The 113,763-nt window shown below is 71.9% G+C and carries 98 protein-coding genes and 10 pseudogenes; 48 read left to right on the top strand and 60 right to left on the bottom strand.

What is annotated here, in order from left to right:
* Window positions 1-119: 119 nt before the first annotated feature.
* Entirely contained in the window at window positions 120-302 is a 183-nt protein-coding gene (locus tag ACWCPM_RS11480) for a hypothetical protein (RefSeq protein WP_450975922.1), read from the top strand.
* Between the two features lie 28 nt (window positions 303-330).
* On the opposite strand, the gene ACWCPM_RS11475 is transcribed toward ACWCPM_RS11480, so the two are convergent.
* The 5 genes from ACWCPM_RS11475 to zapE all read right to left on the bottom strand — a co-directional run bounded on the left by ACWCPM_RS11475 (window position 331) and on the right by zapE (window position 6,067).
* A complete protein-coding gene (locus ACWCPM_RS11475; protein WP_450975921.1) occupies window positions 331-1,179 on the bottom strand; it encodes a polysaccharide deacetylase family protein in 849 nt (282 codons plus the stop codon).
* Window positions 1,180-1,231: 52 nt separating this feature from the next.
* Window positions 1,232-2,215 carry an SPFH domain-containing protein gene (locus ACWCPM_RS11470; protein ID WP_450975920.1) on the bottom strand — a complete coding sequence of 328 codons (984 nt, stop codon included), beginning with the start codon at window positions 2,213-2,215 and terminating at the stop codon, window positions 1,232-1,234.
* Between the two features lie 109 nt (window positions 2,216-2,324).
* Window positions 2,325-3,779, bottom strand: a complete 1,455-nt coding sequence (locus ACWCPM_RS11465; protein ID WP_450975919.1) for a SulP family inorganic anion transporter — start codon at window positions 3,777-3,779, stop codon at window positions 2,325-2,327.
* 8 nt (window positions 3,780-3,787) lie between these two features.
* Complete coding sequence (locus tag ACWCPM_RS11460; RefSeq protein WP_450975918.1) at window positions 3,788-4,369, bottom strand: carbonic anhydrase; 582 nt, start codon at window positions 4,367-4,369, stop codon at window positions 3,788-3,790.
* A 597-nt stretch (window positions 4,370-4,966) separates the two neighbouring features.
* Window positions 4,967-6,067 carry a cell division protein ZapE gene (zapE, locus tag ACWCPM_RS11455; RefSeq protein WP_450975917.1) on the bottom strand — a complete coding sequence of 367 codons (1,101 nt, stop codon included), beginning with the start codon at window positions 6,065-6,067 and terminating at the stop codon, window positions 4,967-4,969.
* A 171-nt stretch (window positions 6,068-6,238) separates the two neighbouring features.
* On the opposite strand from zapE, the gene ACWCPM_RS11450 reads away from it, so the two are divergent.
* From ACWCPM_RS11450 to ACWCPM_RS11430, 5 genes are all read left to right on the top strand, one after another.
* Window positions 6,239-7,033 (top strand): pyrimidine reductase family protein, encoded by a 795-nt coding sequence (locus tag ACWCPM_RS11450; protein WP_450975916.1) that lies wholly within the window; start codon window positions 6,239-6,241, stop codon window positions 7,031-7,033.
* 152 nt (window positions 7,034-7,185) lie between these two features.
* Window positions 7,186-7,659 (top strand): indole-3-glycerol phosphate synthase, encoded by a 474-nt coding sequence (locus ACWCPM_RS11445; protein ID WP_450975915.1) that lies wholly within the window; start codon window positions 7,186-7,188, stop codon window positions 7,657-7,659.
* A 177-nt stretch (window positions 7,660-7,836) separates the two neighbouring features.
* The gene (gene murC / locus ACWCPM_RS11440) at window positions 7,837-9,228 is read left to right on the top strand and encodes a UDP-N-acetylmuramate--L-alanine ligase (protein ID WP_450975914.1); all 1,392 of its coding nucleotides are present in this window, start codon (window positions 7,837-7,839) and stop codon (window positions 9,226-9,228) included.
* 15 nt (window positions 9,229-9,243) lie between these two features.
* Window positions 9,244-9,657, top strand: a complete 414-nt coding sequence (gene msrB, locus ACWCPM_RS11435) for a peptide-methionine (R)-S-oxide reductase MsrB (RefSeq protein WP_450975913.1) — start codon at window positions 9,244-9,246, stop codon at window positions 9,655-9,657.
* Window positions 9,658-9,959: 302 nt separating this feature from the next.
* Window positions 9,960-11,315, top strand: a complete 1,356-nt coding sequence (locus tag ACWCPM_RS11430; protein WP_450975973.1) for an FAD-dependent oxidoreductase — start codon at window positions 9,960-9,962, stop codon at window positions 11,313-11,315.
* A gap of 5 nt (window positions 11,316-11,320) precedes the next feature.
* On the opposite strand, the gene meaB is transcribed toward ACWCPM_RS11430, so the two are convergent.
* From meaB to ACWCPM_RS11380, 10 genes are all read right to left on the bottom strand, one after another.
* The gene (gene meaB, locus ACWCPM_RS11425) at window positions 11,321-12,316 is read right to left on the bottom strand and encodes a methylmalonyl Co-A mutase-associated GTPase MeaB (protein ID WP_450975912.1); all 996 of its coding nucleotides are present in this window, start codon (window positions 12,314-12,316) and stop codon (window positions 11,321-11,323) included.
* Entirely contained in the window at window positions 12,313-14,487 is a 2,175-nt protein-coding gene (gene scpA / locus ACWCPM_RS11420; RefSeq protein WP_450975911.1) for a methylmalonyl-CoA mutase, read from the bottom strand. Before scpA ends, meaB begins: the two co-directional genes overlap by 4 nt.
* Entirely contained in the window at window positions 14,487-16,289 is a 1,803-nt protein-coding gene (locus tag ACWCPM_RS11415) for a methylmalonyl-CoA mutase family protein (protein ID WP_450975910.1), read from the bottom strand. The genes scpA and ACWCPM_RS11415 overlap by 1 nt, the downstream gene beginning before the upstream one ends.
* A gap of 119 nt (window positions 16,290-16,408) precedes the next feature.
* Entirely contained in the window at window positions 16,409-17,140 is a 732-nt protein-coding gene (locus tag ACWCPM_RS11410; RefSeq protein ID WP_450975909.1) for a GntR family transcriptional regulator, read from the bottom strand.
* Window positions 17,141-17,187: 47 nt separating this feature from the next.
* Window positions 17,188-18,189 carry a proline racemase family protein gene (locus ACWCPM_RS11405; protein ID WP_450975908.1) on the bottom strand — a complete coding sequence of 334 codons (1,002 nt, stop codon included), beginning with the start codon at window positions 18,187-18,189 and terminating at the stop codon, window positions 17,188-17,190.
* A 209-nt stretch (window positions 18,190-18,398) separates the two neighbouring features.
* Window positions 18,399-19,295, bottom strand: a complete 897-nt coding sequence (locus tag ACWCPM_RS11400; RefSeq protein ID WP_450975907.1) for a dihydrodipicolinate synthase family protein — start codon at window positions 19,293-19,295, stop codon at window positions 18,399-18,401.
* Entirely contained in the window at window positions 19,285-20,727 is a 1,443-nt protein-coding gene (locus ACWCPM_RS11395; protein ID WP_450975906.1) for an FAD-dependent oxidoreductase, read from the bottom strand. Before ACWCPM_RS11395 ends, ACWCPM_RS11400 begins: the two co-directional genes overlap by 11 nt.
* The gene (locus ACWCPM_RS11390) at window positions 20,720-21,019 is read right to left on the bottom strand and encodes a (2Fe-2S)-binding protein (RefSeq protein ID WP_450975905.1); all 300 of its coding nucleotides are present in this window, start codon (window positions 21,017-21,019) and stop codon (window positions 20,720-20,722) included. The genes ACWCPM_RS11395 and ACWCPM_RS11390 overlap by 8 nt, the downstream gene beginning before the upstream one ends.
* A 47-nt stretch (window positions 21,020-21,066) precedes the next feature.
* Window positions 21,067-22,218, bottom strand: a complete 1,152-nt coding sequence (locus ACWCPM_RS11385) for an NAD(P)/FAD-dependent oxidoreductase (RefSeq protein WP_450975904.1) — start codon at window positions 22,216-22,218, stop codon at window positions 21,067-21,069.
* 95 nt (window positions 22,219-22,313) lie between these two features.
* On the bottom strand, window positions 22,314-23,393 hold the full coding sequence (locus ACWCPM_RS11380) for an undecaprenyl-diphosphate phosphatase (protein ID WP_450975903.1): 1,080 nt from the start codon (window positions 23,391-23,393) through the stop codon (window positions 22,314-22,316).
* A gap of 246 nt (window positions 23,394-23,639) precedes the next feature.
* Here ACWCPM_RS11380 and ACWCPM_RS11375 point away from each other — a divergent pair, with 246 nt between their 5' ends.
* From ACWCPM_RS11375 to ACWCPM_RS11360, 4 genes are all read left to right on the top strand, one after another.
* Window positions 23,640-24,803, top strand: a complete 1,164-nt coding sequence (locus ACWCPM_RS11375) for a PP2C family protein-serine/threonine phosphatase (RefSeq protein ID WP_450975902.1) — start codon at window positions 23,640-23,642, stop codon at window positions 24,801-24,803.
* Between the two features lie 214 nt (window positions 24,804-25,017).
* Window positions 25,018-26,163 (top strand): ABC transporter ATP-binding protein, encoded by a 1,146-nt coding sequence (locus ACWCPM_RS11370; protein ID WP_450975972.1) that lies wholly within the window; start codon window positions 25,018-25,020, stop codon window positions 26,161-26,163.
* A complete protein-coding gene (locus ACWCPM_RS11365) occupies window positions 26,160-26,846 on the top strand; it encodes an ABC transporter permease (protein WP_450975901.1) in 687 nt (228 codons plus the stop codon). Before ACWCPM_RS11370 ends, ACWCPM_RS11365 begins: the two co-directional genes overlap by 4 nt.
* Window positions 26,843-27,511: an ABC transporter permease gene (locus ACWCPM_RS11360; protein WP_450975900.1), complete on the top strand. Its 669-nt coding sequence runs from the start codon at window positions 26,843-26,845 to the stop codon at window positions 27,509-27,511. Before ACWCPM_RS11365 ends, ACWCPM_RS11360 begins: the two co-directional genes overlap by 4 nt.
* A 7-nt stretch (window positions 27,512-27,518) precedes the next feature.
* On the opposite strand, the gene ACWCPM_RS11355 is transcribed toward ACWCPM_RS11360, so the two are convergent.
* From ACWCPM_RS11355 to ACWCPM_RS11340, 4 genes are read right to left on the bottom strand one after another with little or no spacing between them, the layout of a single operon-like run.
* On the bottom strand, window positions 27,519-28,118 hold the full coding sequence (locus ACWCPM_RS11355) for a GTP-binding protein (RefSeq protein ID WP_450975899.1): 600 nt from the start codon (window positions 28,116-28,118) through the stop codon (window positions 27,519-27,521).
* Window positions 28,105-28,524, bottom strand: a complete 420-nt coding sequence (locus ACWCPM_RS11350; protein ID WP_450975898.1) for a DUF742 domain-containing protein — start codon at window positions 28,522-28,524, stop codon at window positions 28,105-28,107. Before ACWCPM_RS11350 ends, ACWCPM_RS11355 begins: the two co-directional genes overlap by 14 nt.
* A 37-nt stretch (window positions 28,525-28,561) precedes the next feature.
* Window positions 28,562-29,038 carry a roadblock/LC7 domain-containing protein gene (locus ACWCPM_RS11345; protein WP_450975897.1) on the bottom strand — a complete coding sequence of 159 codons (477 nt, stop codon included), beginning with the start codon at window positions 29,036-29,038 and terminating at the stop codon, window positions 28,562-28,564.
* Window positions 29,035-31,548 (bottom strand): ATP-binding protein, encoded by a 2,514-nt coding sequence (locus ACWCPM_RS11340; protein WP_450975896.1) that lies wholly within the window; start codon window positions 31,546-31,548, stop codon window positions 29,035-29,037. The genes ACWCPM_RS11345 and ACWCPM_RS11340 overlap by 4 nt, the downstream gene beginning before the upstream one ends.
* A gap of 427 nt (window positions 31,549-31,975) precedes the next feature.
* Here ACWCPM_RS11340 and ACWCPM_RS11335 point away from each other — a divergent pair, with 427 nt between their 5' ends.
* Window positions 31,976-32,935 carry an ABC transporter substrate-binding protein gene (locus tag ACWCPM_RS11335; protein ID WP_450975895.1) on the top strand — a complete coding sequence of 320 codons (960 nt, stop codon included), beginning with the start codon at window positions 31,976-31,978 and terminating at the stop codon, window positions 32,933-32,935.
* Between the two features lie 117 nt (window positions 32,936-33,052).
* A pseudogene (locus ACWCPM_RS11330) lies at window positions 33,053-33,563 on the top strand (proprotein convertase P-domain-containing protein); the annotation flags it as partial.
* Between the two features lie 10 nt (window positions 33,564-33,573).
* Here the strand turns inward: ACWCPM_RS11330 and ACWCPM_RS11325 are convergent.
* Complete coding sequence (locus ACWCPM_RS11325; RefSeq protein WP_450975894.1) at window positions 33,574-34,224, bottom strand: ScbR family autoregulator-binding transcription factor; 651 nt, start codon at window positions 34,222-34,224, stop codon at window positions 33,574-33,576.
* A 191-nt stretch (window positions 34,225-34,415) separates the two neighbouring features.
* On the opposite strand from ACWCPM_RS11325, the gene ACWCPM_RS11320 reads away from it, so the two are divergent.
* The 4 genes from ACWCPM_RS11320 to cyc2 all read left to right on the top strand — a co-directional run bounded on the left by ACWCPM_RS11320 (window position 34,416) and on the right by cyc2 (window position 39,682).
* Window positions 34,416-35,318 carry a ScbA/BarX family gamma-butyrolactone biosynthesis protein gene (locus tag ACWCPM_RS11320; protein WP_450975893.1) on the top strand — a complete coding sequence of 301 codons (903 nt, stop codon included), beginning with the start codon at window positions 34,416-34,418 and terminating at the stop codon, window positions 35,316-35,318.
* 68 nt (window positions 35,319-35,386) lie between these two features.
* On the top strand, window positions 35,387-36,034 hold the full coding sequence (locus ACWCPM_RS11315; RefSeq protein WP_450975892.1) for a ScbR family autoregulator-binding transcription factor: 648 nt from the start codon (window positions 35,387-35,389) through the stop codon (window positions 36,032-36,034).
* Between the two features lie 24 nt (window positions 36,035-36,058).
* A complete protein-coding gene (locus tag ACWCPM_RS11310) occupies window positions 36,059-37,264 on the top strand; it encodes a damage-control phosphatase ARMT1 family protein (RefSeq protein WP_450975891.1) in 1,206 nt (401 codons plus the stop codon).
* Window positions 37,265-37,516: 252 nt separating this feature from the next.
* Entirely contained in the window at window positions 37,517-39,682 is a 2,166-nt protein-coding gene (gene cyc2 / locus ACWCPM_RS11305; protein ID WP_450975890.1) for a germacradienol/geosmin synthase Cyc2, read from the top strand.
* On the opposite strand, the gene ACWCPM_RS11300 is transcribed toward cyc2, so the two are convergent.
* The gene (locus ACWCPM_RS11300; RefSeq protein WP_450975889.1) at window positions 39,675-40,769 is read right to left on the bottom strand and encodes a hypothetical protein; all 1,095 of its coding nucleotides are present in this window, start codon (window positions 40,767-40,769) and stop codon (window positions 39,675-39,677) included. The two genes, cyc2 and ACWCPM_RS11300, sit on opposite strands and share 8 nt — an antisense overlap.
* On the bottom strand, window positions 40,766-41,215 hold the full coding sequence (locus ACWCPM_RS11295) for a hypothetical protein (RefSeq protein WP_450975888.1): 450 nt from the start codon (window positions 41,213-41,215) through the stop codon (window positions 40,766-40,768). The genes ACWCPM_RS11300 and ACWCPM_RS11295 overlap by 4 nt, the downstream gene beginning before the upstream one ends.
* An 89-nt stretch (window positions 41,216-41,304) precedes the next feature.
* Here ACWCPM_RS11295 and ACWCPM_RS11290 point away from each other — a divergent pair, with 89 nt between their 5' ends.
* Window positions 41,305-41,889 carry a PDZ domain-containing protein gene (locus ACWCPM_RS11290; protein ID WP_450975887.1) on the top strand — a complete coding sequence of 195 codons (585 nt, stop codon included), beginning with the start codon at window positions 41,305-41,307 and terminating at the stop codon, window positions 41,887-41,889.
* On the opposite strand, the pseudogene ACWCPM_RS11285 reads toward ACWCPM_RS11290, so the two are convergent.
* A pseudogene (locus ACWCPM_RS11285) lies at window positions 41,882-42,031 on the bottom strand (phosphodiesterase); the annotation flags it as partial. The gene ACWCPM_RS11290 and the pseudogene ACWCPM_RS11285 sit on opposite strands and share 8 nt — an antisense overlap.
* Before the next feature lie 267 nt (window positions 42,032-42,298).
* On the opposite strand from ACWCPM_RS11285, the gene ACWCPM_RS11280 reads away from it, so the two are divergent.
* Window positions 42,299-43,426: an aminopeptidase P family protein gene (locus tag ACWCPM_RS11280; protein ID WP_450975886.1), complete on the top strand. Its 1,128-nt coding sequence runs from the start codon at window positions 42,299-42,301 to the stop codon at window positions 43,424-43,426.
* A 47-nt stretch (window positions 43,427-43,473) separates the two neighbouring features.
* Complete coding sequence (locus ACWCPM_RS11275; protein WP_450975885.1) at window positions 43,474-44,412, top strand: aminoglycoside phosphotransferase family protein; 939 nt, start codon at window positions 43,474-43,476, stop codon at window positions 44,410-44,412.
* Window positions 44,413-44,464: 52 nt separating this feature from the next.
* Here the strand turns inward: ACWCPM_RS11275 and treZ are convergent, their stop codons facing one another.
* On the bottom strand, window positions 44,465-46,210 hold the full coding sequence (gene treZ / locus ACWCPM_RS11270) for a malto-oligosyltrehalose trehalohydrolase (RefSeq protein ID WP_450975884.1): 1,746 nt from the start codon (window positions 46,208-46,210) through the stop codon (window positions 44,465-44,467).
* 173 nt (window positions 46,211-46,383) lie between these two features.
* Between treZ and ACWCPM_RS11265 the strand changes: the two genes are divergently transcribed.
* Together ACWCPM_RS11265 and ACWCPM_RS11260 are read left to right on the top strand one after the other, a co-directional pair.
* Complete coding sequence (locus ACWCPM_RS11265) at window positions 46,384-46,935, top strand: FHA domain-containing protein (protein WP_450975883.1); 552 nt, start codon at window positions 46,384-46,386, stop codon at window positions 46,933-46,935.
* A 114-nt stretch (window positions 46,936-47,049) separates the two neighbouring features.
* Window positions 47,050-48,453 carry a M14 family zinc carboxypeptidase gene (locus tag ACWCPM_RS11260; protein ID WP_450975882.1) on the top strand — a complete coding sequence of 468 codons (1,404 nt, stop codon included), beginning with the start codon at window positions 47,050-47,052 and terminating at the stop codon, window positions 48,451-48,453.
* Between the two features lie 9 nt (window positions 48,454-48,462).
* Here ACWCPM_RS11260 and ACWCPM_RS11255 read toward each other — a convergent pair whose 3' ends face one another.
* From ACWCPM_RS11255 to glgX, 3 genes are all read right to left on the bottom strand, one after another.
* On the bottom strand, window positions 48,463-49,716 hold the full coding sequence (locus tag ACWCPM_RS11255; RefSeq protein WP_450975881.1) for a M14 family zinc carboxypeptidase: 1,254 nt from the start codon (window positions 49,714-49,716) through the stop codon (window positions 48,463-48,465).
* A 329-nt stretch (window positions 49,717-50,045) separates the two neighbouring features.
* Window positions 50,046-52,397: a malto-oligosyltrehalose synthase gene (gene treY / locus ACWCPM_RS11250; RefSeq protein ID WP_450975880.1), complete on the bottom strand. Its 2,352-nt coding sequence runs from the start codon at window positions 52,395-52,397 to the stop codon at window positions 50,046-50,048.
* 191 nt (window positions 52,398-52,588) lie between these two features.
* Window positions 52,589-54,697: a glycogen debranching protein GlgX gene (gene glgX, locus ACWCPM_RS11245; RefSeq protein WP_450975879.1), complete on the bottom strand. Its 2,109-nt coding sequence runs from the start codon at window positions 54,695-54,697 to the stop codon at window positions 52,589-52,591.
* Window positions 54,698-54,880: 183 nt separating this feature from the next.
* Between glgX and ACWCPM_RS11240 the strand changes: the two genes are divergently transcribed.
* The 4 genes and pseudogenes from ACWCPM_RS11240 to ACWCPM_RS11225 all read left to right on the top strand — a co-directional run bounded on the left by ACWCPM_RS11240 (window position 54,881) and on the right by ACWCPM_RS11225 (window position 59,318).
* A complete protein-coding gene (locus ACWCPM_RS11240) occupies window positions 54,881-55,702 on the top strand; it encodes a Tat pathway signal sequence domain protein (protein WP_450975878.1) in 822 nt (273 codons plus the stop codon).
* Window positions 55,703-55,810: 108 nt separating this feature from the next.
* On the top strand, window positions 55,811-57,121 hold the full coding sequence (locus ACWCPM_RS11235) for a copper amine oxidase (protein ID WP_450975877.1): 1,311 nt from the start codon (window positions 55,811-55,813) through the stop codon (window positions 57,119-57,121).
* Window positions 57,122-57,203: 82 nt separating this feature from the next.
* A pseudogene (locus ACWCPM_RS11230) lies at window positions 57,204-58,471 on the top strand (SAV2148 family HEPN domain-containing protein).
* A gap of 124 nt (window positions 58,472-58,595) precedes the next feature.
* Window positions 58,596-59,318 (top strand): exonuclease domain-containing protein, encoded by a 723-nt coding sequence (locus tag ACWCPM_RS11225; RefSeq protein WP_450975876.1) that lies wholly within the window; start codon window positions 58,596-58,598, stop codon window positions 59,316-59,318.
* 34 nt (window positions 59,319-59,352) lie between these two features.
* On the opposite strand, the gene ACWCPM_RS11220 is transcribed toward ACWCPM_RS11225, so the two are convergent.
* Entirely contained in the window at window positions 59,353-60,216 is an 864-nt protein-coding gene (locus tag ACWCPM_RS11220; RefSeq protein WP_450975875.1) for a phosphotransferase enzyme family protein, read from the bottom strand.
* 464 nt (window positions 60,217-60,680) lie between these two features.
* Here ACWCPM_RS11220 and mgt point away from each other — a divergent pair, with 464 nt between their 5' ends.
* Entirely contained in the window at window positions 60,681-61,874 is a 1,194-nt protein-coding gene (gene mgt, locus ACWCPM_RS11215) for a macrolide-inactivating glycosyltransferase (RefSeq protein ID WP_450975874.1), read from the top strand.
* A 79-nt stretch (window positions 61,875-61,953) separates the two neighbouring features.
* On the opposite strand, the gene ACWCPM_RS11210 is transcribed toward mgt, so the two are convergent.
* Together ACWCPM_RS11210 and ACWCPM_RS11205 are read right to left on the bottom strand one after the other, a co-directional pair.
* On the bottom strand, window positions 61,954-62,121 hold the full coding sequence (locus tag ACWCPM_RS11210; protein ID WP_450975873.1) for a hypothetical protein: 168 nt from the start codon (window positions 62,119-62,121) through the stop codon (window positions 61,954-61,956).
* 210 nt (window positions 62,122-62,331) lie between these two features.
* Entirely contained in the window at window positions 62,332-65,718 is a 3,387-nt protein-coding gene (locus tag ACWCPM_RS11205; protein ID WP_450975872.1) for a S8 family peptidase, read from the bottom strand.
* A 261-nt stretch (window positions 65,719-65,979) separates the two neighbouring features.
* On the opposite strand from ACWCPM_RS11205, the gene ACWCPM_RS11200 reads away from it, so the two are divergent.
* A complete protein-coding gene (locus ACWCPM_RS11200) occupies window positions 65,980-66,534 on the top strand; it encodes a DUF1697 domain-containing protein (RefSeq protein WP_450975871.1) in 555 nt (184 codons plus the stop codon).
* Window positions 66,535-66,712: 178 nt separating this feature from the next.
* Here ACWCPM_RS11200 and ACWCPM_RS11195 read toward each other — a convergent pair whose 3' ends face one another.
* The 15 genes from ACWCPM_RS11195 to ACWCPM_RS11125 all read right to left on the bottom strand — a co-directional run bounded on the left by ACWCPM_RS11195 (window position 66,713) and on the right by ACWCPM_RS11125 (window position 81,684).
* Complete coding sequence (locus ACWCPM_RS11195; protein ID WP_450975870.1) at window positions 66,713-67,453, bottom strand: sirohydrochlorin chelatase; 741 nt, start codon at window positions 67,451-67,453, stop codon at window positions 66,713-66,715.
* Between the two features lie 5 nt (window positions 67,454-67,458).
* Complete coding sequence (locus tag ACWCPM_RS11190) at window positions 67,459-68,352, bottom strand: ABC transporter permease (protein ID WP_450975869.1); 894 nt, start codon at window positions 68,350-68,352, stop codon at window positions 67,459-67,461.
* Entirely contained in the window at window positions 68,339-69,127 is a 789-nt protein-coding gene (locus tag ACWCPM_RS11185; protein ID WP_450975868.1) for an ABC transporter ATP-binding protein, read from the bottom strand. Before ACWCPM_RS11185 ends, ACWCPM_RS11190 begins: the two co-directional genes overlap by 14 nt.
* A gap of 80 nt (window positions 69,128-69,207) precedes the next feature.
* Entirely contained in the window at window positions 69,208-70,314 is a 1,107-nt protein-coding gene (locus ACWCPM_RS11180) for an aliphatic sulfonate ABC transporter substrate-binding protein (protein WP_450975867.1), read from the bottom strand.
* Between the two features lie 181 nt (window positions 70,315-70,495).
* Window positions 70,496-71,851 (bottom strand): sulfate adenylyltransferase subunit 1, encoded by a 1,356-nt coding sequence (locus tag ACWCPM_RS11175; protein ID WP_450975866.1) that lies wholly within the window; start codon window positions 71,849-71,851, stop codon window positions 70,496-70,498.
* A gap of 2 nt (window positions 71,852-71,853) precedes the next feature.
* Window positions 71,854-72,789, bottom strand: coding sequence for a sulfate adenylyltransferase subunit CysD (gene cysD / locus ACWCPM_RS11170; protein ID WP_450975865.1), 936 nt, complete (start codon window positions 72,787-72,789; stop codon window positions 71,854-71,856).
* Entirely contained in the window at window positions 72,786-73,358 is a 573-nt protein-coding gene (cysC, locus tag ACWCPM_RS11165; RefSeq protein WP_450975864.1) for an adenylyl-sulfate kinase, read from the bottom strand. The genes cysD and cysC overlap by 4 nt, the downstream gene beginning before the upstream one ends.
* Complete coding sequence (locus tag ACWCPM_RS11160) at window positions 73,355-74,065, bottom strand: phosphoadenylyl-sulfate reductase (RefSeq protein ID WP_450975863.1); 711 nt, start codon at window positions 74,063-74,065, stop codon at window positions 73,355-73,357. The genes cysC and ACWCPM_RS11160 overlap by 4 nt, the downstream gene beginning before the upstream one ends.
* Window positions 74,062-74,259, bottom strand: a complete 198-nt coding sequence (locus tag ACWCPM_RS11155; RefSeq protein WP_450975862.1) for a hypothetical protein — start codon at window positions 74,257-74,259, stop codon at window positions 74,062-74,064. The genes ACWCPM_RS11160 and ACWCPM_RS11155 overlap by 4 nt, the downstream gene beginning before the upstream one ends.
* A gap of 28 nt (window positions 74,260-74,287) precedes the next feature.
* Window positions 74,288-75,985, bottom strand: coding sequence for a nitrite/sulfite reductase (locus ACWCPM_RS11150; protein ID WP_450975861.1), 1,698 nt, complete (start codon window positions 75,983-75,985; stop codon window positions 74,288-74,290).
* 127 nt (window positions 75,986-76,112) lie between these two features.
* Window positions 76,113-76,196 (bottom strand): putative leader peptide, encoded by an 84-nt coding sequence (locus ACWCPM_RS11145; RefSeq protein ID WP_310739661.1) that lies wholly within the window; start codon window positions 76,194-76,196, stop codon window positions 76,113-76,115.
* Between the two features lie 127 nt (window positions 76,197-76,323).
* Entirely contained in the window at window positions 76,324-76,896 is a 573-nt protein-coding gene (locus tag ACWCPM_RS11140; protein WP_450975860.1) for a GNAT family N-acetyltransferase, read from the bottom strand.
* 144 nt (window positions 76,897-77,040) lie between these two features.
* A complete protein-coding gene (locus ACWCPM_RS11135; protein ID WP_450975859.1) occupies window positions 77,041-78,240 on the bottom strand; it encodes a hypothetical protein in 1,200 nt (399 codons plus the stop codon).
* Window positions 78,241-78,454: 214 nt separating this feature from the next.
* Window positions 78,455-79,729, bottom strand: coding sequence for a GAF domain-containing protein (locus tag ACWCPM_RS11130; RefSeq protein ID WP_450975971.1), 1,275 nt, complete (start codon window positions 79,727-79,729; stop codon window positions 78,455-78,457).
* A gap of 320 nt (window positions 79,730-80,049) precedes the next feature.
* Window positions 80,050-81,684, bottom strand: coding sequence for an acyl-CoA dehydrogenase family protein (locus ACWCPM_RS11125; RefSeq protein WP_450975858.1), 1,635 nt, complete (start codon window positions 81,682-81,684; stop codon window positions 80,050-80,052).
* A 110-nt stretch (window positions 81,685-81,794) separates the two neighbouring features.
* Between ACWCPM_RS11125 and ACWCPM_RS11120 the strand changes: the two genes are divergently transcribed.
* Window positions 81,795-83,006: a YihY/virulence factor BrkB family protein gene (locus ACWCPM_RS11120; protein ID WP_450975857.1), complete on the top strand. Its 1,212-nt coding sequence runs from the start codon at window positions 81,795-81,797 to the stop codon at window positions 83,004-83,006.
* Between the two features lie 502 nt (window positions 83,007-83,508).
* The gene (locus tag ACWCPM_RS11115; protein ID WP_450975856.1) at window positions 83,509-84,198 is read left to right on the top strand and encodes a helix-turn-helix domain-containing protein; all 690 of its coding nucleotides are present in this window, start codon (window positions 83,509-83,511) and stop codon (window positions 84,196-84,198) included.
* On the opposite strand, the gene ACWCPM_RS11110 is transcribed toward ACWCPM_RS11115, so the two are convergent.
* Both ACWCPM_RS11110 and ACWCPM_RS11105 read right to left on the bottom strand, forming a co-directional pair.
* On the bottom strand, window positions 84,184-84,588 hold the full coding sequence (locus ACWCPM_RS11110) for a VOC family protein (RefSeq protein ID WP_450975855.1): 405 nt from the start codon (window positions 84,586-84,588) through the stop codon (window positions 84,184-84,186). The two genes, ACWCPM_RS11115 and ACWCPM_RS11110, sit on opposite strands and share 15 nt — an antisense overlap.
* A gap of 129 nt (window positions 84,589-84,717) precedes the next feature.
* On the bottom strand, window positions 84,718-85,350 hold the full coding sequence (locus tag ACWCPM_RS11105; protein WP_450975854.1) for a VOC family protein: 633 nt from the start codon (window positions 85,348-85,350) through the stop codon (window positions 84,718-84,720).
* 61 nt (window positions 85,351-85,411) lie between these two features.
* Between ACWCPM_RS11105 and ACWCPM_RS11100 the strand changes: the two genes are divergently transcribed.
* Window positions 85,412-86,083 carry a ThuA domain-containing protein gene (locus tag ACWCPM_RS11100; RefSeq protein ID WP_450975853.1) on the top strand — a complete coding sequence of 224 codons (672 nt, stop codon included), beginning with the start codon at window positions 85,412-85,414 and terminating at the stop codon, window positions 86,081-86,083.
* Between the two features lie 34 nt (window positions 86,084-86,117).
* Window positions 86,118-86,720 carry a hypothetical protein gene (locus tag ACWCPM_RS11095; RefSeq protein ID WP_450975852.1) on the top strand — a complete coding sequence of 201 codons (603 nt, stop codon included), beginning with the start codon at window positions 86,118-86,120 and terminating at the stop codon, window positions 86,718-86,720.
* 16 nt (window positions 86,721-86,736) lie between these two features.
* Here the strand turns inward: ACWCPM_RS11095 and mmuM are convergent, their stop codons facing one another.
* Entirely contained in the window at window positions 86,737-87,669 is a 933-nt protein-coding gene (gene mmuM / locus ACWCPM_RS11090; RefSeq protein ID WP_450975851.1) for a homocysteine S-methyltransferase, read from the bottom strand.
* A 265-nt stretch (window positions 87,670-87,934) separates the two neighbouring features.
* Between mmuM and ACWCPM_RS11085 the strand changes: the two genes are divergently transcribed.
* Entirely contained in the window at window positions 87,935-89,647 is a 1,713-nt protein-coding gene (locus ACWCPM_RS11085) for a PHP domain-containing protein (RefSeq protein ID WP_450975850.1), read from the top strand.
* A complete protein-coding gene (locus ACWCPM_RS11080; RefSeq protein WP_450975849.1) occupies window positions 89,644-90,156 on the top strand; it encodes a hypothetical protein in 513 nt (170 codons plus the stop codon). Before ACWCPM_RS11085 ends, ACWCPM_RS11080 begins: the two co-directional genes overlap by 4 nt.
* 22 nt (window positions 90,157-90,178) lie before the next feature.
* On the opposite strand, the gene ACWCPM_RS11075 is transcribed toward ACWCPM_RS11080, so the two are convergent.
* From ACWCPM_RS11075 to ACWCPM_RS11065, 3 genes are all read right to left on the bottom strand, one after another.
* On the bottom strand, window positions 90,179-93,046 hold the full coding sequence (locus tag ACWCPM_RS11075) for a glycoside hydrolase family 2 TIM barrel-domain containing protein (RefSeq protein WP_450975848.1): 2,868 nt from the start codon (window positions 93,044-93,046) through the stop codon (window positions 90,179-90,181).
* Between the two features lie 89 nt (window positions 93,047-93,135).
* A complete protein-coding gene (locus ACWCPM_RS11070) occupies window positions 93,136-94,398 on the bottom strand; it encodes an ROK family transcriptional regulator (protein WP_450975847.1) in 1,263 nt (420 codons plus the stop codon).
* A 137-nt stretch (window positions 94,399-94,535) separates the two neighbouring features.
* Window positions 94,536-95,780, bottom strand: a complete 1,245-nt coding sequence (locus ACWCPM_RS11065; RefSeq protein ID WP_450975846.1) for an FAD-binding protein — start codon at window positions 95,778-95,780, stop codon at window positions 94,536-94,538.
* A gap of 301 nt (window positions 95,781-96,081) precedes the next feature.
* On the opposite strand from ACWCPM_RS11065, the gene ACWCPM_RS11060 reads away from it, so the two are divergent.
* Both ACWCPM_RS11060 and ACWCPM_RS11055 read left to right on the top strand, forming a co-directional pair.
* Window positions 96,082-97,440 carry a radical SAM protein gene (locus ACWCPM_RS11060; protein ID WP_450975845.1) on the top strand — a complete coding sequence of 453 codons (1,359 nt, stop codon included), beginning with the start codon at window positions 96,082-96,084 and terminating at the stop codon, window positions 97,438-97,440.
* A gap of 187 nt (window positions 97,441-97,627) precedes the next feature.
* Window positions 97,628-99,121, top strand: a complete 1,494-nt coding sequence (locus ACWCPM_RS11055; RefSeq protein ID WP_450975844.1) for a cellulose binding domain-containing protein — start codon at window positions 97,628-97,630, stop codon at window positions 99,119-99,121.
* A 177-nt stretch (window positions 99,122-99,298) separates the two neighbouring features.
* Here the strand turns inward: ACWCPM_RS11055 and ACWCPM_RS11050 are convergent.
* Window positions 99,299-99,409 (bottom strand): annotated as a pseudogene (locus ACWCPM_RS11050) (nucleotidyltransferase domain-containing protein); the annotation flags it as partial.
* Between the two features lie 426 nt (window positions 99,410-99,835).
* Here ACWCPM_RS11050 and ACWCPM_RS11045 point away from each other — a divergent pair.
* Both ACWCPM_RS11045 and ACWCPM_RS11040 read left to right on the top strand, forming a co-directional pair.
* Complete coding sequence (locus tag ACWCPM_RS11045; RefSeq protein ID WP_450975843.1) at window positions 99,836-100,165, top strand: integrase core domain-containing protein; 330 nt, start codon at window positions 99,836-99,838, stop codon at window positions 100,163-100,165.
* Between the two features lie 27 nt (window positions 100,166-100,192).
* A pseudogene (locus ACWCPM_RS11040) lies at window positions 100,193-100,630 on the top strand (transposase family protein); the annotation flags it as partial.
* A gap of 7 nt (window positions 100,631-100,637) precedes the next feature.
* Here ACWCPM_RS11040 and ACWCPM_RS11035 read toward each other — a convergent pair.
* A complete protein-coding gene (locus ACWCPM_RS11035; protein WP_450975842.1) occupies window positions 100,638-101,849 on the bottom strand; it encodes a hypothetical protein in 1,212 nt (403 codons plus the stop codon).
* On the opposite strand from ACWCPM_RS11035, the gene ACWCPM_RS11030 reads away from it, so the two are divergent.
* Window positions 101,835-102,038 (top strand): hypothetical protein, encoded by a 204-nt coding sequence (locus ACWCPM_RS11030; RefSeq protein ID WP_450975841.1) that lies wholly within the window; start codon window positions 101,835-101,837, stop codon window positions 102,036-102,038. The two genes, ACWCPM_RS11035 and ACWCPM_RS11030, sit on opposite strands and share 15 nt — an antisense overlap.
* Before the next feature lie 28 nt (window positions 102,039-102,066).
* Here ACWCPM_RS11030 and ACWCPM_RS11025 read toward each other — a convergent pair whose 3' ends face one another.
* From ACWCPM_RS11025 to ACWCPM_RS11010, 4 genes and pseudogenes are all read right to left on the bottom strand, one after another.
* Complete coding sequence (locus ACWCPM_RS11025) at window positions 102,067-102,435, bottom strand: hypothetical protein (protein WP_450975840.1); 369 nt, start codon at window positions 102,433-102,435, stop codon at window positions 102,067-102,069.
* A gap of 271 nt (window positions 102,436-102,706) precedes the next feature.
* Window positions 102,707-103,132, bottom strand: a complete 426-nt coding sequence (locus ACWCPM_RS11020; RefSeq protein WP_450975839.1) for a hypothetical protein — start codon at window positions 103,130-103,132, stop codon at window positions 102,707-102,709.
* 458 nt (window positions 103,133-103,590) lie between these two features.
* Window positions 103,591-103,902, bottom strand: a complete 312-nt coding sequence (locus ACWCPM_RS11015; protein ID WP_450975838.1) for a hypothetical protein — start codon at window positions 103,900-103,902, stop codon at window positions 103,591-103,593.
* Between the two features lie 76 nt (window positions 103,903-103,978).
* Window positions 103,979-104,597: pseudogene (locus tag ACWCPM_RS11010) on the bottom strand (IS5 family transposase); the annotation flags it as partial.
* A 321-nt stretch (window positions 104,598-104,918) separates the two neighbouring features.
* On the opposite strand from ACWCPM_RS11010, the pseudogene ACWCPM_RS11005 reads away from it, so the two are divergent.
* Together ACWCPM_RS11005 and ACWCPM_RS11000 are read left to right on the top strand one after the other, a co-directional pair.
* Window positions 104,919-105,341, top strand: a pseudogene (locus tag ACWCPM_RS11005) (hypothetical protein).
* Between the two features lie 46 nt (window positions 105,342-105,387).
* Window positions 105,388-106,272, top strand: coding sequence for an SDR family oxidoreductase (locus tag ACWCPM_RS11000; protein ID WP_450975837.1), 885 nt, complete (start codon window positions 105,388-105,390; stop codon window positions 106,270-106,272).
* Between the two features lie 140 nt (window positions 106,273-106,412).
* Here the strand turns inward: ACWCPM_RS11000 and ACWCPM_RS10995 are convergent.
* A pseudogene (locus tag ACWCPM_RS10995) lies at window positions 106,413-106,736 on the bottom strand (plasmid stabilization protein); the annotation flags it as partial.
* Between the two features lie 346 nt (window positions 106,737-107,082).
* Between ACWCPM_RS10995 and ACWCPM_RS10990 the strand changes: the two are divergent.
* From ACWCPM_RS10990 to ACWCPM_RS10980, 3 genes are all read left to right on the top strand, one after another.
* Window positions 107,083-107,304, top strand: coding sequence for a DUF5133 domain-containing protein (locus tag ACWCPM_RS10990; RefSeq protein WP_450975836.1), 222 nt, complete (start codon window positions 107,083-107,085; stop codon window positions 107,302-107,304).
* 22 nt (window positions 107,305-107,326) lie between these two features.
* Window positions 107,327-107,455 carry a DUF6766 family protein gene (locus ACWCPM_RS10985; RefSeq protein ID WP_450975835.1) on the top strand — a complete coding sequence of 43 codons (129 nt, stop codon included), beginning with the start codon at window positions 107,327-107,329 and terminating at the stop codon, window positions 107,453-107,455.
* Between the two features lie 164 nt (window positions 107,456-107,619).
* The gene (locus ACWCPM_RS10980) at window positions 107,620-107,886 is read left to right on the top strand and encodes a hypothetical protein (RefSeq protein WP_450975834.1); all 267 of its coding nucleotides are present in this window, start codon (window positions 107,620-107,622) and stop codon (window positions 107,884-107,886) included.
* 73 nt (window positions 107,887-107,959) lie between these two features.
* Here the strand turns inward: ACWCPM_RS10980 and ACWCPM_RS10975 are convergent, their stop codons facing one another.
* Window positions 107,960-109,516 carry an FAD-dependent oxidoreductase gene (locus ACWCPM_RS10975; RefSeq protein ID WP_450975833.1) on the bottom strand — a complete coding sequence of 519 codons (1,557 nt, stop codon included), beginning with the start codon at window positions 109,514-109,516 and terminating at the stop codon, window positions 107,960-107,962.
* A gap of 433 nt (window positions 109,517-109,949) precedes the next feature.
* On the opposite strand from ACWCPM_RS10975, the gene ACWCPM_RS10970 reads away from it, so the two are divergent.
* From ACWCPM_RS10970 to ACWCPM_RS10955, 4 genes are all read left to right on the top strand, one after another.
* A complete protein-coding gene (locus tag ACWCPM_RS10970; protein WP_450975832.1) occupies window positions 109,950-110,327 on the top strand; it encodes a hypothetical protein in 378 nt (125 codons plus the stop codon).
* 183 nt (window positions 110,328-110,510) lie between these two features.
* A complete protein-coding gene (locus ACWCPM_RS10965) occupies window positions 110,511-110,729 on the top strand; it encodes a hypothetical protein (RefSeq protein ID WP_450975831.1) in 219 nt (72 codons plus the stop codon).
* Window positions 110,730-110,733: 4 nt separating this feature from the next.
* Window positions 110,734-111,057, top strand: a complete 324-nt coding sequence (locus tag ACWCPM_RS10960) for a 50S ribosomal protein L11 methyltransferase (protein ID WP_450975830.1) — start codon at window positions 110,734-110,736, stop codon at window positions 111,055-111,057.
* A gap of 177 nt (window positions 111,058-111,234) precedes the next feature.
* A complete protein-coding gene (locus ACWCPM_RS10955; RefSeq protein WP_450975829.1) occupies window positions 111,235-111,924 on the top strand; it encodes a GAF and ANTAR domain-containing protein in 690 nt (229 codons plus the stop codon).
* A 558-nt stretch (window positions 111,925-112,482) separates the two neighbouring features.
* On the opposite strand, the pseudogene ACWCPM_RS10950 reads toward ACWCPM_RS10955, so the two are convergent.
* Window positions 112,483-112,738 (bottom strand): annotated as a pseudogene (locus ACWCPM_RS10950) (IS256 family transposase); the annotation flags it as partial.
* Window positions 112,739-112,908: 170 nt separating this feature from the next.
* Between ACWCPM_RS10950 and ACWCPM_RS10945 the strand changes: the two are divergent.
* Window positions 112,909-113,640: pseudogene (locus ACWCPM_RS10945) on the top strand (transposase family protein); the annotation flags it as partial.
* Window positions 113,641-113,763: the final 123 nt, after the last annotated feature.

The raw sequence follows: 113,763 nt of genomic DNA, 5'->3' as shown, positions 1-113,763 counted from the left end.
TGCACAACCGGTCGGAGCCGGGAGCCGCGGGCCAGGACTGGGAGACGGGGGCCGGGGGCCGGGACCGGGGCCGGGAGACGGGCACCGGGAGACGGGCGCCGCGGGCATACGCTGGAGGTATGAGTGACAGCGACGACTACTGCCTGATCGACGCGACCAGGCCGCCCAAGGCGGAGGGGCCGCCGTACGCGGAGTGCGTGCTGTGCCGCAAGCCGACCGAGTATCCCGACTCCTACAAGGGGATCACGATGTGCCCCGAGTGCGAGTGGCTGGAGGCGCAGCGGACGGCCTGCTCGGGCTAGACCGGGTCTCAGGTCCGGCGGGGCGGGGTCACGTACGTCCCTGAGCGGCCGCTGCCCCGATCAGCTCGGACACCCTCACGAACCGGTATCCCTGTCCGCGCAGCTCAGGGACGATCGTGCGGACCGCCCGCTCGGTCGCCGGGGCGGCGCTGCGCGTGCAGTGCAGCACGACGACCGACCCGGGCCGCACCCCCTCCAGGACCTGCCGTGCCACCGCGTCCGCGTCCGTCGCGAAGGCGTCGCCGCCCACCACGTCCCACTGCACCGCCGTCACACCGGTGGCGCTCAGTGCCCGCAGGGCCCGCTGGTCGTAGCAGCCCCCGGGGAACCGGAAGTACGGCTTCGCGTCCGGCACCCCCGCTCGGCGGAAGGCCGCGTACGCCCGCTCCACCTCCGAGCGCATCCGCGCCGCGTCGACGGTCGGCAGGCCGTAGCAGTCGGTCGTGAAGGCGTAGTGGCTGTAGGAGTGGTTGGCGACCTCGAACAGGGGGTCGCTGCCGATGCCGCGCGCCTGGATCGGGTACTGCTCCGCCCAGCGGCCCGTCATGAACACGGTCGCCGGCACCTTCAGCTCCCGCAGCGTCGCGATGAGCTCGGGGTTGTCGAAGTGCTCACCGTCGGCGGCGCGCGGCCCCTGGTCGGCGGTCATGTCGGCGTCGAAGGTCAGCGCGACGGTCTTGGCGCCGGTCCGCGGGCCGCTGGTGAACACCGGTGTGAGGCCCGTGGGGCCGGGGGCGAGGGTGGGCGGTCTCGCGGGGGAGGCGGGCGCCGAGGGAGCCGCCGGCGGGCCGCTCCGGGGCGCCGGGGCGGTGCCGCAGGCGGCCAGGGCGGCGCCCAGGGCGCAGACGGTGATGACTCTTCGCGCATAAGTGATCACCGTATGAAAATATGACCCTTATCTCGGCCTCGGTCACGACGCGGCCGACGCGTCACCCGCCCGGCGGCTCGGGCTGTCCGGCGAGGGGAGCGGTCCCGTCGGGCGGCAGCGGCAGCGTGGTGTGCTCGGCGGGCGGCAGGGGCACGGTCGTGTGCTCGGCGGGCGGCTGGGTGCGGCCGGGGTTGTGGGGCGGCTGCGTGAAGGGTGCCGTCTCGTCGGGCTGCGGGAGGTTCGGTCCGCCGGCGGACCGCGCGGGCTCCTGCGGGTGGGCCGTCGCCTGGGGCGGCCTCTCCAGGAAGCGGAGGAGCTCCACCGGGAAGGGCAGCACCAGCGTCGAGTTCTTCTCGGCGGCGACCGCCACGATCGTCTGGAGCAGCCGCAACTGGAGAGCCGTCGGGGTGTCCTCCATCTGCTGGGCCGCCTCGGCTAGCTTCTTCGACGCCTGGAACTCGGCGTCGGCGTTGATGACGCGGGCCCGGCGCTCGCGGTCGGCCTCGGCCTGGCGGGCCATGGAGCGCTTCATCGTCTCCGGCAGGGACACGTCCTTGATCTCGACCCGGTCGACCTGCACGCCCCAGCCGACGGCAGGACTGTCGATCATCAGCTCCAGCCCCTGGTTGAGCTTCTCGCGGTCGGACAGCAGATCGTCCAGCTCGCTCTTGCCGATGATCGAGCGCAGCGAGGTCTGGGCCATCTGCGAGACAGCGAACTTGTAGTCCTCGACCTTGATCAGCGCGCTCGCGGCATCGACCACCCTGAAGTACACGACGGCGTCGACGCGCACGGTCACGTTGTCCCTGGTGATGCCCTCCTGGGCCGGCACGGGCATCGTGACGATCTGCATATTGACCTTGTGCAGCCGGTCCACGAACGGGATGATCAGCGTGAATCCGGGCGCCCGCACCTGGCCCCTGAGGCGGCCCAGCCGCAGCACCACCCCGCGCTCGTACTGCTTGACGACCCGCGCCGCCGCCCCGAGGTACACCGCCCCCGCGGAACCGACCGCCGCGGCGGCCACCAGGACTTCTTCGAGCATCGACGACCTCCTCGCCCGAGGCCCTTCCGTCCCTTTCTGTAACGATATGCCCGGTGTCCGGTCCGGGGCCACGGGGGCTCCGGACCGGACACCGGGGTCGCCGAGCCGGTCAGGGTATGGTCACCTTCACCGGGTCCGTGCCCGATGCGCTGTGCCGTTCGGCCCAGCTCTCCAGCGCCGTACGGCAGGCGTGGTCGAGGTGGTGGAGTCCGGACAGGTCCAGCTCGACGGGACGGTCCTGGGGGAGGGACTCCAGGCTGTCGAGGATCTTGGGCAGCCGCAGGAAGGTCGCGTTGCCCGACAGGTGCGCCTGGACCGGCCCGGCACCCTTGTCCATGACCTCCAGCTTCACGTGCGAGGCCTCCCAGGCGGTCTTGACGACCGACAGGGCGAGACCGATCAGGACGCCCTCGAACATGTTCACGCCGACGATGGCGATCGCGGTGGCGACGAGGATCAGCGCCTCGCCCCGATGGTCGCGCCACAGCGTCACGAGCTGCCGGAACGGGATCAGCTTCCAGCCCGCGTGGACCAGGATGCCCGCCAGCGCGGGCAGCGGGATCAGTGCCAGCACCGAGGGCAGCAGGGTGGCGAACAGCAGCAGCCAGACGCCGTGCAGCACCCGCGACGCCTTGGTCCGCGCGCCCGCCTGGACATTGGCGGAGCTGCGCACGATGACCGCGGTCATCGGCAGGGCGCCGAGCACGCCGCAGACCGTGTTGCCGGCGCCCTGGGCCATCAGTTCCTTGTCGTAGCGGGTGCGCGGACCGTCGTGCAGCCGGTCCACGGCCGCCGCGCTGAACAGGCTCTCCGCGGAGGCGATCAGTGTGAAGGCCAGGACGGTGCCGATGACCGCAGGGCTCGCCAGCTCGGCGAAGGCGCCAGCCCCGGGCGGATGGATCGAGTCGATCAGGCCGTTCACCTCGACGGTGTCGACCGGGAGGCCGAAGGCGGCGGTGGCCAGCGTGGCCAGGGCCACCGCCGCGAGGGCGCCGGGCACCGCGCGCAGCTTCTCCGGCATCCGCCGCCACACCACGATGACGGCGATGGTCGCCGCTCCCATCGCCACGGAGGCCAGCGCCGTGGTGCTGCCGACGGCCGCGACGACCGCCTCCGGCAGCCCGACGATCTTGTCGATGCCGGACGTGGGGGCCCTCGTGCCGCCCGCCGCGTACAACTGTCCCGCGATGATCACGAGACCGATGCCGGCCAGCATGCCCTCGACGACCGAGACCGAGATCGCCCGGAACCAGCGCCCCAGCCGCAGGGCGCCCATCGCGAGCTGGAGCAGACCGGCCGCGAGGACGAGCACCCCGAGCACGGGCAGCCCGAACTCGACGACCGCCTCGTGGACCAGCACGGTCATGCCCGCCGCCGGGCCGGACACCTGGAGGCTGCTGCCGGGCAGCAGACCGGTGACGATGCCGCCGACGATCCCGGTGACCAGGCCGAGTTCGGCCGGGGCGCCGGAGGCGACGGCCACGCCGACGCACAGCGGCACGGCGACGAGGAAGACGACGACGGAGGCCGCGAAGTCCTGCCTGAGGTACGGGTACCTGGCCATGGCGGGACTCACAACGACTCGAACGTCCCGGATCCGACGCGGTGTTCACGCACGACGCCGGTGTGCACCTCGTAGTACCAGCCGCGCAGCCGCAGCCGGCCGTCCGCCAGCCGCTGTTCGACGCACGGGTACGAGCGCAGCCGGGAGAGCTGGGCGAGGACGTGGCCCCGCACCGCCTCGGCGACCGCCGGGTCCGCCGGATCGGCGGCCTCGGGCCGGTCGGCTGCGTGCGCGAGCCAGTCCCGCACGGCCGGCACGGCGTCGAGGTCGTCGCCGCGCACCAGCGCGCCGACGGCTCCGCAGTGCGAGTGGCCGCAGACCACGACGTCCCGGACGCCGAGCACCTCCACCGCGTACTCGATGGTGGCCGCCTCACCGGTGGGGCGGTCGGAGGTGTACGGGGGAACGATGTTGCCCGCGGTGCGCAGCTCGAACAGCTGTCCGGGGCGGGCGCCGGTGATCAGGGCGGGAACGACCCTGGAGTCGGAGCAGGTGATGAACAGGACGTCCGGGGACTGTCCCTGAGCCAGCTGGGCGAATTCCTCGGGGCGCTGTCCGTGTGTGCGGGCGTTGTCGATGAGGGGCTGCATGACGTGGTGATTCCTCCTGGCGCGCGGTGGGGGCGCGTCGGACGTGCATGACAGGGGGTGTGGGGGACCGCTCCGCTCCGGGTGGGCGCTTGCGGCGGTCGACCTCGACGGCCGTTCTCGGTGGCCGACTTCGGCGGGCGACCTCAGTGGCCGAGGACCTGGAACGTTCTCGAAGAGCGGGCGGTCGAGGCTCTCGACACCTGGTCGTACGCGGCACGGGGCACAACCGCGTCGGCTGCGGCCCCCTCGCGTATGCGCTCACCGGAGCGCGTCGCCCCGCGCCGACCCTTGGCCTCGACTTGACGGGCCGTGTGCACGGCTGCGAACGCGGGGGAAGGAGCGAAGAGCGGAGGGGCCCACAGGGCCGCCGCGGGGGCCGTGAACATGGTCCGGACCGTCCTGCCTCGGAACATGAGCCTCCCTCCGGTCGGTCACACCTCTAGCACGCACCAACGGTTGGTCAACAGCTGGTCAAGAAAGACATTAACCCTGCAAAGTTGTTTGCAGGGTCAACTTGGCGTTCCGAGCCGAAGAGAGCCTCAAAAATGAGGTTGAGCTGGCGTGATCCGTCCCTCGGACGCCCGCGACGGCGTGGCGTCACCGGCCCTCGGTGAGTCGCTGGGCGTCCCGCGCCAGCGCCGTGAGCCGCGAGATGGCCCGGAAGTACTTCTTGCGGTAGCCGCCCTTCAGCATCTCCTCGCCGAACAGCTGGTCGAAGGGCAACCCCGAGGCCAGTACGGGCACTTCGCGGTCGTAGAGCCGGTCCGCGAGCACCACGAGCCGTAGCGCCGTCGACTGGTCGGGTACGGGCCGCACGTCCGTCAGACATACCGCCGTGAGGCCGTCCGTCAGCGCGCCGTACCGGCTCGGGTGGACGCGGGCGAGGTGGTCGAGCAGCCGCGGGAACGCGTCGAGGGAGGCCCGCTCGGTGGCCTGCGCCGCCCGGGTCACCTGCTCGTCGGTGAAGGGTGCGGGCGCCTGCGGCAGGCCGCGGTGGCGGTAGTCCTCGCCGTCGATGCGCACGGCGCGGAAGTGTGCGGACAGGCCCTGGATCTCGCGCAGGAAGTCGGCCGCCGCGAATCTGCCCTCACCGAGCTTGCCCGGCAGGGTGTTCGAGGTGGCGGCGAGCGCGACGCCCGCGTCGACCAGCTTGCCGAGCAGGGTGGAGACGAGGACGGTGTCGCCGGGGTCGTCCAGCTCGAACTCGTCGATGCACAGCAGGCGGTGGCCGGAGAGCGTCCGGACGGTCTGCTGGAAGCCGAGGGCGCCGACCAGGTTGGTCAGCTCCACGAACGTGCCGAACGCCTTGCGGGCGGGTTCGGCGGGGGTCGCGTGCCAGAGGGAGGCGAGGAGGTGGGTCTTGCCCACGCCGTAGCCGCCGTCGAGGTAGACACCGCGGGGCCCGGCGGGGGCCTTCGGCGCCTTGTTCCTGCCGAGACCGAGGAATCCCCGCCTGCCGGAGTCCGGCGCCGCGCCGAGGCCGGCCGCGAAGCCCTCCAGGACCCCTACCGCCTCGGTCTGGCTCGGCCGGTCCGGGTCCGGGACGTATGTGCTGAAGCGCACCGAGTCGAAGCGGGGCGGAGGCACCATCTCGGCCACCAGGCGGTCCGCGGGGACGTGCGGCTCTCGCGTGCAGAGGGAGAGGGGGGCGGCTTCGGCGGCTATCGGGCTTCGGCCGGCGGCGGGGGAGGAGGACACGCTTACCCATGCTAGTGCCGCGTCAGCCAAGGTTTGCCCGTGAGGAGCGGGGTCCGGAACGTCCTCGCGGCGCGCCGGGCGTCGCGACGGGGCGGACCTCGGCCGACGCGGCGCCAAAGGGTCGTCCTGGCGCCCCGGACGGTTCGCCGTCCGCGTGGAACACTGCACCGCATGCGACGCCTCTTTCCCGTGACCGACCCTGTGACCGACGCGACAGCGGACCGGGCCGACCGCGAGTGGGATCTCGCGGAGCTGGCGCGGGCCTACGCCTACCCCGAGCCGGGGGCCGAGCCGGGAGAGCCGGTCGCCTGGCTGCGGGCCAACATGGTCTCCACGCTCGACGGAGCCGCCCAGCACGACGGGAAGTCGCAGCCCCTCTCCAACGCGACCGACATGCGGATCTTCGGCACGCTGCGGGCGCTCGCGGACGTCGTGCTGGTCGGTGCGGAGACCGTCCGCCAGGAGGGGTACCGCCCGGCACGCGCGCGTGCGGAGTTCACGGCGGCGCGCGAGGCGGCGGGGCAGGCGCCCGTACCCGCGATCGCGGTCGTCAGCGCGGGCCTGGACCTCGACTTCTCGCTGCCCCTGTTCACCTCGCCCCTGGTGCCCACGCTGATCCTCACGGGCGCGGCGGCCGCCCCCGACCGGGTGGCCGCCGCCGGGAAGGCCGGCGCGCGGGTGGTGATCGCCGGGGACGGCGCCAGCGTGGAGCCCGCACGGGCCGTACGGGCGCTCGCCGGGCTCGGCCACACCCGGCTGCTCACCGAGGGCGGGCCGCGGCTGCTGGGGCAGCTGGTGGCGGCGGGGGTGCTCGACGAGCTGTGCCTGACCGTCTCCCCGATGCTCTCGGCCGGGGGTGCGCAGCGGATCGCCGGAGGGCCCGCCGTGGCGGTCCCGCAGCGGTTCGAACTGGCGTCCTTGCTGGAAGAGGCCGGTTTTCTCTTCACCCGTTACCGTCGGTCATGAGATCTGCGGAACATTCCGTTCCGCTTGACTCTCGACGGGCACACTAGGACTCGCACTACCCGTGCGATCACGGGGCAGGATGGTTTCCTCAGGGCCGCAAGGCCGACGGAGGACGGAGGGCCCACCGGCTCTCCGAGGAGAAGGGGCGCCTGGTGTTCACAAGCGTTTTGATGATCGAGAAGGCCCTGACGTCCGCCGACGTGGAGTTCGTCACCACCCTGCACGGGGACGAACCGGTCACCTTCCATGTGCTGCTCCAGCCGCGCGGCGAACAGGCGGACCGGCTGCTGCGCGCCATCGACGACCTCGCGCTGGGGGAACTCGACGAGGCGGCGCGCGAAGGGGAGACGCCGGAGGGCGAGGCGGCCAAGAGCGAGGGTCAGCGGGCGCTGAACGTGTCCCTGCAGGCGCTGAGAGCCTCCGGCAGTTCGGCGGAGGGCCGGTTCGTCGACGACCATCCGCTGGAAGCGCTCAAGAGCGTGGTGGAGGAGGTCGGGGCCGACGAGGTGATCGTGCTGACGGATCCCCACTACGTGGAGGAGTTCTTCCACCGTGACTGGGCCTCCCGGGCCCGGCACAAGGTGGGGGTGCCGGTGCTGAAGCTGTTCTCGCACAGCAAGGCGTAGGGCGGCTGTCCCGGAGGCCGGCGCGCGGGTCGGCCGTGGCCGGCCCGCGCGGTTCCCGGCGCCCCGGGCGTGCGGCCGACGCCCCTTGCGGGGCATCCCGTGCCGGACGGAATAGGCTGGGCCCGCGCCTCCCCGCCGGGGCGCGCCGACCTCGTTCCAGATCTTGGGAGAACGCACATGGCACCCGGCCTTCCTGCCGCCATGGACCGACCGCACTTCATCGGCATCGGTGGGGCGGGAATGTCCGGTATCGCCAAGATTCTGGCGCAGCGGGGGGCCAAGGTGGCCGGCAGCGACGCCAAGGAGTCCGAGACCGTCGCGGCGCTGCGTGCACTGGGCGCCACCGTGCACATCGGGCACGCGGCGGCACACCTCGCCGACGACGCCAGCTGTGTCGTGGTGTCGTCCGCGATCCGGTCCGACAACCCGGAGCTGGCCCGCGCGGCCGAACTGGGCGTCCCGGTGGTGCACCGGTCCGACGCGCTCGCGGCCCTGATGGACGGCCTGCGGCCGATCGCCGTCGCCGGAACGCACGGCAAGACCACGACCACCTCCATGCTGGCCGTCTCCCTGTCCGCGCTCGGGCTGCGGCCGTCGTACGCGATCGGCGGGGACCTGGACGCGCCCGGCTCCAACGCGCTGCACGGCGACGGCGACATCTTCGTCGCCGAGGCGGACGAAAGCGACCGCAGCTTCCACAAGTACGCGCCCGAGGTCGCGATCGTGCTCAACGTCGAGCTCGACCACCACGCCAACTACGCGTCGATGGACGAGATCCACGAGTCCTTCGACACCTTCGCCGGCCGGATCGTGCCCGGCGGCACGCTGGTGGTCTCCGCGGACCAGGAGGGCGCGCGGGAGCTGACCCGGCGGGTCGCGGCATCGGGCGTGAACGTCGTGACGTACGGCTCGGCGGACGACGCCGACGTACGGGTGCTGTCGGTCGTGCCGCAGGGCCTGAAGAGCGAGGTCACCGTCCTGCTGGAGGGCCGGGAGCTGACCTTCGCGGTCTCCGTGCCCGGCCGGCACTACGCCCACAACGCGGTCGCCGCCCTTGTAGCCGGCGTCGCCCTCGGCATCCCGGCGGCGGAGCTGGCGCCCGCGCTGGCCGCCTACACCGGGGTGAAGCGACGCCTGCAGCTGAAGGGCGAGGCCGCCGGTGTGCAGGTGATCGACTCCTACGCGCACCACCCGACCGAGATGACCGCGGACCTGGAGGCCATGCGGGCGGCGGCCGGCGACGCGCGGATCCTGGTGGTCTTCCAGCCGCACCTGTTCTCGCGCACGCAGGAGCTGGGCAAGGAGATGGGCCAGGCCCTGACCCTCGCGGACGCCTCCGTGGTGCTGGACATCTACCCGGCCCGTGAGGACCCGGTCCCGGGTGTCACCAGCGAGCTGATCATCGAGGCGGCCCGGGCCGCGGGCGCCGTCGTGACGGCCGTGCACGACAAGGACGAGGTGCCCGAGGTGGTGGCGGGAATGTCCGGTAGGGGCGATCTGGTTCTCACCATGGGCGCGGGCGACGTCACCGACCTCGGACCGCGCATCTTGGACCGCCTGTCGAAGTAAGGGGCTGAAACACCCATGTCGTACGACGTCGAGAAGCCGGACGAGCAGTGGCGCGTGGAACTGACGCCGGCCGAGTACGCCGTGCTGCGCCAGGCCGCGACGGAACCAGCGTTCACCGGTGAGTACACCGACACCAAGACCAAGGGCGTGTACTCGTGCCGCGCCTGCGATGCCGAGCTGTTCACCTCCACCACCAAGTTCGAGTCGCACTGCGGCTGGCCGTCCTTCTACGACCCCAAGGACAGCGACGCGGTGCAGCTCGTGCAGGACCGCTCGCACGGCATGGTGCGCACCGAGGTGCTCTGTGCGCGCTGCGGGTCGCATCTCGGACACGTGTTCGACGGCGAGGGGTATGCCACGCCGACGGACCAGCGGTACTGCATCAACAGCATCTCGCTGCGGCTGGCTCCGGACGACGAACAGCCGTAGCCGGACCGGCGCGCTCCGGTGTCACGCCGGGGCTCCCGTAGGCGATTCCCGATCCCGCTCGGCCATCCTCCGGATGACGCCGGGCGGGATCGTCACGTTCCGGGCGGCGTCCTCGGCTGACGCCGGACGAGGGCCGGCGGGGGATTCGCGGGTAATCGTAAAACGGCCGGAACTCGGTCAAGCCGCCCTGCCGGGCGCGATACTGGTGTCTTCTCATGACGGGAGACCAGGTGAGCGGATCGGTGGACTCTTCAGGAGGGACGCGCCGTGACGGCGGTCCGGGCGGGCGGCACGCGGTCGTCGTGGGCGGGAGCCTCGCGGGGCTGCTCGCGGCGCACGTCCTGGCCGGGCACGCCGACCGGGTGACCGTCGTCGAGCGCGACCGGTTCCCGGACGGCGCGAAGGCCCGGCCCGGCGTACCGCAGGGGCGGCATCCGCATGTCCTCCTGGAGGGAGGGCAGATGGCCCTGGAGTCCCTGCTGCCGGGCTTCCTGGCGGAGCTGCGGGCGGCGGGGGCGCCGCGCGTGGGCATGCCGTCCGACCTGGTGCTGTGGCAGGACGGCCGCTGGTTCCGCCGCTCGCCCGCGACGACTCACATCTACACCGGGTCCCGCGCGCAGCTGGAGGAGCTCGTACGGGGACGGGTTCTCGCCAATCCGGTGATCAGCGTGGTGGAGGGGGCCGAGGCCGTCGGGCTCCTCGGCGACGCCCGGCGCGTGGGCGGCGTGCTGCTGCGGGACCGCTCCGGTGACGCCCGCGCGGAGCCCCGGCCCCTGGAGGCGGACCTCGTCGTCGACGCGTCCGGCAGTGGCACCAAGGCCGGGCAGTGGCTCGCGGCGATCGGCGCCGAGGCCCCGTCCGAGGAGACCATCGACACCGGGCTCGCCTACGCCTCCCGCGTCTACCGCGGCAAGAGCGGCGTCCTCGACGGCGAGACCCTCGGCTACTACGTCTATCCCGCGCCCGACCAGGTCCACGCCGGCGGTGCGCTGCCCCTGGAGGACGGCAGTCACCTGGTCATCGTCTCGGGGCTGCGCGGCGACGAACCGCCCACGGGGGAGCACGAGTTCGTGACGTACACCAAGAGGCTTCCGCATCCCCTCCTGCACCGGTGGCTGGACGACGCCGAGCCGCTCTCCCCGGCCTTCGGCTACCGGCGGACCGCGAACGTCCGCCGCCGCTACGACCTGCCGGGACGACGTCCGGCCGGATTCCTCGCGACCGGCGACGCCCTGTGCACCTTCAACCCGATCTACGGGCAGGGCATGGCCGTCGCCGCGATGAGTGCGGTGGCCCTGCGCGACGCGCTGTCCGATCCGCGGCTGACGCCCACGACGCGGCGCGTGCACCGGGCGCTCCTTGCGGCGTCCCGGCAGGCGTGGGACATCTCCGCCGGGGCGGACCGCGCGATGCCGGGCGCCGTCGGCAACGCGGTGGCGGGCGGGCCCGCGGACCGCGTCGCCGGCTGGTACCTGGGCCGGGTCCAGGAGCGAGCCCCCGGCGACCCTTCCGTGGGGCGCGCGTTCCGCTCCGTGCTGACTCTGTCCGCGCCCGTCACCACCCTGTTCGCCCCGCCCGTGGCCAGGGCCGTGCTCTTCGGCCCGCCCGCCCCCTCGCCCACCGAGCCGCCGGCGGATCCGGAGGGCCCGGGGGCCTGAGCGGGTCAGCCCGCCGGCCGGTCGTCCTTCTCCGTGAACGCCCCGAGGAGCCGTTCCGCGGCCATGGTCGCCGTCACCTCGCCGTCGCGGACCTGACGCTCCAGGTCCGGGGCGAGCGCGCGTACGGCCGGGTGGGCGTGCAGCCGGTCCAGCAGTTCGTCACGGACCATCGTCCAGGTCCAGTCGACCTGCTGGTCACGGCGTTTGGCGGTCAGCCGGCCGGTGGTCCCCAGCAGTGAGCGGTGCGCTTCGAGGCGCTCCCAGACGGTGTCCAGACCGGTCGACTCGCGGGCGCTGCAGTGCAGTACGGGCGGTGTCCAGAAGGCGTCCTTGCCGTGCATCAGCCGCAGGGCGCCCGACAGCTCACGGGCGGCCGACCGGGCGTCACGCTCGTGCGGGCCGTCCGCCTTGTTGACGGCGAGCACGTCGGCCAGCTCCAGGACGCCCTTCTTGATGCCCTGCAGCTGGTCCCCGGTGCGGGCGAGGGTCAGCAGCAGGAACGAGTCGACCATGTCGGCGACGGCGGTCTCGGACTGACCCACGCCGACGGTCTCGACGAGCACCACGTCGTAGCCGGCCGCCTCCATCACCACGATCGACTCCCGGGTCGCCTTGGTGACGCCGCCGAGGGTGCCCGCCGTGGGGGAGGGGCGCACGAAGGCCGCGGGGTCCACGGCCAGCCGTTCCATCCGCGTCTTGTCGCCGAGGATGGAACCGCCGGTCCGGCTCGACGACGGGTCGACGGCGAGCACGGCGACCCGGTGGCCGAGGCCGGTGAGCATCGTGCCGAACGCGTCGATGAACGTCGACTTGCCGACCCCCGGCACCCCGCTGACGCCGATCCGCCGCGCCTTCCCGCTGTGCGGCAGCAGCTCGGTCAGCAGCCGCTGGGCCGCCTCCCGGTGCTGCGGGCGGGTGGACTCGACGAGCGTGATCGCGCGTGCCACGACCGCCCGCTTCCCGTCGAGCACACCCTTCACATACGCGTCGACGTCGGTCACAGTTCGTGCCCGAGACCGGCGGCCAGCCGCTCCACCAGGTCGTGGGCCGCGTCCGGGATCACCGTCCCGGGCGGGAACACGGCCGCGGCGCCCATCTCCAGCAGGGTCGGCACGTCCTGCGGCGGGATCACCCCGCCGACGATGATCATGATGTCCTCGCGGCCCTCCTCGGCCAGCTGCTCGCGCAGGGCCGGTACGAGGGTGAGGTGCCCGGCCGCCAGGGAGGACACCCCGACGACGTGCACGTCCGCCTCGACCGCCTGGCGGGCGACCTCGGCGGGCGTCTGGAACAGCGGGCCGACGTCGACGTCGAAGCCGAGGTCCGCGAAGGCGGTGGAGATCACCTTCTGGCCGCGGTCGTGGCCGTCCTGGCCCATCTTGGCGACCAGGATGCGCGGGCGGCGGCCCTCCGCCTGCGCGAAGGCGTCGACGAGGACGCGGGTGCGGTCGATGGTCGGGGACTCGCCGGCTTCGTTGCGGTACACGCCGGAGATCGTACGGATCTGACTCGCGTGCCGCCCGTACACCTTCTCCAGGGCGTCCGAGATCTCGCCGACGGTCGCCTTGGCGCGGGCCGCGCGCACGGCCAGCTCCAGCAGGTTGCCGTCGCCGCCCGCGGCGCGGGTCAGCGCGTCCAGCGCGTCCCGGCAGGCCCTCTCGTCACGCTCCGCGCGCAGTCGGCGCAGTTTCTCGATCTGCTGGGCGCGCACCGAGGAGTTGTCGACCTTGAGCACCTCGATCTGCTCGTCGGTCTCGACCCGGTACTTGTTGACGCCGATCACCGGCTGCCGGCCGGAGTCGATGCGGGCCTGCGTGCGGGCCGCCGCCTCCTCCACGCGCAGCTTCGGGATGCCGGCGTCGATGGCCTGCGCCATGCCGCCCGCCTGCTCGACCTCCTGGATGTGCTGCCAGGCGCGGCGCGCGAGGTCGTACGTCAGCTTCTCGACGTAGGCGCTGCCGCCCCACGGGTCGATGACGCGGGTGGTGCCGGACTCCTGCTGGATGAGCAGCTGCGTGTTGCGGGCGATGCGCGCCGAGAAGTCGGTGGGCAGCGCGAGGGCCTCGTCGAGCGCGTTGGTGTGCAGCGACTGGGTGTGGCCCTGCGTGGCGGCCATCGCCTCCACGCAGGTACGCGTGACGTTGTTGAACACGTCCTGGGCGGTCAGCGACCAGCCGGAGGTCTGCGAATGCGTGCGCAGGGAGAGGGACTTGCTGTTCTGCGGATCGAACTGCCGCACCAGCCTCGCCCACAGCAGGCGGGCCGCGCGCAGCTTGGCGACCTCCATGAAGAAGTTCATCCCGATCGCCCAGAAGAACGACAGCCGCGGTGCGAACGCGTCGACGTCCAGGCCCGCTTCACGACCCGCGCGGATGTACTCGACGCCGTCCGCGAGGGTGTAGGCCAGCTCCAGGTCGGCCGTCGCGCCCGCCTCCTGGATGTGGTAGCCGGAGATGGAGATGGAGTTGTAGCGGGGCATCCGCTGCGAGGTGAAGGCGAAGATGTCGGAGATGATCCGCATCGACGGCTTCGGCGGATAGATGTAGGTGTTGCGGACCATGAACTCCTTGAGGATGTCGTTCTGGATGGTCCCCGCGAGTTTCTCGGCCGGTACGCCCTGCTCCTCGGCGGCCACGATGTAGAGGGCCAGCACCGGCAGCACCGCGCCGTTCATCGTCATCGACACGGTCATCCGGTCCAGCGGGATGCCGTCGAAGAGCCGGCGCATGTCGTAGATCGAGTCGATCGCCACGCCCGCCATGCCGACGTCACCGGTCACGCGCGGGTGGTCGCTGTCGTAGCCGCGGTGCGTGGGCAGGTCGAAGGCGACGGACAGGCCCTTCTGACCGGCCGCCAGATTGCGCCGGTAGAAGGCGTTGGACTCCTCGGCGGTGGAGAAGCCCGCGTACTGACGGATGGTCCAGGGCTGGTTGACGTACATCGTCGGGTACGGGCCGCGCAGATACGGCGCGATGCCCGGGTAGGTGTCCAGGAAGTCCAGGCCCTCCAGGTCCTGCCCGGTGTAGAGCGGCTTGACGGCGATGCCCTCCGGGGTCTCCCAGAGCAGGTCGTCACCGCTCGCCGCCTTCTTCACCGCCGTGCGCCACTCGTCGGCGGCGCCGTCGGCCGACGGGGTCCCCAGCTCGATCCCGGAGAAGTCGGGGAAGGACATCAGGACACTCCCATCCGGTCGAGGGTCGCGGTGAGCACGGCGATCGCGTCGCAGCCCGCGAAGACAAAACTGCCGACACCCGCGTACTGTCCCGGCCGTCCGGCGAGGGACACCTGCGTGGCGCCCGCCGCCGTCAGTTCCCGGGCGCGGGCCTCGGCCTGCTCGGCGTAGAGCTCGTCGCTGGAGCAGAGGCAGGCCTCGCTCGCCCCGCTCTCCTCGAACGTGCCCTCCGTGACGGGCTCGATGCCGCCCGCCTGGAAGAGGTTCGCGGCGAAGGTGGCGCGCGCGGTGTGGGCGACGGCCGGGCCGAGGGTGGCCAGGTAGACGCGGGGGCGGGAGCCCGTCGCGGCGAGGTGGGCGTCGGAACGGGAGCGCAGCGCCTCGTACGCGTCGTCGCGGCGCACGCGCGGGAGGCCGCCGGCGGGCGGTTCGGGGGCCGGTTCGCGGACCACCGGCTTCTCGGCCAGGTGCGGGAACTCGCTGACCCCGGTGACGGGTTCACGCCGCTTGGCGAGCTTCGCGCTCCGGGCGGCCCAGGTCTCCGCCAGCCGCTCGCGGACCGCCCCGGAGCGCAGTGCGGCGGCCTGGCCGCCCCCGCGCTCGATGTCGCGGAAGAACTCCCACCCCGCGTGGGCGAGTTCGTCGGTCAGCCGCTCCACGTACCAGGAACCGCCCGCCGGGTCGATCACCCGGGACAGATGCGACTCCTCGATCAGGATCGTGGAGGTGTTGCGGGCGACACGGCGTGCGAACGCGTCCGGCAGACCGAGCGAGTGGTCGAACGGCAGCACGGTCACGGCGTCGGCGCCCCCGACGCCGGCCGCCAGCGTGGCCACCGTGGTGCGCAGCATGTTCACCCACGGGTCGCGACGCGTCATCATCACCGGCGAGGTCACGACGTGCTGGGTCTGGGCTCCCGGACCGCCGCACACCTCGGCGACCCGCGCCCACAGCCTGCGCGCGGCGCGCAGCTTCGCGATCGTCAGGAACTGGTCGGCGGTGGCCGCGTACCGGAACTCCAGCTGCCCGCACGCCTGCTCGATACTCAGACCGGCCTCGGTCAGCTCCCGCAGGTACGTGACACCGGTCGCCAGCGAGCAGCCCAGTTCCTGCGCGGCCGAGCCGCCGGCCTCGTGGTACGGCAGCGCGTCCACGGTGAGCGCCCGCAGCCCCGGGTACTCCTCGGCGCAGCGCCGCGCGAGTCCGGCCACGACCGGGAAGCCGTACGTCTGTCCCGTACGGGCCTCGTATCCGAGCGGGTCGGCGCCCAGGTTGCCGCGCGCCGCCTCGGGGGCGACGCCCCGCTCCTCGTACAGCCGCAGCAACTCCCGCGCCGCGTCCTCGACATCGCGTCCCGCGTCGAGGACGACGGGCGCCAGGTCGAGGTAGACGCCGTCGAGGACCGGGCCGAGCGAGGGCACCGGGATGCCGCCTTCGCCGGTCACCAGCCAGAGGGAGGTGACGCCGTTCTCCAGGTCCGCCAGCACCGAGCCGCCCTCGGCGGTGGCGTGCCGCTGCCGCACGTCCCAGCCGCCGAGGGTGTTCCCCTCGGCTCGGGCGCCGCGTACGAAGGGCGCGAATCCGGGGAGGCCGGGCTCGGGCGCGGAGTCGCGGGCGGTGTACAGCGGGCGGACACGGAGTCCGTCCTCCAGCGTGGTGGCCAGGGCGTCCTCGGCGGCCGCGCCCTCGACGTCCTTGCCCGACTTGCGCAGTACGCCCGCCACAAGGCGTTGCCACTGCTCACGGGTAGCGTCGGAGAACTCGGCGGCCAGGGAAAGCCCGTCGTCGGGCAGGACCGTCATGCTCGGATGCTAGGCCAGTTGAACAAAGGAGCAGCAGAGGGCACGGCTGTGACCTTGCACTCTCCGGGTGAGCCTTGATGAGGTGACGGATTCCGTACTACGCGGCGGTGTGACGCCGTTCACCCGGGTGGCGTGGCCGGGTCCGCCCCGTCCTCGACGGCGGCCGGCCGGTGTGCCGCCGGGTCAGGAGCCGCCCACAGGCCCCGGACATGGCTCAGATGGCGGGTCATCACGGCGTGGACCGACCGCTCGTCACGGGCGAGGAGCGCGTCGAGGAGTTCCAGGTGCTCCTCGGCCGAAGCCCGCAGGCGCCCCTGTTCGGCCAGCGCGGTCAGGCCGTAGAGGCGGGCGCGGCGGCGCAGGTCGCGGACCACCTCGACGAGGTGCTCGTTGCCCGCGAGGGCCAGCAGCCCGAGATGGAAGCGCTGGTCGGCCTCGACGTAGGCGATCAGGTCGCCGGCCGCGGCGGCGGTGACGATCTCCTCGGCCACCGGTCGCAGCGCCGCCAGCGCCACCGGGTCCGCGGTGCGGGCCAGCAGGGCCGTGGTGGGGATCTCGATCAGCGCACGCACCTGTGTGTACTCGTCGAGCTGCCTCTCCGAGACCGCGGTGACCCGGAAGCCCTTGTTGGGGACCGTGTCGACCAGGCCCTCCTTGGCCAGATCCAGCATCGCCTCGCGCACCGGCGTCGCGGAGACCCCGAAGCGGGCGGCGAGCGCGGGCGCCGAGTAGACCTCTCCGGTGCGCAGCTCACCGGCGACGAGCGCGGCCCGCAGGGCGTCGGCGACCCGCTCGCGGTAGCTGCTCCTTCGGCCGCCGAGCGCGGGGAGGCTGGGGGGCGGCGCCGTCATGGGGTGGCTCCTCGGTTTCCGTACGACGTGGTGCCTGACATGTTTCCTCACAGCACGAATCCGGCCGGGAACGGGTCCTCCGGATCCAGCAGGTACTGGGCCGTGCCCGTGATCCACGCCCGCCCGGTGAAGCTCGGCAGCACCGCCGGGAGCCCGGCCACCTCCGTCGTGCCGAGCAGGCGGCCCGTGAAGTGGGTGCCGATGAAGGACTCGTTGACGAACTCGGTGCGCAGCGGCAGTTCACCGCGGGCGTGCAGTTGCGCCATGCGCGCGCTGGTGCCCGTACCGCAGGGGGAGCGGTCGAACCAGCCGGGGTGGATCGCCATCGCGTGCCGCGAGTGCCGGGCGGTGGCGTCCGGGGCGAGCAGGTGGACATGGTGCAGACCGTGGATCGACGGGTCCTCGGGGTGGACCGGCTCCGCCTCGGCGTTGACGGCATCCATGAGCGCCAGGCCCGCCGTGAGGATGTCGTCCTTGCGGGCCCGCTCGAACGGCAGGCCGAACTCCGCCAGCGGCAGGATCGCGTAGAAGTTCCCGCCGTAGGCCAGGTCGTAGGTCACCGTGCGCCCGTCGGCGAGGGTGGCCTTGCGGTCGAGGCCCACGGCGAAGGACGGCACGTTGCGCAGGGTGACGTTCCTGGCCGCGCCGCCCTCGACGGCCACCTCGGCGACCACGAGACCGGCGGGGGTGTCCAGACGGATGGTGGTGACCGGCTCGGTGACCTCGACCATCCCGGTCTCCACGAGCACGGTCGCCACGCCGATGGTGCCGTGCCCGCACATCGGCAGACAGCCGGAGACCTCGATGAAGACGACGCCCCAGTCGCAGTCGGGGCGGGTGGGCGGCTGGAGGACCGCGCCGCTCATCGCGGCGTGCCCGCGCGGCTCGTTCATCAGCAACTGCCGCATGTCGTCGCGGTGTTCACGGAAGTACAGCCGCCGCTCGTTCATGGTCGCGCCGGGTACGGTGCCGATGCCGCCGGTGATCACGCGGGTGGGCATGCCCTCCGTGTGCGAGTCGACGGCGTGCAGGACGAGTCTGCTGCGCATGGCCGGTTCTCCTTGTCCGAAGGTCCGTTTCCGCCGCGGTCTGTTTCCGCCGAGGCTGCTTGCCCGCGGTTTGTTTCCACCGAGGCCGCTTGCCCGAGGTCCGTTTCCGCCGAGGCCGCTTGCCCGAGGTCCGTTTCCGCCGAGGCCGCTTGCCCGAGGTTCGTTTCCACCAAGCCCGCTTGCCCGAGGCCCGTTCCCGCCGAGTTCGCTTACCCGAGGCCCGCGGCGAGGGCCTTCTCCGTCGCCGCCCGCACGGCGGCCTCCTGCTCCGGCGCCAGCGGCACCCGCGGGGGACGGCAGGGGCCGCCGTACCGTCCGGCGATGTCCATCGACAACTTGATGGCCTGCACGAACTCGACGCGCGAGTCCCAGCGCAGCAGCGGATGCAGCTGCCGGTACAGCGGCAGCGCGGTCTCCAGGTCGCCCGACACCGCCGCCCGGTACAGCTCGGCCGAGGCCCTCGGCAGCGCGTTCGGGTACCCGGCCACCCACCCCTTGGCGCCCGCGATCGTCAGCTCCAGCGCGACGTCGTCGGCGCCGATCAGCAGGTCCAGCTCCGGGGCGAGTTCGGCGATGCGGTAGGCGCGCCGGACGTCACCGGAGAACTCCTTCACGCCCTGCACATGCCCTTCCCCGTGCAGCCTCGCGAGCAGTTCGGGAACTAGGTCGACCTTGGTGTCGACCGGGTTGTTGTACGCCACCACCGGCAGGCCCGCCCGGGCGACCTCGGCGTAGTGGGCGAGCACCGCACGCTCGTCGGCGCGGTAGGCGTTGGGCGGCAGCAGCATCACCGCCCCGCAGCCCGCCTCGCCCGCCTGCTCGGTCCAGCGCCGGGCCTCCGCCGCGCCGTAGGCGGCGACCCCGGGCATCACCCGCTCGCCGCCGACCGCGGCGACGGCGGTCTCGACGACCCTGGCGCGCTCCTCGGGGGTGAGCACCTGGTACTCGCCGAGCGAGCCGTTCGGTACGACGCCGTCGCAGCCGTTCGCGACGAGCCAGGAGCAGTGCTCGGCGAACGCGTCGTGGTCGACGCGGAGATCGGCGGTGAGCGGGAGCGCGGTGGCGACGAGGACGCCGTGCCAGGGGCGGTGCCGGTCAGTCGTCATGGGGGTCCTTCCCGTCCGGGGGGTCGAGGGGCGGTGCGGTCTCCGTCGGGGTGTTCCGCCCGGCGAGCACCCCGAGGGGCACCGGGCGGGCGAAGGGGGTGCGGGCCGGGGTCCGGGGGCAGCCGGTGAGCGCGGCGACCGCGGGCCCGCACATCCGGCCCTGGCACCAGCCCATCCCGGCCCGGGTGAGCAGCTTCACGGTCCGCACGTCGCCGGCGCCCAGCCCGGCGACCGCCGCCCGTACGGCGGACGCCGGGACCTCCTCGCAACGGCACACCAGGGTCTCGTCGGTGACCTGCTCGGCCCAGTGGGCCGGCGGGGCGTACACCGCGTCGAGCGTGGCGGAGAACGCGCGCAGCGCCGTCCGGCTCCGTGCCGCCGCCGCCCACGTCCGGGGGTCGGGCCGGCGGCCGGTCAGCCTCGCGGCGGCCGAACGCCCGGCGATGCGCCCTTCGGCGAGCGCGAGGTCGGCGCCGCCGACGCCCGTGGCCTCGCCCGCCGCCCACACACCGGGCACGTCGGTGCGCTGCTCGTCGTCCACGTGCACGGCGACCCCGTCGAGGCGGCAGCCGAGGGCGGCGGCGAGATCGGTGTGCGGCAGCATGCCGTGGCCGACGGCGAGCGCGTCGCAGGCGATACGGCGGTGGGTGCCCGGCCGGACCCGGCCCCCGGCGTCGAGGGCGGCGACCGTCACGGCGTCCAGCCGCCGGTCGCCGTGCGCCTGAACCACCGTGTGGCGGGCCAGCACGGGGACCCGGTGGCGCAGGAGCCGGGCCGCGTGCCCGGCGCCCTCGGCGAGCTTGCCCGGCCGTGCGGCCAGTGCGCGGGAGTGGCGTACGAGGCCGGCCGGGCCGGCGGACTCGACGAGCGCGGCGACCCGCGCGCCCGCCGCTGCCAGCCCGGTCGCCACGGGCAGCAGCAGCGGCCCGGTCCCGGCGACCACGACGGTGCGTCCGGGCAGTACGAGCCCGCCCTTGAGCATGGCCTGCGCGCCGCCCGCGGTGACCACGCCGGGCAGCGTCCAGCCGGGGAAGGGCAGCACCGTCTCGTAGCCTCCGGTGGCGAGGACGACCGCGTCGGCCTCCACCGTCACGCCCTCCTCCTGGAACGGCCCGAGCAGCGCGTGCACCGCCAGACCACCGGAGCGCCGCTCCACGCACCAGACGTGATGGTCCGGCAGATGGGTGACGTCGCCCGTGCCGAGCAGCCGGTCGAGGCCCTCGCGCAGCCGCCGCCAGGTGCGCCGGCGGTGGTGCGGCGCCTGGAGCCGGCGCGCGCCGAGCCCGGCCGCGGGCTGCCGGTAGAACTGGCCGCCCGCGTCGGGGGCCGAGTCGACGAGGGTGACCCGCAGGCCCCCCGCCGCGGCCGCGAGCGCCGCCGCGAGCCCCGCCGGGCCCGCGCCGATCACGGCGAGTCGGGCGGGCTCAGCCATCGTGTCCCGTCCCGTCCTGGGTACGGATCACGTCGCCCGGCCGCGCCGGGACCAGGCACGCGCGCTGGTTGGGGCGGCCGTCCACGGTCACCAGGCAGTCGAAGCAGACCCCGATCCCGCAGAACACCCCGCGCGGCCGTCCGGCACCGCGCGTGGCGCGCCAGGAGGTGACACCGGCCGCCCACAGCGCGGCGGCGAGCGTCTGTCCGGGCAGCGCGTCGATCTCCCTGCCGTCGAAGGTGAGCGTGAAGGCGGGGCCGGGCCGGGCGCCCGCCGACTCCGGTGGATCCATGGGGCGTTCCCCTCTCCGGCCTTCCGGGGCCTTTCCTCCGAAGGCACTCATGGGACCTCCTCCTCGAAGCGCTCCGGGCGGAAGGGTGCCAGGTCCAGCTCCGGGGTCCGTCCGGTGAGCACCTGGGCGAGCAGATGCCCGGTCCCCGTCGCCAGCCCGATGCCCGCGCCCTCGTGACCGCAGGCGTGCAGCAGCCCGGGAGCGCGCGGATCGGGGCCGACGGCGGGCAGGTGGTCCGGGAGGTACGGGCGGAAGCCGGCGTACGCCCGCACGGCCCGCACCCGCCCGAGGAACGGGAACAGCCGGACCGCCCCGGCCGCCAGTTCCCGTGCCACCGGCAGGGAGAAGGACCGGTCGAACCCGACCCGTTCGCGGCTCGCGCCGATCAGCACCGGTCCGGCCGCCGTGCCCTCGACGACCGGCGAGGTCTGCAGCGCCGCCGAGTCGCCGGCCACGTCGGCCACGTAGTCGGCGGCGTACACCTTGTGCCGCACCAGGCGGGGCAGCGGCTCGGTGACCAGGACGAACCCCCGGCGCGGGAGGACGGGCAGGCGGACCCCCGCCAGCGCGGCGACCTCGCCGCCCCAGGTCCCGGCGGCGTTGACGACGGCCGGCGCGTGGATGTCGCCCCGGTCGGTCCGCACCCCGCGCACGGCGCCGTCCGGGCGGCGCAGCACGCCGGTCACCGTCCGGCCGGTCTCCAGCCGCGCCCGGGAGGCCACCGCGAGATGCACGGCGGCGAGGGCGGGCATGACCTGGGCGTCCTGCGGATAGTGCATGCCGCCCGGGAGTCCCGGCGCCAGATGCGGCTCCAGCTCGCCGAGTTGCCGCTCGCCGACGGGGACGGCTTCGACACCGGCGGCGCGCTGGGCGGCCGCGAACGTCTCCAGGGCGGTGCGGCCCTCGGCCGTCGAGGCGACGACCACGCCGCCCTTGGGCTCGTACTCGATCGCCGTGCCGAACTCGTCGGCGAGCTCCGCCCACAACCGGGCGGACAGCAGCGCGAGCCCGAGCTCGGGGCCGGGCTCCTTGTCGGAGACGAGGACGTTGCCCTCCCCGGCCCCGGTGGTGCCGCCGGACAGCGGGCCCCGGTCGACGAGTGTCACCGTCAGCCCGGCCCGGGCCGCGTGGAAGGCGCAGGCGGCGCCCACCATGCCGGCCCCCACAACCACGACATCGCAGGTCAGCGACTTGGTCACATCAGTAATATGTCACATGGCACAGGGCCTCGGAATACCTCCGACCCGGATTTCGCGGGTTCCCGGGGGGCGGCCCGGCCCCGGGCCGGAACGTCTCAGCCGGCTGATTCGGCGGCGTGCGGGCTGATCACCCCGAAGGTCACCAGGGCGATGATCACCAGACCGAGCGCGATGCGGTAGAGCACGAACGGCATGAAGCTCCTGGTCTCGATGAACCTCATGAACCAGGCGATCACCGCGTACCCCACAGCGAACGCGATGAGGGTGGCCAGCGCCGTGGGTCCCCAGCTGACGTGGCCACCCTCGGTCGCGTGCCGCAGCTCGAACAGTCCCGAGGCGAGGACGGCCGGGATGGCGAGCAGGAAGCAGTAGCGGGCGGCGGCCGCGCGGGTATAGCCCATGAACAGGCCGCCGCTGGTGGTGGCGCCGGAGCGGGAGACGCCCGGGATCAGCGCCAGCGCCTGGCACAGGCCGTAGATCAGGCCGTCCCTGACGGTGAGGTCCTGAAGGGTCTTGCCGGAGCCGCGAGGGGCGCCGGGGGCGCCCGTGCCCGGGCGGGTGGCGGGTGCGGCGGGATTCCCGAGAGCCACGGTTGTGACGTCAGTGCCCGGAGCGGTGGGTGTGACGGGGGCGGTGGGTGCGGTGGGAGTGCTGAGGGCGACCGGGGTGCCGGCGCCGGTGAGGGGGATGCCGTGGCCGTCGGGGGTGCCGGGGACGGCGGCGGGTACGGCGTTCTCCTGTTGGGCTTCCTGTTCGGCGCGGGCGGCGAGGCGGTCGGCGACGCCGAGCACCACGCCCATGACGACGAGCATCGCCGCGGTGAGCCGGAGATCGCGGAACGGCCCCTCGATCTGGTCCTTGAACGTGACGCCGAGGACGCCGATCGGGACGGAGCCGATGATCAGCATCCAGCCCAGCCGGGCGTCCGGGTCCCGGCGCGACGCGCGGTCCGTCAGCGAGCGGCACCAGGCGGTGACGATGCGGGCGATGTCCGACCGGAAATAGATCAGTACCGCCGTCTCCGTGCCGATCTGTGTGATCGCCGTGAAGGCGGCGCCGGGGTCGTGCCAGCCGGAGAAGGCGGCCACCAGGCGCAGATGTGCGCTCGACGAGATCGGCAGGAACTCGGTCAGTCCCTGGACCAGACCGAGGATGATGGATTCGAACCAGCTCATGGAAGCGCAAGGGTATCCAAGGAGTGCGCGCGTGCCGGGGAAGCCGACGGTGGGCGCCCCCGGTCGTTCCGGGCGCTCCGGCCGCTTCGGACGGGCGGGCGGTCGTTCTGGGCGGCCGATGCGCGGTCGGTGTCGTTTTGCATCCCATTTAAGGTGTTCTGTGTGGCGCGATGGCTCGGATCCTTCCGAAAATCTCCGACTGCCGGCTCCGTCGGTCGCACGCACCTGCCCGCTCCGGGACCCGGCGTGTCGTCGCGCCTGACGACGCTGCGGGCGACCGTCGCCGGGATCGGGACGACGCTCGACGAGGAGACCACCTACGCCGAACTGACCAAGGTCGCGGCCGAGCACGGCGCGTGCACCGCGGCCGTCGTGCGGCGCCTCACGGAGGACGGCGAGGCGGCGTACGAGGCGGTCCAGGGCGACCGCACCCTGCTGCCCGAACTGCGGTGGCCCGCGGCGATGGCGCGCCGGACGGACGGCGGGACCGCGTGCGGAAGGAACGGCTCCGCACTGTGCGTGCCCCTCGTCACCGGCGACGACCGCTACGGCGTCCTGGTGTGCGTGCGGGGCGCGGGGCCGTTCGTCCCGTCGGAGGCGGACATGCTGGCGCTGCTCGCCGAGCGGGCCGCGTCCCACATCCGGCACGCCCGGGAGCACGACCGGATGAGCCGGATCGTCGGCGACCTCCAGCGCGCGCTCCTCGCCGAACCAGGCCGCCCGCACCCGAACCTGGACGTCGCCATCCGCTATCTGCCGGTGGGGCAGCGCGCCCTGGTCGGCGGCGACTGGTGCGAGACCGTCCGGCTGCACTTCGGGCGCACCCTGCTCGTGGTCGGTGACGTGATGGGCCACGGCATCGAAGCGGCCGTCGACATGACCGCCTACCGCTCCGCCCTGCGCTACATCGCCTCGGCCGACCTCCCGCCGCACCGCGTACTGCGCCAGCTCGACGACCTCGCCTCCAACGAGGCCGAGCGCCGGCCCGCCACCTGCCTGATCGCCCGCGTCGATCCCGTGCGCGGCCAGATCACCCTGGCCAGTGCCGGCCATCTGCCGCCCGCCGTGATCGACGGCAGCGGCGGCACCTCGCTGCTGCCGGTGCCCGTCGGACCGCCGCTCGGCACCGGACTGGGCGGCTACGAGCCGGCGACCTACCGGCTGGACGGCACGGAGACCCTGCTGCTGTTCACCGACGGCCTCGTCGAGCACCGGGGCGAGGACATCGACGAGTCCCTGAACCGGCTGGCCAGGCTGCGCTTCGACGCCTCGGAAGGCGTGGAGGCGGTCCTCGACACCGTCATCGCCGAACTCGACGCCCGCCACGCGGAGGACGACGTGGCCGTCCTCGCGTCCCGTCTGCGGCACCGGCCGCAGCCCGACGTGGAGGGCGTGGCTTTCGCCACCTGAGCGCGCTTCACCGCGCGCGCCGCCCTCCCGCGGAGGGCCGTCCGCTCACGGAACGAGGACGCCGGGGCCGGCCGGTCGCGGGGCCGAGGGCTGACAAGGAGCGGACATGGGTCGCCGGATTCTCGCAACACCACGGGTCTAGACTCTCCCGGCAATGGCCCGCCACCAGGCGCGAGCGGGCGGCGACGGCCACACCCGAAGGGCGTTCGGCGTTTTGATACGGATAGATTCAGTCACCAAGCGGTATCCCGACGGCACGGTGGCGGTCGACCGGCTGTCACTTGAGATACCCGACCGTTCGATCACCGTCCTCGTCGGACCCTCGGGGTGTGGCAAGACGACCACGCTGCGGATGATCAACCGGATGGTCGAGCCCAGCGAGGGCAGGATCCTGCTCGACGGCACCGACATCACCCAGCAGCCGGTCAACACGCTGCGCCGCTCCATGGGTTACGTCATCCAGAACGCCGGCCTCTTCCAGCACCGCACGATCGTCGACAACATCGCCACCGTGCCCCGCATGCTCGGCTGGGGCAAGGACAAGGCCCGTGCCCGCGCCCGGGAGTTGATGGAGCGCGTCGGCCTCGACGCCGCCCTCGCCCGCCGCTACCCCTACCAGCTCTCCGGCGGACAGCAGCAGCGCGTCGGAGTGGCCCGGGCGCTCGCCGCCGATCCGCCGGTGCTGCTGATGGACGAGCCGTTCTCAGCCGTCGACCCGGTCGTCCGCAAGGTCCTCCAGGACGAACTCCTGCGCATCCAGGACGAGCTGGGCAAGACCATCGTCTTCGTCACCCACGACATCGACGAGGCCGTCAAGCTCGGCAGCATGGTCGCCGTGATGCGCACCGGCGGCCGGCTCGCCCAGTTCGCCCCGCCCGCCGAACTGCTGTCCCACCCCGCCGACGAGTTCGTCGAGGACTTCCTCGGCGCCGACCGGGGCATCCGGCGGTTGTCCTTCTTCCCGTCCGCCGGACTGGAGCTGCTCACCACGCCGATCGTCGCCCTCGACGCCACCGCCGAGCAGCTCGCCGCCCGCTCGGCCGACGTCCCCTGTCTCCTCGTCACCGACCTGGACGGCAGGCCGCTCGGCTGGAGCGCGCCGGGCGACCTGACCGCGGGGCGGATCGAGCGGGACGGACTGCTGTCCCACGGGCGGCCGTTCGTCGCCGGGCGGGACTCGCTGCGGGCCGCGCTCGACTGCGCCGTCCTGTCGCCCACCGGCTGGGCCGTCGCCGTGGACGGCGAGGGCCGGGTGGCCGGGGTCGTCTCCCAGCAGACCATCGCCGAGGCGATCCGCGGGGCGCACGCCGCGACACCGGCCGAGGACGCCCCGGCCGGCCCCGCGAAGGCCGCCCGATGAACGCCTTCTTCGACATGCCCAGCGACCTCCAGCACACCTACTGGGGCCTGGTCGCGCTGCATCTGCGCCTGGCACTGGTCCCGGTGCTGGCCGGACTGCTCGTGGCGCTGCCCGTCGCGCAACTGTGCGTGCGGCTGCGCTGGTTGCACCCGCCCGTGCTGTGGGTGACGACCGTGCTGTACGCGATCCCGTCGCTCGCCTTCTTCGTCGTCCTCATCGACTACACCGGCCTCAGCGAGACCACGGTGATGATCCCGCTCGCCGTCTACAGCCTGGTGGTGTTCGTCCCGGCGATCGTGGACGGCGTGCGCTCGGTGCCGCGCGAGACCATCGACGCCGCCACCGCCATGGGCTTCGGCCCCGTACGCCGCTACGTCCAGGTGCAGTTGCCGATCGCCGCGCCCGCGATCATCGCCGGGCTGCGGGTGGCCTCGGTCTCCAGCATCTCCCTGGTCAGCGTCGGCATGCTGATCGGCAACCAGGGAGCCCTCGGCAACCTGCTCAACAGCGGCATGATCTACCACCAGCCGCGCCTGATCTGGCTGTCCGTGATCGGCACGGCCGTCCTCGCCGTCCTCGTCGACGCCGCGCTGATCGGCCTGCGCATCATGGTCACGCCCTGGATGCCGCGCGACACCCGCAGGACCCCGCGCACGAACGCCCTGAAGGACGCCGCCCGGTGAACGTACTGAACTTCATCAACGCCTTCTTCAGCGACAGCGCCCACTGGCGGGGCTACGACGGCATTCCCACACGGCTGCTGGAGCATGTCCAGTACTCGCTGCTGGCGCTCGGCATCGCCGCCGCCGTCGGGCTGCCGGTCGGCCTGCTGACCGGCCACACCGGGCGCGGCGGCAACACGCTCGCCCTGATCGCCACCGCGGGCCGCGCCCTGCCCAGCTTCGGTCTGATGGTGCTGATGTTCGTGCTGTTCGGGCTGGGTCCGGCACCCGTGATGATCCCGCTGGTCGTGCTGGCGATCCCGCCGATCCTCGTCACCACCTACGAGGCGATGCGCTCCGTCGACCCCGCCCCCGTGGACGCCGCGCGGGGCATGGGCATGGGCGAGGCCGGCGTCCTGTTCCGGGTCGAGGTCCCGGTCGCGCTGCCGCTGATCCTCAGCGGTCTGCGCCTGGCCGCCATCCAGATCGTCTCGACGGCCACCATCGCCGCGTACGTCAGCTTCGGCGGCCTCGGCCGCTACATCGTCGACGGGCTCTACCAGCGCGACTACGAGAAGGTCGTCGGCGGCGCCACCCTGGTCGCCGTGCTCGCGCTGGCCACGCTCGGCGTGTTCTGGGCGGTCGGCCGCGTCGTGGTGTCGCGCGGGGTCCGCCGCAGCGGCTGATCCCGCCTCACCCCTCGGTGCGGGCCAGCGCCAGCTCCAGCACGACGAGCAGCGCGTCCCGCACCGAGCCGCGCTCCCGGGCGTCGAACACGACCACCGGGACATGTTCGGCGACGTCGAGCGCCCAGCGGACCTCCTCCAGCGTGTGCTCGACCCGCCCGTCGAAGGCGTTGACCGCCACCGCGAACGGGATCTGCCGGTGCTCGAAGTAGTCGACGGCCGCGTAGCAGTCGTCCAGCCGGCGGGTGTCGACGATGACCAGCGCGCCGATCGCGCCCTCGACGATGTCGTCCCACATGAAGCCGAACCGGTCCTGCCCCGGCGTACCGAAGAGGTACAGCTTCAGCGTCGGGTCGATCGTGATGCAGCCGAAGTCCATCGCGACGGTGGTGGTCGTCTTGCGCGGGGTGTGCGACAGGTCGTCCACCCCGGCCGCGACCTCCGTGATGGCGGCCTCGGTGGTCAGCGGCTCGATCTCCGAGATGGCACCGACCGTGGTGGTCTTGCCCACGCCGAAGCCGCCCGCGATCACCAGCTTCACCGGCAGCGGCGGCCGTACGGCACTCGGCGCGGCCGGGCCGGCGGCGAGTGGTTCAGTCGGTGTCACGGAGTACCCCCCGGGAGTCGGGGATGGCGCGGAGGCCATCGATAACCCTGCGCAGGACGGACGCGTCATGGGTGACGGCGGCGTTCGGCACGTGCACCGCCAGCTGCCCGGCGGTGCGCAGGTCCTCGGCGAGGACCCGGACGACGTTGAGGTGCAGCCGCAGCAACGCGGCGATCTCCGCGATGGACTGGGGCTGCCTGCAGGCGGCGACGATGTCGTGCCGCTCGAAGGAGAGCAGGTCGAGCGCGTCGAGCCCCTCGGCGGTGGCCACCACCTGGGTCTCGACCGGAACGGTCCGGGCGGACGCGGCCTCACCCGCGCCCGCCACCCGGCCGGCGGTGACGAGGAACGGCCGTACGGCGGGGACGGGGCCGGCCGGGTCCGGAGGCGTCAGGTCGTCCGCCATGGGGGTCTCTTCCTCCTCGACCGGGCGGTGACGGGTCTCAGCCCGTCGAACCGGCGCCGACGCTGTTCTTCAGTTCGAGCACGAGCTGCGGGCTGAGCGCGGCGCCCGCCCGGTTCGCGAACAGCGTCATCTCGTAGGCGATGTTGCCCAGTTTGGCCTCCTTGTCGGCGACCACGCCGAGCACCGCGCCGCTGCCGATCGCGGAGACCAGGACGTGACCGCCCTCCAGGTCGATGATGACCTTGTTGAGGGCGCCGAGGCCGTAGTTGCCGGAGGCGCCGGCGGCCAGGCTGGTGAGGCCGGAGACGATCGCCGCGAGCCGCTCGGAGTGCGCACGCTCGCGCAGTTGGGCCACGGCGATCAGCAGTCCGTCGGAGGAGACCGCGATGGCGTCCACGACACCCGCCGTCTCTGTAGCGAAACGGTTCAGCAGCCAGGTGAAGTCGGCTGCGGCGGCCCGCAGTTCCTCCGGCGTGGCGCCTCCTGTCGGAGTACCACCTGTCGACGTGCTCACTGCTCCGCTCCTTCCGGAAGATGCCTGATGTCTTGCGAGTCGCTGTCGTGCGTGCCGCGCGGGGCACCCGCGCCGTCCTGACCGCCTGCCGTGTCCTCGTCGCGCCGGACGTCGTGCCGGGCGCGCTCCACGGCCGCCTCGAACTCCTCCAGGGCGTCGCGCACGGCCTCTGCGTCGGCGGACGCGGCGGCCCGCGGCGCGGCCGGGCGGCCGGCCTCGGCGGCGGTGGTCCGCAACGTCGCGCCCCGGACACGGCGGCGCAGCGGCCGGGCACCGTCCGTGGGGGCCTCGGAACGGGCCCGGGGGATGAGCGGGGAGCCGTCCTCGGCGCCGGGGTCACGCCGGGGGACCCGGCGGGGGAGCGGGGTGGAGTCGTCGGCGGGCGAGGCCGGTTCGGCGGCGGAGGGGCGCGGTCCGGCCCCGGCGGGCCCGTCCGGCGTGGCAGCCGCCTCGCCGTCCGTGACCGGACCGGTGCCGTGATCCGCCGTGACGCCGGAGGCGATCGCGCTCATCGCCAGCAGCAGCGTGGAGGGGATGCCGATCTCGGCCGTCACACCGCCGCCGGGCGTGCGGGACAGGGTCACGCCGATCTCCCAGCGGCGGGCCAGGCTGCCCACCACGAACAGGCCCAGCACCTTCGTCGGGACCAGGTCGAGGCGTTCGCGGCGGATCAGGCGGCCGTTCTCCTCGTCCAGCCGCTCGGCGCTCATCCCGAGGCCGTGGTCGGCGACGGTGATGGCCGCCCCCGCGTCGACGGTCCGGACGGTCACCTCGACGGGACTGCCCGCGGGCGAGAACGACACGGCGTTCTCCAGTAGTTCGGCGACCATCAGCGTGAGGTCGCCGACGATGTCCGGCTCGACCATGATCTCGGTGCCGGCGTGCAGTTCGACGCGCTGGTAGCCCTCGATCTGGCCGAGCGCGGCCCGTACGACGTTGGTGAGCGCGGTCGGGCCGCCGGCCAGGGCGGTCTCGCGGATGCCGGCGAGCAGCATCAGGCTGTCGGCGTTGCGGCGCAGCCGGACCGCGATGTGGTCGATGCTGTAGAGGCGTTCGAGCAGCGCGGGGTCGGTCTCGCCGCGCTCCACGGCGTCGATGAGGGCGAGCTGCCGCGTGGTGAGGTTGCTGACCCTGCGGCCGACGTTGCCGAACATCTCGGCGACGTTGCGGCGGCTGAGCACCTGCCGCTCCAGCAGCGCCGCCGCGGTGGTCTGCACCTGGTTGAAGGCGTCGGCGAGGTCGCCGATCTCGTCCTGGGCGGTGACGGGGATCTCCCGCAGCCGCGGCGGGGCGTCGTCCTCGGCGTCGTCGTCGGCCACGCGCGCGAGTTCGCGGCCCGCCACGTCGGCGACCTGCCGGGCCGCGCCGGTGAGCGCCTGCACCGGCCGGACCACGGAACGGCGTACCGCCACCGAGAAGGCACCCCACAGCAGGAAGCCGGACAGGGCGAGGCCGAGCAGCCAGGCGGCGTTCCGCCAGGCGTCGTCGGAGGCCCTGTCGGCCCGGTCGGCGATCTGGTCGATGAGCCTGCCGGTGATCGCCAGCCGCTTCTCGGACTGCTGACGGTAGGTGGGGTAGGTGGACAGGGCGAGCGTGAACTTGGCCCGGGTCACGCTCGGCGTCGCGGCCTGCAGCGCGCTCGGGTCGATCTGGAGCTCGGCGTACTGCCGCAGGACGATCGCCTGGGCGGGGTTGTGCTCGATGCCGCGCAGCTCGGCCGCCTGCTCCTCGGTGGCGAACCGTCCGAACCGCTCGGCCTGGTGCTGGTACAGCTCGTAGGCGCCGACGGCGCTGACGAACTCGATGAGCGCGTTGGAGTCCCCGGTGGTGGCCGAGAAGACACTGGTCTCGAAGGAGCTGTGGGCGGCGTCGGCGCGCAGCAGGGAATCCAGCAGGTTGCCGGTGAAGGTGGCCGCGAGGGCGGGGTTGTGGTCCAGGCCGAGGCCGTCGATCAGGCCCTTGGCCGCGTTGTGGTAGGCCGGGTCGATGTTGTCGGCGGGCAGATAGCCCTCCTCGATGGTGCCGCGCAGGCTCCCGAGCCCGTCGACCTCCCGCAGCGCCTGCCACTCGGTCTCCGGCAGCCGGTCGCCGAACGTGGCGCGCACCTTCTCGACCTGGGCGTCGGTCTCCCGCTGCGCGGCACGGTAGGCGGTCAGCGAGGGCTTGACGCTGCTGTCGCCGGCCTCGTAGCGCACGGACAGCAGGATGGCCTGCTGGTGCTCGGTCTCCACCCGGTCGACGAGCTCGGCGACCTGCGCGCTGTCCCGGACCAGGGCGGCGGCGTCCGCCGCGCTGCGGGCCAGCGTCGCCTGGCCGGAGATGACGTAGGTGAGCAGTACCGCGACTCCGGTCAGCGGCACGCCGACCAGGATGTTGAGCTTCTTGCGGAACGGCAGGCGGTCGGCGAGGCCCCGCATGCCACCTCGGGTCGGCGCCGGCCGTGGGGGCTCCCCCTGTCCCGGCGAGGCCGAGAGCCCGGGGGAGGGCGCGCCCACCTCGTTCGTGGACACCGGGCCTCCTTCGTGGGTGTCTCACCGCGCGGAGAAGCTACGCGGGTGTCCGTTCGCCTAGGGATTCCGATCGACTTTCGTCCGGTTCGCAATGCCACCGGCGTGGCTTTTGTCACCACTGTGATCGGAGAGTAACTCCGGTGAGACTATCGCCTCTCGGGATGCCGGAACGCGCGACTCCAAGTCAAGAATCAGTTACGACATGCTCGTCGGCGACCGGAACTCGTACGCATCTCCTTCACAATCCGCCCCGCAAATGGTCACCCATTGACGCCAATTGGTGACCTGAATTCTCTTGACCACGCTGGAACCGGCTGGATTGGATCAGAACGTGCTGTGTGCGTGCCGCGTCCGCGGTGGGCCCGAAGTGCCCGCAGGTCACGTCGCCGCCATGCCCCGCCACATCCCCAATCCCGGAACGGGAATCGTGACTTCAACCGTGAAGAGCACCTGGTCCACCAAGAGACACCGCGGCGCTGCCGCCGTCGCCGTCGCCCTCGCGGCGGCGCTGGTCGCCGGTTGTGGCGCGTCCTCCGACGACACGTCCGACCCGCTCTCGGAGGGCACGTCCGACGGCAAGACCGTCGTCGTCGGCTCCAACAACTTCGCCGAGAGCATCCTCCTCGCCGACATCTACGGCGAGGCCCTGAAGGCCAAGGGCATAGAGGTGGAGTACAAGCCCAACATCGGCAGCCGCGAGACCACCTACGGCCTGCTGAAGAACGGCTCCATCACCGTGCTGCCCGAGTACAACGGCTCACTGCTGGCCTACCTCGACCCCGAGGCCGAGCAGAAGTCGGCCGAGGCGGTGAACGCCGAGGTCAAGGCCAAGCTGGACGCCAAACTGACGCTGCTGGACTCGTCCCCGGCCGAGGACAAGGACTCGGTGTCCATCAACGCCGAGACGGCCGCGAAGTACAAGCTCAGCGCCCAGTCCACGCTGGCCGACCTCAAGGACGTCGCGCCGGAGCTGGTCATCGGCGGCTCGCCGGAGTTCCAGACCCGGCACCAGGGGCTGGTCGGGCTGGACAAGGAGTACGGCCTGAAGTTCAAGTCCTTCAAGGCCCTGGACGCCGGTGGCCCGCTGACCCAGGCGGCGCTGACGAAGAACGCCGTGCAGGCCGCGGACATCTTCACCACCGACCCGACCATCCTCAAGGAGAAGTTCGTCGTCCTCCAGGACCCGAAGAACCTCTTCGGCTTCGCGAACGTGACCCCGCTGGTGCACGAGAGCGGCCTCTCGACGGAGGGCGTCGACGCCCTCAACGCGGTCTCCGCCAAGCTCGACACCAAGACGCTGCTCGACCTGGACGCCCAGGTGCAGCTGGAGAACAAGGACCCGCTGGACGTGGCCAAGGCCTGGCTGGAGTCGGTCGGCCTGAGCTGACCCGTCCCGCCGCACCCGGCACCACCGCGGTTGTCGACGTGCCCCGCACCGCCCTGGAGCGTGCGGGGCACGCCTGTTCTCCGGGCCGCCCCGTGGAGGCGGATCTCCCCGTGCGCCGAGTCGGCGATCAAGGTCAACTCCCTTGCACTGCCCGGCGGCTGCGGCGCCGGTCCCGCGGACGCCGCGAACACGGTCCGGACCGTGGCCGCCGGCACGCCCACCGGTACGACCCTCTCCAGCAGCACGGCCGTCGCCGTCCCGGACGCCGGGGCCGCCGTCGAGTCCCCGGTCACGGTCAGCGGCCGCACCGGCAGCGCGCCCTCCGCCCTCCAGGTCGCGGTGGACATCACCCACACCTGCCGGGGCGACCTGCTCGGGAATGTCTTCCGACGGGCGGTTGGACGACATCACCCACACCTGCCGGGGCGACCAGGTCGTCGACCTGATCGCCCCGGACGGTTCGACGTACCGTCTGAAGGCCGCCGACGGCTCGGACTCCGCGGACGACGTCCGGACCACCCGCACGGTGAACGCCTCCGCGGAGCCGGCCGACGGTACGTGGAAGCTGCGCGTCCAGGACACGGCCGCCCAGGACACCGGCCGCCTGAACGGCTGGAGCCTGACCTTCCGAGGCGGCGTCACGACGCGACGCGGGCCTCCAGCGACGCCAGTACCCGGGCTCCCCGGTCGGCGCGGCTGTCGAGGCCCAGCAGCAGCCCGGGCACTGCGATGCTCGGCAGCATGTGGGACCACAGCACCGACAGCCGGCGCCCGAGGTCGTCCCGTCCCGCCAGCGCCCGCGACATCAGCTGTATGCCGGTGAACGAGCCGATCAGCAGCTCCACCGTGTCCCGGGGATCCACCGTCGGCAGCAACTCCCCGCGTGCCTTCGCCTGTTCGAGCAGCGGCGTCAGATGCTCGGCCCACTGGCGGAACGGCCCGGTGTGATCCACCCCCGGCGGCGCGCACTGGTCCACCGCCAGCCGCACGCTGCCCCGGAGCAGGGCGTTGCTCAGCAGCCGCTGGCCGACCACGAACGTGATGTCGACGACCTCCTGGAGTTTGCACGCCTGGGGCGGAATCGCCCCGAAGGGCACCTGCTCGTCGAGGACCGCCTGGGCGAGGGACTCCTTGGAGGGGAAGTGGAAGTACAGCGCCCCTTTGGTGACTTCCGCTCGTTCCAGCACCATGGCGATGGTGGTGGAGGTGTAACCGTGTTCGTCGAAGACCGCACCGGCGGCTTCCAGGATCGCCGTGCGTGTCCTGATGGCGCGTTCCTGTTTCGCCATGAGTGACCCTCTCCGACGCCCAGTTGGCCGGTTCATACCGCTGGCGCCACGATCGTGCCGGAACTTCCCTGATCATAGGGTGCAACGGAGTGATCGCATTGAAAACAAACCGGTCACCTCGTAATCTGACCCCCACCCACGGCGGACCCCCCACCGTCCGTGGAACCCTTCGGGGGGCCGTAGGGAGAAACATGCCACAAGCGCGGCATCTTGCCGAAGCCCCGACCCTGACGGCCACCGTGCCGCGCCAGTTGGTCCATCGCGCCGCCGTCGCCGAGACCTTTCTGACCGGCTGGAACAGGACCGGGGCCGACCGCTTCTCCGTCGCGGCCCAGTGGCCACGAGCCCACGGGTTGCACGTGTCGCCCGACCGCTCCGCCTACGAACCGCTGCTCGTCGTGGAAACCGTCCGCCAGAGCGGCACCCTCCTCGCGCACACCGAGTACGACGTCCCCCTGGGCCATCACTTCGTGCTCCAGGAGTTCGACGTGGAGACCTTTCCCGCACACCTGGCCGTCGGCCCGGTTCCCGCGGAACCGTCCGTCGACGTCCACTTCGCCGAGGTGCGCCGACGCGCGGGCCGGCCGGCCGGCGCCCGCTACACCGCAGAAGTCCTGCTGGACGGCGCCCGCGTGGCGACCGCCAGGGTCGCCTTCACCTGCGTCTCCGCGTCCGTCTACGACCGGCTCCGCGGCGGCCGCACCCCGGCGGGCGTGGCCGCGCCACCCCCGCCGCCCGGACTGCCGCCCCGGTCGGTCGGCCGCGCGCTGGCGGACGACGTCGTCCTGGCGCCGTCCGACCGTGAAGGCCGCTGGCGCCTCAGGATCGATACCGCGCATCCCGTTTTCTTCGACCATCCCCTCGATCACGCCCCCGGCATGCTCCTGCTGGAGTCCGCCCGTCAGGCGGCCCGGGTCCGGACGTCCGGAGAGGGGGTCCCCGCCTCCTTCCGTTCCCGCTTCCACCGCTACGCCGAACTGGACGAACCCGTATGGGTGGACGTGTTCGACGAGGGTGCCCCGGACCTCCGGATCGTCGCCACACAGGGGGAGTTGACGGTGTTCGAGTGCCGGGTCGGCATGGCCGGGGAGTGAGATATCGTGTGCGGGGGGTTAAGAAACAAACGGCATAACCCGTTTTGATTCCCAGGAGAGTCGAGCCGATGGCGAGGCAGTTACGAGCCGAGCAGACCCGCGCCACGATCATCAGGGCCGCCGCCGACCTGTTCGACCGTCACGGCTACGAGTCGACCAGCCTCAGCGACATCGTGGAACACGCCCAAGTCACCAAGGGCGCGCTGTACTTCCACTTCGCCGCCAAGGAGGATCTGGCGCACGCCATCATGGAGATCCAGTCGCACCACTCGCGACAGCTGGCCCGTGAGGCGGACGACCGGGGGTGCTCGTCGCTCGAAGGTCTGATCCGCATCACCTTCGGCCTGGTGCGGCTCACCGTGGAGGGACCGGTCGCCCGCGCCGGACTCCGGCTCGCCACCGCCGGGGTCGGGGTGCGGCCACCCCTGCCGCATCCCTTCACCGAGTGGTTCGACATCGTCTCCAGAAGGCTCGTCGGAGCCGTCAAGGAGTGCGACATCCACGCGGACGTCGACGTCGACGTCGTCGCCCACTCCCTCCTCAGCTTCTTCGTCGGGATACGCGTGACGGGCCGCACGCTCGAACCCGTCCTGCGGCTGCCCCGACGACTGACCGAGATGTGGTACGTCCTCATCCGCGGCCTGGTGCCCGTGACCAGACGTCCGCGCTATCTGGGTCTCGCCACGCAGCTGGAACGGGAGATCAGAGCCGTCTGAGCGGCGCGGGGTACGGTGAGCCGCATGCCCGACACCGCGCCCGCGCCCGTGCTCCTCGGCAACGAGACCGGTTCCTTCCCGCACAGCGTGCTGGCCGAGCGCCACCCCGCGATCATCCGGCAGGTCCGCGATTCCCTGCCGTACGGACCCGAACGCCGGCGCGCGCTCGACACCCTGCTCACCGACTGCACCGACGGTGTGATCGAACCGCTCCCGGCGGACGCGCCCGACGGGGACCTGTGGTCCGGGTGGGGACTCGGCGCCTACGCGGGGCGGTCCTGGTTCGACGTGCCCTGGCTGTGGTCGGAGAGCTACTTCTACCGCGCGCTCCTCGAAGCCGTCGGCTACTTCGCCCCCGGACCCGACCAGGGCATCGACCCCTTCCGCCCCGTCAAGCTCGCCGAGCTCGACGCCCCCGCGACCGACGAGGAACTCGCCGCGCTCGACGCGCTGGAGTCCCGCCCCGCCGCCGAGCGCGCCCAGGCCCTGCTGCGGGGCTCGCTCTGGGGCAACCGCGCCGACCTCGGCTTCCGGCTGTCCGCCGGCGGCGACACCCCGCAGGCCGCGCCCGGCCTGGTCGCCGACGACAGCGAGACCCTGTGGTCCCTGCTGCCGCCCTCCGGTCAGGGCACCCTCTGCCTGGTCGCCGACAACGCCGGCCGGGAACTCGTCCCCGATCTGCTCCTCATCGCCCACCTCCTCGCCGAGGGACGCGTCGAGGGTGCCGTCCTGCACGTCAAGCCGCACCCGTACTACGTCTCCGACGCCACCCCGGCCGACGTCCTGGACGCACTGCGCCGGCTGACGTCCGCGCCGGGCGCGGCCCGCGCGTACGGGCGGCTGCTGTGGACGGCGATGACCGACGGCCGTCTGACCGTACGGACCCACCCCTTCTCCTGCGGACCGCTGCCGTACGCCGAGATGCCCGGCGACCTGCGCGCCGAGTTCGCCGAGGCGACGGTGACCGTCGTGAAGGGCGACCTCAACTACCGTCGCCTCGTCGGCGACCGCCGCTGGCCCCCGACCACCCCGTTCGCCGACCTCACCGACCACTTCCCCGGACCGGTCGCCGCCCTGCGCACCCTCAAGTCCGACGTGATCTGCGGTCTCGACGCCGGGACCGAGGCCGCGCTGGTCGCGGCCGAGGGGCAGCGCTGGCGGACCGGCGGCACGCATGCGCTGATCCAGGTGAACGCGGCTCCGGGCACGGGCCGAAGCGGAGGAGCTTGACGCCGTCGGCAGACCGTCCGGGTCCGGTACGCGGGGAGACGCCCACCACCGCGCGCAGCCGGTGCCGGGCGACGCCGAGCCGGCGGTCGATCGCGCAGCCCATCGGGTGCCCGACGGCGGACAGGCGCGCGAGCGCGCACGGGAACGTCGAAGTCCGCCGGGATTTCCGGGTTTCGGCCTCGATTCACGCGATGGTGTGATCAGATCCCCGCTCGTGGATGCCCTCGGGGGGCCGCGGGTAGGGCCCCGGCCATGACGCAGCAGCCGTTCGAACTCCCGCACTTCTACATGCCGTATCCCGCGCGGCGGAACCCCCATCTGGACGAGGCTCGTGCGCATTCGACCGTGTGGGCGCGCGAGATGGGCATGCTGGAGGGGTCCGGGATCTGGGAGCAGTCCGACCTCGACGCCCATGACTACGGCCTGCTCTGCGCCTACACCCACCCCGACTGCGACGCCGAGGCGCTCTCGCTCGTCACCGACTGGTACGTGTGGGTGTTCTTCTTCGACGACCACTTCCTGGAGACGTTCAAGCGCAGCCAGGACCGCGCCGGCGGCAAGGCCTATCTCGACCGGCTGCCGCTGTTCATGCCGCTGGACCTGTCGACGCCCGTACCGGAGCCGGAGAACCCGGTCGAGGCCGGCCTCGCCGACCTGTGGGCGCGTACGGTGCCGTCGATGTCCCTGGACTGGCGTCACCGGTTCGCCGTCGCCACCGAGCATCTGCTGAACGAGTCCCTGTGGGAGCTGTCCAACATCAACGAGGGGCGGATCGCCAACCCCGTCGAGTACATCGAGATGCGCCGCAAGGTGGGCGGCGCGCCCTGGTCCGCCGGGCTCGTCGAGTACGCGGCCGCCGAGGTGCCCGCTTCCGTGGCCGGTTCCCGGCCGCTCAGGGTGCTGATGGAGACGTTCTCCGACGCCGTCCATCTGCGCAACGACCTGTTCTCCTACCAGCGCGAGGTGGAGGACGAGGGCGAGCTCAGCAACGGCGTGCTCGTCCTGGAGACCTTCTTCGGCTCCACCACGCAGGAGGCCGCCGAGGCCGTCAACGACATCCTGACCTCCAGGCTGCACCAGTTCGAGCACACCGCGCTCACCGAGGTCCCCGCGCTGGCCCTGGAGAAGGGCCTCGCCCCGGACGCGCTCGCCGCGATCGCCGCCTACACCAAGGGCCTCCAGGACTGGCAGTCCGGCGGCCACGAGTGGCACATGCGCTCCAGCCGCTACATGAACGAGAACGCCACGGCCACCACCCCGTGGAGCGGTGGCCCCACCGGGATCGGCACCTCGGGCACCGACATCCGCACGCTGCTCGCCGCGGCGGGTGCCGAGCGGATGCGCGCGTACACGCACGTGCCGTTCCAGAAGGTGGGGCCGTCCCGGATCCCCGACATCCACATGCCGTTCCCGCTGCGCCTCAACCCCGACCTGGACGGCGCCCGCGACCGCCTGCTGCCCTGGGCCCGGAGCGTCGGCATTCTCAACGAAGGCGTCTGGGACGAGGACAAACTCGCCGCGAGCGACCTGGCGTTGTGCTCGGCGGGCATCGACCCGGACGGCACACCGGAGGCCCTCGACCTCAACGCGTGCTGGCTGGCCTGGGGCACCTACGGAGACGACTACTACCCGCTCGTCTTCGGGCACCGCCGCGATCTCGCCGCCGCCAGACTCTGCACGGAACGCCTCTCGGCCTGCATGCCTCTCGACGGCCCGGTGCCGATCGTCCCGGCGAACGCGATGGAGCTCGGCCTCGTGGACCTGTGGCGGCGCACCACGGCGACCATGGACGAGGAGGCGCGCCGCCGGCTGAAGGCGTCCGTCGACGTGATGACGGAGAGCTGGGTCTGGGAGGTGGCGAACCGGGTCCAGCACCGCGTCCCCGATCCCGTCGACTACCTGGAGATGCGGCGCGCCACCTTCGGCTCGGACCTGACCATCAACCTGTGCCGGATGGGCCACGGCCCGCACGTCCCGCCGGAGGTCTACCGCAGCGGACCCGTCCGCTCGCTGGAGAACGCCGCCATCGACTACGCCTGCCTCCTCAACGACGTCTTCTCCTACCAGAAGGAGATCGAGTACGAGGGCGAGATCCACAACGCGGTCCTCGTGGTGCAGAACTTCTTCGGAGCCGACTACCCGACCGCCCTCACCATCGTGAACGACCTGATGACCCAGCGCATGCGGCAGTTCGAGCATGTGGCGGCGACCGAACTGCCCTTCGTGTACGACGACTTCGCGCTGTCCGCCGAGGACCGCGAGAGCATGGGCGACTATGTGGCCGCGCTGCGGAACTGGATGGCGGGCATCCTGAACTGGCACAGGGGTGTCGCCCGCTATCGGGCGGAGTGGCTGGAGGGACGGTCCCACGGCTTCCTGCCGGACCGCACCCCGTCCCCGCCCGTCACCGTCAGCTGATCCCGCGCGGACCGTCCAGTTGCGCGGCCGTGTCCTCGGCGAGCTCCCGGACGCCCCTCGCGGCGTTCTCCGAGAGCTCGCCGAGTATCGCGTCGCCGGCCGCGAGGACCGAGCGGGCCTCCTCCGGGTGGTCGGCCTCGTCCAGCGCGCGGGCGAGGGCGTAGTGCTCCTCGGCGACGAGACGGCCGAGGTTCACCTGCCGCCAGTGGCGCAGGGTGTCGTCGCCTGGGGCACCCAGGGTGGTCCGCAGGGTCGCCAAGGTACCTGCCGCCGCCTGCGGTTGCCCCGCCTCACGCTCCAGCCGCGCCTGGGTGCGCCGCGCCGAGACACGGTCCCGTGCTGTGTCCTGGAGCGCGGCGTACAGCCGCTGGGCGCGCAGCGCCTGGGGCAGGTCGCCCAGCCGCTCGAACGCGGTGGCGAGGGCATGCAGCGGGGCCGTGTTCAGCGCGGCGGGGTCGTCCGGCCGGCGCAGGGCGCCCTGGTCCATGACGACGCGGTCCAGCTCGCGGATCAGCGCGGCCCTCGCGAGTTCCGTCATGCCCTGGTCCATGGCCAGGTCCGTCCAGGTGCCAGCCGGTTCGTCGGCGGGGTCGGTGCCGAACAGGGCGTCGTCCAGCTCCTGTGCCCAGCGGCGCAGCTCGGCAGTGCCGGCCTCCCGCCCGGGCAGGTCGCCCAGCCCGCAGGCCGTGTCGAGATCCGTCTCCCGGACCTCGTGCAGCAGGGGAAGGTCCCCGGTGTCCCCGTGCAGCCCCACCAGTACGGCGGCCAGTCGTAGTTCGTCCGTCATCGACCCGCTCGCCTCGTGCCGCAGCAAGGGCCGCAGCAGGGCGAGATCGTCGTCCGTGCGGTCGAACTGCGCGGCACGCAGGACGAGTCGGCGCCGTACGGCGTCCTCGGCGAGCGCGTCCCCGACCGCGCGGTCGCCGGACCGCAGCCGCGCGAGGTCGGCGCGGCCGCGCGCGAGGACCGGCTCCCACAGGGGCGGCCGGGGGTGAGCGTCGAACAGGGCATAGGCGCCGAGGTCGTCGGCGCCGAGCAGCAGGTACCCGGGCTCGGTGCGCAGCAGCGCGGTGTGCAGCCGGGTCACGAGTTCGAGTTGGGGGAGCGGTCGGGGAAGCCGAGGGCCGCGCGCAGCTCGGTCCGCTCCTTGTCGATGCCGTAGCACTCGCGGAGTTCGTCCTCGATCTCCGTGACGTGCTCCAGGACCGCCTCCTCGCCGTCGTCCGGGGACAAGCTCAGGCAGCCCCTCCAGCCCGGCAGGCCGAACAGCGTGTCCAGCGCCTCGTCCACGGTCGCGCCGATGATCCCGGCCGAGCCCTCGGAATCGGCGTACAGCATCGAGCCGTCCGCGCACGCGAAGTAGGTACCGCCGGTGTCGTCACCCGCCACGACCTTGATCGCGGCGCCCGACGCGAGGCGGACCGGCTCGCCGTGGCCGTGCGCCGCCCGGCCCAGCTCGAAGCCGAACGGGAACGCGGCGAGGGCGGCCAGGTGAGGGTGCTCGCGGAGCAGGCGCAGTGCGTGGTCGGTCATGGCGCAGAACGTAACAGGGCCCACCGACTCACTCTTTCGAGGCTCGTGGTGCGCCGGTGCGCGGGGTAGTGAACCGGCGGAGGCGAACCATGGAACAGGCCGCGCTGCGTCCCAAGCCGATCCCCGGACAGGAGTCCGGCGGCACCGGCACCGATCCCGCCCGTCGCCCGCGTGCCGCGCGGCGCCGCGGCCGACGGCTCACGACCCTGCTCGCGGGGATGCTCGTCGCCACGGCGCTGGTGCTGTCCGGCATCGGACTGGGCACGGTGGCCGCGACGGTGATCGGTATGAGCAAGCTCGCAGAGGTCCGGAGCCGGCCCGGACCCTCGGCACCGGAGCCGGGTCGCCCGACCGCCCCGCCCGGTCCGGGAGCCCCCGGGCCCTCGGCCCCCGGGCCGGTCCCCGAGGCGGACATGGTCATGGGTGTCGAGGTCACCGACGCGGAGAAGTCCGGCGCTCTCGTGGTGGGCGTGCACGTCCCGGGCCCCGGCTACACGGCGGGCCTGGTGCGGGGCGACGTGCTGCTCACCTTCGACGGCAAGCCCGTCGAGTCCGCGGCGGACCTCGTCCGGGCGGTCGACGAGGCGCGTCCGGGAGCGGCCGTACTTGTGACGGTGCGTCACGAGAGCGGTGGCTACCAGCAGTTGTCGGTGGCGCCCGGCGTCCTCACGTGACCACGCGGAAGTGGCTGGTGAGCCGTCCCTCGTCGTCCAGCACATGGAAGGCGGGCCCGACCGGCGCCTCCCGGTCGGCGGCCCCCTCGCCCTCCCAGGGCAGCCGCAGCGTCCAGGTCACGCCGGGGTCGACGGTCGGCGGTCACCAGGAGCGCGTCCACAGGTGGTCGCGCACCTGCTCGGCCCGCTCCACCGCCAGCGCGCTCCCGTCCAGGTGCAGATCGCTGATGTGCGCGAGCGTGAGTAAGCGGGGGCTCCCGGGGGCGCTGCTTAATGACTTATCAGCATCTAAGCATTACAACCGGTGCTCGGGCCAGTTCTCCGGCGAACCGCGCCTATTGGCTCGCGTCGCCCTCTCCGGGCGGGCAGGATGCTGCCCGTGGTTCCCCACCGGCTCGAGGAGACTGGGTTGACCGGCAGTACGGCCGCGCCCTTCACGGCAGACGACTACCGGGCCCGGATGCGGCGCGCCGTGCGGGCGGCATCCGACGCCGGGCTCGCGGGGCTGCTGGTCGCGCCCGGCCCGGACATGGTGTGGCTCACCGGCTACGCGCCCCCCGCCGCCACCGAACGGCTCACCTTGCTGGTCCTCGCCCCGGACCGGGAGCCCGTCCTCGTCGTCCCCACGCTGGAGGCCCCCGACGCCGCGCGCGCCGCCGGAGCCGCCGCCCTGACGCTGCGCGACTGGACCGACGGCAAGGACCCCTACGCCCTCACCGCCGGCCTGCTCGGCGCCCGCGGACGCCTCGGCGTCAGTGACAACGCCTGGGCGATGCATCTGCTCGGCCTGCAGAAGACGCTGCCCGGCACGTCGTACGCCTCCCTGACGGAGGCGCTGCCGATGCTGCGCGCCGTCAAGGACGCGGCGGAACTGGAACTCCTGGCCGCCGCGGCGGCCGCGGCGGACGCGACGTTCGAGGAGATCCTGAACGTCCCCTTCGGCGGTCGCCGGGAGTCCGACGTGGCCGCCGACCTCGCCGCGCTGCTGCGCCGGTTCGGGCACTCCCAGGTCGACTTCACCATCGTCGCCTCCGGCCCGAACGGGGCCGATCCGCACCACGAGGCCGGCGACCGGGTCATCGGGCGCGGCGACATGGTCGTCCTCGACTTCGGCGGACTCAGGGACGGCTACGGCTCCGACACCTCCCGTACGGTCCACGTGGGCGAGCCCAGCGACGAGGAGCGCGCGGTGCACGACCTCGTGCGCGAGGCCCAGGAGGCGGGCTTTTGGGCGGTGCGGCCGGGCGCGTCGTGCCAGGACGTCGACCGGGCCGCCCGCGCGGTCATCGCCGGCGCCGGGTACGGCGAGTACTTCATCCACCGCACCGGGCACGGCATCGGCGTCACCACCCACGAACCGCCGTACATGATCGAGGGCGAGGAACAGCCCCTGGTCCCCGGCATGTGCTTCTCCGTGGAGCCGGGGATCTACCTGCCGGGCCGGTTCGGAGTGCGCATCGAGGACATCGTGACCGTGACCGAGGACGGCGGCCGTCGCCTCAACGACACGCCCCGGGAGATGCTGATAGTGCGCTGACCCGCCCCAGGAGCCCCTGTACGCACGCGAGCGACGACGGTCCCACCATGACCCAGGCACCCACACCCACCGAGGACACCGTCCGCGGACTGGTCCGTTCCCTCCTCGAGGAAGGCGCGGGGGACCTCGACGTCCGACCGGTCTCCGGGAGCGGCGGCCACACCACGTGGTGGGTCGGCACCCGCCACGTGCTGCGCCTCGCACCCGACCGCGACGCGGCCGTGCGCAGGCGCCGCGAACTGCGGCTGCGCGACCTCGTCCGCCCGCACCTCCCCGTCGCCGTGCCGGCCAGCGTGGCCAGCGGCGAGTGGGCGCCCGGCCTCGCCTACACGCTGGACGCCAAGGTGCCCGGCGGCTCCACGCCAGGGCACGACGTCTCCGCCCTCGGCGAGGCCGACCTCGCGGGAGTCCTCACGGGTCTGCGCGAGGTGCCCCCGCGGCAGGCGGAGGCCCTCGGTGTGCCGCACGCCGAACCGCGCTCACTGGAGCGACTGCGCGCCGCCGCCGCCGAGGCCGCCGAACGGCTCGCCGTGGCCGACGAGTTCGACGCCGCCCGCCTGCACCAGTTCACTTTGCCCGCGACGGCGCAGCTCGCCGCGCAGGGCGGGAACGCGGTGCTCGTCCACCACGGTCTCACCGGCGCGCACCTGGTGGTCAGTGCCGACGGCCGGGTCCGCGGCGTCCTGGGCTGGGCCGACGCGGTCCTCGGCGACCCCGCCGAGGACATCGCCGCCCTCGCCCTCGCCGTCGGCGCCCCCGCCGCCGTCCGCGCCGCCACCCTCGCCGGTTACGGTGCCCGCCCCTGCCTGCGCGGCCTGTGGCTGGCCCGTTGCGACAGCCTCGTCGACCTGGCCGGCCGGCTCGCCGGTGGGGGTGAGTCGTCCCTGCCCGAGCTGAGGGCGCGGCTCGCGCACGCCTGGGAGGCGATCCTCCTGGAACGCGTGACGGAGCTCCGGCAGGACGACGACCCGGACGACGCCCTGTAGCGCTCCGGAGGCGGGCGGCGCGGGCCCCCGGCGCGTGTCCCTCGCCGCGGCCCTACGGTTGCGCCACCACCACGCAGCACTCCCCGGGGAGCCGGAGCACCCCTTGCTCGTCCGGCGGCGTGACCGGCTCCCAGGCGGCGAGGACCACGGCCGGGCGGGTGCCCAGAGGGATGTCCACGGGCGTCCTCGCCAGGTTCACGGCCACACAGACGTCCCCGCGCCGGAAGGCGAGCCAGCGTGCCTCCTCGTCGTGGGCCACCTTGATGTCCGCCAGGTCCGGGTCCGTGAGGTCCGGCTGTTCCCGGCGCAGCGCGATGAGCCGGCGGTACCAGGCCAGTACGCGCGCGTGGTGCCCGCCGCCCGGCTCGCTCCAGTCGAGGCAGGAACGGTCCCGGGTCGCGGGGTCCTGCGGGTCGGGCACGTCCTCCTCGGCCCAGCCGTGCGCCGCGAACTCCCGCCGCCTGCCCTGCCGTACCGCCTCCGCGAGCCCGGGGTCGGTGTGGTCGGTGAAGAACTGCCAGGGAGTACCGGCCGCCCACTCCTCGCCCATGAACAGCATCGGCGTGCACGGGCCGGTCAGTACCAGCGTGGCGGCGCAGGCCAGCAGGCCGGGGGAGAGGCCGGCGGAAAGACGGTCGCCCTGGGCGCGGTTGCCCACCTGGTCGTGGGTCTGGCTGTACCCGAGGAGCCGGTGCGCGGCGATCCGCGTACGGTCCAGCGGCCTTCCGTGCCGCCGGCCCCGGAAGCTGGAGTACGTGCCGTCGTGGAAGAAGCCGCCGGTCAGGGTCTTGGCGAGCGCCCCGACAGGGGCCCTCGCGAAGTCCGCGTAGTAGCCCTGCGACTCGCCCGTCAGCGCCGTGTGCAGGGCGTGATGGAAGTCGTCGTTCCACTGCGCCTGAAGCCCCAGCCCGCCCGCCTCGCGACCGGTCACGAGCCGGGGGTCGTTCCGGTCGGACTCGGCGATCAGGAACAGCGGCCGGCCCACGTCCGCGGCGAGGGTGTCCACCGCGGCCGACAGCTCCTCCAGGAAGTGCGCCGCGCGGGTGTCCACCAGCGCGTGCACGGCGTCCAGCCGCAACCCGTCGAGCCGGTAGTCCCGCAGCCAGGCCAGCGCGCTGCCGATCAGGAACGCCCGCACCTCGTCCGAGCCGGGCGCGTCCAGGTTGACCGCCGTGCCCCAGGGGGTGTGGTGCCGGTCGGTGAAGTACGGACCGAACTCGGGCAGGTAGTTGCCGGACGGCCCCAGGTGGTTGTGGACGACGTCCAGGACCACGCCGAGACCGAGTTCATGGGCCCGGTCCACGAAGCGTCTCAGCGCGGCGGGCCCGCCGTACGGCTCGTGCACCGCCCAGAGCGAGACCCCCTCGTAACCCCAGCCGTGGCGTCCGGGAAACGGGCACACCGGCATCAACTCGACATGTGTCACGCCCAGTTCGGCGAGATGCCCGAGCCGCTCCGCCGCGGCGTCCAGCGTGCCCTCGCGCGTGTACGTGCCCACGTGCAGCTCGTACAGGACCGCGCCCGGCAGCGGGCGGCCGGACCAGTCGCCACGCCATGCGTGGAGCCCGTGGTCCACCACCGCGCTCAGCCCGTCCGGGCCGTCCGGCTGCCGCCGCGAGCGCGGATCGGGCCGCACCGGGCCGTCGTCCACGGCGAAGCCGTAGCGCGTCCCGTCACGCGCCTCCGCGTCGGTCGTCCACCACCCCGCTCGCTCCGGGTCCTGCTCCATCGCGCGCGTGGCCGCGTCGCAATGGAGCGTCACACGGCCGGCCTGCGGTGCCCACACCTCGAACTGCACGGACGGTTCCCCTTCGTCTGCTCACCGTGACGTAGCTCGACCATCGTGCTTCACACGAGATCAATCCGCTTGTGCTTACCTCCTTTTACGCCGGGTGTCGTCCGGTACGCGCGTGTGGCGGCCGTTTCCCCGATTTCTGGACACCCGGGGTTCACTGCCCGACAATCACCCGTGTGACGTCGTCCTTCGAGTTCTCGACCTACCCCGCGCGGCTGTCCGACGCGGAGCGCGACAAAGCGCTGAAGGTGCTGCGTGACGGCGTCGCCATGGGACGCCTCTCGCACGACACGTTCGTCCGGCGGATGGAACTGGCGCTCGCCGCCCGCCGGTCCGACGAGCTGGCCGTGCTCACCGCCGACCTGCGCTCCGAGGGCCGTCTCGCGCGCCTGGTGTTCGGCACGGTCGAGGCCGCGTCGGGCTTCACCGAGCGGCTGCGCAGGGCCTGGCGGGCCGAGCGGCTGCCCAAGCTGCTGCTGCCCCACCCGTCGGCCGGTCATCCCCTGCGCATAGGCCGCGACCCCGCCAACGGGCTCCGGCTCAACCACGAGACGGTCTCCCGGGTACACGCCGAACTCAGCCGCCAGGGCGGGATGTGGGTCCTGCGCGACCTCGGCTCGACCAACGGGACGACCGTGAACGGCCGCCGTGTCACGGGCGCGACCGTGGTCCGCGAGGGCGACCAGGTCGGCTTCGGGCAGGCGGCGTTCCGCCTCGCGGCCGGCTGAGCCCGGCGGAGCGGCCGGCCGAACGCCCCGGGACCGCTCCTCGCCCGGTCGTTCCCGGCCCCGAATCGCCCTGACGATCGCGGTGTTGACGTACACCTGAACTCGTGACTGACTGTGCGTACACCACGCACATCAGGTGAACCGACGGCACCACGGAGGTGCGCCCTGCCGCCACTCCTCCGCTATCCGACCGTCGACGAGCTGGGTGCGCGAGCCGCCGCCCTCGTCGCCCGCCACCCCCGCGCCGCACGGCTGCGCCGCGTCGGTGCCTCGCGCGCGGGCACGCCCCTGTGGCTGCTGTCCGTCGGCCACGGCAGCCGGCACGTCCTGGCCGTCGCCGGACCGCACGCCAATGAACCCGTCGGCGGTGCCACCGTGCTGCTGCTGGCCGAGCGTGCCCTGGCCGACCCGCGCCTGACCGAGGGCGCCGACACGACCTGGAACCTGCTGCTGTGCCTCGACCCCGACGGCCTGCGGCACAACGAGGGCTGGCTGACGGGCCCCTACAGCCTCGACCGCTACTTCCGGCGGTTCTTCCGCCCCGGTTTCCTCGAACAACCCGAGTGGCTGCCCGAGGGCGCGGCCGGCGCCGCACTCCCGGAGACGCGTGCCCTGCTCGCCCTCCAGGACGAACTGAAACCTTTCTTCCAGTGCTCCCTGCACGGCGTCGACGTCGGCGGCGGCTTCGTCGAACTCACCCGTGACCTGCCCGGACTCCCCCAAGCCGTGGCGCGGGAGTCGGCCCGCCTGGGCATCCCGCGCGAACTCGGCGCGTACGACGCCCTGTACTGGCCGGTGCTCGGTCCCGCCGTCTACCGGATACCGCCGCCCCACCGCGGTGACCTGGTCGCGGCGATCACCGAGGCCGCCGTCGAGTCGACGTGGTACCACCCGCACCGGCACGGCACCGTGACGGCTGTCGTGGAGGCGCCCATGTGGGGCGTGGACGGTGTCGGGGACGGCTCCGCGCACGCCGACGCGGAGGCGGCGCTGCGGGCGCTCAGCCGCGCACTGCGCCACGACACCCGGCTGCTGCGCGGCATCCTGGCGCGCGTCCGACCGCATACGGCCACCGCCCCGGACGCGAGCCGGCTGCTGGCGCCGGTCGAGGACTACCTGCTGGTGTGCCCGGGGCTCGCCGACGACTGGGACCCCGACCTCCGCGACCGGCCGCGCCGCACCCTGCCGCCGCTGACCACCGCCCACCTGACCGCCCTGCGCGTCTCCGCACGGCGGCTCGTGCTGCGCACGGCGGGGCTGCTGCACCAGCTCGTCACCGGTGCGGGGCGCGATCCGGCCGGGGTGCTCCCGGAGCTGGACGCGCTGCTCGACAGGTGGTGCGCCGAGTACCGGGACGGCTGCGGGGCCCGCTGGATCCCCGTCGCGCGGCAGGCCGAGTACCAGGCGCGGGTGATTCTCGCCGCGTTCGACCTGGCCCGGCGGCACGCGCCCCGGGACCTTCCGGCGGGTGCGTCGGACTGGGGCTGCGAACCGGTCGTGCCGATGCACCGGGACTGACGTACACCTTCACGCCGCTCGGTCACGGGCGTGGAGGGCCGCCGCGACGACGGTGCGGGACTGGTGCTCGACCTGGTTCTCCAGGGGCACCCAGCGGGCACGGAAGCGGTCGGCGAAGGTCTCGCTCCAGGAGGCGACGAGGCGTTCGAGGCGCGGGGCCGCCCGGTCGTCGGTCTCCTGGAGGACCCGCAACAGCATCGCCGCCGCCCGCAGGGGCAGGCGGCGGGCGAAGGCGTCGACGCTCCCGACGTAGGCCATCGTGTGCCCGGCGGGCGGCGTGTCCGTCCAGTCGGCGGCCAGCCCGGGCACCAGCTCCAGCGCCCAGCGGGTGGCCCGCAGCAGGGGACCGTCGAGGCCCTCCAGGCGCGGTGACGCGTCCGACAGCACCCGCTCCACCCGGCGCGCGTCCCGGAGCAGCCGGTCCGCCAGGCGCCGCATCGCCGCGGCCGGCGCCGGGTGCGGGGCCGGGTCGTCCACCAGATCGCTCGCCCACATCGGCACCTCCACGACCGCCGTCAGACCGCCGTACCGGTGCACGTGGTACCAGGTGCTGTGGCGGGCGTCGTCCGAGGCCATGCTCGGGTAGGCCGGTCCGGCTCCGGCGGCCGGCATCACATGCACCCCGGGTCCGGCCGCCGGCCAGCCCGCGGCGTCCGAGGCACCCGTCTCCACGGGGATGTGCAGCTCCGCCGCGGACTTGGCGAACGGCTCGGCCAGGCCGGGTATGTCCCCCGTCAACTGCACCCAGCTGCCGCCCAGATCGGTGCCGTGCAGGGTGACCTGGAGGTAGGGCCGCAGCTCGTCGATGACGCCGGTCAGGGCCCGTGTCTCGGGCGGCAGCCGGTCCGGCGGCAGGACGGCCGGCGACCACTCCGGCTGCTCCGGGCCCGCGGGCCGGAAGAATCCGAGGTGGTAGTCGAGCAGGCTGCGGGGCGCCGGAGTGACGTGCAGGCTCGCCCCGTCCGGGTCCGCGCACAGCAGGAAGTGCCAGGAGATGCCCGCCCTCAACTGCCACTCGCGTACGACCCGTCCGGCCACCGAGAGCAGAGTCGAACCCCCCGTCGGTTCGTTCGCGTGGGCGCCCGCGACGACCAGGACGGCGTGCGGGGAGCGCCCCACGGACAGCAGGTGAAGCGGGCGGCCCGCGCGGGAGGCGCCGATCTGCCGCAGGGAACACAGGCCGGGGTGCCGGGCGGCCAACGCCCGGGCGGAGGACACGATTTCGGCCACAGTGGGGTAGCGCGGCTCCGGCAGAGAACTCACCCCCGACTTGTCCGCCCGGCTTCGCCCCCGCAGTACCGCACGCTCCCGTGACAGTGTCAAGCGGGGGGCGAGGAGCCTCGACGGGGCGCCAGGAAGCACGCGAGGCCGCGCGGCAGACACGTGCACGTCGCGGAACGGCGCGCACGCCCCACCCGGCCGGCCACCCCACGGAACTCCCTCGGGACTGCCTCAGACCGACTGCTTCAGACCGACTGCTTCAGACCGTCCAGAACCCTCGGGCACCGACGAGTGCCGCCGCAGCCCCGGCCGCAGCCCCCGCCCCAGCCCCCCGGTCTCAGCTTCACCCGGTCTCAGCCTCACCCTCGCCCTCACCCCACCCGCTCCAGCAGCACCACCGGCAGCGGCCACAGAAGCTCCTCCACGCGCGCGTGCCCGCTGAACTCCCTTTCCGGCGACAGCACATCCACCCACCGCCCCGGCGGCAGCGGCAGCGTCGTGTCCCGCCAGCCGCCCGCCTCGGCCAGCCGCAGCGACAGCCGGGTGACGACCGCGACGACCTCGCCGGAACGGGCGTAGGCCAGGCAGTGGGAGGCCGCCGGGCCCTCGGCCCCCAGCGGAAGGTACGTCGCGGCGTCCCCGAACACCTCGGGCCGGCGCCCCCGCAGCCGCAGCGCGGCCGTGGTCAGCGCCCCCTTGGCGCCGGTGTCCTCGGCCGGCGGGAACGCGGCGGGCCGGCGGTTGTCCGGGTCGACCAGCGCCCGGTACTCGCCCTCCGTGCCCTGGTACAGATCCGGCACCCCCGGCATCGTCAGATGGAGCAGTGCCGTCCCGAGCACGTTGGCCCGGACGGGGGCCTCCAGTTCCGCCCGCAGGGCGGCCACGGGCTCCCCCGGCGGACCGCACGGCCCCGCCGCCACGAACGCCGCCACCGCCTCCTCGTAGGGCGGTTCCGGCTCGGTCCAGCTGGTGTAGAGGCCGGCCTCGCGCACATGCTTCAGCAGCGCCTGTCCGACCCGGTCCGCGTCGGCCGGGCCGAGGCCGAACACCGTCTGCCAGGCCGCCCACGCCAGCTGCGCGTCCGGCACGCCCTCGCCCGTGCGGGTCACCTCCGTCAGCACGTCCGCCCAGCGCCGCGGGCACTCGGTGAGCACGGCCAGCGCCGCCCGCACGTCCGCGCTGCGTTTGGTGTCGTGCGTCGAGACCACCGTCCCGGTCAGCGGCCAGTCGCGCTGCACGCGCGCGCAGTACGCGTGGAAGTCCTCCGGAGCCAGTGCCGGGACCGCCGGGTTCCCGCCGACCTCGGTCGCCGACAGCAGCGGCACGTAGCGGTAGAACGCGGTGTCCTCCACGGACTTCGCCCGCAGCGCCGACGCGGTCTGCGCGAAGCGCGCCCGGAAGGCCCGCTGGTCCGGCGCGTCGCCGTAGCCGCCCAGCACCAGGCCGCGCACCACGTCGACCGCGCCGCCCTCCTCGGCGACGACGAAGGCCGCCCTGGCCTGCTCCGCCGCCTCCTGCGTGACGACGGCCGCCGCCTCCCCGGAGCTGTAGGGCCGGTAGACCTCCATCCGCACCAGCAGCTCCCGCAACGCCGTGTGCAGCGCCCACGGCGCGCGGTCGCGCAGCTCCGGCTCCGGCGAGGCCGCGCACAGGCGGCTCGCCGACCGGGTCAGACGGTCCACCTCGGCGGCCAGCTCGTGCTCCAGCACGCGGTACGCCGCCCGCCGTACCGTCGCCTCCCAGTGCCCGCCGCGGTCCGTCTGCGGGGCGGCGAAGCGCCGGTACTGCCCGAGGAGTTCCCCGGCGCCCGCGGGGTCCGTGAACACGCCGTCGACGTGCCGCAGGGCGTCGTAGCCCGTGGTGCCCGCGACGGGCCAGGAGGCCGGCAGGCATTCCCCGTCGGACAGGATCTTCTCCACGACCGTCCAGCGACCGCCGGTCGCCTCGTGCAGCCGCCGGAGGTAGGCGTCGGGGTCGGCGAGCCCGTCGGGGTGGTCGACGCGCAGCCCGTCGACCACGCCTTCGTGCAGCAGCTGAAGGATCTTGCCGTGTGTCGCCTCGAACACCTCCGGGTCCTCCACGCGCACCCCGATGAGCTCCGAGATGCTGAAGAAGCGCCGGTAGTTGAGCTCGGTACGGGCCAGCCGCCACCACACCGGGCGGTACCACTGGGCGTCCAGGAGCTGCGGCAGCGGCAGGTGCCCGGTGCCCTCGCGCAGCGGGAAGGCGTGGTCGTGGTAGCGCAGGACGTCGCCGTCGACCTTCAGGTGCTCGATCGCCTCGCCGAGCGGCTGCCCGAGCACCGGCACCAGCAACTGGCCGCCCTGCGCCTCCCAGTCGATGTCGAACCAGCGCGCGTACGGTGACGTGGGCCCGCCCCGCAGCACCTCCCACAGCGCGTGGTTGTGGCGCGGCGCCATCGCCATGTGGTTCGGCACGATGTCCAGCACCAGGCCCAGGCCGTGCTCGCGCGCGGTGCGCGCGAGCGCCCGCAGCCCTTCCTCGCCGCCGAGTTCCCCCCGTACGCGCGCGTGGTCCACGACGTCGTAGCCGTGCGACGAGCCCGGCACGGCCTCCAGGACGGGGGACAGATGCAGATGGGAGACGCCGAGCGAGGCCAGATAGGGCACGGCCGCCGCCGCGGCGCCGAACGGGAACTCGGGCTGCAGCTGCAGCCGGTACGTGGCCGTGGGCACCACCGGGTCAGGACGCTCAGGTGTCATAAGTGGCTACGTACCCGCCCCGCCGGGTTTCGTGTCATCGCCCACCGCCCGTGCGCGCCATGGGAGTGACGGGCCGGGGTGGCGGGCACCGCCCCGCGGGGTCCCGGCGCGCGGGGTTCCGGCGCGCCCGGCGACGTGCGCCTGGCGCGCCGGGAGCACCCTCCACGCGCGCGTGCCGGACGGCCGTACGGCTAGGCGGGCCGCTGGAGCACCGTCAGGCTTCGGTCCGGCAGGGTGAGCCGGTCGCCGTCCGCCACCTTCGCGCCGGTGCCCGGGGGCACGCCCTCGGGCCGTGCGGTGTCGACCACGACCTGCCACTGCCGGCCGTGGTCGACCGGCACGACGAAGTCCAGCGCCCTGGGCGAGGCGTTGAACATCAGCAGGAACGAGTCGTCGGTGATGCGCTCCCCGCGCGGGCCGGGTTCGGAGATGGCGTTGCCGTTGAGGAACACCGTCAGCGCCGACGCCTGTGCCGACTCCCAGTCCCGCTGGGTCATCTCCCTGCCCTCGGGGGTGAACCAGGCGATGTCGGACAGCTCGTCATGGGTGCCCTCCACCAGCCGGCCGTGGAAGAAGCGCCGCCTGCGCAGCACCGGGTGGTTCCGGCGCAGCCACACCATCGCGCGGGTGAAGTCCAGCAGCTCGCTGCCGTCCTGCGGCCACTCGACCCAGGCCAGCTCGCTGTCCTGGCAGTAGGCGTTGTTGTTGCCCTGCTGGGTGCGCGCGAACTCGTCCCCGTGGCTGAGCATCGGCACGCCCTGGGACAGCATCAGGGTGGCGATGAAGTTGCGCATCTGCCGGCCGCGCAGCGCCAGGACGTCCGGGTCGTCGCTCTCGCCCTCCGTGCCGCAGTTCCAGGACCGGTTGTGGCTCTCGCCGTCGCGGTTGTCCTCGCCGTTGGCCTCGTTGTGCTTGTCGTCGTACGACACCATGTCGTGCAGCGTGAAGCCGTCGTGGCAGGTCACGAAGTTGATGGAGGCCAGCGGCCGGCGCCCGTCGTCCTGGTACAGGTCGGACGACCCGGTCAGCCGGGAGGCGAACTCCGCCAGGGTGCGGGGCTCGCCCCGCCACAGGTCCCGCACCGTGTCGCGGTACTTGCCGTTCCACTCCGTCCACAGCGGCGGGAAGTTCCCCACCTGGTAGCCGCCCTCGCCCACGTCCCACGGTTCGGCGATCAGCTTCACCTGGGAGACGACCGGGTCCTGCTGCACCAGGTCGAAGAACGACGACAGCCGGTCCACCTCGTGGAACTGCCGCGCGAGGGTGGCCGCGAGGTCGAAGCGGAAGCCGTCGACATGCATCTCGGTGACCCAGTACCGCAGCGAGTCCATGATCAGCTGGAGCACGTGCGGGGATCGCATGAGCAGCGAGTTCCCGGTGCCGGTGGTGTCCGTGTAGTACCGGGGGTCGTCCGCCAGGCGGTAGTACGACGGATTGTCCAGGCCCCGGAAGGACAGCGTCGGGCCGAGGTGGTTGCCCTCGGCGGTGTGGTTGTAGACGACGTCCAGGATCACCTCGATCCCGGCCTCGTGCAGTGCGCGCACCGCCGACTTGAACTCCAGGACCTGCTGGCCCCGGTCGCCCCAGGAGGCGTACGTGTTGTGCGGGGCGAAGAAGCCGATGGTGTTGTAGCCCCAGTAGTTGCTGAGGCCCATGTCCGCCAGACGGTGGTCGTTGACGAACTGGTGTACGGGCATCAGCTCCAGGGCCGTGACGCCGAGCCCGGTGAGGTGCTCCATGACCGCCGGATGGGCGAGCGCCGCGTAGGTGCCACGCAGTTCCTCCGGCAGCCCCGGGTGACGCATGGTCAGGCCCTTCACATGGGCCTCGTAGATCACCGTCTCGTGGTACTCGGTCCGGGGCGGCCGGTCGTCACCCCAGTCGAAGTACGGGTTCACCACGACGGACGTCATGGTGTGCGGCGCGGAGTCCAGGTCGTTGCGCTCGTCGGGGGAGCCGAACGGATAGCCGTACACCTCCTCGCCCCACGAGACCGATCCGCTGATCGCGCGCGCGTACGGATCGAGCAGCAGCTTCGCCGAGTTGCAGCGCAGCCCCCGCTCGGGGGCGTGCGGGCCGTGCACGCGGTAGCCGTACCGCTGCCCCGGCATGACGCCCGGCAGGTACGCGTGCCGTACGAACGCGTCGCTCTCCCGCAGTTCCACCGCCGTCTCCGAGCCGTCGTCCTGCAGCAGACACAGCTCTACTCGGTCCGCGGCCTCCGTGAAGACAGCGAAGTTGGTGCCGGCGCCGTCGTACGTGGCGCCGAGGGGATATGCCTCTCCAGGCCAGACCTGCATGGATACGACTCTTCCAGGTGTGCCGTGCCGGTGGGACCGCCTTGACCCCGAGTCTCCACGAAAGTGAGGGAACCACCTACGACTTGCTCCCCTCTTACCGGTCGACCAGTGCATACGGACGTATGCCGAACCAGTGGGGCAGACACTCACTCTCCTGGATATCAGGGGGAGTAGGGGGATTTCGTGCGCAACACAGTGCACCGCCATCTGGGCAAGGTGGTGGCCGGAGCCGCCATCGCGCTCGCCGGCACGGCAGTCATGGTGGGGATCACCCTGCCGGGCACGGCAGGCGCGGACGACACGGCCGGGGGAACGGCCGGCGGACGCGGGGACCGGCAGTCGGCCCAGGGCGCGGTCGACGGCCGGGCGGCCGTGGAGCCGGGCGTCGTCGAGCAGGCGCCGGCGCAGGGCGAGAAGGGCGTCGGCCGTGATCCGCTCACCGAGGACGAGATGAGGCGGGTCGAGCGGCTCGCGCTCAGCCGGCAGCCGGCAGGTTCCGGCGAGGCGGTCGACGGCGGACGCGGACCGCAGCGGCTCGGCGTCGAACTCGCCGAGCCGGAGGCCGGTGAGACGGGCGACGCGAAGGCGCCCCGGCGCGCCGAGGTCTCGTTCTACGACTACGCGGACGACACCCTCGTCACCCGGACCGTCAACCTCGACACCGGCAAGATCGAGCGGACCGCCAGGCAGCAGGGCGTCCAGCCGCCGCTCAGCCGCGACGAGGCCACCGAAGCGGCCAGGCTGCTCATCGCCGACCCGCTGGGCGCGGGCCTGAGGGCCGACCACAAGGACGCCACCGGCAAGGAGCTGACCTCGCCGGACCAGTTGCTCCTCAACAGCATGGTGTACCGGGCCACGCCGGGCGCCCAGCCCGCCGTGCTCGACCGGTGCGGTGAGCACCGCTGCGTACGCCTGTTCCCGAAGGTGAAGAACGGGCCGTGGATCGACGCCCGTCATCTGGTGGTCGACCTGAGCGCCCGCAAGGTGGGCGAGCTCCCCGACTGAGCCACCCGCGCGCGGGAGCGGTCCCGTCGCCGGCGTACCCCGGTCCACCCTGTCCACCGATCCTCCAGAAGGCTCCGCCGAGCCTTCCGCAAGGGAGTCGATTTCGTCATGCCCGTGATCAGCAACAGCCGTGCCCGCAAGCGGACGGCCCTGGCCCTCGCCGTGGCCGGGCTGGCCGCCGGTGCCACCACCGGGGCGGCTCCGGCCGTCGCCCAGCCCAAGGCCGCGCCGGCCCCGGCGGCCGACTGCAGCGCCGCGTACCGCATCGAGCAGAAGCTCTCCACCGGAACCACCTGGCGGATGTGCTGGCGCTACCACAAGGAGGCCGGTCTCGTCCTGGAGCACATCACCTACCAGCCGCCGGGCGAGGCCCGCCCGATCAAGGTGCTGGCCTCCGCCAAGCTGGGCCAGATCCATGTGCCCTACGACGACGGCAAGGCCGAGTACCAGGACCTCACCCAGGCCGGATTCGGCCGGGGGCTGAAGGACCTGGCGCCCGGCGAGTGCCCCGGCGGCACCATCAAGACCGTCCGGGTGCCCGAGGCATGGGACCCCTCCCACCAGAACGTCAAGGGCCTGTGCACCACCACCCGTTCGCGTGGTCACGCCTACCGTATGCAGGGCGCCACCGCGAGCAAGGTCTTCCAGAAGCAGGGCAAGGACCTGCTCGTCTACACCGTCAACCAGGTCGGCTGGTACGAGTACATCACCGAGTGGCGTTTCCAGGACGACGGCACGATCAACATGAACGTCGGCGCCACCGGTTCCCTCTCGCCCATGGACTACGACGCCGGCGACGGCCGCGGCTGGCCCATCGGCAAGGGCGCCAAGGCCTACGCGACCAGCCACAGCCACAACGTCTTCTGGCGGCTCAACTTCAACCTCGACGGCTCCACCAAGGGCAGGATCGAGCAGTACGACTCCAAGGTCAGCGCCCCCGCGGGCGGACTCCCGGCGCCCACCAACAAGACCACCCGCACGGCGATCACCAAGGAACTCGCGGGCGACGCCAAGAACATGCGCTGGTGGCGTGTGGTGAGCGCGACCGGCAAGAACAAGGACGGCCACGCGCGCTCGTACGAGATCGTGCCCGGCGCCAGTGCCAAGTACCCGGGCCGCGGTTACACCAAGCACGACGTGTACTTCACGGAGTACGACAAGTGCGAGCAGTTCGCCAGCGACAACCTGGGCGACTGCGGTGCCGGGCACGGCAATTCCGTCGACAAGTGGGTGGGCGGCCAGACCCTGAAGAACCCGGTGGTCTGGGTCAACGTCGGCTTCCACCATGTTGCGCGCGACGAGGACCAGCAGCCCATGCCGGTCCACTGGCAGGGCCTGTCCCTGGCCCCGCGCGACGTCACCGCTATGAATCCGCTCACGCCGTCCGAGCTCGCCGGTCAGAATGGACGGCCCGAGTAAGGAAGTTGGGGAACGAGCCTGCCCATCCGGCTGCACCGCCGACCGCTCCCGGAGTACCCTTCCTTGATCGTTGGGACGGGGAGTGCTCGGGGGAGCGGAAGGCGGTGGCGGGTGGGCTCGGGAGGGCTGGAGCTGCCCCCTGGTGACGAGGGTCACGAGGGAGGCTCCACAGAGGTCCCGCCCGGCACGGTGTCCCTGGCCAGACCGATGGAGACGCACTCGATCGGCCCGGAACTGGACTGGGGCGCCGAAGCCTGGCACGAGGTACGCACCCGCGCCCAGCGAGCCGGCCGCGCCTACATCTGGCTGAACCTCGTCGAGCAGCGGCTGCGGGCGGTCGTGGCCGCCGTGCTGCGTCCCATCTACGAACCCGTCCACGGGGACGAATGGGTGGTCGCCGCGGCCGGACCGGCCGGCCAGGAGTGGGTCCAGCGCGCGGTCGCCGTGCGCGAGGTCAGCCGCCGCAAGGGATATCTGCTCGACCCCGCCGACGACAACGTCCTCAGCTTCCTCACCCTGCCGCAGCTGCGCGAGCTGATGGTGCAGCACTGGCCGTGCTTCGAGCCGTACGTCGACGAACGCCGGGACGTCGAACTCGCGCTCGACGAGCTGGAGGTCACCCGGAACGTCGTCTCCCGCAACCGGGCGCTGTCCGAGGCCGTGCTCGGCCAGGCCGAGCGTGCCTCGGCGCGGCTGCTGGAGACCCTCGGCTCGGGAGGGGACGTGCCCTCGGCGCGCCGTCTGCCGGTCGACGCGGTCGAGGACCTGGTCGGCGACCGCTACTCCGACGTGGTCGCCGTGCACTCCGACCGGGTGCGGCTGATGCGCCAGTTCCCCGCCGAGGACATCTTCGGCCGGGCGCGCCGGCTCGACGCCGTCGGCATCGGCCTCAACCTGCTCGTGCAGAACTTCTCCGGGCGCCGTCTGGTGCGCCTGGCCGAGGGCGGCTGCCGAGTGCGGCTGCTGTTCCTCAACCCGGCCTCCAGCGCGGTGAAGCGGCGCGAGCGGGAACTGGGCATCAAGCGCGGCGAGCTGAGCCGGGCCGTGGAGATGAACATCCTCCACATGCGCCGGGTGCGCGCCCGGCTGCGGGACCCGGACGCCTTCGAGATCCAGGTCTACGACGAGACGCCCCGCTTCACCGCCTACCTCGTGGACGGCGACGGCTCGGACGGCATCGCGGTCGTGCAGTCCTATCTGCGCCGCACCCGGGGCATGGAGGCGCCGGTGCTGGTGCTGCGCAACGGCAACCGGGTGGTCACGTCGGGCGAGGTGGACGAGGGTGGACTCTTCGGTACGTATCGGGAGGAGTTCGAGGCGGCATGGGTGGATTCACGCCCTGTGTCCTGAATTGCCGTCACCTTCTCCGGTGTCACGCGGACCGGCCCGGCGGAACGCTGCCCTCTGATTGTCAGTGCCGCGTGCGATCGTGGAGATCACTGGGGGAAAGCACCACCAAGAAGGGGGGCCGCCCATGGGCTGGCACCGGGAGCTGCTGATCGGCTTCGACCTGGAGACCACCGGGACCGATCCGCGCCAGGCGCGCATCGTCACCGCTGCCGTGATCGAGGTCAGGGGCGGCCGGCCCCTGGGACGACGGGAATGGCTGGCGGACCCGGGGGTGGAGATCCCGGCGGACGCGGTGGCGGTGCACGGCATCAGCAACGAACGCGCGGTCGCCGAGGGCCGCCCGGCCGACCAGGTCGCGGACGCCGTCGCCGAGGTCCTCGCGGGCTACTGGAAGACGGGCGTCCCTGTCGTCGCCTACAACGCCGCCTTCGATCTCACCCTGCTCTCCGCGGAACTGCGGCGGTACGGCCTGCCGTCCCTGCGCGACCGCCTCGGCGGCCCGCACCCGGCTCCGGTCATCGACCCGTACACCATCGACCGCCAGGTCGACCGCTACCGTCGCGGCAAGCGCAACCTCGAAGCGGTCTGCACGGAGTACGGCGTCGTCCTCGACAGCGCCCACGACGCCTCCGCCGACGCCCTCGCCGCCGCCCGGCTGGCCTGCGCGATAGCCGACCGCCACCCCAAGATCGCGGCCCTCGGCCCGGCGGAGCTGCACCGCCGCCAGGTCGAGTGGTACGCCGAGTGGGCGGCGGACTTCCAGCAGTTCCTGCGCCGCAAGGGGGACGCCACGGCCGTGGTCGACGCGTTGTGGCCGCTGCGGGAGCCGGCCGACGAGCCGGTCTGAGCCCCGCCCCGGCGGCGGCCGTCCGGCCGTCCGCTCAGAACGGGTACCAGCGCACGGTCTCGTCGCCGTCCCGCAGGGACGCCACCCGGCGCCCGAACTCCGCCAGCGCCTTGGGATTGCTCGGCGCGTGCTGGGCCACCCAGGCACAACTGGCCGTCTCGCGCGCCCCGCGCAGCACCGCGCAGCCGTCCCACTCGCGCACGTCCCAACCGTAGGCCGCGGTGAACGAGTCGTACGCCTCGGCCGGCAGGCCGTAGCGGTCGCGGGAGAGGGCCATCACCACCAGGTCGTGCTCGCGCAGGTCGGCGGAGAAGGTCTCCAGATCGACCAGGACCGGCCCGTCCGGGCCGATGTGCACATTGCGGGGCAGGGCGTCTCCGTGGATCGGGCCCGGTGGCAACTGCGGCGTGAGGGCGGCCGAAGCGTGCGCGAACCCGTCGCGCCGCTCACGCAGATACGCCGCGTCGGCCGGGTCGATCGCGTCGCCGGCGAGGCGCAGCCAGCGTTCCACCCCGCCCAGCAGTTCGCGGGGCGGCAGGTCGAAGGAGGGGGAGGGCAGTGCGTGCACGACCCGCAGCAGTTCGGCCAGATCCCCGGGCTCGGCGGGCCGTACGGGAGCGGGCAGCCGGTGCCACACGGTCACCGGGTGCCCCTCGACGAGCAGAGCGGTGTCCCCGGCCGCCCGGACCGCGGGGACACCGGCCCGCGCCAGCCAGAGCGCGATGGTCAGCTCCCGGCGCGCCCGGTCCAGGAGTTCGGCGTCGCGGCCCACCTTCACGACCAGGTCGCCGGCGGCGAACACGGCGTTCTCGCCGAGGGCGAGGAGGTGCGCGTTCCGCGCCGGACCGGGCAGCACCCCCGCCGCGGTCAGTACGTCCCGCGCGCGTGCCTCGTCCATCGTCCGCCTCCGTGATCCGTCGCCGAGCCGTCGTCGATCCGTCGTGGATCGGTCGTCGCGGGGCCCGGGGGTCCGGGGTCCGGATCCCACGGCCGCGTTCCTGCCGTCCGTCGGCCAGTGTCGCATTCGCACTGGTCGGAGGGTGTGTGCGGGCCCTTGACCTTGATGCTGTCAACGCACTTCCCGGCGGGCCGGCTCAGCGGCCCGACCTCGCCGGGATCCCCAGGGCGCCGAGGTCGCCGACTTCCGGCAGGTCCGGCGAGCGGCCGCCGCGGCGCTCCGCGCTCGATTCCCTGCCCGCCGCGACTCGGGTGGCCGTGACCGTCGTGCTGTTGGTGACGCCGTTGGGGAACGCATGGCCCGCCGCCGCGCCTGGCCGCCATCGGCCGCGGTATCGGCGCTGAAGGGGTGTGGACCCCGGAAGGAGGTTGCACGAGACGTATCGTCTCGCTTAGGGTCGAGGCATGACGCACATCGCCATGTTCTCCATCGCCGCCCACGGCCACGTGAACCCGAGCCTGGAGGTGATCCGTGAACTCGTTGCGCGGGGACACCGGGTGACGTACGCGATCCCCCCGGCGTTCGCGGAGAAGGTCGCCGAGACCGGCGCCGAGGTGAGGCTCTGGAAGTCGACGCTGCCCGGCCCCGACGACGACCCGGCGGCGTGGGGCGAGACGCTGCTGGACAACGTCGAACCCTTCCTCGACGACGCGATCCAGGCCCTGCCGCAGCTGATCGAGGCGTACGAGGGCGACGAGCCGGATCTCGTGCTGCACGACATCACCTCGTACCCGGCGCGGGTGCTGGCCCATCGCTGGGGCGTCCCCGCCGTCTCCCTCTCGCCGAACCTCGTGGCCTGGGAGGGCTACGAGGAGGAGATCGCCGAGCCGATGTGGGAGGAGCCGAGGAGTACCGAGCGCGGCAAGGCCTACTACGCGCGCTTCCAGGCATGGCTGGAGGAGAACGGCCTGCCCCTGCACCCCGACCCTTTCGTGGGGCGGCCGGACCGGTCCCTCGTACTGATCCCCAAGGCGCTCCAGCCGAACGCCGACCGGGTCGACGAGACGGTGTACAGCTTCGTCGGCGCCTGCCAGGGCGACCGCGGCGCCGAGGGGGACTGGCAGCGGCCCGCCGACGCCGAGAAGGTGGTGCTCGTCTCGCTCGGCTCCGCGTTCACCAGGCAGCCCGCGTTCTACCGGGAGTGCGTGCCGGCGTTCGCCGGGCTGCCGGGCTGGCACGTGGTGCTCCAGATCGGTCGGCACGTCGACCCCCTTGAGGTGGGGGAGGTGCCGGCGAACGTCGAGGTGCGGTCCTGGGTCCCGCAGCTCGCGATCCTCAAGCAGGCCGACCTGTTCGTCACGCACGCGGGCGCGGGCGGCAGCCAGGAGGGCATGGCCACGGCCACGCCGATGATCGCGGTGCCGCAGGCGGTCGACCAGTTCGGCAACGCGGACATGCTCCAGGGCCTCGGCGTGGCCCGCCATGTGCCGGCCGAGGAGGCCACCGCCGAGACGCTCCGCGAGGCGGCCCTCGCGCTCCTCGGCGACCCGGAGGTAGCCCGCCGCCTGGCGGACCTCAAGACGGAGATGGCCGAGGAGGGCGGCACCCGCCGCGCGGCCGACCTGATCGAGGCCGAACTGGCGGCGGCCAAGGCATGAGTGAGGGCCTGTCGGTTCCCTGGGGAACCGACGGGCCTCCGCCCGCTCCGGCACGGCGGGTGCACGGTCCGGCGCAGGGTCAGACCCGCACCCGCTCGGCCTCCTTCTCCATCGCCGTGCCGCCCGCGACCGCGTCCGCCGACTCGTCGTGCGTCAGGTCCGGGAGACGGTCCCACCACCTCGGCAGATACCAGTTGCGCTCGGATTCGGACTCTGGGGAGTCGGGATGCTCTGCGACACCGTGCAAGGACGGACGGGCGCGAACGGCACCACCGTACGCCTGCGGACATGTGCCTGAACCCAGGCTTGACGTGTTCGGCCGGGGCACGGTCCGGCGTGCGGGCGGGAGTTCCCGGCGAGGGGATCAGCAGGTGTGCTCGAGTGCTGCCTGCAACTGCAGGCGCGTGAGCAGGGCCCGCCGGATGGTTTCCGGCGGGCCCTGTGCTGCTCACGGCGGCTACTTGAGGAGGTAGGCCTTGATGACGGTCTGCTTGAAGGAGTTGCCCGCGGCGTCCTTGACGTAGGTACGCAGCGAGACCGAGCCGCCCGAGGAGCGGTGCGGGTGGTGGACGGTCACGGTGCGCTTCTCACCGGAGCCCTTTACCTTGGCGGAGTGCCAGGTCTTGCCCTCGTCGTAGGAGACCTCGGTGGTGAAGGTGCGGATCGGCGACTCGGCGGCACCGAGCGCTCGCTGGATCAGGACCGGGATGTCGAGCGTGCGTCCGCCCTTGGCCCGGTTCCACTCGTCCAGCTCCGGTGACATGCGCACCGCGTACAGAGGCAGCGCCTGCCGACCCGTCGTGGTCTGCGACCGGAAGCGCCATTCCGCCCGCAGGTCCGTGGAGATGGTGGAGAGCGGAGTACGGTCGCGCTGCAACTCGATGTTCAGACGGTAGTCGGCGGGGGTGGCGTCCGCCGGTACCTCGGAGTAGCCCCGCCATTCCGAGACCAGTTCACCGTTGCGTCGCAGCTGCGCCCTGGGCCGTTCGGCGCTCGTCGTCCCGGCCACCAGGTCGAGGTTGCCGTTGGCGGAGTCCTGGATGGCGTACTGGATCGTGTTTCCTTCACGGAAGGCGTTCAGGCCCTCGGGCGCGAACCCCATGGCCTGCACTCCCTGGTTCCAGCGCTCCTCGACCGTTCCGGCCTTGTAGCGGTGCAGGGGGGTCATGAAGCTCTGCCCGTGACTCTCCGGCCTGGTGAAGAAGTTCTGCTCGAAGATGGACTGCCAGAGCAGGCTCTCGGACGTGGAGAAGTAGTCGACCCGCCGGCTCGGAACCGGAAGCCCGTCCATCCCATGGTTGAAGCGCAGGTTGTCGAGGTACATCCAGATGCTGCGGTACGCGGTGGTGCCCGGTGCGGTGGCGGCAAAGGTGGTGTTCACCGTGGCCAGTTCCGACTTGCGGGGGTGGTACGAGGGATCCGCCGGGATCGCCCCGCGTACCGGCCGGGTGAGGTAGTAGACCGACGAGGGCTGCGTGCCGCCCGTGGCGGGGTCACCCCAGATGGTGTTGATCAGGTAGGTGAACTTCGAGTCCTTGTAGTGCGCCGTCGGGGTCGCCCACAGGTTCTCGATGCGGTCGCCGCCGATCGCGTCGTTCATGGAGACGGAGAGCAGTTCGCCGTCCAGGCCGAGGGTGCCGACCTCGGCCGACATGATGCGGGCCGAGCGGCTCGGGGCCGAGACCGTGACGGGCTTCGCCTTCCGGGCGTCGATGGTGATGTCGCGGGCGGCGCTCATCATGATCTGAGGGGCTCCGACCGCGGTGCCCTCGGTGAACGCCGCGTCGAAGAAGAAGCCACTCACGGAGTAGGCCTTGTCGCTCGGCAGCCTGAGCGTGGTGCTGTCCTCGCCGAGCAGTTCCAGCTCGTAGGTCTTGTCGTCGGCCGAGCTGACAAGCAGGTAGGCGTAGTCGGGAGCCTTGCCCGAGCGGTCCTTCATGGTGATGTGCAGGTCGTGGGACGGCTGCTCGACGTCCATGCCGACCGGGGTGCGCACCGAGACCGACTTGTCCGCGGTGGAAGCGACGACCACACCGCTGTACCCCTTGTAGATCGTGGTGATCTCCGGAGTCGCGGTGAGGGTGACGTCCGCGGCGCCGTGCGCGGGCACGGTGACCTTGTCGGCGCTGAGGCGGAACAGGCCCTCCGGCGCAAGCTTCTTCGCCTCGTAGGACACGTTGAGTGACAGGTCGAGGGTGACGGGCTCGCTACCGGGGTTGCGGTAAGTGAGCGTCTTGCTCACCGGCGGCCGACCGCCGGCGGACCAGCGGATCTGCCCGAAGTCCAGTCCGGTGGGCTCGGCGGTGACCTGCTGGTCGATCGCCCGGGCGATATCGACGCGCCCGGAGCCCTGGTAGAAGGCGCCGCGCTCCTTGGCACCTGTCGTCGAGTGCATCAGCTGGCGCTTGACCTGCTCCGGGGTCCAGTCGGAGTGCTGCTGGAACAGGAGGGCGGCCGCGCCGGCGACGTGCGGGGTCGCCATCGAGGTGCCGGACATGCCGGTGTAGCCGTCTTCGGCGGTGGTGCCGCCCGCCCTGGCGGCGACGATGCCGACGCCGGGGGCGACGAGATCGGGCTTGAGGCCGAAGTCGCCCACCCGCGGGCCGATCGCGCTGAAGTTGGCGAGTTCGTCGTCGATCTGGCTGGCGCCGACGGCCAGCGCGCGGTCGGCGGAGGCAGGCGAGTTGACCTTGCCGGGCCCGTTGTTGCCGGCCGCGACCACGACCAGGACTCCGTGATCACGGGTGACGGCGTCGACCATGGCCTCCATGGCGTCGGTCCCCGGTGCGTCGACATCGCCCAGGCTGAGGTTGATCACCTTGGCGCCGTGCTGGGCGGCCCAGGCCATGCCCTCGATGATGTCGGAGTTGTCGCAGGAGCCGTCGCTGTTGCAGACCTTGCCCGACAGGATCTGCGCGCCGGGCGCGACGCCCTTGAACTGGCCGCCGGAGGCTGCGCCGGAACCGGCGACGGTCGAGGTCACATGGGTGCCGTGGCCGTGCAGATCGTCGGTGTTCGGCTCGTCGGTGAAGTTCTTGGACTCCGCGACAAGGCCCTTGAGGTCGGGGTGGTTCGGGTCGTATCCGGTGTCGAGCACCGCGACCTTGACGCCGTCGCCCTTGTAGCCCTTCGCCCATGCCTGGGGGGCGCCGATGTGCGGCACCGTCTGGTCGAGCCTGACCGTGGCGCGGCCGTCGAGCCAGACCCGGCGGATACCGGCACCCATGGTGGTGGCGCCCGCTTCGGCGGGGGCGATGCTCTCCCAGAACTCCGTGACGCCCTTGCTCTGCCCGCTGCGGGTCGCGAAGGAGGTACCGGGGATGGCGTCGATCTTGCCGGCCCCGGCCGAGGTGAGTCGGCGCTCGACCGCGTCCGCGTCACCCGCGTACTCGACGATCAGTGGCAGGCCCGGCCGATCCGCGTACTTCTCCTTGACGAGGGCCGAGACGTTGAACAGGGCCCTGTCGAGTCGGTCCGCCGCGAGCAGGGGAAGCGCGTCGACGGGTATGACCGTCCAGTCGCCACCGTCCTGACGCTTGACGAACGTGATGTGCTCGCGGCCTTCGGCAGGCTTCACCGAGACGCTCTGCCGACCCGTCGGGTCCGTCTCCACGGTGACGCGGTCGCCTGTGACCAAGGTGATGTGGTGCCGCTCGGATCGGGGGGCCTCGGCCGTCTTGCCCCGCGCGGCGGAGTCGGCCCGCTCCGTGTGCCGGTCGGCGTCGTCAGCGGCACCGGGGGTGGCGGTCAGACCTGCCAGCAGCGCTGCGAGTGCAGCCGCCGCCACATACTGCGGCCGGGGTCTGCGGACTCGCGGCCGCCACCCGTTGTTCATCTCTCTCATGGAGAGACAGCGTGGCGTGGCAGAGGGCGCAGGTCAGCACTTCCCACTGGCTAATGGGCGACAAGTCACCTATGCGCCACGGTCGTCTCCCCACATGCACCCAGCCTGGGCGGTGAGCCTGACGCCCGCATCCGGTTCCGGGGGCCGCCGGTGGTCGCGTCCAGGGAAGTGGTGTACGGGTTCGACCTGTATCCGGTGGTTTGCTCCGGCATCGGGACGGGGCCCGCACAGAGGAACGGCCACCATGCTTAGGGTGGACCGGTGACGACGTATGCGGCGCTGCTGCGCGGAATCAACGTGGGCGGCAGCAAGAAGGTGCCGATGGCCGAGCTGCGCGCCCTGATGGAGGGTCTCGGCCACGACGGCGTGCGGACGTATCTCCAGAGCGGCCAGGCCGTGTTCACCGCCGGCCGTGGCGACGAGGAGTCCCTGGCGGCGGGGATCGCGCGGGCGATCGAGGAGCGCTTCGGCTTCGCGGTGGACGTCATCGTGCGCGATCACGCCTATCTCAGGGCGGTCGCCGACGACTGCCCGTTCCCGGCCGCCGAGCTGGAGGCCAAGCAGCTCCACGCCACCTACTTCTCCGCGCCGGTCGACGCCGCGCGCCTCGACGGGATCGACCGGGCGGCCTTCCTCCCCGAGGAGTTCCGGATCGGCGACCGCGTCCTGTACCTGTACGCGCCGAACGGTCTCGGCCGCTCCAAGCTCGCCGAGCACCTGGCGAAGCCCCGCCTGAACAAGGGCGTCATCGCCACGACCAGGAACTGGAACACCGTCGTCAAACTGGTGGAACTCACCGCGCCGACGGCCGGATGACCTTCCGGACGAGCCCCCGCCCGAGGTCCCCGAGCAGGCGAAGTGGCGCCTGAGAACGCCCGATGACCGGACCGCGCGGCACCGGGCCGCCGAACGGCGTTCATCGCTGCCCCGGACCCGCACCGGAACTCAGTTCCGGCTCGCGCAGCCGCGCCACCGGGGCAGGGGGCGGGCGCCCTCACGCCCCGACGGCCGCTGGCATCGGCATCCGCGCCCCGTCGTACCGCTCCAGCAGCACCCGGGCCACCTCCGGTGCCGGACCCAGCACACCGGCCAGGACGTCCGCCTCGGCGGCGCCGCGCGCGATGCGGTCCGGCAGGAAGCCGGGTGCCAGCACGTACGGGGCGACGGCGACGCGCTCGCAGCCGAGGTTGCGCAGTTCACCGATCGCGGCCTCGGTGCGCGGGAGGGAAGCGGAGGCGAACGCGGGCCGCACGGCGTACCAGCCGGTTCGCCGCCACTCCCGCGCGATCTCCGCGATCACCGCGAGCGCCTCCGGGTCGGTGGACCCCGCCGAGGCCAGCACGACGCCGGTCGAGGACTTGTCGGCCGGCGTCAGCCCCGCCTCGTACAGCCGCCGCTCCAGCGCGGTCAGCAGCAGGGGGGAGGGCCCGAGCACCTCCGCCTGGCGGATCCGCAGCCGCCGGGGCGCCTCTCGCAGCACCGCCGGGATGTCCGCCTTCGCGTGGAAGGCACGTGTCAGCAACAGCGGAAGCGCCACGACCTCGCGTACGCCCTCCGCGGCCAGGGACTCCAGCACCCCCCGCACGGACGGGATGTCGAAGTCCAGGAAACCGGTCTCCACCCGCAGGCCCGGCCGCATCCACCGCACCCGCCGGACCAGGGCGTGCACGGTCGCGGCGTGCCGCGGGTCGCGGCTGCCGTGGGCGATGACGAGAAGGACCGGTTCATGGCGCATGGGGATCAGCCCTTCACCAGCAGGCCGCGGCCGCGCAGCACCCGCCGCTCCAGCGGACTGAAGAGCAGCAGGTCGACGGCGATGCCGACGAGCAGGATGAGCAGGATGGCGAGGAAGACCATGGACATGGAACTGGTGTTGCGGCCGTTCTCCAGCAACTGGCCGAGGCCCACGCCCAGATCGGGGGAGGAGGCGATGATCTCGGCGGCCATCAGCGACCGCCAGGAGAAGGCCCAGCCCTGCTTGAGGCCGGCCAGGTAGCCGGGCAGCGCGGCCGGCATCACGATGTGCCAGGTGCCCTTCAGGCCGGTCGCGCCGAGCGTGCGGCCCGCCCGCAGGAAGAGCGGCGGCACCTGGTCCACGCCCGAGACGAGGCCGTTGGCGATGGAGGGGACGGCGCCGAGCAGGATCACGGCGTACATCATCGAGTTGTTCAGACCGAGCCAGATGACGGCCGGCGGCACCCAGGCCACCGACGGCAGCGACTGCAGCCCGGACAGGATCGGGCCGATCGCGGCGCGGACGAACCGCACCCGGGCCACCAGCAGGCCCAGCGGGGTGCCGATGGCCAGTGCCATCAGGAAGCCCAGAAGACCGCGCGAGGCACTGGTCCAGATGTAGTCCAGCAGCGTGCCCTGGAGCCAGGCCGTGCGCACCTCGCCCCACACGTCGGAGGGCGAGGGCAGCTTGCTCGGGTCGTCGACGACACCGAAGCCGACCAGCGCCTGCCACACCGCCAGCACCAGCAGCACGGCGCTGACCGGCGGCACGATCTTCCGCGTGAACGTCGTGCGCAGCGGCGTACGGCCGGTCTGCACCGTGTCCAGCGCGTCCAGGCCCGCCCCCAGGCCGGCCAGGTCGTTGCCGTCCTTGACGGCGGACGTCTCAGTGCTGGCCATGTCGGCGGATCTCCCCACGCAGTTCCTCGGTGATCTCACGGGACAGTTCCGCCACGGCGGCGTCCTCGATGCGGCGCGGCTGGGGGATGTCGACCCTCCACTCGCGCGCGATCCGTCCCGGACGTGACGACAGCAGCACGACGCGCTGCGCGAGCCGCGCCGCCTCGCGCACGTTGTGCGTCACGAAGAGCACGGACAGCCGTGTCTCCTTCCAGATCCGGGTCAGCTCGTCGTGCAGCACGTCACGGGTGATCGCGTCGAGCGCGGCGAACGGCTCGTCCATCAGCAGCAGGTTGCTGTCCTGCGCGAGAGCGCGGGCCAGCGCGACCCGCTGGCGCATCCCGCCGGACAGCTCGTGCACCCGCTTCCCGTACGCCCCTTGGAGCCGGACCAGCTCCAGCAGCTCCTCCGCGCGGCCGCGCCGGTCGGGCTTCGGCACACCGCGCAGCTTCAGGGCGAGCTCGATGTTCTTGCCCGCGGTCAGCCAGGGGAAGAGGGCGTGCTCCTGGAACATCAGCGCCGGGCGGCCGTCGGTCGTGATCGCGCCGGCCGAGGGCTCGTCGAGCCCCGCCACGAGGTTCAGCAGCGTGGACTTGCCGCAGCCCGACGCTCCCAGGAGGGTGACGAACTCGCCCGGCGCCACATCGAGCGTGATGTCGTCGAGGACGAGCTGGGGCCCGGCGGGGCCGGCGAAGGACTTCGAGACATGCTCGATGCGCGCGGCGTGCTCCACCGACGTACCGGCGTCGGCGGCCTTGGCGAAGGTCGTGGCCATGGTCGTCACCTCCTGGGAACTGGTCAGGGACTGGTGGAGCGGCGGACTTACGGAGCGGTGGACTTGTGGAGCGGCTGGACTTATGGAGCGGTGCCGAGACCCGCGTCGGTGACGGTGGCCTCGCCCTCGGCGGCGAGGATCTTGTTCAGCGGCGTGAGGTCGTAGATGCCCTTGAGGTCGGGCCGCTCCAGCAGTCCGGCCTGCACCGCGTGCCGTGCCTGGACGTCGAGCGTGGTGGCGAGGGGGTCGTCGGTGACGCGGATCGACCGCCACGCCGGGTCCAGCACCTCGGGGGGCAGCGGCTTTCCGGTGTCCGCCCGGAGCTGCTCGTTCGCCGCCGCCTTCGCCCTGCCGGGGTCGGCGTCGATCCACTCGTTGGTGCGGACGGACGCCCGCAGCACCGCCTCGACCGCCTTCGGATGCTCCTTCAGAAAGCTCTGCGACACGATGACGTTGGTGATGACGAACTTCTTCTCCGGCCACAGGTCGGACTCGTCGAGCAGGACCTTGCCGCCCTCGGCGACCAGCTTCGACGCGGTCGGCTCGGGCACCCAGGCGCCGTCGACGGACCCCGACCGGTAGGCGTCCGGGACCACCTTGTTGTCGGTGCGGACGACGGAGACGTCGCCCTCGCCGCTCTGCGCGTCGACCTTCCAGCCCCGCTCGGAGATCCAGTTCAGGAACGCCACGTCCTGCGTGTTGCCGAGTTGCGGGGTGGCGATCCGCTTGCCCTTGACGTCCTGGAGGGACTTGATCTTCCTGGGGTCGACCACGAGCTTGACCCCGCCCGACGCCGAGCCCGAGATGATCCGCAGGTTCCTGCCGCCCGACGTGACGTAGCCGTTGATCGCCGGGGACGGGCCGATCCAGCCGATGTCGATCGAGCCGGAGTTCAGGGCCTCGATCTCGGAGGGCCCGGCGTTGAAGGTGGCGTACTCGGCCCTGGTGGCGCCGAGTTCCTTCTGGAAGAAGCCCTGCTGCCTGCCTACCAGGGCGGTCGCGTGCGTGAGGTTGCCGAAGTAGCCGATCCGGACGGAGTCCAGACCGTCGGTCCTCTTCGCCCCGGCGGCGACCTGGACGGTGTCGTCGTCCTTGGCCTGGGAGCCGTAGCCGCAGGCGGCGAGCGCGAGCAACGGCAGCGCGGCCATCGCCACGAGAGTGCGGCGCAGGGCGGTGGTGGCAGGCACGGGAGGTGTTCCTCTCGATGGCCCGGCGGTCACGACGCCTCAGGTCGTGGCCGGGAGGTCGACGGGTTTCCGGCGGCGCCCGCGGGGCGCGTACGTCAGCGCGCGCATCGCGGGCCTCCCGCACATCGCGCCACTTTGCCCTGCCCTCCGCCGCGCTCCGTCCGGTGGGTCGGTCGCATCGTCAGAAGTCCCATCCGTCGTCCCCGGCGTCGTCCCGGACCGGCTCCGGCGAGGCGAACGACTCGCCGACCATGCCCGCGGTGAGCGTGGTGCCGTCGCCGGGGTCGATCAGGATGAACGATCCGGTGCGCCGCGAGTCGGCGTAGGAGTCGACCGGCAGCGGCTCGGCGGTGCGGACCTTCACCCGGCCGATGTCGTTGGCGGCGAGCTGCCCCGGGTGCGGGTGCAGGGACAGGTCGTCCAGGGTGAGGCGGGACGGGATGTCCTTGACGAGCGCCTTGACCGTCCGCGTGCCGTGCTTGAGCAGCACCCGGTGGCCGACGGTCAGCGGCTGGTCGGCCACGTGGCAGACGGTCGCCTCGATGTCCTGCGTGGTGGGCGGCGCGTCCTTGCTGGGCACGATCAGGTCGCCGCGCGAGATGTCGATGTCGTCCTCCAGCAGGAGGGTCACCGACTGCGCGGTCCAGGCGACGTCGACCGGTTCGCCGAGGAGGTCGATGCCGGAGATCTTCGTGGCCCGGCCGGACGGCAGGACGGTGATCTGCTCGCCGACGCGGAAGGTGCCCGCCGCGATCTGCCCCGCGTAGCCCCGGTAGTCCGGGTGCTCCGCGGTCTGCGGCCGGATCACGAACTGCACCGGCAGGCGCGCGTGGCAGTGCGCCAGGTCGTGGCTGACCGGGACGGTCTCCAGGTGCTCCAGGACGGTCGGCCCGCCGTACCAGTCCATGCGCGCGGACGGTTCCACGACGTTGTCGCCGTTCAGCGCGGAGATCGGGATCGCGGTGACCTCGGGGACGCCGAGCTCCGTCGCGTACGCCGTGAACTCCTCGGCGATCGCGCCGAAGACGTCCTCCGCGTAGCCGGCCAGGTCCATCTTGTTGACGGCGAGGACGACGTGCGGGACGCGCAGCAGGGCGGCGATGGCGGCGTGCCGGCGGGTCTGCTCGACGACACCGTTGCGCGCGTCGACCAGGATGACCGTCAGCTCGGCGGTGGAGGCACCGGTGACCATGTTCCGCGTGTACTGCACATGCCCCGGCGTGTCCGCGAGGATGAACCGGCGGCGCGGGGTGGCGAAGTAGCGGTACGCCACGTCGATGGTGATGCCCTGCTCGCGCTCGGCGCGCAGCCCGTCCGTCAGCAGCGCGAGGTCCGGGCCGTCCTGGCCGCGGCTCGCCGAGGCGCGCGCCACCGCCTCCAGCTGGTCGGTGAGGACCGACTTGGAGTCGTGCAGCAGCCGGCCGACCAGCGTGGACTTGCCGTCGTCGACCGAGCCGGCGGTGGCGAACCGCAGCAGGGTGGTCGCCGACAACTGCTCGACCGACAGCGTCTCGGTGGGTTCGGTGGTGCTCGTCATGGCTAGAAGTACCCCTCGCGCTTGCGGTCTTCCATCGCGGCCTCGGAGAGCTTGTCGTCGGCCCGGGTGGCGCCCCGTTCGGTCAGCCGGGACGCGGCGATCTCGGTGATCACCTGCTCCAGGGTCCGGGCGCCGGAGTCGACCGCGCCCGTGCAGGACATGTCGCCGACCGTGCGGTAGCGGACCTGGCGCTTCTCGACGCTCTCGCCTTCCTTGGGGCCGCCCCACTCGCCGGCGGTCAGCCACATGCCGGCGCGCCTGAACACCTCGCGCTCATGGGCGAAGTAGATCTCGGGCAGCTCGATGCCCTCGCGGGCGATGTACTGCCAGACGTCCAGCTCGGTCCAGTTGGAGAGCGGGAAGACCCGGACGTGCTCGCCGGGGGCGTGGCGGCCGTTGTACAGGTTCCACAGCTCGGGCCGCTGCCTGCGCGGGTCCCACTGGGAGAACTCGTCCCGCAGCGAGAACACCCGCTCCTTGGCCCGGGCCTTCTCCTCGTCGCGCCGGCCGCCGCCGAACACCGCGTCGAAGCGCTCGGCCTGGATCTTCTCCGTGAGCGGCAGCGTCTGGAGCGGGTTGCGGGTCCCGTCGGGGCGCTCCTTGAGCACACCGCGGTCGATGTAGTCCTGCACGGACGCGACATGCAGCCGCAGGCCGTACCGGGCCACCGTGCGGTCGCGGTAGTCGAGGACCTCGGGGAAGTTGTGCCCGGTGTCGACGTGCAGCAGGGAGAAGGGGACCGGGCCCGGCGCGAAGGCCTTCAGCGCCAGACGCAGCATGACGATGGAGTCCTTGCCGCCGGAGAAGAGGATCACCGGCCGTTCGAACTCGCCCGCCACCTCGCGGAAGATGTGCACCGCCTCGGACTCCAGCGCGTCCAGGTGCGAGAGCGCGTACGGGGTCTCCGCCTCCTCGGTCACGGGTGCGACGGTCGTCATGCCAGTCCCCTCTCGGTCAGCAGGGCGTACACCGACGCGGCGGACTCCTGCACGGTCTGGTGCTGCGACTCGATGCGCAGGTCGGGCGAGGCGGGCTCCTCGTAGGGGTCGTCCACCCCGGTCAGTCCCGTCAGCTCGCCCGCGGCCTGCTTGGCGTACAGCCCCTTCACATCGCGCACGGAGCACACCTCGACCGGGGTCGCCACATGCACCTCGATATAGGCGGTGCCGTGCGTCTGGTGCCGCTTGCGTACGGCCTCGCGGCTGTCGGTGTACGGCGCGATCACCGGGACGAGCGCCTTCACGCCGTTGCGGGCGAGGAGTTCGGCGACGTAACCGATGCGCTGGACGTTGGTGTGCCGGTCCTCGCGGCCGAAGCCGAGGCCCGCCGAGAGGAACTCGCGGATCTCGTCGCCGTCGAGCACCTCCACGAGGTGGCCCTCCTCGCGCAGCCGGCCGGCCAGCTCGTACGCGATCGTGGTCTTGCCGGCGCTCGGCAGCCCCGTGAGCCAGAGGGTGGCTCCGCTCGTCACGTGCGTCTCCTGGGGGGTCGGTGGGGTGGTCGTCATCCGTGCAGCCCGCACTCGGTCTTGGAGCGCCCGGCCCAGCGGCCGGCGCGCGCGTCCTCGCCCTCCAGCACACGGCGGGTGCACGGGGCGCAGCCCACGGAGGCGTAGCCGTCCGTCAGCAGCGGGTTGGTGAGCACGCCGTGCTCGGCGACGTAGGCGTCCACGTCGTCCTGGGTCCAGCGGGCGATCGGCGAGATCTTGACCTTCCGGCGCTTCTCGTCCCACGCGACGACGGGGGTCCCGGCCCGGGTCGGGGACTCGTCGCGGCGCAGACCGGTCGCCCAGGCCGCGTAGTGCGTGAGCCCCTGCTCCAGCGGCTGGACCTTGCGCAGGAAGCAGCACAGGTCGGGGTCGCGGTCGTGCAGTCTCGGGCCGTGCTCGGCGTCCTGCTCGGCGACCGTCCGCTCCGGGGTGAGGGTGATGACGTTGACGTCCATCACCGCCTCGACGGCGTCCCGGGTGCCGATGGTCTCCTCGAAGTGGTAGCCGGTGTCCAGGAAGACGACGTCGACACCGGGCATGACGCGGGACGCGAGGTGGGCGACCACCGCGTCCTCCATGGAGGACGTCACGCAGAACCGCTCGCCGAAGGTCTGCGCCGCCCACCGGAGGATCTCCGTCGCGGACGCGTCCTCCAGTTCGCGGCCCGCCCGCTCGGCGAGCGCCCTCAACTCCCCAGTGTCACGCGTCTCTTGAGTCCTCGTCATATCTCATCCCCTCCCCTCGCGGTGTCCTGTCCCTTCGTGTCCTGCTGGAGCCCACGGGACAGCAGCCCGAGGAACTTCAGCTGGAAGGCGCGGTTGCACGCCGCGCACTCCCAGGCGCCGTGTCCCTGCTCGCTCGGACGCAGGTCCTCGTCGCCGCAGTAGGGGCAGTAGAAAGGTGCGGCACGCTCACTCATACGGCGTCCCCCGTCTCGCCGGCCGCGTTCACGAAAGGGCCTCTTCGGAGGCGCGGGCCGCCCAGGTCGCGAACCGCTCGCCCTCCTCGCGCTCCGCCTGGAAGCGCTTCAGCACGCGCTCGACGTAGTCGGGCAGCTCCTGCGAGGTGACCTTCAGACCGCGCACCTTGCGACCGAAGCCGGCCTCCAGACCGAGCGCGCCGCCCAGGTGCACCTGGAAGCCCTCGACCTGCTCGCCCCGGGCGTCCGTGACCAGCTGGCCCTTGAGGCCGATGTCCGCGACCTGGATACGGGCGCAGGCGTTGGGGCAGCCGTTGATGTTGATGGTGATCGGTTCGTCGAAGTCCGGGATCCGGCGCTCCAGTTCGTCGATCAGCAAGGCGCCGCGCACCTTGGTCTCGACGATGGCGAGCTTGCAGAACTCGATGCCGGTGCAGGCCATCGTGCCGCGCCGGAACGGCGACGGGGTGACCGTGAGGTCCAGCGCCTCCAGGCCCTCCACGAGCGAATCGACCTGCGACTCCTCGACATCGAGCACGATCATCTTCTGCTCGACGGTGGTGCGGACCCGGCCCGAGCCGTGCGCCTCCGCCACGTCGGCGATCTTCGTCAGCGTGGCGCCGTCCACGCGGCCGACCCGCGGTGCGAAACCGACGTAGAAGCGGCCGTCGTTCTGCCGGTGCACGCCGACGTGGTCGCGCCAGCGCTCGACCGGCTGGGCGGGTGCCGGGCCGTCGGTCAGCTTGCGCCCCAGGTACTCGTCCTCCAGGACCTGGCGGAACTTCTCCGCGCCCCAGTCGGCGACCAGGAACTTCAGCCGGGCCCGGGTGCGCAGCCGCCGGTAGCCGTGGTCACGGAAGATCGAGATGACGCCCTCGTAGACGTCCGGCACCTCGTCCAGCGGCACCCAGGCGCCGAGCCGGACGCCGATCTTCGGATTGGTGGACAGACCGCCGCCGACCCACAGGTCGAAGCCGGGTCCGTGCTCGGGGTGGACCACGCCGACGAAGGCGATGTCGTTGATCTCGTGCGCCACGTCCAGCAGCGGTGAGCCGGAGATCGCCGACTTGAACTTGCGGGGCAGGTTCGAGAAGTCCTTGTTGCCGATGATCCGGCGGTGGATCTCGTCGACGGCCGGGCTGCCGTCGATGATCTCGTCGGCGGCGATACCGGCGACAGGAGAGCCGAGGATCACGCGGGGCGTGTCACCGCAGGCCTCCGTGGTGGACAGGCCGACCGCCTCCAGGCGGTTCCAGATCTCGGGCACGTCCTCGATCCGGATCCAGTGGTACTGGACGTTCTGCCGGTCGGTGATGTCCGCGGTGCCGCGCGCGTACTCCTGCGAGATCTCACCGATCACCCGCAGCTGCTCGGTGGTGAGCCGGCCGCCGTCGATACGGACGCGCAGCATGAAGTACTCGTCGTCCAGCTCCTCCGGCTCCAGGATCGCGGTCTTGCCGCCGTCGATCCCGGGCCTGCGCTGGGTGTAGAGACCCCACCAGCGCATCCGGCCGCGCAGGTCGTTGGGGTCGATCGAGTCGAAGCCACGCTTGGAGTAGATCGTCTCAATGCGTGTCCGCACATTGAGACCGTCGTCGTCCTTCTTGAACTGTTCGTTGCCGTTGAGCGGGGTGAAGTGACCCGCGGCCCACTGACCCTCACCGCGGTGACGGCTCACCTTGCGGCGGGAAGTCGCGGCAGCAGGGTTCTGCGGGTTGGCGGCCATGGTCTCTACGTCCTTCGGGACAGGCGGAAAACGGCTCTGACCTGCGGGCACGGGCGCATACAGGCGTACGCGCGCACGGGTGCGCAGCAGCAGACGAAGCGGGGGGATCGGCGGTGCTGGAGACGTCTCAGCTCGCCGGACAGATGGCGCTGGACATGCGGCCGAGGTCGACGTGCCGCCGACTCACCAAGGCAATTCCAGTTCCAGGCATGACGGAAGCGTGTCACGGCGTTCTCCGCACAGTCCAGCTTCATCCGGCATGTGGACACCCTTGTCCCGGAATACGGGACAAGGGTGCGATCAGTCACATGGCGTGAACGCCGTCTTGTCGTGCCAGGTCAGACAGGGTATGCGCCCGGCCAGGGACCGGGAGTCGCGACGTCCGGCTCCTCCTCGACCTTCGTGTCGAACAGCTTGAAGCCGCGCCGCAGGTAGTTGTCCATGGCGTGCTCCCCGTCCTTGCTGCAGGTGTGGAGCCAGACCCGCTTCGTCGGGGTGAGTCCGGGCCAGCGCTCCGCCAGATCCCACGCGCGGGCGGCGCCGTACGCCAGCAGGTGCCCGCCGACGCGGCGGCCACGGAAGGCGGGGATCAGGCCGAAGTACACGATCTCCACGACGCCGTCGTCCTGCGGCTCCAGCTCCACGTACCCGGCGGGCGTGCCCCGGTCGTAGGCCACCCAGGTCTCCACCCCGGACCGCCCCAGGTGTTCCTGCCACCGTGCGTACGGCCAGCCCAGCCGGTCGGTCCAGCGGATGTCCCCGCCCACGGAGGCGTAGAGGAAACGGCTGAACTCGGGGGAGGGCGCCGCCGCGCGGGCGATCCGCACGTCGCCCTCCGGTGCGGCGGCCGGGAGCAGGTCGGTGGGGGCGGTCTGCTCCAGGGACCAGGTGGTCACGGGGATGTTCGTCATGCCGGTCAGGGAATCATCCGGCCGGCCGCCCTGTCGATCGGGGCCGGTGCCGCGCCGGCCGAGGTCCGCCCTCTCGCGACGCCCGTCACGCCCTCTCGCGACGCCGCACCGCACGGGCAGACCTCGACCGACGCGGTACTGGAACTAGCCGAGCGCCCTGTCGATCGAGTCCAGCGGCAGCGAGAACAGCATCCGTCCCGACTGCGACCAGACCTCGCCGTTCTCCTCCCAGTAGGAGAGGGACTGCGCGGGGCCGCTCCAGCACAGATACGTCTCGTCCGTCCCGCACCGTGCGACCCGCGCGCCCTCGGTGTCCTGTCGCCACAGCGAGCCGTGCTCACCCGCGGCGCGGGCCAGGTACCACCGGGACCGGTGGGCGAGCACACCCCTGACGTCGGCAGCCTTCGTCTCGTAGGCCTCCTGCGGCCGTGTGCCGAGCAGGCCGGCGCCGGACGGGTCGTCGTCCAGCCCGTAACGCCACAGCCGGGTGGGACGGTCGCCGCCGGCCGGGACGGACTCGCTCGCGACCAGGCTGACGGGTGTGGTGCTGCGGTCGAGGGAGAGCGCGCCGATCCGGGCACCGCTCAGGCGGTACGAGCGGACGGCCGGCAGGGTGTAGCGCTCACCCCGCGCCGGTGACGCGGTCGCGGCGGTGGCGGGCGTGCTGCGGATGCCGTCCAGGTCGTAGACGTACAGGCCGCGTCCCTCGTCGGCGGTGACGAGCAGCTTGTCCTGGTACCAGACCATGCCGGAGAGCGCCGAGACGAGCGGCCGGCCGGCCGGTTCGCCGCGCGCGGGGACCGTGAGCGCGACCCAGGTGTAGGTGAGCCGCTCCGGGTCGTTGGCGTCGACGAAGGCGACCCGGGAGTGCCCGCGCTGGTCGCTCCAGCCGGAGAGGATCACGCGGTTCGCCCCCCACCGGCCGTCGTCGTCGGCGTCCCCCGAGGTGGTCAGGGCGCCGGGGTGCCAGTTCTCCGTGCCGGCCTCGACCCAGCAGAGCGCCCGGGTGGCCGCGGGCGCCGTCGGCAGCGCGGAGCGGTCGGCACCGGCGCAGTCCGCCGCGCCGCGCAGGCCGCGGTCGGCGTCCGCGAGGACGGCGGCGACGCCGACGGGCCGGGCCGGGCCGTCGGGCACGGGGTGCGCGAGCGGCTGCTCGCTCAGACGCAGATCGGCCAGCGAGTCGGCGGAGGTTATCGGCTTCAGGGCGCCCGGGTCGTTGCCGGACGTGGCCTGGGAGGTGCTGATCAGGGTGGCGGCGCCGGTCAGCGCGAGGGCTGTCCCGGTCAGGAACGCGCGCAGCGCCTGGCCCCGCTTGCGTCGGCGGTGTCTGCCGCGTTGCTTCATCTGTCCTCCCGAGGTGGGCCAACTGCGCCTGTTGATCTGTGCGTTGACCTGGGAGCAGGTGGGGTGGCCCGGTAGGGGATGCTACGTCAGGTACGGCGGAGCGGGGAGGAAGACCCCGTAAATATGCGGAAGAAGCCCTCGGATCTGCGGAACTCGCCATCGGATGTACGGCGACGGCATACCCTGGTGTCACGGTGTGTAACCTCAGCCCGGGTCAGAGCGTCACGGGGGTGGCCCGCACGGTGAGCACCGCAGGCGCGTTCGAGTGCGGCAGCAGATCGGACGGCTCGCGCGGGAGGAGCACCTCGACCTCGGCCGCATCGCAGAAACGATACGGCCGGTGCTCCAGAATTCCTCCGAGATACCGCCGCACCCGCGACAGTTCGGCGCGGACGGTCACCGTGCGGCGCGGATCGCCGAACACGTCCGAGGCGAGCTGCGCCGCGGAGCGGCCCGCCCGCTGCTCGGCCAGCAGGAACAGCAACTCGGCGTGCCGGGGGCTCAGTTCACGGGCCCAGGAGCCGGCGCTGCCCGACACCGTCACCGTCCAGCGGCGCGGCTGCCCGAGGTCCAGCACGATCCGGGTGGCACCGGAGGGAAGCGGCTCGTCGGCGGGCCGCACCAGCCAGCCCCCGGCGAGTGGTTCCACCCGGCACGGGCCCAGCAGCGGCAGCGCGGGGCGGCCCGGCGACAGCGCCTCGGGCAGCGCGATCCGGCTCGTGTACGGCATCCCCGTCACCGCCGCCGTCCAGCCCTCCCGGTCGACCACCAGCGCACGGCCCGTCAGCCGGGCCAGCACCGGGGCGGCCACCGCGCGCAGCCCCTCCAGCGCGGTCAGATGCACCTCCCGGAGCCGGGCCTCGGCCAGCTTGGCGACCGAGTCGACCCAGGCGAGAGTGGCCGGATGCATCGTCTCCAGCGGACCGCTGACGTCCAGGACCCCGATCAGCCGGCCGTCGCGCGGATCGGTCAGCGGTGCGCCCGCGCAGGTCCATGAGGCGTGCGTGCGGACGAAGTGCTCGGCGCCGCGGACCTGAACGGGCCGCCGTACCACGGCCGGTGTCCCGACGCCGTTGGTGCCGACGGTGTTCTCCCCCCAGTCGGCGCCCAGCAGGAACCCCAGCGCGTCCGCCTTGCGCAGCACGGCGGCACTGCCCTCGCGCCACAGCACCCGGCCCTCCGCGTCGGCGATCACCATGATGTGCTGGGCGGTATCTGCGACGGAGACCAGACCTTCCCTCAGCACCGGCAGCACATGCCGCAGCGGCGACTCCTCACGCCGGCGCAGGACCTCCTCCGGCGGCAGCAGACCGGTTCTGAAGTCGCGGTCCGGGTCCACACCGGTCCGCAGCATCCGCTTCCAGGACTCCTCGATGACCGGACGGGGGGCGAGGTGCGGGCTCCGGCCGGAGAGGGCGGTGTCACGCAGGGCGCTGAGCATCCGCGCGGCCCGTCGCGCGTCGACGGCGGTCGGCTGCGGCACGTTCATAGGCGACCGCGGCACTGAGGTCCTCCCCCGGGTTCACACGGATGTGCGACCGGCTGTCAAGGCGTGGTGGCGTCGTTTTCCGGTCGCGTCCTGCTCGTGTGCCCCATACTGCCGCCCGACCCGTGACGGAGGGACCTACTCCGGTCACAGTCACCGGAAAGTTGCAACCCCCTGCAACCCTGGTGAACCGACCCCCGCTGTTTGAGACTTGAGCGACGTCGCCCGCGCGGCGCGCCTGCCTCAACAGGCCGGCCGGGGCAGGGGTGGTGCCGTGTCGGCGCAGCACCACCCCTGTCGGCGCCCGGCTTTCGCGGCCGGCGTCAGGAGACCGGCCGCGCCCGCTCCACCACCGACGCCAGAGCCGGCGTGTGCGGCAGGGTCCCGAAGGAGTTTCCCCAGTCGCCGCCCAGCCGCGAGCCGCAGAACGCGTCCGCGACCTCCGGTGGCGCGTACCGGACGAGCAGCGCGCCCTGAAGCACCAGCGCGAGCCGCTCGACCACCCGCCGGGCGCGGGCCTCGACGCCCTCCAGATCGGCCAGTTCGGTCAGCAGGTTCTTGATCGCCCCGTCCAGCCGGTGGTCGGCGCCGCGCGCCCGCCCGATCTCCTGGAGAAAGGCGTCGAGGGCCTCCGGTTCGCGCCGCAACGCGCGCAGCACGTCCAGCGCCTGGACGTTGCCCGCGCCCTCCCAGATCGAGTTCAGCGGCGACTCGCGCACCAGTCGCGGCAGCCCCGACTCCTCGACGTACCCGTTGCCGCCCAGGCACTCCGCGGCCTCCACCGCCACCGGCGCGCAGCGCTTGGTCACCCAGTACTTCGCGGCCGGCACCGCCAGCCGCAGGAAGGCCCGCTCCTGCTCGCTCCCGTCGTCGTAGGCGGCGGCGAGGCGCAGCCCGAGAGTGGTCGCCGCCTCCGACTCCAGCGCGAGATCGGCCAGGACGTTGCGCATCAACGGCTTGTCGATCAGCCTGCCGCCGAACGCCTCCCGGTGCGCGCTGTGGTGGATCGCCTGCGCGACGGCCTGACGCATCAGCCCCGCCGAGCCGAGCACGCAGTCGAGCCGGGTCGCGGCAACCATCCCGATGATGGTCCGCACCCCGCGTCCCTCGTCACCGACCCGGCGCGCCCAGGTCCCGTCGAACTCGACCTCGCCGGAGGCGTTGGACCGGTTGCCCAGCTTCTCCTTCAGCCGCTGGATCAGGAACACGTTCCTGCCGCCGTCGGCGAGCACCCGCGGCACCAGGAAACAGGTCAGCCCGCCCGGTGCCTGGGCCAGCACCAGGAAGCCGTCGGACATCGGGGCCGAGCAGAACCACTTGTGCCCGGTCAGCTCGTACGTCCCGTCCTCCGCGAGCGGCCGGGCGACGGTGGTGTTGGCGCGGACGTCGCTGCCGCCCTGCTTCTCCGTCATGCCCATCCCGAACAGCACTCCGGCCTTCTGCCCGGCCGGCCGCGGATCACGGTCGTAGATCATGGACGTCAGCCGCGGCTCCCACTCGGCGGCGAGGGCGGGGTCGGTGCGCAGGGCGGGCACGGCGGCGTGGGTCATGGACAGCGGGCAGCCGTTGCCGGCCTCGACCTGCGTCCACATCAGGAATCCGGCCGCCCGTCGCACATGCCCGGCCGGCCGTGCCCAGGCCGCCGTCAGGCCCGCGCCGACGCCCTTGCCGAGCAGCCGGTGCCAGGACGGATGGAACTCGACCTCGTCGACGCGGTGCCCGTAGCGGTCGTGGGTGCGCAGTGCGGGCGGGTTCTCGTTGGCGAGCGCCCCCCACTCCTGCACCTGCGCCGATCCCGAGGTGCGGCCGAGGGCCGAGAGCTCGTCCAGGGCCTCGTGGAGCAGGTCCGGGGCGACGTGCCGTTCGACGGACTCGACGAGGGCCCGGTCGGTGCGGAAGACGTCGTGTCCGACGAGCGGCGGGGCCTGGTTGGTCACGATGTGGGTGGTGCGTGCCATGTCTCGGAACCTACCCCGAGGGACGGGGGTGGTCATCCCGGGGACGCGGCTCCGGGGGCAACCGTCCGACCAGGGTGAACCGCGACCGGTGCGGCGGATACCTTTGGGTCGTGCAGCCAGCTAGTGACATCCCCGAACCCTCCGGTCGCCTCCATCGCGCGCGTGCCCTCTACCGGAACGTGTCGAAGCGCCGGACCGCCTGGCTGCTGCTGAAGGACACCGTCAACTCCTGCATCGAGTACCGCATCCTCGGTCTGGCCGCCGAGGCCGCCTTCTTCACGCTGCTGTCGGTGCCGCCGCTGCTGCTCAGCCTGATCGGCCTGCTCGGCTACGTCGACGACTGGACCGGCACGGACACCATCTCCAGCCTGGAGACCAACCTCCTGGAGGCGTCGCGCACCGTCCTGTCCGACAAGGGCGTCAACCAGATCGCCCGGCCGATCCTGGACGACGTGATGCAGGGCGGGCGCCCGGACGTCATCTCCATCGGTTTCCTCTTCGCGCTGTGGTCGGGGTCCCGGGCGGTGAACGTGTTCATCGACACCATCACCGTGATGTACGGCCTCGACGGAGTCCGGGGGATCGTCAAGACGCGGCTGGTGGCGTTCCTGCTGTTCATCGCGGCCCTGCTGATCGGCTCGGTGGCGCTGCCGCTGATGGTGGCGGGACCGGACGCGGTGGTGCGGATCGTGCCCTGGTCGACGACGGTCGTCCAGGTCCTCTACTGGCCCGTGGTCATGGTCCTGTCGATCATCTTCCTGACCACGCTCTACCACGTCTCCGTCCCGGTCCGCTCCCCGTGGGTCGAGGACGTGCCGGGCGCCCTGGTCGCGCTCGGGATGTGGGTGCTCGGCAGTTTCCTGCTGCGGATCTACCTGGCGAACACCATCGAGGGCGCGACGATCTACGGCTCCCTGGCAGCCGCCGTCGCCGTGCTGCTGTGGATCGGTGTGTCCGCGTTCGCCGTGCTCGTCGGCGCCGCCATGAACGCGGCGATCGACCGGGTCTGGCCGGCCGCCGCGACGGCCGCCGCCCGCGCCGCCAACGAGCGGCTGCGTGAGGCGCAGGTCGCCGAGTACGTCGCCCGCGCCGCCGCGGCCCGTGGGGCCGACCCCGACCCGGACGACCCCGACATGCCGTCCGAGTTCCCCGAGCGCTGGTCCCGCTTCCTTCCTCCGGAGGACGTGACGGCACGGCTGCGCGCACAGGTGAAGAGCTCGCAGAACTCGTCACAGAGCAACGCGGCGCAGAGCAACGCGTCCCGGAACTCCGCGCACAACGGGGCCCGGGACAACGGGGTGGAGCCGCCGCGGGAGCGGTGAAGCCCGCCCGGCGGCGCCCGCGGCCACGCCACGCAGGACCTGCAGGCAGCCCTACCGGGAGAGTGGCCTCCGGCGAGCCGACGTCGCCGGGGTGGACGAGGTACGCCGCGTCCGCGCCCCGCAGGGGGGGCGCCCACGTCGACCGGTCCGCCCGGTCGAAACCGCCGGCGCGCGAGGCCGCCCGACCTCCAGCCCTGCTTCCCGCGCGGCGGGCGCCACCTGGCTGCCGTGGGACCGGGCGCCCCGGTCACCACCACCGCTCGCGCCCCGAGGCGTCCGCGCCGACCTCGTACCGCGCGCCGCGCACCCCGTAGTCGGTCGTGTGCCCTGCCTGCTCCAGGACGCTCCCGCACACCCGTGGACGGTCGTGTCGCCGGCCGCCGAGGCGGGGCGGGTCTACGGGGTCAGCCCCCGGGCGCGGGGGCGGGGCGTGGGAGCCGGCGTGCCGTGGGGCGAGCCGGGCAGAGGCCGGACCGGGGCCCGGCGGCGTAGCCTGGCCGGCGTGTACGTGGAGCGGGTGTCGCGGCTGGACGGCGCGGTGGTGTGGACGAGCACCCCGTCCGCCGCGTCCGGCGCGGGGAGGGTGCTGCCCGACGGCTGCATGGACCTGCTCTGGAACGACGGGCGCCTGCTGATCGCGGGCCCGGACACGCGCGCGCACCGCACCGACGGCGACGGCGGTGGCGTCTGGGCGGGCGTCCGCTTCTTCCCCGGCACCGCGCCCGCTTTCCTGGGGCTGCCCGCGCACGAGGTCCGTGACCGGCGCGTCGCGCTCGCCGACCTCTGGCCGGACGCTCGGGTGCGCCGGCTGACCGCGCGGGTGGAGGCGGCCGCCGATCCCGCGAACGGGCTGGAGGAGGCCGCTCTGGCGCTGGCGGCCGACGCCGATCCGCCGGACCCGTCGCTGCGGCGGATCGTCGCGGCGCTCCAGGCGGGCCGCCCGGTCGCCGTGACCGCCGACGAACTCGGCATCGGCGCACGCCAGTTGCACCGCCGCGCGCTGACCGCCTTCGGATACGGTCCGAAGACACTCGCCCGTGTGCTGCGCCTCCAGCGGGCACTGACCCTCGCGCGGGGCGGCCTGCCGCTCGCGGAGACCGCCGTGCTGGCCGGTTACGCGGACCAGCCGCATCTGGCCCGGGAGGTCAGGGACTTGACGGGCGCCACCCCGGGCGAGCTACTCGGCGGCTGACGGCAGCGGGGCGAACAGGTCGACGCCGTTGCCGTCCGGGTCGTTCACGACGGCGTACCGCTGGCCCCAGAAGGCGTCCCACGGCTTGAGTTCGCCGTGGTACCCGGCGCCCACCATCTCCTCGTACACCGCGTCGACCTCGTCCGGTCCGTCGCACAGCAGTGCCAGCGAGGCGCGGCCGCCGCCCGCGGGGGGCCGCCACCCGGCGTGGAAGGACCGCACGCAGTCCTCCGTGTCGAGCAGCAGCCGCAAGCCGCCCGGCAGTCCGGCCTCCGCGTGCGGCTGGTCCTCCACTCCCTCCGGGAACGCGAATCCCAGGCGGCGGTAGAAGGCGACGGAGGCGGCCATGTCGGAGACGACCAGGCCGATGGCATCGAATCGTGGAGTCATGAGGTCCACGGTAGGCAGGGGGCGGCGCCGGGGTCTTGAAGGAAACGGACACCGGGGCGGACGGACGGACGGCCGGGCGGAGTGCGGGCGGAACGGACGGCCGGCGCGGGCCCGGTGCCGTCGGCGGGCTCAGTCGAACCGTACCGGCCCCTTCGGTGTGTCCACCGTGAACGACAGCCCCACCGGTCCCTCCGTGACGGGGAGTTCCGTGTCCAGGGCCGCCAGGAGCGGCCGGATCTCGGCGGGGTCGGGGGCCGTGGCGGTCAGGGACAGCAGCGGCGTGACGGGGAGGCCGCTCGCGGAGGGATGGCGGGTGGCGCCCCAGTCGATGAGGAAAGGGACCAGGCCGGAAGGGTGCGCGGACACGCCGTCGGTCAGGCGCCAGCTCAGCAGGGCGCCGCCGGGGGTGCGGCGGCTCATCGCCCGCGGTGCGCCGGGATCGTAGCCGCGCGCCCGCGCCGCGGTCACCGCCGCGTCCAGGTCGGGCGGGCTGATCGCCCAGGTCAGGGTGCGGGGCGCGGGCAGCTCGTCCACCCCGAAGGGGCCGGGGCCGCCGGGTCCGGCCCGCTCGGGATCGGGGCCGATGATCTCCAGGTAGCCGGTTCCGCCCAGTCCGACCAGGTGGTTGCGGGTGCCGAGATCGACATGAGAACCGCCGGCCACCGGAGTCACCCCGGTGCGCCGCGTGAACTCCGCGACCGTCGCCGCCAGATCCGGGGTCGCGAGGACGAGGTGGTCGAGGTGTGCGGGAATCGTGTTCATCGCCGCCGAGGCTACGGGCCTCCCCGGTCCTGTGGAACACCTGTGCGGCACCATGGGCGGCATGTCGCCCACCCCACCTCCCGCGGCACCGCGGCTGCTCCTCTGCACCCGTACCACTGCCTACCGCCACGACTCCCTCCCGGACGCCGTGGCGGCCGTGACCGCGCTCGGCCCGTTCGACGTCGAGCACACCGAGGACCCGGCGGCCCTGGAGGCCCCGCTGGACGGGTACGCCGCCGTCGTCTTCCTTTCCACCAGTGGCGAGGTGCTGACCCCGCCCGGACGCGAGCGGCTCGTCGCCTACGTCGAGTCGGGCGGCGGCTTCGCAGGAGTGCACGCCGCGGCCTGCACCGAGGAGGACTGGCCGTACTACGGCGAGCTGCTCGGCGCCCGCTTCGCCCGCCACCCCGCCCACCAGCCGGGCCGGGCGCTGGTCGAGGACCGCGACCACCCCGCGACCCGGCATCTGCCCGCCGTCTGGGACTTCACCGACGAGTGGTACGACTTCACCACCAGCCCACGCGGCGCCGCGCACATCCTCGTCTCCGCCGACGAGTCCTCGTACGAGGGCGGCGGGATGGGTGACGACCATCCGCTGGCCTGGTGCCGGGAGCAGGGCGCCGGCCGTGTCTTCTACACCGCGTTCGGGCACGCCGCCGAGGCCTACGCCGACCCGGACTTCCGCGCCCATCTGCGGGGCGGGATCGGCTGGGCGGCGGGGCTGCCCGTCTGAGGGGAGGTCAGGCGGACCGTGTCAGGTCCGCGTGGTGGACCTGGCGGGAGAGGGGCCGGCCCGCCGCCGGACGGTCCAGCTCCTCGACGGCGACGCGGCCGAGCCGTGCCGGTTCGGTGCCGGTTCGTTGCCGAGGGAACCGGCGGCCGACGCCCGCCCCGGTTCGGCGTACGTCTACGGGTTCGCCTGGCCCTCGCTGCGGCCCGGACTCGGCGCCTGCCACGCCCTGGAGCTCGGTTTCGTCTTCGACACCGGGGAAGCTCCCGAGTCGGCGCGGCTCGCCGGATGGGGCGCGCCGGCCGGACTGGCCGACGCGCTGCACTCGGCGTGGGTACGGTTCGCGGCCGAGGGCGACCCGGGCCGGCAGCCCTGGGACGACACGCACCCGGTGCGGGTCTTCGGCGAGGGCGGGGCGGGGGAGCGCGACGAGCGGGCGGGGCGGGCCGAGCCGGGGCCGACGAGGGAGCCGCACACCGCGTACGGGCCGCGCGACCGGGAGTTCGCGCTGTGGGCCGCCGATCCCGGCGGCCGGGGCACCGCGTCCGCCCCGGATCCGGACGCCGCCGCGCCCCGCACCGCGGAGCCGCGCTCGGTCGTACGTCTCCTGCGCCGCACCAGCGGCGTCCGCCGGCAGTGACGACGGGAGGCGCCGCTCAGCCCGCCAGCGTCCGGGCGACGGCCCTGATCGTCTCCGGCCCCACCCGGCAGCACCCGCCGATCAGCCGGGCGCCCGAGGCGCGCCAGCCCTCGACCCGCTCCGGGGTGAAGGTGGAGCCGCCGCTCCAGGCGCGCGCCCCGGCGTCCCAGGTCTCGCCGCTGTTGGGATAGGCCACCACCGGTCTGCCGGTCACCCGGGCCGCGAGCGCCACGGCGGCGTCGGCGTCCCGCGGCGCGCAGCAGTTCACTCCCACCGCGATCACCTCGTCCACCTCGGCGGCCAGGGCGAAGGCGTCCTCCAGGGGCTGGCCGGCGCGGGTGCGGCCGCCGGCCACGGTGTACGACAGCCAGGCCGGCACCCCGAGCCCGCGCACCGCGCGGAGCAGGGCCGTCGCCTCGTCGGAGTCCGGGACCGTCTCCAGGGCCAGCACGTCGGGACCGGCGGCGGCGAGGGTCTCGATCCGGGGGCGGTGGAAGCGTTCGAGTTCGTCCACCGTCAGTCCGTAGCGCCCCCGGTACTCCGAACCGTCCGCGAGCATCGCCCCGTAGGGTCCGACCGAGGCCGCCACCCAGAGCGGCCGGGTGACGCCCCGCGCGGTGGCCCGCGCCGCAGCCTCGCGCGCCGACTCCACGCTGAGCCGCAGCAGTTCCGCAGCGCGTCCGTGTCCGATGCCGCGCTCGGCGAAGCCCTCGAACGTGGCCTGGTAGCTGGAGGTGATCGCCACGCTCGCGCCCGCGAGGAAGTACGCGAGATGCGCCTCGGTGATCGCCTCGGGCCGATCGGCGAGCAGCCGCGCCGACCACAGCCCGTCGCCGAGATCGTGCCCGGCCGACTCCAGCTGGTTGGACATGCCGCCGTCGAGCACCACCGTCCCCGCGGCGAGGGCCTCGGCGAGGCCGGGAGCGGCTCCCGGGTGGTCGCTGGTCATATGACCGACGCTAGTCCATGGCGCCCGGTCCGGACGGTGACGGCCCTGTGAGCCGGGCGGTGCCTCCACGTCACGTGGGCGAGCGGTGCCTGTCGCTGCTGTGAACTCCGTTGTGGGCAAGGCCAGTTGGTGCCACGGTGCTCTTGGGGTCGATCAGTCGTTCCCGTGACGTCCGCACATCACGCCAGGGCCGTCGAAAGTTCATCTGCTGCCTCGATTCTCCTCAGCACGGGCGCAGCGGCGCCGCTGATCCAGGAGGCGCACGATGGGGCACAGCCACGGACCCGGGCATCACCACCACGGGCACGACCACGATCACGACCACGAGCACAAGGCGCTTCCGACCGCCTTCGACACCTCTGTGCCCGACGACGCCCTGACCCCCGAGCAGCGCTCCCGCCGCTCGCTGCTGCGCCGCGCCGGTCTGCTGGGCGCGGGTCTGGCCGCCGGCGGCGTGCTGTCCGGCGCCGCCGCCGCGACGGGCGCCGCCCCCGCGGCCGCCGCGCCCCGCGGCCGCCACGGCAAGGGCTTCCTGTGGCTCGCCGGTGACCACCACATCCACACCCAGTACAGCAGCGACGGCAAGTACCGTGTCGTGGACCAGGTCCGCCAGGGCGCCAAGCACGGCATGGACTGGCTGGTCATCACCGACCACGGGAGCACCACCCACGCCAAGATCGGTGTGGAGAAGGTCAACCCGGACATCCAGCAGGCCCGCGCCGCCTACGAGGACACCCTCGTCTTCCAGGGCCTGGAGTGGAACATCCCGGCCGCCGAGCACGGCACGGTCTTCGTCCACCCCGGCCGCAACGAGGTCTCCGTCCTCAAGCAGTTCGAGACGGACTACGACGGCAGCGTCAAGGGCGCGTCCGGCAACTCGCCCGCCAACGAAGCGCTGGCCGTCGCGGGCATCGCCTTCCTCTCCGACCAGGTGAAGCGGCGCAAGGTCAAGGACGCGCTGATGCTCGCCAACCACCCGGCGCGACGCGGTGTCGACTCCCCGCACGAGATCCGCGCCTGGCGTGACGCCTCCCCCGCGAGCCACCAGATCGCCGTCGGCTTCGAGGGCGCCCCCGGCCATCAGGCCGCCGGCCTGCCCGCCCCGCTCGGCATGGGCCGGGCCCGCGGCATCTACGACAACAACCCGAGCGCCGACTCCTTCGCGGGCTATCCGCTGGAGAGCTACCGCACCTGGGGCGGCTTCGACTGGATGACCGCCACCGTCGGCGGCCTGTGGGACAGCCTCCTCGCCGAGGGCAAGCCCTGGTGGATCACCGCCAACTCCGACTCCCACCAGAACTACGCCGACACCGCGGCGCGCGGCGGCGGCGACTTCAACGCCAACGGCCGCTACGACGACCCGGTCTACGCCGGCAAGATCGACGTCGCCCAGGGCGACTACTGGCCGGGCTACTACAGCCGTACCCATGTCGGCGCCGACGGCTTCTCGTACGCCGCCGTCATGGACGGCATCCGCGCGGGCCGTATCTGGGTCGACCACGGACAGCTGATCAGCGGCCTCGACGTCCGTGTCTCCGGCGGCAGCCGCTGGGCCACGCTGGGTGGCGCCCTGCACGTGCGCAAGGGCACGAAGGTCACGCTCACCGTGGACGTGGCGCTGGCCGGCGGCCCCAACTGGGCGGGCTTCCTCCCGAAGCTGGCCCGCGTCGACGTCATCCAGGGCGACGTGACCGGCGAGGTCTCCGACAAGGACACCTTCACCGCGCCGACCGCCAGGGTCGTCAAGTCGTACGAGGTCGACAAGGCGAGCGGCACCGTCCGTCTCACCTACGACCTCGGCAAGGTCGACCGCCCCGTCTACGTCCGGCTGCGCGGCACCGACGGCAAGCGCGGCGCCGTCGGCGCGATGGGCGCGGCCGTGGACCCGGCGGGCCCGGCGCTGGACGTCGTCGGCGACGCGGACCCGTGGCTGGACCTGTGGTTCTACTCCAACCCGGTGTGGGTCCTGCCCTCGTGACCCCGCACGTCCTCACCGTCGACGCGGGTCCGAGGGACCTGCGCGGGGCCGACCACCTCCTCCAGGAGCTGGCGGCCGGACTCGCCCTCCCCGAGGGCGCGTTCGGCTGCACGCACCTCGTGCGGGACGAGCGGCCCCGGGTCATGCTGTCCTTCGCGGTGGAGTCGGCGGCCGACCTGCCCTCGGTCCGTCGGCGGCTGACGGCGCAGGGCCACGAGGCGACGGACGGCGCCCCCGACGCGTGCGGCCGTGCCGTGCTCTACCCGGGCGTGGCCGCTCTCACCGGCACGGTGACGGTCGCGGAGCTGCTGTCCCGCTCCGCGATCGCCCGTGTCACCGTCCTCGGCACGACGCAGCCGCCCGCGGCGGACACCGTCGTCGTCACCCGGGACCACGTACGGCCGCAGTGGCTGGACGGCGAGCTGGTGCTCACCGTCCAGCCGGCGGCCGGGGGGACGCTGACCCCCTTCGAGGTACCGGACCCGACCCCCTGTTGCGCCGACCACTGAAGGCCGCTCGCCCCGCCCTCGCTCAGCCGGTCTCCGTCCGCGAGAAGACGAAGCCGAACGTGGCGGGGCGCGCGTGCAGGTGGTACTGCGGGAGCGCGCCGGGCCCGCAGGACTGGGAGCCGATGCCCATCTGGCCGTGGTCCAGGTTGACCCACACCGTCCCGCCCGGTGTGAGGTCGGTCGGGTGCGCGGCCGCGTCCAGCTGCTCGGTCGTCCAGCGCCGGGCGGTGAACCAGAACTCCGGTTCGCCCTCGACGCGCAGACCGCCCAGTTCCGCCCAGCGGACGTCGGCGCGGGCGCCGTTCTCCTGCGGGCGGACGTAAGGGGTCTGCAGCGCGTCGACGGTCGCGTGCCAGCGGCCCAGCATCGACGCCGAAGCGGTGTCGGGGTAGGCCTCACCGGGACCGCCGCCGAACCACGTGACGCGGTCCGCCGACGCCAGGCCGAAGCGGACGCCGAGCCTCGGCAGCGGCAGTCGCCAGTCGCCCTCGGGCGTCACCGAGACGGACAGCCGCAGCCGGGTGCCGTCGGCCGTCCAGCGGTACACCGTCCGCAGGGCGACCTCGGCGGCCGCGGGCGCCACCCGGGTCCGTACCGTCAGCGCGTCCTCCTCCCACTCCACCGCGTCCAGCCGGTGCCGCATCCGGTGCAGGCCGAGCTTGCGCCAGAGCGGCCCGTAGCGGGCGTCGGGCTGCCAGGGGGCGCCCTCGTCGTTGTCGGTGGGGGCGCGCCAGACGTCGAGGCGCGGTGATGTCACCTCGACACCGCCGACGCTCTTCAACGTGCCCGTGCGGGCGTCGAAGACGGCGGGCCCGAGGCGGACGAGCGATCCGTCGGCGACGGGCGGAAGGGCGGCCGACAGGGCGGGGAAAACGCCCTTGACGACGGGGAGTTGGGACCAGGCGACGACATGGCCCCGCTCTCCCCACGACGTGTCCCGCGCGAGCAGCGCCCGGACCGTCCACTGCGTCTCCGCACCGGCGGGAGCCTCGGGCGGAGCCGGGAGCTTCACGTCGGCCGACTCGCCCGGCATCAGCGGCGGGACGGACAGCGGGCCCGACTCGACCGTCTCGCCGTCCACCTGACGCGACCACTCGAAGGACAGGGCCGACAGGTCCGTGAAGTCGTAGGCGTTGGTCACCCGTACCGTGCCGGCCGGGCCGTCCCCCTCGATCCGGACCGGCTCGATCACCTTCTTGAAGTCGGTCAGGCCCGGCGACGGCGTCCGGTCCGGGAAGACCAGCCCGTCGCAGACGAAGTTGCCGTCGTGCAGTTCCTCGCCGAAGTCGCCGCCGTAGGCGAAGCCCAGCTCGGGGTGGGCGACGCCGTGGTCGATCCACTCCCAGACGAAGCCGCCCTGGAGCCGCTCGTACGACGTGAAGATCCGCTGGTAGTCGGCGAGCCCGCCGGGGCCGTTGCCCATCGCGTGGCCGTACTCGCAGAGCAGGAACGGCAGTTCGCGGCGCTTGCGCGTGCCGCCGTCCAGGCGGCGGCCGATCCGCTCGACCTCGGCGTGGGAGGCGTACATCCGCGAGTACATGTCGGTGTCACGGCAGTCGATGTCGCCCTCGTAGTGCACGAGACGGGAGGCGTCGCGGGCGTGGATCCACTCGGCCATGGCGGTCAGCCCGCGTCCGGTGCCGGCCTCGTTGCCCAGCGACCAGACGACGACCGACGGGTGGTTCTTGTCCCGCTCGACCATCCGGGCCGCCCGGTCGAGCAGAGCCGGGGTCCAGCGGTCGTCGTCGACGGGGTTGTCGCGCCAGGACCGCTCGGTGAACCCGTGCGTCTCCAGGTCGCACTCGTCCATCACCCACAGGCCGTACTCGTCGCACAGGTCGAGGAAGTCGGGGTGCGGCGGGTAGTGGGAGGTGCGCACCGCGTTGACGTTGTGCCGCTTCATCAGCAGCACGTCGGCGCGCATCGTCTCGACGTCGAGGGCGCGCCCGCGTTCGGGGTGCCACTCGTGCCGGTTGACGCCCTTGAAGAGGACCGGGCTTCCGTTGACCTTGATCAGGCCGTCCTCGACCGAGACCGTGCGGAACCCGATCCGCAGCCGGACCCGCTCGCCCCCGGTGGCGAGCACGCCGTCGTACAGGCGCGGGGTCTCCGCAGTCCAGGGCTCCACGGCGACCGTCACCGGCTCGCCGGCCGCGATGTCGACGGACAGCTCCGGCACGGTGACCCGGCCCGGCACGTCGGAGTCGACGCGCAGGGTGCCCTCGCCGGTGACGTGGTCGTAGGAGGCGTGGACGAAGACGTCGCGCGCGGCGAGCGGCGGGCGGTGCAGCAGCGTGACCCCGCGGAAGATGCCCGGCAGCCACCACTGGTCCTGGTCCTCCAGGTACGAGCCCGCCGACCACTGGTGGACCCGGACGGCGAGCACGTTGCCGGCCGGCTTCAGCAGCGTGCCGACCTCGAACTCGTGCGGGAGACGGGAGCCCTTGAACTCGCCGAGCTCCGTGCCGTTCAGCCAGACCCGCGCACAGGACTCGACACCGTCGAAGCGCAGGACCGCGTCGCCGGTCTCCGGCCAGCCCTCCGGGAGGTCGAAGCGGCGGAGGTGGTCGCCGGTGGGGTTCTCGGTGGGGACGCGCGGCGGGTCCACCGGGAAGGGGTAGAGGTGGTTGGTGTAGATCGGCGTCCCGTGGCCCTGGAGGACCCAGTGACCGGGGACGGCGATCTCCCCCCAGCCCGACGCGTCGAACCCGGGTGCGGCGAAGGAGTCGTCCTCGGTGTCGGCGGCGGGCGACAGACGGAAGCGCCAGTCGCCGTCGAGGGGGACGGAGGCGGCGTCGGAGGCGTACCGGGCACGGGGCGGGAGGCTGCCGCGACCCGGAGCGACGTCCTCGACGTAGCCGACGGCGGATGGGGTGGTGCGCTGGGACATCGGTCTCCTAGGTCAGCCCTTGATGCCGGGACTTCGAGTGGGGCACCGTGGTTTCGAGAGGGGTACCTTCAACTCCTTCCCCGGGACGGTCATGCCCCCGTGGCCGTCCGCCCGACCGGGTGACGGGTCCGCCGCGCGGTCGGTGCCGTCGTCCGCCGGGTGCCCGCGGAGCGCAGGGCGCCTTCGAGCGCGAACGTCGCCGCGCCGAGGGAGACCGGGTCGGTGGGGATGGGGGAGAGGACGATCTCGGTGGCGGCCAGGGGCCGCCCCAGCGCGTGCCGGGCCACGGCGGCGCGCACCTCGGTGAGCAGCGGCTGACCGAGGCTCGCGGCCACCCAGCTGCTGAGGACGACCACCTCCGGGTTGAGGAGGTTGATCAGGTCGGCGATACCGGCGGCGAGGTGACGGGCGGTTTCCTGGACGACCTTGACGGCGACCGGGTCGCGCGCCCCGGCCGCGCGGGCGAGCGCTGCGACGGTGGCCGTCTGGTCGCCGGGGTGCAGCAGCGGGCTGTCCGGGTCCGATTCGCGCAGGTGCCGCATGATGCCGGGAGCGCCCACGTAGGTCTCCACGCAGCCGTGGTTGCCGCAGTGGCACGGCCTGCCGTCCAGCACGAGGGTGGTGTGACCCCACTCGCCGGCGCTGTTGCTGACGCCGCGGTGCAGTCCGCCGCCCAGGATCAGCCCGGCGCCCACCCCGGTCCCCAGGTTCACCACCACGGCGTCGGCGCGCCCCCGTGCCGCCCCGAACCACAGCTCCGCCACCGCGGAGGCCCGCAACGGGTTGTCCAGGTGCAGCGGGTAGGAGAGGTGCTCGGCGAGCAGGTCGAGCAGGGGCACGTCGTGCCAGTCCCAGTTGGGCGCGTACTCCGAGACGCCCGTGTCCCGGTCCACCTGGCCCGGCACGCTCACCCCCACGCCGAGCACGCGCGCGTCCTCGACGCCGGCCTGCGCCACCACCGAGCCCACCGCCGCGGCGACATGGCCGACGACCTGCTCCGGGCGTCTCTCGCCGGGGAGCAGGGCCGCGTCGGCGCGGGCGAGGACGTTCAGCGCGAGGTCGAACAGCTCGGCATGGACGTACGTCTCCGCGATGTCGACGCCGATCAGCGCGCCGCCGGAGGCGTCGACGGCCACCAGCCCGCGGGGGCGGCCGCCCGCCGAATCCTCGAACCCGACCTCGGTGATCATGCCCAGGTCGAGCAGCTCGCCGATCAGCGTGGCGACGGTGGCCAGGCTCAGACCGGTCGCGGCGGCCAGTTCCTGACGCGAGGTGGGAGACTCGGCGATGATCTGGCGCAGCACCTCGTAGCGGTTCGCGGTACGGATGTCACGTGATGTGCCGCGCCTCATCCGGTTGCCCCCCGTCCCCAGGTCCGCCGGTGCGGGCTCGGCACCGGCGCGGCGCACAGGCTATGGGCTGCGGCACCTTTCGACAAGGGGTTGGGAAAGGGGGTGGGGAAAGTAGTGGGCGCCGGGTCCGGGACGCCTCAGTCGCCCAGCGCGTCCCGCACGAAGGCGTTGCCGAACTTCCCCGCCGGATCCAGCTCCTCCCGCAGCGCGCGGAACCTGGGCAGCTCCGGGAACCGCTCCCGCAGCACCGGCCCCGGCATCGTGAACACCTTCCCCCAGTGCGGCCGCGCGTCGAACGCCTCCAATGCCTCCTCCACCCGTCGCACCACCGGCAGCACCGCCGCCGTGTCCGCGACCCAGGTGAAGTGCACCGCCACACTGTCGCGCCCGTGGGCGGGGCTCAGCCACTGCGCGTCGGCGGCGACCGTGCGCACCTCGCAGGTCTGCAGGACCGGCGCCACGACGGCGCGGATCGCTTCGACGGCGCGCAGCGCGCCCTCGGCGCACGCCCGCGGCATCAGGTACTCGGACTGCAGTTCCGCCCCACTGCTCGGGGTGAACTCCGCCCGGAAGTGCGGCAGTCGCTCGTGCCAGGGCCCGGGCACGCCGAACTGCTCGGTGCAGTTCACCGCGGGCATCCCCGGCACCGGGTGCAGGGCCCGCGTCGCCGGCGCCGCCCAGGGGAAATCGGCCGGCGGCTGGTCGGTGCGGCGCTTGACCCACACCTGCCGGAACCCGGGGCCGCGCCAGTCGGTGAACAGGCTGACGCTGTACGCCACCCCCATCACCGTCTCGAAGTCCAGCCCCTCCAGGGGAAGCTCGGTGAACAGATGCTGCTCGACCTCGAACGCCGGCTCCAGATCGAGGGTCAGCGCCGTGACGACACCGAGCGCGCCGAGCGAGGTCACCGCGCCGGCGAACCGCTCCTCGCCCCGGCCGATCCGGACGGTCCCGCCGTCGCCCGTGACCAGCTCGACCTCGCGCACCGCGGCGGCCAGCGGGGCGTTGCCCACCCCCGAGCCGTGCGTGCCGGTCGCCACCGAGCCGGCGACCGAGATGTGCGGCAGTGACGCCATGTTGGCCAGCGCGAGACCGTGCGCGTGGACCCGGCGCGCGAGTTCGGCGTAACGGACGCCGCCCGAGACCCGTACCGTGCGGGCCGTCGTGTCGACCTCGATCACGGGCGGCAGGGCGTCCAGGGAGAGCAGCAGTCCCTCCGGTCCCGGATCGGCGATCTCGTTGAACGAGTGCCCGCTGCCCAGCACCCGTACCCGTGTGCCGCCCGCGACGAGCGAGCGCAGCGCGTCGAGGGTGGGCGGGCGGTGCGGCTCGCCGGCCCCGTACGTGATGTTGCCCGCCCAGTTGGTCGCATTCCCGGTCATACGATCGCCTTCTTCCCGACGCGAGTGTCGACGTCGGGATCAGCACATCACCCGCGGCCCGCGACACGCCCCGGGGCCGGGTTCGTGGCGGCCGTGGTGACGAACCCTGTGGAAGGCCGCAGCTCCGTCGTCGTGCGCCGACCGACCGCAGGTCCGTCGTCGTGCGCCGACCGCCCGAGAGGTGTCCGTTTCATCCGTCTTGCGGTGCTCACGCCGGACCCGGGTGCACGGCCGGGGAGGCGGGGGGCATACCGTGAGGAGTCGAACACCGCAGCAGGCCGTCGCAGGGAGGAGTCACGGGATGAGCAGCCGCACCGCGCTCGTCGAGGATCTGATGGAGCGCTTCCCGCACGTGCCGCGGGAGGCGGTCTTCAAGGAGGATCTGCTCCGGGGCGGTGTCGCCTTCGATCCGTCCGCGCTCAGCGACAACGAGGACGGCGAGGTCAAGCCGAAGTCGTACTTCATCTTCTCCTTCGACCACGGCACCCTGCCCGAGCTGGGCGAGGCGGCGCTGCGCCGCCCGCCGGAGGAGATCATCCTCACCGGGGGCCCCTACGACCTGCGCCGGACCGTCGTGTCCGTGCGGGTGAACCCGGCCTCGCCCTACCGCGTCGCCGCCGACGAGGACGGGCAGCTCGGCCTCTACCTCGACGGCAAGCGCATCGCCGACGTCGGTGTGCCGCCGATGCCGGAGTACTACCGGCACACGCTCTCCAACGGGAAGTCCGTCATGGAGGTGGCCCCGACCATCCAGTGGGGCTACCTGATCTACCTGACCGTCTTCCGGGTCTGCCAGTACTTCGGCGCCAAGGAGGAGTGCCAGTACTGCGACATCAATCACAACTGGCGCCAGCACAAGGCGGCGGGCCGGCCGTACACCGGGGTCAAGGACGTCGAGGAGGTCCTGGAGGCTCTGGAGATCATCGACCGGTACGACACGGCCAAGGCGTCCACCGCCTACACGCTCACCGGCGGCGCCATCACCAAGACCGTCTCCGGACGTGACGAGGCCGACTTCTACGGCCACTACGCCAAGGCCATCGAGGAGCGCTTCCCGGGCCGCTGGATCGGCAAGGTGGTCGCCCAGGCGCTGCCGCGCGACGACGTCCAGCGCTTCAAGGACTACGGCGTGCAGATCTACCACCCCAACTACGAGGTGTGGGACGAGTACCTGTTCAAGATGTACTGCCCGGGCAAGGAGCGCTACGTCGGCCGCGACGAGTGGCACCGGCGGATCCTCGACTCCGCGGAGGTCTTCGGCGCGCGCAACGTGATCCCGAACTTCGTGGCGGGCGTCGAGATGGCCGAGCCGTTCGGCTTCAAGACCGTCGACGAGGCCATCGCCTCGACCACCGAGGGCCTGCGGTTCTTCATGTCGCACGGCATCACGCCCCGGTTCACCACCTGGTGCCCCGAGCCCACCACGCCGCTCGGCAAGGCCAACCCGCAGGGCGCCCCGCTGGAGTACCACATCCGGCTCCTGGAGGCGTACCGCGCCACCATGGACGACTTCGGCCTCAGCTCCCCGCCCGGCTACGGCCCGCCCGGCCCCGGCAACGCGGTCTTCTCCGTCAGCTCCTTCATGGACAGCCTCCCGGCCCGGGAGGAGCCGCAGGAGCAGCGGACGGAGCCGCGAACGTCCGCCGCAGCCACGCCGTAGGACGGCACGACCCGCACCGTCCCGCGAGGGCCCGATCGCGATTGGCCGCGATCGGGCCCTCGCGGCGTTTTGCATACCCCGCTTGTCAGTTGTGTCGAAACCGTGAAAGGCTCTCGACCTGCCCGAGGTTTCCCCACAACTCCCCTTGCACCTATGGGGAGTTGACCTCGAATGATGCAGGAGACCCATGCCCGACCTGCCGACCCCCCAGGACGCCACCGAGGCGGCGCTGTTCTCCGAGTACTGGGACACGGTGCTGTCGTACGCCGACCTCTGCACCGCCGGATCCGCGGCCGCGACCGCGCTCGCCCGGGAGGCGTTCGCACTCGGGATACGCGAGGCCCGCAGCGCCGAGTCCGGATCGGACCGCGACACCGCCCGGCGCCCGCCCCGACAGCCACGGCTGCCCCGGACAGCCCTGCTCCTGACGGCCGTGCGCACCACGACGGCCGACTGGGAGGAGCAGGGAGACGGCCACCGGCTCGACCCCGAACTGCGCCTGTGGCTCAACTCCGAGGGCGCCGCCCGCTACATAGGCCCCCCGTCGCACCGTCCGCTCGCGCTGCGCGCCCTGCGCGACATGCAGGGCCCCGACGCCGAACTGCTGTGGCTCGCCGAGGTGGAGGCCCTGCCGATGCCCGTGGTCGCCCGCCGCCTCGGCCTCGACCCGAGCGGCGTCGCCGGTGAACTCGCCGAGGTGCGCCGCCTGTTCCGGGACCGCTGCCTGCGCAACCATCTCGACTCCCCGACGGACCCGCAGTGCCGCAGCTACGCCCGGCTCCTGGACGCCGTCACCCGCTCGCCGCTCTCCGACACCCCCGACGACCTCTCCCGGCACCTCGCCCGCTGCGTGCGGTGCGCGGAGGCCGCCGCGTGTCTGCGCCTGCACGGCGGCGGTCTGCCCGGCGCCCTCGCCGGCGGCGTCATCGGCTGGGGCGGTCTCGCCTACCTGGAACGCCGCCGACGCGCCGCCGAGGTACGTCTCGGCGCCGGCCTTCCCGGCGCCCCCGGCCCCGACGACGAGACGGCCGCGGCCGCCGTGGACAGGGCGCGCGTGCTGCGCGGCGGCCTGCTCGCCGCCGCCGTCCTGGTCTCCCTGCTCGCCCTCGCCGTCACGCTGATACCGCAGGGCGACAGCGACGACGGCGGCGCGGCACCCGTCGACACCGGTGACCGTCAGCCCGTGGCCGGCCCCTCCCTGCCGGCCGTCACCACCGCCCCCTCCGGACCGGCGTCCCCCTCCCCGGAACCGCCGGGCGAGGAGCCCCCCGCCTCTGCCTCCACGCACGAGGGCCCCGACCCGGAACCCCAGGGCCGCGCGGGGAGCCCCTCACCGCGCACCGACCCGCCCGACGCGAGCCCCCGGCCCACCTGCCACGTCACCTACGACCTCGTCGGGCAGTGGCCCGACGGCTTCCAGGCGGCCGTCACCGTCACCACCGAGCGCCCACTCGACGACTGGCGGGTCGCCTGGACCTTCCGGGACGGCCAGCGCGTCGGCCAGATGTGGGACGCGACCGTCAGCCAGAACGGCTCCCGCGTCACCGCCACCGCCGCCGACTACAACCGGACCGTCGCCGCCGACGGCAGCCTCGCCTTCGGCTTCCTCTCCTCGTGGCGCGGCAGGAACTCGCCGGCGGTCGACTTCACGCTGAACGGCCGGGAGTGCGCGGGGGACTGAGGGGACTGAAGTACCCGGGTGCGCGAGAACGCGTCGACGGGCCACCGAGGCGCCCGGTCGGAGTGAGCACGCAACCGGCGGTGGCCCCATGTCACCGCCGTACCACCGTGTGTGCCGAGGAGGTGTGGACCCGATGACTGTCGCCGTGCTGTGCGCTGCCCGCACCTGCTTGGCCAGACTCGCGTCGAGATCGCCATGTGAGCGAAACTCGCGGCCCACCGCGACTTCGATCGCGTAGCCGCCGGCGACCCACCACGGGAAGTCCGCCTTGGCGAAGACTGCGGCCACGTCCTCGGGCCGTTCCGGCACCCAGCGTGCCAACACGTCAGCACTCACCCGCTCATATTCAGCGCCACGGCGAAGTACAGGTCTTCGGCTCTCTGTTCAGCATGAACCCGGTCGGGATGATCCAGCTCAGGCCAGGTACGGCCACCCAGCTGACGGCAGCCGTGCCCGCAGCCGTGCCCGGACCGGCCGCTTGGAGAGCGCTGATCAGCACCGCCCCGCATGCCGGGGGAACCTCAGTGTTGCATCCACTGGTTGAACCTAAGTTGAGGACCGCGGCAAGGAGCTGGCCGCTCACGCCCGCCAAGACAGTCTCTCGACGTCCCTGCGAGTCGAGGGCCGTCCCGGCGACTTCATGGGCGACCGCCCCGTCAGCTCCGTCATCCAACCCGCTGGTCGTCCCACAACACACCTCTGTGATCAGGGGTGTTGCAACGACTGGTTGAACCCGGGCAATACACGTCGTTCGCCCTCGCCGAGCACCTCGACCGGGCAGGAATCGCCGCGTCCATCGGATCGGTCGGCGACGCATACGACAATGCCCTGATGGAGTCCACGATCGGCCTGTTCAAGACCGAGCTGATCAAACCTCGCAGGCCCTGGAAGACACTCTCCGACGTCGAGCTGGCCACCGCCGAGTGGATCGACTGGTCCTGCCACCGACGACTCCACGCCGAGATCGGGCACATCCCACCCGCCGAATACGAGACCAACTACTACCACGAAACCGCAAAACCCCAGCTCACAGCCACAACCTAGAGTCTCGACCAAACCCGGGGCGGTTCAGACCGCATTGCCGCGGACGAGCCGTACTACTCGCAGAAACACAAGCAACACGGCATGAACGTCCAGGTCGTCACCACGCCGGACGGCACCCCGCTCTGGTTCTCACGGACAACGCCGGGAAGAACCCACGACCTGACCGCAGCCCGCGCCCACGGCATCGTCCAACCCTGCCTGACCCGGCAGATCCTCGTCCTGGCCGACCGCGCCTACCAAGGCGCCGACGCGACCGTTCGCACCCCGTACCACGGACACCGCGAACTGCCCGCGCACCACCAGCAGTACAACCGCGACCACGCCCGCCTACGGGCACCCGGCGAACGCGCCTTCGCCCGCCTCAAATCCTGGCGACTGCCGCGACGAGCCCGCTGCTCGACGAACCGCATCGGTCGCGTCGTCCAGGCCATCCACACTCTCCTCATCGGCGAATGCACAGGATGAAAGAGGCTCAGTTGGGGGTGGCGTGTTGCCAGGCTGGGTTGAGGGCGATCTGTTTGAGCTGGTCAATATCCAGGGCGGGGTCGTGCCGAGAGGGCGGGAGGGGGTAGGCGGGTGCGTTGAGGGCAGAGATGACAACGCGAAGTCCGTCGGTGCGGAAGGTGTCGACACTCCATTCGATCACGCCCTTGCCTCCCTGGGATGCGGGACCTTTCTGAACGCGGATGCGGGTGCCGTCAGGCAGTGTCTTGCCCTTCACGAATATCTTGGTCATGAGGGGGTCACTGGGCTTCCATCGCTGGACATTGACAGCGACGAGGCCCTTGCCATGGCCGTCGTCGACCACGACGTGCCCAAAGCCTTCCGATCCGCCAGCCCGAGCGGACTGAAGGCCCGCCGGAAGCAACTGCTGAATCTTGCGGGTGATCTGCTGTCCGGTCAGCCGTGTGATCGATTCGGCCGGCGAGCCCGAGGGGGGCGCCGGCATTTCAGCCAGCGCGGTCTGCCAGATGGGCGCGGTCGCAATACTCACCAACTGCTTCCCAGTCAGCGGCAGTTCGACCCTTCCCCTCTTCGGGTCGCCCGTCTCGGAGACGAACACCTGACTGCCGTCCTTGCTCGTGAGCCGCACAGTGAGGAGTTCGGCACCGGACGGATCCTTCTCGTCCTGCGGTGAGCGGTCCTGTACCAGGATTGCCCCACTCGGCACAGTAGCCCGGCTACATCTGCTGTATGGGTGATAAGCCGTGTCAGGACACTCCGCCAACGTTGAAGGAATCGGCATCGGATACCGATTGAGGACTACCTTCACCCCTGCGGACCTCCCACCGTGCTCAAAAACCAGCTCAGCAAACGGTGACTTTCCCGGCGTCACACTCACCCCCTGGCCACGCTGGGCCGAGGTCTTCCCGCGCGGAAGCAAGGTTTCGAGGGAATGCACCATGTTGCGCGACGATGTCGCGCTCGAATCGGATGAGGGAGGTCCGCTCGTGCTGTCCGTGAAGTCGCAACCGGCAATCACAACAGTGCTAATGCTGGCAAACACGAAAAATTTGGATGCTCTGTGCCAACCGGCAGCAACGTCGCTCAATGCCGCACTGCCCCGGCTCGACTTTTTCCCGACTGCAGCAGAGTTATGCGGTCGCGGCAGTGAGCCGACCTTGAGCGGCAGGAAATGGCGCAGCCGAGCGAGTGGACGGAGAGCTGCGTGATCGATGGGCATCGCGAATCACCGTTTGAGGGCTTGTTCGAACTGGATGGTTGCGGCAAGTGGCATACTTTTTCGGCTCTGCGGCGGGCCGACGACCGTGAAGTCGTGCGCGGCAGGGCGGCTCGCGTCGAGGCACGGGCGCTTTTAAGTCGTTATGGGGAAATGAAGCCCAGCCCAGGGGCAGAAGGAAAAGAAGTGTGAACCCTTCCGCCCCGGGCCGAAGCCAGGCTCAGTAGCCGACCTTGAAGGAGCTGATTTTGTCGCCATAGGGATGGTTCAGCTGATCCCAGCGGTATTGGCGCTCAAAGAACCCGTATGTGCCCTTGAAAAGGGGATCGTTCCACGTGTGAATAGGGTAATAGTTCGTCTGGATGGACGAGATGGAATTGTCGTAGTAGTTCATTCCCCAGGCTTCAACGGGGTTGTAGCCATAGTGGCCACAATCATCCAGGTTGACGTTCTTACACAACATCCACATGTCACTGAAGCTGGGGCCGGTGTAGGCGGCAGCAGGACCGGCGGTGACGCCAACGACGCCAGCAGCGCTTAGAGCAAAGCTGGCGGTGAGCCCGAGAAGGGCCTTTCTCACATTGCGCATGAGGTGTCTTTCTCCCTAGATGTCGACCCAAGTACACTTTTCGACTTGAGCTGCGGAATTTGCCACTCCCGCGTTACGGGCGTCCGCACCGAGGAATCGGTTAGTGCATAACAGAAGGAAGATTTCCGACTACTGGGCGATTTACCGTGGAATCGCGATATTCCGTGCACAACCGAGCAGGGCGGATACGTTCACGGAATTGATCACTGCGGAAAAGTAGGCCCGAGGCCAGAAAACCGGAACTTGGACCGCTTCTGCTGCCAACGTGAACTCAGCTGATCTGGTAGGAGCTGATTTCGTTGTCATAAGGGCTGTTCAGCTGCTCCCAGCGCCAGTTGGGGGCGAAGTATCCGTACGTGCCCTTGTAATCGCGGTCATTCCACGTGTGAATGGGGCGATAGTTTGTCTGGATGGAGCTGATGGCGTCGTTGAAAACTTGACCACCCAGATAGACGGACGGGACACTCTTGGGGCCCGTACCACTGTTGCACTCTCCGCCCATTCCCCTATTCTCGCACAAAAAATAGACCGGGCTCACGGAGGGGCCATTGTAGTAGGCGGCTGCGGGACCGGCGGTGGCGCCGAGGACGCCAGCACTCAGGGCGACACTTGCCGTGGCACTCAACAGGGCCTTTGTAATCTTGTGCATGAAATTCTCTTTCTCTTGTTTGACGGCAAACGAACGAAGGTCGCCCATTGGCAGGTCAGTGATATTTGACCGACTGACTGACGTCCAACGTTGTTCATTACTCCAATGACCGCCGCGAGGAGCCGATACTGACACCATCCACCACAGATATCTGCATCGAGCTCGCTAACGTTCGATCAAGGTCTGATACAGGGGCCAGGGCTCCGTCGTTCTGTCGGTCGGCTCCACGTAGCCGTTGTGGGCTTGCCAATGAGCGTTTTCCGTGTGGCCACTGACCGGGTGACGGGGCGATGTGAGGTCGGGATGCGCGACAGACAGGGCTCCCGTGCCGTTGAGGACGGTGTTTGACGGTTCAACTTACCAGCACAGGCGCCCTGTTGATGCCCCATCCTGCCTGTGAGAATGAGGATGCCGTTCCGAGGTGCGGCATGGCCCGTATCCTGCCTGGCTCGCTCGTTGATGCCCTGAGTGGGCGGTTCGTGAGTTGATGTCCGTTCCGGATTTGGTTACTGCTTCTTGCTGAAGGTGTCGGGCTCCGCCTCGGTGAGGATTCCTATGGTGACCAGGCGTTTCATCCTGGCGCGGGTGCGTTCGACGTGTTTCGGCAGAAGCTCGAAGTCGAGGGCCTGACAGATGTCTCGGGCCCTCAGCGGACCGGTGGTGTCGTTGAAGACGGCGAGGATGCGCGGGTAGTCCGGATGCTCAGGGCAGCTCCAGGCTTCCTGCTGGGCCGACCGTCTGGAGCGGGATTCGGTCGGCGAGGCCGGTGAGGGTCGTGCGGGTGATGGCGAGGTGTTCCCGACGTATGTCGGCCTCACGGAGTTGGGTCTGCAGGGCGTCGATCTGGGCGCGGAGATCGTCGGCCAGGGCCCGGGCGGCGTCTTCCTGAAGGTCGGGTGACGTCGATACCGAGGGCGGCCCCGTGCGTGACGACCTGGTTCTTGAAGCCCTGGTCGACCAGGGCTTTGCTGACCGAGCCGCCGGCCGCGACTGCGACCTGGTCGAGCAGAGTGATGCCGGCGGCGTTGTCGTGAACGCTCGCGGCCGGCACGGTGACGGCGATGACCAGGCCGAGGACATCCACGGCCAGTCCCCGCTTGCGGCCCGGCGCCCGTTTCGCGGCGTCCTTGCCCGTCGTGGCCGCGGGGACCCCGGTGGCCGCCCGGACACTCTGGGTGTCCAGGATCACCAGGGCCGGGTCCTCTCATCGCCGGTTCCTCTCCCGCACCTGGCAGCGCAGGAGTTCATGGATCTGCTGGTCGGTGCCTTCGTCGCGCCAGGCGGCGAAGTAGTAGTACGTCGCACTCTTCGGCGGCAGGTCGTTCGGCAGGAGAGCCCACTGACAGCCGGTCCGGGACTGGTAGAGGATCGAGTTCACGATCTCCCGCAACGAGTAGCGGCCGTGGTGGCCGCTGACGGAACGGTGCCGGTTCTTCCACGCCGTGAGCACCGGCTCGATCAACGCCCATTGCTCGTCCGTCAAGTCGCCCTGGTACGGCTTGCGTTCACTCACCCACCGATCCCGGCAAGCCACCGGCATCGGACCGGCACGTTCCGCCTCTGTCCACACCGTCAGGCGACACCAGAAAGGCCCATATACTCATGAACCACCCACTGAGGTACTGATCCAGCTGAGGCACCGCGCCATACCCGGCGTCTCGCCCGCCTCTGCGAGGACGGCACACCAGGCGAACGCCGCCCAGGCCGCACTCCACCGGCATCGGCTGCCTGGCATGCTGGCGCGCAGAAGCTTCTTACCCGGCGCGACCGAGCAGGCACCAAGCGCTGAGCCCTCGCAAAGGCGCGCGGTGGAGCGGCCGTACCCGCGGGACAATTGAAGAGGAGGCCTCATGATGACCCGTCGGACAGGCCCGGCCGTCAGCATCGGCGTCCCGACGGCGTCAGCGACAAGACCGTGGAAGCGCTCGGCACCCTCTCCAAGGCCCTGGAGACCACGGAGCGGGCCGGAGGGCGTCTGTACGACTTCCACCAGCTCACCGGCGCCGCGGACCTGGAACTGGATCGCGCGGTGGAGTTGCTGCACGAGGGAAGTACCCCCAATTGGCCCAATTGGTGCACAAAGTCCGCACCGACATCCTGGGGCGCAACTTCATCCCCGACCACTGGACATTCCAGATCGTCGAGGCCTACGACGCCACCTGGCCGCGACCACCTGTACGAGGCAGAAATGAAGGAGACCCGCCGTACCATCGGACACCCTGACCACACCGCCACACCGGACGTGCCGGACACATGACCGCACCGGGCGCCCATACAACCCAGATGGTGAGGAGGCGAGGCCGATGAATCGCAACAGTCCGCTGAGCGGCCGGACGGTCGTGGTCACCGGAGCAGCCCGCGGCCTGGGCGCGGCCCTGGCAGGCGATGCGGCTCGACGGGGCGCCCGGGTCGCCCTGCTCGGACACGATCGGCCCGCGCTCGAGGAAGTCGCGGCGAGCCTGCCCTCCGCCGCGCTCGCCCTGGAGGCCGACGTCACCGACCTCGCGGCACTGGTATCCGCGGCAGACACCGTACGGGCCCGACTGGGGCCCGCCTCCGTCGTGATCGCGAACGCCGGCATCGCCGAGGGCGGCCCCCTCGTCTCATCGGACCCCGCCACCTGGCGGCGCGTCATCGACGTGAACCTCACCGGCAGCGCCTACACAGCTCGGGCCTTCCTCCCCGACCTGATGGTTACGGCGGGCCACTTCTGCCAGGTGGCGTCCTTGGCGTCGCTCGGGGCCGCCCCATTGATGAGCGCCTACTGCGCCTCCAAAGCAGGCGTCGAGGCCTTCTCCCACAGCCTCAGGGCCGAGGTGGCACACCGCGGTGTCAGCGTCGGCATCGCCTACCTCAACTGGACCGACACCGACATGGTGCGTGACGCCGACCGGTACGCCGTACTGAGGGAGTTGCGCGCGAGTATGCCGCCGCCCGCCCGACGCGTATTCAGCGCGCCGGCGGTCGCCGAGCGGATCATGAACAGTGTGGAACGCCGGCGCACCGCCGTGTACGCGCCACCATGGCTGCGCCTGATGCAGCCCGTACGTGCCGCCGTGCCGCCGGTTGTCATGCGTCTGTCCCGGCGCCGTCTACCGCGTCTGGAGGCGGAGGAGCCATTCGAACCGACCGGCCTGCTCGGCGCGGGCGGCGAGGCCGACCACGCCGCCAAGGGTCGCGCCGTCTGAGTCGTGGGGCGCACCCCTGCAGCGCGACGCACAGCAGCACGATCGACTTCACGGGATCCGTGCCTGAACCGAGTTCAGCCGAGGCCGACACTCAAAGCGACATCCGCGAGATGGGTGTGACGCTGCTCAGGGCTGCGGCAGCGGCCCAGTGCTTTGCGCAACTGGTCCTTGTTCATCGACGAGCGTCCTTCGACGTTCTTCTTCTTGGCTTCTTCGTAGAGCTGATCCCTCGTAGGCCCTTGGGCGCCGCTGTGGGAACGCTCGCCGCCGCGCTGAGATGCGGATTTCCTGTCGCGTGTGGAGGTCTTGCTCGCGGTCTCCGATTCACCTGACCTGGCGCGTTCCTTGTTGACCGTTCGCGCCGCGATCTCCTTGGCGCGCTTGGCGGATGCGCCCCGCTCCTGTGCGCCTTCCCTGATGTGCTCGTACTGACGCTCCCGCTTGGGACTGGACCCAGTCGGCATGACGCTCTCCTTCACCGCTCGCATCAGCCTGCCCGTTCCATCACCGAGTGTTCCCACACCCGTGCAAGGCAAGCGGCCCCCTGAAACCCCTCCACGGCTGCGCCAGGGACTGCAACAGCTCCACGGCCCGGACGCGAGGAGCCCTACGAGGTGCGCGCCGCGTGGTTGACGGGTCGCCGCCGAGGGAACCCGGGGTGAAACCGTGCCTTTCCAGACGCTTGCGGACTGAATTCGCGCTCACAGTCTGGCTCGGGGTTGTGTCGGGTGCGGTGCCCTACGCGTGCGTCGTTCGGTCCGGAAATGCGGGTCAGCGTCCGAGGCGGGCGGTGGAAAGGAGCTTCCTACGATGTTGGTACGCCTGACAGTATTGAAGGATCTGGTGGAGCAATACGAGGCGTTGCGTGTGCTGCACGCCGAGAACGGCAGCGAGGCGGTGCGCCAGCGTATGGATGATGTCGCATACACGTTGTGTGTGACGACCGGGACCCGTGACGTCGATGCCGCCCTCACTGTGGCCCATGATCGGTTTTCCGTAGACGTGGCCGACGACTCGCGCCTTGTGACCTGATCGGACATTGGGCGCCCTCTTAGTGAACTGGCAGTCCGAGCTGCCGGCCGTCGCCTCCATGGCCATCTCCGCTATCTACCTCAGACGACGCGGCTCACCAGGGTTCAAGCCGGTCGATGCCGCGCATGGCCCAACCGGCGTCGATGGGTGAAAGGCGGCTGCGGCGCAAACTGAGCAGAGAGAAAAACATCACCCTGTGGCTGCTTTGGCGACTGAACCACAATCGGTGCCCGGTGCTCCTTGGGGCGTCTGTGCCCCGCATTGGGACACCTTGCTGCTGACCTGTCCCGGGAGTACATCACCTCCGCAACGTCGGTGCTGGATCTCGGAACCGGCAGCGAGGCCTTTGCCATCGAAGCGGCACGTCTGGGCGCGCGCGACAGCCGTCGACGTTTCCGCCGAGCGATGCTCGCCGCCCGGGTCAATGTGCTGCTGGCTGGGCAGATGATCCGCTTTCAACGCGGCGACCTCCGCAGGGCGCTGCCTGGGATTCCCTACGACCTGATCGTCAGCAACCCGCCGTACGTCCCCTTCATCACGGCAGAGATTCTCAATGCCACAGGCGGCACCCCACTGCCGTGACCCGCTCGTCACGGCGCAGGATGCCAGCTGCGGGTGGGGCCGTCGGCTCATCCGGATTTCTGGCTCCTGACGGTCATGCACGCGATCCTTCCTCGCCCTGTTCGTCGTACGGTGCCAGGGGGTGCACCGCCGGCCCTTCCAGGACGGCGCCGTCCACGTCGAAGCGGGAGCCGTGGCAGGGACACTCCCAGGCCGCTTCCGCCTCGCTGAAGTGGACGATGCAGCCCAGGTGGGTACACCGGGCGGACACGCGGTGCAGTCGGCCGGCCTCGTCCCGGTGCACGGCCTGGGGGCCTGTGCCCCTGCCGCGCAGCACCGCGCCGCTGCCCGGGCCGATATCGTCCACCGAGTCGGCGAAGCCGCCGGGCAGCCGGTCGGTGACAAGGTGCTTCGCCGTCCTGGCGCCGAGCCGCAGTATCTCGGGGCCTTCGGACAACGGATGGAAGCGCGCGGGGTCGTACAGGCCGGCCCACCGTGCTTGGCCGTTCACGATGCGGGAGGTAAGGAGCCGTGCGGCCGCCATGCCGCCGCTCAGGCCCCAGCCGCCGAAGCCGGTCGCCACGTAGGTGTGGGTGCTCAGCGGATGGAGCCTGCCCACGAACGGCACGTGGTCGGTGGAGAAGGTGTCCTGTGTGGCCCAGCGACGGGTGATGGCGAAGCCCGTGAAGGAGCGCTGGGCCCATTCCGTCAGAACCTGGAAGTGCCGGGCAGCGCCTGGGTCCTTCGGGTCGCCGGGGGTGAACTTCTCACCGGTGACGATCAGTACGCGCCCGCCGTCGTGCGGAGCGGTGCGGAACGATCGTGTGTTGCTGTCCTCGGTGAGGTACATGCCTTCGGGTATGTGTCCCTCGGCTGGCACCGGACCGGCAACGACCACCTCCCGTTTGGGCTCGAGCCGGGTGAAGAGAAGTCCGCGGTCGAAGACGGGGTAGTGCGTGGCCACCACGACGTCCGTCGCTTCGACGGTGTGACCGGCGCTCGTCGTCAGCTTGCAGGAGGTGCCCTCGTGCAGGTCCGTCACCCGGGTGCGCTCGTATATCCGGCCTCCGCCGCGCAGCAGGTCGGCGGCGATGCCGAGCAGGAATTTCCGGGGGTGGAACTGCACCTGGTCCTCCAGCCGCAGGGTCGCCTCGACGGGGAACGGCAGTGGTGTCTCCTCGACCCAGGCAACGTCAAGGCCCGCCTGGCGAGCAGCGTCCGCCTCATCACGCAGATGCCCGCGGTGAGTGGGGTCGGTGACGTATGTGCAGGCTGCGGCAGTCTCCAGATCGCAGTCGATGCCGAGCCGCTCGGTCAGGTGCCGTATGTGGGCAACGGCGTCCTGCTGGGACTCGGCGTACTGTCGTGCGGCGTCCGCTCCGCGCGCCTTGCGGATCCTGCTGTACGCCAGCCCCTGCAAGGCCGACACCTTGGCAGTGCTGTGGCCCGTCACGCCGTGCGCGACGCGGTCCGCCTCCAGAAGGGCCACCGTGCGGCCCGAGCGGGCCAGTTCCCGGGCCGTACACACACCGGCCATGCCCCCGCCGACTACGGCTGCGTCCACCCGAATGTTGCTCGTCAGCGCGGGATGATCGGGCCCGGGGTCGTAGTCGACCCAGAGCGAGCCGGCTGCTTGTCCGGATCTGGTCATGGAAGATCCTCCGGATCTCTTCCCCGACGTGTCCTCGTGTCCATGGCGTGAGCTGTTCTCCGCACCGCGTACCCGTGACCCGACCACCCATCCGTAATCAATTGAAACCGGGTTTTCCAAAAGCTCGACCTGAGGCACGGCTTCACATTTGATATCGGCACGGGGCGGAAAGTCGCGGCGATGCCCACGGCAGGACGGCATGCCTGAACTGCCCGCTATCGAATGCTTCCGCAGGATCCTGAGCCGCTACGCATGCGGCCGCCTGGCCACAGACGTCGCGGTCATGGCCAGGAAATCGGCGGTCAGCCGGCTGTGTGCCGTAGCCGATGAGTGGTGGCGCCGACGCACCGGTCCGCCCGCAGGCTGCGTGCGTGCTCGGCGCGCGTGTGACATACGACGAGTTGGGCACGCGGAAGGCCGGAAGGAGACCGCTATGACGAAGAAGCATCGCAACCCGTCACGCAAGGCGGGACCGAGCCGCTTCCAGGGTGCTGACCAGCACGGTTGGTCCCCGGACGTGGACGGCTCGAACCAGGACAACCCCAGTGCGCACCGTTCCTTCCACACGGAAACGTATGCACCGGGGCCCAAGAGAAGTCGTCGGGCCTCAGAGGCCGACAAGGAAGCGTCGACCGTTGGAACGCCCGTACGCAGCGACAGCCGTCGAGGGGAGGAAATGAGCAAAAATAAGGGAAAAGGCATGCACGACCGGGGTCGCCGTGGACACTCCCAGCGTCCGAGCGGCTCCAAGAGCGCCGAGACCTTCACCGGGATCGATCCGCAAGAGCCCGACGGTCCCGCGGGGCGATGAGGCGTCTGGTGACAACGCTCATTTGCAGCAGCTTTGGAAGGCAAGCGCCGCGCGCGGCGCAATGTCCCGTCGGCTACCGGGCAGGCTGGCCGAGGGCAGTGTGCTGCCTGCGTCACCTGCCCACTCGGAAAGGCCGCTCCGAGCCCGGACCTGCTGACCCCCGACAACGCTGTCGTACTCTTCGTGGACCACCAGCCGCCGATGTTGGCAGGCGCCGGCAGCGGTGACCGCACCGCGGTCGTGAACGCCACGGTCGATCTGGCGAAGACCACCAAGGCGTTGAACGTCACCATGGTGTTCCAGCCCGCTGCTGCCGCAGCTCGCCGGGGTCTTTCACGACGAGCCGGTCATCGACCCCACAACGAGGTGTCCCTCGTCGGACGGACTGCCGGACGGAAGTGATGCCATGGTGGCCGAGACATCGCCGATTGAACCACTATCCGTGCCTCATGCCCCCTGGGGCGTGTGCGCCCCACAGAGCGACATCCTGCTGCTGATCAGTGCCCTGTCCCGGGAGTTCATCACCGCCAGGACGTCGGTGCTGGATCTGGGAACCGGGAGCGGGGCCCTTGCCATCGCAGCGGTGTGTATGGGCGCGCGCGTGACAGGTGAGCTGCCCCGAATTTCGTGGAGTCCGCGATCGTGTCATCAAGCGGTCTATGGGGCGCCCAGTACACCTCTTTCGTCGACAGGTGGTCTTTTACCCAGGCTTCAACTGATCACCAGTTGAGACGTGCCTGGCTCAAGTTGCACGACCCGCGGCAGTTGCAGTCAGTGGTCCGTCGAGGCGCCGTCGCCGCTGACGACGGTTTTCCCTTCGCTGGTGTCTTCGAGTCGTTGAGCAGGTCGCGTGGAAAGCTGGGTATGGAACGTCTTCGGACGTTGACACGGTGAGCCGGAGGGCCAAGTGGACTGGGGTCGTTTCGCGCAGCAGATGGCGTCGATGGCGCGTGATCTGCTGGCCCAGGATTCGGTGACCGCCACATTGGAGCGGATCACCGTCTCGGCCACCGAGCTGGTGGACGGCTGCGACGCGGCGGGCATCCTGGTGCTGCACGATGCGCACGTGGAGACTCTCGCTCCCACCCATCAGATGGTCATCGACAGCGACCAGCTGCAAGAACGGATTGGCGAGGGACCGTGCTTTGATGCCGCCCACACCTCCCATGGCGAGCGGGTGTTTCGCATCGCGGATCTCACCGGGGAGCAGCGGCGGTGGCCTGCGTATGCTCCTCTGGCCCGCGAGCTCGGCGTGGGCAGCATGATGGGTTTCCTGCTGTACACCGACGAGCAGGACCTCGGCGCGCTCAACCTGTACTCGCGCAAGCCGGGCGCGTTCACCGAGTCCAGCGAGCTGTCGGGCTGGCTGCTGGCCTCCCACGCCGCCGTGGCCTTTTCCGCCGCGCGTAGCCACGCGCAGATGGAGCAGGCCGTCGCCACCCGCCACACCATCGGCGAGGCCATGGGCCTCCTCATGGGCCGCCACCACATCACCGAAGACCAGGCATTCGACGTGCTACGCCGCTACTCCCAGGAGACCAACACCAAACTCCGCGACGTCGCCCGCCGAGTCTGCGAACAGGGCAACCTTCCCTGACCGAGAGTTTTACGGCCTCCCAGGCACACGGGCCGAACCAGAAAGGCCTGAGCCGGGGCAACCCCCTGGGACCGCTGCATCCGGCCTGCCCACCGAGTTTCCTGCCGCGACCGACTTAACACCCGCACTGCAAAGCTCGCCCTGCGCCCCGGCAGGCACAAGATCCGCAGGCAACCTGCGACGACCGCACCCACCGCATTGCTTGCCGACCAAGCCGGGCCGGAGACTGACCTGGCGAGGCCCGCTGATGCGAATCCCGAATTTTCCCCAAAGCCGCTCTTTGTTCCCCAGTCGGTTGCTGCCGACAACGGGGGCTCGAGACCGCCCGCTCGTGGAGTGTGCGGGCCGCGCCGAGCGGTCACGGGGCGGGACTGTGGGGACGTAGCGACGGTGTTTGGGGTGTCGCTGAAGGCGGCTGACACGTGGTGGGCGAAATGGCAGGCCGGCGGCCGTGGTGCGCTGGTCATGCACCGCGCGGTAAGCCGGTCGGGGTGCATCAGGTGCTCGGTGAGGCCGAGCAGGCCGCCGTGCCTCAGGCGAGTGCAGCGAACGTGTCCTTCACGCGGCCACCTCGGTGCGCTCGACCAGGACGCTGTTCTCGAACCGGGCGCCGGCGCGGACCAGGGGAACCAGGGTGGGCGCCGGTGATCGCGCGCCACCGGGCCTGGGCGGATTCAACGAGCTTGAACACCATCGCGAGGGCCGCGGGTCGGACTGCTGGCCCTGCGGGTGACCTAGGTGCTGAGTTTGACCGCGGAGAACGTCGAATCGATGGGGTTGGTGGTCCGCAGGTGACCCAGTGTTCGGCCGGGAAGTCTTTAGAACGCCAGCACCCCCGCTCATGGGTCAGCGGGGTTGTGTCGCTGGGGCTACCGACATAGTGAGCCTTTTTAACCTGCTGAGCTGGTCCGGCAGTTGGCGTGACCGACGAGTGAAGCCCCTGGTAGACGGGTTCACGACCACCCGTGCCACCAGAGGCTTCACGTGCTTGACTACCCGTCCGGACTGGACCTGTCCAGCTCACATCTTTGTCTCCTCACCGCTCGGATTCGCGAACATCGCCGTGCGATCGGCAGCCGGTGGCGCCGGTTGAGCGCCGGCCGACAGGCCCTGCTTACCCTCGCCCACCTGCGCAACGGGCATCCCTACTGGCATCCCTACGCCCAGATCGCAGCCGGGTTCGGCATCGGCACGACCACGGCCTACCGGTACATCACCGAAGCTGTCGATCTCCTGACCGCCCTGTCACCCACGCGCGAACAAGCCGTCCGCGAAGTGTCAAGGAAGGCGTTCGTCCTGCTCGACGGCACGGTCGCCGCCGACCAGCCGTTCTACTCGGGCAAACACAAGAAGCACGGCATGAACGTCCAGGTCCTCGCCGACCCGGCCGGACGTCTCCTGTGGGCCTCACCCGCCTTGCCCGGAGCCGTTCATGACATCCGCGCCGCACGCGAACACGGCTTCCTGGACGGTCTCACCTCAGCAGATCTCGACCGCTGGGCAGACAAGGGCTACCAAGGTGCCGGACAGGCTGTCCGCGTGCCGCACCGAGGCCGATGGGAGAACCTGTCAGAGGGGCAGCAGGCCGTGAACCTTTCGCAGGCCAAGATCCGAGTCGTGGTCGAACCCGCCATCACCACGCGGAAGACGCGGCAGCTCCGGTGCAGCACCACCCGCATCACCAGCCTCGTCCAAGCCGTCCTCACCCTCCACCTCACACTTGCTCAAACTGAGGTGGGAAAAGGCTCCCTACGTTGTTCCGTGGGACGCGGTGAGCCCCTCGTATGGTTCATCCACCCAGGGGTGCTGGGTGTGGTTCAAAAGGCTCTGCCGCTTGTG

The sequence above is a fragment of the Streptomyces sp. NPDC002309 genome (genome assembly GCF_053593375.1).
The sequence above is the reverse complement of the archived record's forward strand: the minus strand, read 5'-3'. Positions and strand labels throughout refer to the sequence as shown.

Bases quoted from the DNA above. Each gene is read 5' to 3' on its own strand.
- scpA (WP_450975911.1), bottom strand. From the start codon at position 14,487: ATGTCCTTCCCCGACTTCTCCGGGATCGAGCTGGGGACCCCGTCGGCC.
- ACWCPM_RS11450 (WP_450975916.1), top strand. From the start codon at position 6,239: ATGCGACGCCTCTTTCCCGTGACCGACCCTGTGACCGACGCGACAGCG.
- ACWCPM_RS11065 (WP_450975846.1), bottom strand. From the start codon at position 95,780: ATGACCGGGAATGCGACCAACTGGGCGGGCAACATCACGTACGGGGCC.
- ACWCPM_RS10990 (WP_450975836.1), top strand. From the start codon at position 107,083: ATGTTGGTACGCCTGACAGTATTGAAGGATCTGGTGGAGCAATACGAG.
- mmuM (WP_450975851.1), bottom strand. From the start codon at position 87,669: ATGACCAGCGACCACCCGGGAGCCGCTCCCGGCCTCGCCGAGGCCCTC.
- ACWCPM_RS11125 (WP_450975858.1), bottom strand. From the start codon at position 81,684: ATGGCACGCACCACCCACATCGTGACCAACCAGGCCCCGCCGCTCGTC.
- cysC (WP_450975864.1), bottom strand. From the start codon at position 73,358: ATGACGACCACCCCACCGACCCCCCAGGAGACGCACGTGACGAGCGGA.
- ACWCPM_RS11195 (WP_450975870.1), bottom strand. From the start codon at position 67,453: ATGCGCCATGAACCGGTCCTTCTCGTCATCGCCCACGGCAGCCGCGAC.
- ACWCPM_RS11150 (WP_450975861.1), bottom strand. From the start codon at position 75,985: ATGGCCGCCAACCCGCAGAACCCTGCTGCCGCGACTTCCCGCCGCAAG.
- ACWCPM_RS11350 (WP_450975898.1), bottom strand. From the start codon at position 28,524: ATGGCGGACGACCTGACGCCTCCGGACCCGGCCGGCCCCGTCCCCGCC.
- ACWCPM_RS11400 (WP_450975907.1), bottom strand. From the start codon at position 19,295: ATGACGACTGACCGGCACCGCCCCTGGCACGGCGTCCTCGTCGCCACC.
- ACWCPM_RS11100 (WP_450975853.1), top strand. From the start codon at position 85,412: ATGTCGCCCACCCCACCTCCCGCGGCACCGCGGCTGCTCCTCTGCACC.
- ACWCPM_RS11110 (WP_450975855.1), bottom strand. From the start codon at position 84,588: ATGACTCCACGATTCGATGCCATCGGCCTGGTCGTCTCCGACATGGCC.
- ACWCPM_RS11075 (WP_450975848.1), bottom strand. From the start codon at position 93,046: ATGTCCCAGCGCACCACCCCATCCGCCGTCGGCTACGTCGAGGACGTC.
- ACWCPM_RS10975 (WP_450975833.1), bottom strand. From the start codon at position 109,516: ATGACCAGATCCGGACAAGCAGCCGGCTCGCTCTGGGTCGACTACGAC.
- ACWCPM_RS11055 (WP_450975844.1), top strand. From the start codon at position 97,628: ATGCCCGACCTGCCGACCCCCCAGGACGCCACCGAGGCGGCGCTGTTC.
- ACWCPM_RS11415 (WP_450975910.1), bottom strand. From the start codon at position 16,289: ATGACGGTCCTGCCCGACGACGGGCTTTCCCTGGCCGCCGAGTTCTCC.
- ACWCPM_RS11130 (WP_450975971.1), bottom strand. From the start codon at position 79,729: ATGAACGTGCCGCAGCCGACCGCCGTCGACGCGCGACGGGCCGCGCGG.
- glgX (WP_450975879.1), bottom strand. From the start codon at position 54,697: ATGCAGGTCTGGCCTGGAGAGGCATATCCCCTCGGCGCCACGTACGAC.
- ACWCPM_RS11235 (WP_450975877.1), top strand. From the start codon at position 55,811: ATGCCCGTGATCAGCAACAGCCGTGCCCGCAAGCGGACGGCCCTGGCC.
- ACWCPM_RS11140 (WP_450975860.1), bottom strand. From the start codon at position 76,896: ATGACGAACATCCCCGTGACCACCTGGTCCCTGGAGCAGACCGCCCCC.
- ACWCPM_RS11325 (WP_450975894.1), bottom strand. From the start codon at position 34,224: ATGGCGAAACAGGAACGCGCCATCAGGACACGCACGGCGATCCTGGAA.
- msrB (WP_450975913.1), top strand. From the start codon at position 9,244: ATGTCGTACGACGTCGAGAAGCCGGACGAGCAGTGGCGCGTGGAACTG.
- ACWCPM_RS11220 (WP_450975875.1), bottom strand. From the start codon at position 60,216: ATGGACGAGGCACGCGCGCGGGACGTACTGACCGCGGCGGGGGTGCTG.
- ACWCPM_RS11155 (WP_450975862.1), bottom strand. From the start codon at position 74,259: ATGAGTGAGCGTGCCGCACCTTTCTACTGCCCCTACTGCGGCGACGAG.
- ACWCPM_RS11160 (WP_450975863.1), bottom strand. From the start codon at position 74,065: ATGACGAGGACTCAAGAGACGCGTGACACTGGGGAGTTGAGGGCGCTC.
- ACWCPM_RS11190 (WP_450975869.1), bottom strand. From the start codon at position 68,352: ATGGCCAGCACTGAGACGTCCGCCGTCAAGGACGGCAACGACCTGGCC.
- ACWCPM_RS11405 (WP_450975908.1), bottom strand. From the start codon at position 18,189: ATGCGCAGCAGACTCGTCCTGCACGCCGTCGACTCGCACACGGAGGGC.
- ACWCPM_RS11205 (WP_450975872.1), bottom strand. From the start codon at position 65,718: ATGAGAGAGATGAACAACGGGTGGCGGCCGCGAGTCCGCAGACCCCGG.
- ACWCPM_RS10970 (WP_450975832.1), top strand. From the start codon at position 109,950: ATGACGAAGAAGCATCGCAACCCGTCACGCAAGGCGGGACCGAGCCGC.
- ACWCPM_RS11390 (WP_450975905.1), bottom strand. From the start codon at position 21,019: ATGGATCCACCGGAGTCGGCGGGCGCCCGGCCCGGCCCCGCCTTCACG.
- ACWCPM_RS11380 (WP_450975903.1), bottom strand. From the start codon at position 23,393: ATGAGCTGGTTCGAATCCATCATCCTCGGTCTGGTCCAGGGACTGACC.
- ACWCPM_RS11185 (WP_450975868.1), bottom strand. From the start codon at position 69,127: ATGGCCACGACCTTCGCCAAGGCCGCCGACGCCGGTACGTCGGTGGAG.
- ACWCPM_RS11085 (WP_450975850.1), top strand. From the start codon at position 87,935: ATGGGGCACAGCCACGGACCCGGGCATCACCACCACGGGCACGACCAC.
- ACWCPM_RS11460 (WP_450975918.1), bottom strand. From the start codon at position 4,369: ATGCAGCCCCTCATCGACAACGCCCGCACACACGGACAGCGCCCCGAG.
- ACWCPM_RS11135 (WP_450975859.1), bottom strand. From the start codon at position 78,240: ATGAAGCAACGCGGCAGACACCGCCGACGCAAGCGGGGCCAGGCGCTG.
- ACWCPM_RS11145 (WP_310739661.1), bottom strand. From the start codon at position 76,196: ATGCCTGGAACTGGAATTGCCTTGGTGAGTCGGCGGCACGTCGACCTC.
- ACWCPM_RS11320 (WP_450975893.1), top strand. From the start codon at position 34,416: ATGCCACAAGCGCGGCATCTTGCCGAAGCCCCGACCCTGACGGCCACC.
- ACWCPM_RS11395 (WP_450975906.1), bottom strand. From the start codon at position 20,727: ATGGCTGAGCCCGCCCGACTCGCCGTGATCGGCGCGGGCCCGGCGGGG.
- ACWCPM_RS11365 (WP_450975901.1), top strand. From the start codon at position 26,160: ATGAACGCCTTCTTCGACATGCCCAGCGACCTCCAGCACACCTACTGG.
- ACWCPM_RS10960 (WP_450975830.1), top strand. From the start codon at position 110,734: ATGGTGGCCGAGACATCGCCGATTGAACCACTATCCGTGCCTCATGCC.
- ACWCPM_RS11070 (WP_450975847.1), bottom strand. From the start codon at position 94,398: ATGAGGCGCGGCACATCACGTGACATCCGTACCGCGAACCGCTACGAG.
- treY (WP_450975880.1), bottom strand. From the start codon at position 52,397: ATGACACCTGAGCGTCCTGACCCGGTGGTGCCCACGGCCACGTACCGG.
- ACWCPM_RS11020 (WP_450975839.1), bottom strand. From the start codon at position 103,132: ATGGGCGACCTTCGTTCGTTTGCCGTCAAACAAGAGAAAGAGAATTTC.
- ACWCPM_RS11480 (WP_450975922.1), top strand. From the start codon at position 120: ATGAGTGACAGCGACGACTACTGCCTGATCGACGCGACCAGGCCGCCC.
- ACWCPM_RS11290 (WP_450975887.1), top strand. From the start codon at position 41,305: ATGGAACAGGCCGCGCTGCGTCCCAAGCCGATCCCCGGACAGGAGTCC.
- ACWCPM_RS11465 (WP_450975919.1), bottom strand. From the start codon at position 3,779: ATGGCCAGGTACCCGTACCTCAGGCAGGACTTCGCGGCCTCCGTCGTC.
- cysD (WP_450975865.1), bottom strand. From the start codon at position 72,789: ATGACGACCGTCGCACCCGTGACCGAGGAGGCGGAGACCCCGTACGCG.
- ACWCPM_RS11295 (WP_450975888.1), bottom strand. From the start codon at position 41,215: ATGACCGACCACGCACTGCGCCTGCTCCGCGAGCACCCTCACCTGGCC.
- cyc2 (WP_450975890.1), top strand. From the start codon at position 37,517: ATGACGCAGCAGCCGTTCGAACTCCCGCACTTCTACATGCCGTATCCC.
- ACWCPM_RS11035 (WP_450975842.1), bottom strand. From the start codon at position 101,849: ATGCCCATCGATCACGCAGCTCTCCGTCCACTCGCTCGGCTGCGCCAT.
- ACWCPM_RS11025 (WP_450975840.1), bottom strand. From the start codon at position 102,435: ATGCGCAATGTGAGAAAGGCCCTTCTCGGGCTCACCGCCAGCTTTGCT.
- ACWCPM_RS11225 (WP_450975876.1), top strand. From the start codon at position 58,596: ATGGGCTGGCACCGGGAGCTGCTGATCGGCTTCGACCTGGAGACCACC.
- ACWCPM_RS11410 (WP_450975909.1), bottom strand. From the start codon at position 17,140: ATGACGGCGCCGCCCCCCAGCCTCCCCGCGCTCGGCGGCCGAAGGAGC.
- mgt (WP_450975874.1), top strand. From the start codon at position 60,681: ATGACGCACATCGCCATGTTCTCCATCGCCGCCCACGGCCACGTGAAC.
- ACWCPM_RS11315 (WP_450975892.1), top strand. From the start codon at position 35,387: ATGGCGAGGCAGTTACGAGCCGAGCAGACCCGCGCCACGATCATCAGG.
- ACWCPM_RS11060 (WP_450975845.1), top strand. From the start codon at position 96,082: ATGAGCAGCCGCACCGCGCTCGTCGAGGATCTGATGGAGCGCTTCCCG.
- ACWCPM_RS11470 (WP_450975920.1), bottom strand. From the start codon at position 2,215: ATGCTCGAAGAAGTCCTGGTGGCCGCCGCGGCGGTCGGTTCCGCGGGG.
- ACWCPM_RS11105 (WP_450975854.1), bottom strand. From the start codon at position 85,350: ATGAACACGATTCCCGCACACCTCGACCACCTCGTCCTCGCGACCCCG.
- ACWCPM_RS11000 (WP_450975837.1), top strand. From the start codon at position 105,388: ATGAATCGCAACAGTCCGCTGAGCGGCCGGACGGTCGTGGTCACCGGA.
- murC (WP_450975914.1), top strand. From the start codon at position 7,837: ATGGCACCCGGCCTTCCTGCCGCCATGGACCGACCGCACTTCATCGGC.
- ACWCPM_RS11275 (WP_450975885.1), top strand. From the start codon at position 43,474: ATGACCCAGGCACCCACACCCACCGAGGACACCGTCCGCGGACTGGTC.
- ACWCPM_RS11310 (WP_450975891.1), top strand. From the start codon at position 36,059: ATGCCCGACACCGCGCCCGCGCCCGTGCTCCTCGGCAACGAGACCGGT.
- ACWCPM_RS11175 (WP_450975866.1), bottom strand. From the start codon at position 71,851: ATGACGAGCACCACCGAACCCACCGAGACGCTGTCGGTCGAGCAGTTG.